General features: G+C 42.3%; 88 protein-coding genes and 1 tRNA gene (1 of these 89 running past the window's edge). 54 read left to right on the top strand and 35 right to left on the bottom strand.

Going from position 1 to position 115343, the window contains the following annotated elements; genetic code table 11:
* Together AACU33_RS23125 and AACU33_RS23120 are read left to right on the top strand one after the other, a co-directional pair.
* Window positions 1-870: the end of an ATP-binding protein gene (locus AACU33_RS23125; RefSeq protein WP_096590926.1), read on the top strand. The gene continues 2121 nt to the left of window position 1, outside the view; 870 of the gene's 2991 nt are visible here — the last part of the coding sequence; its start codon lies beyond the left edge, outside the window; the stop codon is at window positions 868-870.
* Between the two features lie 478 nt (window positions 871-1348).
* Complete coding sequence (locus tag AACU33_RS23120) at window positions 1349-5374, top strand: ATP-binding protein (RefSeq protein WP_096590922.1); 4026 nt, start codon at window positions 1349-1351, stop codon at window positions 5372-5374.
* On the opposite strand, the gene AACU33_RS23115 is transcribed toward AACU33_RS23120, so the two are convergent.
* Window positions 5348-6274 (bottom strand): cation diffusion facilitator family transporter, encoded by a 927-nt coding sequence (locus AACU33_RS23115; RefSeq protein WP_096590920.1) that lies wholly within the window; start codon window positions 6272-6274, stop codon window positions 5348-5350. The genes AACU33_RS23120 and AACU33_RS23115 overlap by 27 nt on opposite strands.
* 71 nt (window positions 6275-6345) lie before the next feature.
* On the opposite strand from AACU33_RS23115, the gene AACU33_RS23110 reads away from it, so the two are divergent.
* Window positions 6346-6558, top strand: coding sequence for a hypothetical protein (locus AACU33_RS23110; RefSeq protein ID WP_339376230.1), 213 nt, complete (start codon window positions 6346-6348; stop codon window positions 6556-6558).
* On the opposite strand, the gene AACU33_RS23105 is transcribed toward AACU33_RS23110, so the two are convergent.
* Window positions 6527-8158: an adenylate/guanylate cyclase domain-containing protein gene (locus AACU33_RS23105; RefSeq protein ID WP_096590918.1), complete on the bottom strand. Its 1632-nt coding sequence runs from the start codon at window positions 8156-8158 to the stop codon at window positions 6527-6529. The two genes, AACU33_RS23110 and AACU33_RS23105, sit on opposite strands and share 32 nt — an antisense overlap.
* Window positions 8159-8402: 244 nt before the next feature.
* Here AACU33_RS23105 and AACU33_RS23100 point away from each other — a divergent pair, with 244 nt between their 5' ends.
* Window positions 8403-9863, top strand: coding sequence for a serine/threonine protein kinase (locus AACU33_RS23100; protein ID WP_096590916.1), 1461 nt, complete (start codon window positions 8403-8405; stop codon window positions 9861-9863).
* A gap of 19 nt (window positions 9864-9882) precedes the next feature.
* Window positions 9883-10014 (top strand): hypothetical protein, encoded by a 132-nt coding sequence (locus AACU33_RS23095; protein ID WP_339376229.1) that lies wholly within the window; start codon window positions 9883-9885, stop codon window positions 10012-10014.
* Between the two features lie 41 nt (window positions 10015-10055).
* Here the strand turns inward: AACU33_RS23095 and AACU33_RS23090 are convergent, their stop codons facing one another.
* Both AACU33_RS23090 and AACU33_RS23085 read right to left on the bottom strand, forming a co-directional pair.
* Window positions 10056-10190, bottom strand: coding sequence for a hypothetical protein (locus AACU33_RS23090; protein ID WP_339376228.1), 135 nt, complete (start codon window positions 10188-10190; stop codon window positions 10056-10058).
* 3 nt (window positions 10191-10193) lie between these two features.
* Window positions 10194-10754 (bottom strand): pyridoxamine 5'-phosphate oxidase family protein, encoded by a 561-nt coding sequence (locus AACU33_RS23085; protein WP_096590912.1) that lies wholly within the window; start codon window positions 10752-10754, stop codon window positions 10194-10196.
* 261 nt (window positions 10755-11015) lie between these two features.
* Between AACU33_RS23085 and AACU33_RS23080 the strand changes: the two genes are divergently transcribed.
* Window positions 11016-11939 carry a 1-aminocyclopropane-1-carboxylate deaminase/D-cysteine desulfhydrase gene (locus AACU33_RS23080; protein WP_096590910.1) on the top strand — a complete coding sequence of 308 codons (924 nt, stop codon included), beginning with the start codon at window positions 11016-11018 and terminating at the stop codon, window positions 11937-11939.
* Window positions 11940-11989: 50 nt separating this feature from the next.
* Here the strand turns inward: AACU33_RS23080 and AACU33_RS23075 are convergent, their stop codons facing one another.
* On the bottom strand, window positions 11990-14086 hold the full coding sequence (locus AACU33_RS23075) for a DUF1565 domain-containing protein (RefSeq protein ID WP_096590908.1): 2097 nt from the start codon (window positions 14084-14086) through the stop codon (window positions 11990-11992).
* A gap of 791 nt (window positions 14087-14877) precedes the next feature.
* On the opposite strand from AACU33_RS23075, the gene hemN reads away from it, so the two are divergent.
* Window positions 14878-16260, top strand: a complete 1383-nt coding sequence (hemN, locus tag AACU33_RS23070) for an oxygen-independent coproporphyrinogen III oxidase (protein ID WP_096590906.1) — start codon at window positions 14878-14880, stop codon at window positions 16258-16260.
* A gap of 73 nt (window positions 16261-16333) precedes the next feature.
* On the opposite strand, the gene AACU33_RS23065 is transcribed toward hemN, so the two are convergent.
* Window positions 16334-17152 carry a uroporphyrinogen-III synthase gene (locus AACU33_RS23065; protein WP_096595356.1) on the bottom strand — a complete coding sequence of 273 codons (819 nt, stop codon included), beginning with the start codon at window positions 17150-17152 and terminating at the stop codon, window positions 16334-16336.
* 368 nt (window positions 17153-17520) lie between these two features.
* Window positions 17521-18408, bottom strand: a complete 888-nt coding sequence (locus AACU33_RS23060; protein ID WP_096595355.1) for a sulfurtransferase — start codon at window positions 18406-18408, stop codon at window positions 17521-17523.
* A gap of 97 nt (window positions 18409-18505) precedes the next feature.
* Between AACU33_RS23060 and AACU33_RS23055 the strand changes: the two genes are divergently transcribed.
* A complete protein-coding gene (locus AACU33_RS23055) occupies window positions 18506-19237 on the top strand; it encodes a helix-turn-helix transcriptional regulator (protein WP_096590904.1) in 732 nt (243 codons plus the stop codon).
* A gap of 323 nt (window positions 19238-19560) precedes the next feature.
* On the opposite strand, the gene AACU33_RS23050 is transcribed toward AACU33_RS23055, so the two are convergent.
* On the bottom strand, window positions 19561-19956 hold the full coding sequence (locus AACU33_RS23050) for a hypothetical protein (RefSeq protein ID WP_096590902.1): 396 nt from the start codon (window positions 19954-19956) through the stop codon (window positions 19561-19563).
* A gap of 383 nt (window positions 19957-20339) precedes the next feature.
* On the opposite strand from AACU33_RS23050, the gene AACU33_RS23045 reads away from it, so the two are divergent.
* Window positions 20340-24326, top strand: coding sequence for a tetratricopeptide repeat protein (locus tag AACU33_RS23045; protein ID WP_096590900.1), 3987 nt, complete (start codon window positions 20340-20342; stop codon window positions 24324-24326).
* Window positions 24327-24333: 7 nt separating this feature from the next.
* Here AACU33_RS23045 and AACU33_RS23040 read toward each other — a convergent pair whose 3' ends face one another.
* From AACU33_RS23040 to AACU33_RS23025, 4 genes are read right to left on the bottom strand one after another with little or no spacing between them, the layout of a single operon-like run.
* Complete coding sequence (locus AACU33_RS23040) at window positions 24334-24690, bottom strand: DUF5615 family PIN-like protein (RefSeq protein WP_096590898.1); 357 nt, start codon at window positions 24688-24690, stop codon at window positions 24334-24336.
* Window positions 24690-25064: a DUF433 domain-containing protein gene (locus tag AACU33_RS23035; RefSeq protein WP_339376227.1), complete on the bottom strand. Its 375-nt coding sequence runs from the start codon at window positions 25062-25064 to the stop codon at window positions 24690-24692. The genes AACU33_RS23040 and AACU33_RS23035 overlap by 1 nt, the downstream gene beginning before the upstream one ends.
* A 34-nt stretch (window positions 25065-25098) precedes the next feature.
* The gene (locus tag AACU33_RS23030) at window positions 25099-25254 is read right to left on the bottom strand and encodes a hypothetical protein (RefSeq protein ID WP_339376226.1); all 156 of its coding nucleotides are present in this window, start codon (window positions 25252-25254) and stop codon (window positions 25099-25101) included.
* 2 nt (window positions 25255-25256) lie between these two features.
* On the bottom strand, window positions 25257-25547 hold the full coding sequence (locus AACU33_RS23025) for a hypothetical protein (protein WP_339376225.1): 291 nt from the start codon (window positions 25545-25547) through the stop codon (window positions 25257-25259).
* A 93-nt stretch (window positions 25548-25640) separates the two neighbouring features.
* Here AACU33_RS23025 and ilvA point away from each other — a divergent pair, with 93 nt between their 5' ends.
* The 5 genes from ilvA (at window position 25641) to AACU33_RS23000 (ending at window position 33976) form a co-directional block, all read left to right on the top strand.
* Entirely contained in the window at window positions 25641-27152 is a 1512-nt protein-coding gene (gene ilvA / locus AACU33_RS23020; RefSeq protein WP_096590892.1) for a threonine ammonia-lyase, biosynthetic, read from the top strand.
* A gap of 270 nt (window positions 27153-27422) precedes the next feature.
* The gene (locus AACU33_RS23015) at window positions 27423-28640 is read left to right on the top strand and encodes a lipid-A-disaccharide synthase-related protein (RefSeq protein WP_096590890.1); all 1218 of its coding nucleotides are present in this window, start codon (window positions 27423-27425) and stop codon (window positions 28638-28640) included.
* A 74-nt stretch (window positions 28641-28714) separates the two neighbouring features.
* On the top strand, window positions 28715-30460 hold the full coding sequence (locus tag AACU33_RS23010) for an ABC transporter ATP-binding protein (protein WP_096590888.1): 1746 nt from the start codon (window positions 28715-28717) through the stop codon (window positions 30458-30460).
* Window positions 30461-30664: 204 nt separating this feature from the next.
* The gene (locus AACU33_RS23005; RefSeq protein WP_096590886.1) at window positions 30665-31291 is read left to right on the top strand and encodes a Uma2 family endonuclease; all 627 of its coding nucleotides are present in this window, start codon (window positions 30665-30667) and stop codon (window positions 31289-31291) included.
* 135 nt (window positions 31292-31426) lie between these two features.
* A complete protein-coding gene (locus tag AACU33_RS23000) occupies window positions 31427-33976 on the top strand; it encodes a BsuBI/PstI family type II restriction endonuclease (protein WP_096590884.1) in 2550 nt (849 codons plus the stop codon).
* Between the two features lie 59 nt (window positions 33977-34035).
* On the opposite strand, the gene AACU33_RS22995 is transcribed toward AACU33_RS23000, so the two are convergent.
* Window positions 34036-34986: a 50S ribosomal protein L11 methyltransferase gene (locus AACU33_RS22995; RefSeq protein WP_096590882.1), complete on the bottom strand. Its 951-nt coding sequence runs from the start codon at window positions 34984-34986 to the stop codon at window positions 34036-34038.
* 300 nt (window positions 34987-35286) lie between these two features.
* Window positions 35287-36306, bottom strand: a complete 1020-nt coding sequence (locus tag AACU33_RS22990; RefSeq protein ID WP_096590880.1) for a ribose-phosphate pyrophosphokinase — start codon at window positions 36304-36306, stop codon at window positions 35287-35289.
* 904 nt (window positions 36307-37210) lie between these two features.
* Here AACU33_RS22990 and AACU33_RS22985 point away from each other — a divergent pair.
* The 4 genes from AACU33_RS22985 to AACU33_RS22970 all read left to right on the top strand — a co-directional run bounded on the left by AACU33_RS22985 (window position 37211) and on the right by AACU33_RS22970 (window position 41997).
* Window positions 37211-38917, top strand: coding sequence for a serine/threonine-protein kinase (locus tag AACU33_RS22985; RefSeq protein WP_096590878.1), 1707 nt, complete (start codon window positions 37211-37213; stop codon window positions 38915-38917).
* Window positions 38918-39258: 341 nt separating this feature from the next.
* Window positions 39259-39954 carry a dethiobiotin synthase gene (gene bioD / locus AACU33_RS22980; RefSeq protein ID WP_096590876.1) on the top strand — a complete coding sequence of 232 codons (696 nt, stop codon included), beginning with the start codon at window positions 39259-39261 and terminating at the stop codon, window positions 39952-39954.
* A 100-nt stretch (window positions 39955-40054) separates the two neighbouring features.
* Window positions 40055-41272 carry a M20 family metallopeptidase gene (locus AACU33_RS22975; protein ID WP_096590874.1) on the top strand — a complete coding sequence of 406 codons (1218 nt, stop codon included), beginning with the start codon at window positions 40055-40057 and terminating at the stop codon, window positions 41270-41272.
* A gap of 128 nt (window positions 41273-41400) precedes the next feature.
* Window positions 41401-41997, top strand: a complete 597-nt coding sequence (locus AACU33_RS22970) for a Uma2 family endonuclease (RefSeq protein WP_096595354.1) — start codon at window positions 41401-41403, stop codon at window positions 41995-41997.
* A gap of 220 nt (window positions 41998-42217) precedes the next feature.
* Here AACU33_RS22970 and AACU33_RS22965 read toward each other — a convergent pair whose 3' ends face one another.
* Entirely contained in the window at window positions 42218-42451 is a 234-nt protein-coding gene (locus AACU33_RS22965) for a DUF3134 domain-containing protein (protein ID WP_096590872.1), read from the bottom strand.
* Window positions 42452-43210: 759 nt separating this feature from the next.
* On the opposite strand from AACU33_RS22965, the gene AACU33_RS22960 reads away from it, so the two are divergent.
* From AACU33_RS22960 to metK, 4 genes are all read left to right on the top strand, one after another.
* A complete protein-coding gene (locus tag AACU33_RS22960) occupies window positions 43211-43849 on the top strand; it encodes an HMA2 domain-containing protein (RefSeq protein WP_096590870.1) in 639 nt (212 codons plus the stop codon).
* Window positions 43850-44066: 217 nt separating this feature from the next.
* On the top strand, window positions 44067-45038 hold the full coding sequence (locus tag AACU33_RS22955) for a phosphatase PAP2 family protein (RefSeq protein ID WP_096590868.1): 972 nt from the start codon (window positions 44067-44069) through the stop codon (window positions 45036-45038).
* Window positions 45039-45268: 230 nt separating this feature from the next.
* Window positions 45269-48454, top strand: coding sequence for a cation-translocating P-type ATPase (locus tag AACU33_RS22950; protein WP_339376514.1), 3186 nt, complete (start codon window positions 45269-45271; stop codon window positions 48452-48454).
* A 287-nt stretch (window positions 48455-48741) separates the two neighbouring features.
* A complete protein-coding gene (gene metK / locus AACU33_RS22945) occupies window positions 48742-49932 on the top strand; it encodes a methionine adenosyltransferase (RefSeq protein ID WP_096590862.1) in 1191 nt (396 codons plus the stop codon).
* Between the two features lie 68 nt (window positions 49933-50000).
* On the opposite strand, the gene AACU33_RS22940 is transcribed toward metK, so the two are convergent.
* A complete protein-coding gene (locus AACU33_RS22940) occupies window positions 50001-50273 on the bottom strand; it encodes a DUF5132 domain-containing protein (RefSeq protein WP_096590860.1) in 273 nt (90 codons plus the stop codon).
* A 91-nt stretch (window positions 50274-50364) separates the two neighbouring features.
* Here AACU33_RS22940 and AACU33_RS22935 point away from each other — a divergent pair, with 91 nt between their 5' ends.
* Window positions 50365-51237 carry a CHAT domain-containing protein gene (locus AACU33_RS22935; RefSeq protein ID WP_339376224.1) on the top strand — a complete coding sequence of 291 codons (873 nt, stop codon included), beginning with the start codon at window positions 50365-50367 and terminating at the stop codon, window positions 51235-51237.
* 138 nt (window positions 51238-51375) lie between these two features.
* Complete coding sequence (gene fxsT, locus AACU33_RS22930) at window positions 51376-53598, top strand: FxSxx-COOH system tetratricopeptide repeat protein (protein WP_096590856.1); 2223 nt, start codon at window positions 51376-51378, stop codon at window positions 53596-53598.
* 92 nt (window positions 53599-53690) lie between these two features.
* Here fxsT and AACU33_RS22925 read toward each other — a convergent pair whose 3' ends face one another.
* A complete protein-coding gene (locus tag AACU33_RS22925; RefSeq protein ID WP_096590854.1) occupies window positions 53691-53954 on the bottom strand; it encodes a type II toxin-antitoxin system ParD family antitoxin in 264 nt (87 codons plus the stop codon).
* Between the two features lie 154 nt (window positions 53955-54108).
* Between AACU33_RS22925 and AACU33_RS37630 the strand changes: the two genes are divergently transcribed.
* Complete coding sequence (locus tag AACU33_RS37630) at window positions 54109-54375, top strand: hypothetical protein (RefSeq protein WP_445291796.1); 267 nt, start codon at window positions 54109-54111, stop codon at window positions 54373-54375.
* Window positions 54376-54447: 72 nt separating this feature from the next.
* Window positions 54448-54822, top strand: coding sequence for a hypothetical protein (locus tag AACU33_RS22915; protein WP_096590850.1), 375 nt, complete (start codon window positions 54448-54450; stop codon window positions 54820-54822).
* 219 nt (window positions 54823-55041) lie between these two features.
* On the opposite strand, the gene AACU33_RS22910 is transcribed toward AACU33_RS22915, so the two are convergent.
* Together AACU33_RS22910 and AACU33_RS22905 are read right to left on the bottom strand one after the other, a co-directional pair.
* Window positions 55042-55566 carry a hypothetical protein gene (locus AACU33_RS22910; RefSeq protein WP_096590848.1) on the bottom strand — a complete coding sequence of 175 codons (525 nt, stop codon included), beginning with the start codon at window positions 55564-55566 and terminating at the stop codon, window positions 55042-55044.
* A gap of 38 nt (window positions 55567-55604) precedes the next feature.
* Window positions 55605-57125, bottom strand: a complete 1521-nt coding sequence (locus tag AACU33_RS22905) for a pyruvate kinase (protein ID WP_096590846.1) — start codon at window positions 57123-57125, stop codon at window positions 55605-55607.
* A 781-nt stretch (window positions 57126-57906) separates the two neighbouring features.
* Between AACU33_RS22905 and AACU33_RS22900 the strand changes: the two genes are divergently transcribed.
* From AACU33_RS22900 to AACU33_RS22885, 4 genes are all read left to right on the top strand, one after another.
* Entirely contained in the window at window positions 57907-59793 is a 1887-nt protein-coding gene (locus AACU33_RS22900; protein ID WP_096590844.1) for an alpha-amylase family glycosyl hydrolase, read from the top strand.
* Between the two features lie 154 nt (window positions 59794-59947).
* Window positions 59948-60706 (top strand): YebC/PmpR family DNA-binding transcriptional regulator, encoded by a 759-nt coding sequence (locus AACU33_RS22895; RefSeq protein WP_096590842.1) that lies wholly within the window; start codon window positions 59948-59950, stop codon window positions 60704-60706.
* A 1337-nt stretch (window positions 60707-62043) separates the two neighbouring features.
* Window positions 62044-62256: a hypothetical protein gene (locus AACU33_RS22890; RefSeq protein WP_096590840.1), complete on the top strand. Its 213-nt coding sequence runs from the start codon at window positions 62044-62046 to the stop codon at window positions 62254-62256.
* Between the two features lie 429 nt (window positions 62257-62685).
* On the top strand, window positions 62686-63945 hold the full coding sequence (locus AACU33_RS22885; RefSeq protein ID WP_096590838.1) for an FAD-dependent hydroxylase: 1260 nt from the start codon (window positions 62686-62688) through the stop codon (window positions 63943-63945).
* A 109-nt stretch (window positions 63946-64054) separates the two neighbouring features.
* Here the strand turns inward: AACU33_RS22885 and AACU33_RS22880 are convergent, their stop codons facing one another.
* Window positions 64055-66889 carry a PAS domain S-box protein gene (locus AACU33_RS22880; RefSeq protein ID WP_096590836.1) on the bottom strand — a complete coding sequence of 945 codons (2835 nt, stop codon included), beginning with the start codon at window positions 66887-66889 and terminating at the stop codon, window positions 64055-64057.
* Between the two features lie 1060 nt (window positions 66890-67949).
* On the opposite strand from AACU33_RS22880, the gene AACU33_RS22875 reads away from it, so the two are divergent.
* From AACU33_RS22875 to AACU33_RS22860, 4 genes are all read left to right on the top strand, one after another.
* The gene (locus tag AACU33_RS22875; RefSeq protein WP_096590832.1) at window positions 67950-70145 is read left to right on the top strand and encodes a lytic transglycosylase domain-containing protein; all 2196 of its coding nucleotides are present in this window, start codon (window positions 67950-67952) and stop codon (window positions 70143-70145) included.
* Between the two features lie 738 nt (window positions 70146-70883).
* Window positions 70884-71744: an FkbM family methyltransferase gene (locus tag AACU33_RS22870; protein ID WP_096590830.1), complete on the top strand. Its 861-nt coding sequence runs from the start codon at window positions 70884-70886 to the stop codon at window positions 71742-71744.
* Between the two features lie 175 nt (window positions 71745-71919).
* Window positions 71920-72756: a twin-arginine translocase subunit TatC gene (gene tatC / locus AACU33_RS22865; protein ID WP_096590828.1), complete on the top strand. Its 837-nt coding sequence runs from the start codon at window positions 71920-71922 to the stop codon at window positions 72754-72756.
* Window positions 72757-73092 carry a tRNA-binding protein gene (locus AACU33_RS22860; protein ID WP_096590826.1) on the top strand — a complete coding sequence of 112 codons (336 nt, stop codon included), beginning with the start codon at window positions 72757-72759 and terminating at the stop codon, window positions 73090-73092.
* Window positions 73093-73161: 69 nt separating this feature from the next.
* Here the strand turns inward: AACU33_RS22860 and AACU33_RS22855 are convergent, their stop codons facing one another.
* Complete coding sequence (locus AACU33_RS22855) at window positions 73162-73470, bottom strand: DUF3067 family protein (RefSeq protein ID WP_096590824.1); 309 nt, start codon at window positions 73468-73470, stop codon at window positions 73162-73164.
* Between the two features lie 229 nt (window positions 73471-73699).
* Between AACU33_RS22855 and petC the strand changes: the two genes are divergently transcribed.
* The 8 genes from petC to AACU33_RS22815 all read left to right on the top strand — a co-directional run bounded on the left by petC (window position 73700) and on the right by AACU33_RS22815 (window position 83370).
* Window positions 73700-74239 (top strand): cytochrome b6-f complex iron-sulfur subunit, encoded by a 540-nt coding sequence (gene petC, locus AACU33_RS22850; protein ID WP_096590822.1) that lies wholly within the window; start codon window positions 73700-73702, stop codon window positions 74237-74239.
* Between the two features lie 177 nt (window positions 74240-74416).
* Window positions 74417-75418: a cytochrome f gene (gene petA, locus AACU33_RS22845; RefSeq protein WP_096590820.1), complete on the top strand. Its 1002-nt coding sequence runs from the start codon at window positions 74417-74419 to the stop codon at window positions 75416-75418.
* Between the two features lie 93 nt (window positions 75419-75511).
* Window positions 75512-75871 carry a cupin domain-containing protein gene (locus AACU33_RS22840; RefSeq protein WP_339376223.1) on the top strand — a complete coding sequence of 120 codons (360 nt, stop codon included), beginning with the start codon at window positions 75512-75514 and terminating at the stop codon, window positions 75869-75871.
* Between the two features lie 89 nt (window positions 75872-75960).
* The gene (locus tag AACU33_RS22835; RefSeq protein ID WP_096590816.1) at window positions 75961-76446 is read left to right on the top strand and encodes a hypothetical protein; all 486 of its coding nucleotides are present in this window, start codon (window positions 75961-75963) and stop codon (window positions 76444-76446) included.
* Window positions 76447-76719: 273 nt separating this feature from the next.
* Window positions 76720-76947, top strand: coding sequence for a photosystem II protein, Psb35-related (locus AACU33_RS22830; RefSeq protein WP_096590814.1), 228 nt, complete (start codon window positions 76720-76722; stop codon window positions 76945-76947).
* Between the two features lie 1108 nt (window positions 76948-78055).
* Entirely contained in the window at window positions 78056-81055 is a 3000-nt protein-coding gene (locus AACU33_RS22825) for a peptidase domain-containing ABC transporter (RefSeq protein WP_096590812.1), read from the top strand.
* 96 nt (window positions 81056-81151) lie between these two features.
* Window positions 81152-82735 carry an HlyD family efflux transporter periplasmic adaptor subunit gene (locus tag AACU33_RS22820; RefSeq protein WP_096590810.1) on the top strand — a complete coding sequence of 528 codons (1584 nt, stop codon included), beginning with the start codon at window positions 81152-81154 and terminating at the stop codon, window positions 82733-82735.
* A gap of 137 nt (window positions 82736-82872) precedes the next feature.
* Window positions 82873-83370, top strand: coding sequence for a DUF427 domain-containing protein (locus tag AACU33_RS22815; RefSeq protein WP_096590808.1), 498 nt, complete (start codon window positions 82873-82875; stop codon window positions 83368-83370).
* Between the two features lie 19 nt (window positions 83371-83389).
* On the opposite strand, the gene AACU33_RS22810 is transcribed toward AACU33_RS22815, so the two are convergent.
* Window positions 83390-84085, bottom strand: coding sequence for a phosphatase PAP2 family protein (locus tag AACU33_RS22810; protein ID WP_096590806.1), 696 nt, complete (start codon window positions 84083-84085; stop codon window positions 83390-83392).
* 73 nt (window positions 84086-84158) lie between these two features.
* Here AACU33_RS22810 and AACU33_RS22805 point away from each other — a divergent pair, with 73 nt between their 5' ends.
* Window positions 84159-84698, top strand: a complete 540-nt coding sequence (locus AACU33_RS22805) for a GrpB family protein (RefSeq protein WP_096590804.1) — start codon at window positions 84159-84161, stop codon at window positions 84696-84698.
* 71 nt (window positions 84699-84769) lie between these two features.
* Here the strand turns inward: AACU33_RS22805 and psbA are convergent, their stop codons facing one another.
* From psbA to AACU33_RS22790, 3 genes are all read right to left on the bottom strand, one after another.
* A complete protein-coding gene (psbA, locus tag AACU33_RS22800) occupies window positions 84770-85852 on the bottom strand; it encodes a photosystem II q(b) protein (RefSeq protein WP_096590802.1) in 1083 nt (360 codons plus the stop codon).
* 201 nt (window positions 85853-86053) lie between these two features.
* Entirely contained in the window at window positions 86054-87553 is a 1500-nt protein-coding gene (locus AACU33_RS22795; protein WP_096590801.1) for an MBOAT family O-acyltransferase, read from the bottom strand.
* Between the two features lie 91 nt (window positions 87554-87644).
* On the bottom strand, window positions 87645-90686 hold the full coding sequence (locus AACU33_RS22790; protein WP_096590800.1) for a DUF1574 domain-containing protein: 3042 nt from the start codon (window positions 90684-90686) through the stop codon (window positions 87645-87647).
* Between the two features lie 218 nt (window positions 90687-90904).
* Here AACU33_RS22790 and AACU33_RS22785 point away from each other — a divergent pair, with 218 nt between their 5' ends.
* The 3 genes from AACU33_RS22785 to AACU33_RS22775 all read left to right on the top strand — a co-directional run bounded on the left by AACU33_RS22785 (window position 90905) and on the right by AACU33_RS22775 (window position 94698).
* Complete coding sequence (locus tag AACU33_RS22785) at window positions 90905-91141, top strand: hypothetical protein (RefSeq protein WP_096590799.1); 237 nt, start codon at window positions 90905-90907, stop codon at window positions 91139-91141.
* Window positions 91142-91242: 101 nt separating this feature from the next.
* Entirely contained in the window at window positions 91243-94317 is a 3075-nt protein-coding gene (gene ppc / locus AACU33_RS22780; RefSeq protein WP_096590798.1) for a phosphoenolpyruvate carboxylase, read from the top strand.
* A gap of 126 nt (window positions 94318-94443) precedes the next feature.
* Window positions 94444-94698, top strand: coding sequence for a hypothetical protein (locus AACU33_RS22775; RefSeq protein WP_096590797.1), 255 nt, complete (start codon window positions 94444-94446; stop codon window positions 94696-94698).
* Window positions 94699-94727: 29 nt separating this feature from the next.
* Here AACU33_RS22775 and AACU33_RS22770 read toward each other — a convergent pair whose 3' ends face one another.
* Window positions 94728-95117 (bottom strand): hypothetical protein, encoded by a 390-nt coding sequence (locus AACU33_RS22770; RefSeq protein WP_096590796.1) that lies wholly within the window; start codon window positions 95115-95117, stop codon window positions 94728-94730.
* A 133-nt stretch (window positions 95118-95250) separates the two neighbouring features.
* Between AACU33_RS22770 and AACU33_RS22765 the strand changes: the two genes are divergently transcribed.
* Together AACU33_RS22765 and AACU33_RS22760 are read left to right on the top strand one after the other, a co-directional pair.
* Window positions 95251-95556 (top strand): small RNA NsiR4-regulated ssr1528 family protein, encoded by a 306-nt coding sequence (locus AACU33_RS22765; protein WP_096590795.1) that lies wholly within the window; start codon window positions 95251-95253, stop codon window positions 95554-95556.
* Window positions 95557-95725: 169 nt separating this feature from the next.
* Window positions 95726-96010: a DUF427 domain-containing protein gene (locus AACU33_RS22760; RefSeq protein WP_096590794.1), complete on the top strand. Its 285-nt coding sequence runs from the start codon at window positions 95726-95728 to the stop codon at window positions 96008-96010.
* Between the two features lie 91 nt (window positions 96011-96101).
* Here AACU33_RS22760 and AACU33_RS22755 read toward each other — a convergent pair whose 3' ends face one another.
* The 9 genes from AACU33_RS22755 to alr all read right to left on the bottom strand — a co-directional run bounded on the left by AACU33_RS22755 (window position 96102) and on the right by alr (window position 108111).
* The gene (locus AACU33_RS22755) at window positions 96102-96680 is read right to left on the bottom strand and encodes a Crp/Fnr family transcriptional regulator (protein WP_096590793.1); all 579 of its coding nucleotides are present in this window, start codon (window positions 96678-96680) and stop codon (window positions 96102-96104) included.
* A gap of 704 nt (window positions 96681-97384) precedes the next feature.
* Window positions 97385-97822 (bottom strand): TOBE domain-containing protein, encoded by a 438-nt coding sequence (locus AACU33_RS22750; protein ID WP_096590792.1) that lies wholly within the window; start codon window positions 97820-97822, stop codon window positions 97385-97387.
* Window positions 97823-97903: 81 nt separating this feature from the next.
* Window positions 97904-100930: a hybrid sensor histidine kinase/response regulator gene (locus AACU33_RS22745; RefSeq protein WP_096590791.1), complete on the bottom strand. Its 3027-nt coding sequence runs from the start codon at window positions 100928-100930 to the stop codon at window positions 97904-97906.
* 89 nt (window positions 100931-101019) lie between these two features.
* The gene (locus tag AACU33_RS22740) at window positions 101020-103848 is read right to left on the bottom strand and encodes a methyl-accepting chemotaxis protein (protein WP_096590790.1); all 2829 of its coding nucleotides are present in this window, start codon (window positions 103846-103848) and stop codon (window positions 101020-101022) included.
* A 57-nt stretch (window positions 103849-103905) separates the two neighbouring features.
* Complete coding sequence (locus AACU33_RS22735; RefSeq protein WP_096590789.1) at window positions 103906-104403, bottom strand: chemotaxis protein CheW; 498 nt, start codon at window positions 104401-104403, stop codon at window positions 103906-103908.
* Between the two features lie 4 nt (window positions 104404-104407).
* A complete protein-coding gene (locus tag AACU33_RS22730) occupies window positions 104408-104785 on the bottom strand; it encodes a response regulator transcription factor (protein WP_096590788.1) in 378 nt (125 codons plus the stop codon).
* Between the two features lie 55 nt (window positions 104786-104840).
* Window positions 104841-105902 carry a response regulator gene (locus AACU33_RS22725; protein ID WP_096590787.1) on the bottom strand — a complete coding sequence of 354 codons (1062 nt, stop codon included), beginning with the start codon at window positions 105900-105902 and terminating at the stop codon, window positions 104841-104843.
* A gap of 800 nt (window positions 105903-106702) precedes the next feature.
* Window positions 106703-106784, bottom strand: a tRNA-Leu gene (locus AACU33_RS22720).
* Between the two features lie 139 nt (window positions 106785-106923).
* The gene (gene alr, locus AACU33_RS22715; RefSeq protein ID WP_096590786.1) at window positions 106924-108111 is read right to left on the bottom strand and encodes an alanine racemase; all 1188 of its coding nucleotides are present in this window, start codon (window positions 108109-108111) and stop codon (window positions 106924-106926) included.
* A gap of 453 nt (window positions 108112-108564) precedes the next feature.
* On the opposite strand from alr, the gene AACU33_RS22710 reads away from it, so the two are divergent.
* The 6 genes from AACU33_RS22710 (at window position 108565) to ndhI (ending at window position 115308) form a co-directional block, all read left to right on the top strand.
* Window positions 108565-109062 carry an HNH endonuclease gene (locus AACU33_RS22710; RefSeq protein ID WP_086683665.1) on the top strand — a complete coding sequence of 166 codons (498 nt, stop codon included), beginning with the start codon at window positions 108565-108567 and terminating at the stop codon, window positions 109060-109062.
* Window positions 109063-109908: 846 nt separating this feature from the next.
* Window positions 109909-111195 carry a DHH family phosphoesterase gene (locus tag AACU33_RS22705; protein WP_096590785.1) on the top strand — a complete coding sequence of 429 codons (1287 nt, stop codon included), beginning with the start codon at window positions 109909-109911 and terminating at the stop codon, window positions 111193-111195.
* 72 nt (window positions 111196-111267) lie between these two features.
* Window positions 111268-111762, top strand: a complete 495-nt coding sequence (sixA, locus tag AACU33_RS22700) for a phosphohistidine phosphatase SixA (protein WP_096590784.1) — start codon at window positions 111268-111270, stop codon at window positions 111760-111762.
* Window positions 111763-111874: 112 nt separating this feature from the next.
* Window positions 111875-113011: a citrate synthase gene (locus tag AACU33_RS22695; protein WP_096590783.1), complete on the top strand. Its 1137-nt coding sequence runs from the start codon at window positions 111875-111877 to the stop codon at window positions 113009-113011.
* Between the two features lie 461 nt (window positions 113012-113472).
* The gene (nuoH, locus tag AACU33_RS22690) at window positions 113473-114591 is read left to right on the top strand and encodes an NADH-quinone oxidoreductase subunit NuoH (RefSeq protein ID WP_096590782.1); all 1119 of its coding nucleotides are present in this window, start codon (window positions 113473-113475) and stop codon (window positions 114589-114591) included.
* Between the two features lie 132 nt (window positions 114592-114723).
* Window positions 114724-115308: an NAD(P)H-quinone oxidoreductase subunit I gene (gene ndhI / locus AACU33_RS22685; protein ID WP_096590781.1), complete on the top strand. Its 585-nt coding sequence runs from the start codon at window positions 114724-114726 to the stop codon at window positions 115306-115308.
* The last annotated feature ends 35 nt before the right edge of the window (window positions 115309-115343 follow it).

Here is a 115343-nt window from a genome sequence, read left to right as displayed (position 1 = left end):
GCCGATCCCAAAACCAAAGGCCTACCCATCATCCTGCTATCGGCTCGTGCAGGAGAAGAAGCAGCAATTGAGGGTTTACAAGCAGGAGCAGACGACTACCTCATCAAGCCGTTTTCTGCCCAAGAATTAATCGCGCGCATAGATTCTCACTTACAAATGGTGCGTCTGCGTCAAGAATTATCCTCAAATCGCTTGAAAGACGAGTTTTTAGCAACCGTTACCCACGAACTTCACGCACCTCTAGTTGCTATTCTCGGCTGGACTCGCTTACTACGTTCAGATCGGCTAGATCGGTCTACTGCTTTACGAGCTTTAGATACAATTGAGCGCAATGCTAACAACCAGGCAAAGCTGATTGAGGATTTACTCGATATCTCAAATATTCTCTCAGGTAAAGTCCGCATAGATCGTCAGCCAATCAATCTCATCTCTACGGTGGGTGAAGTGATGCAGACAATGTTAAGCGATGCTCAGGCTAAAACAATTCAAATCAAATCTCAGCTTACTCCCAGAGATATTTGCGTTTGCGGGGATTTAATGCGATTGCAGCAAGTTTTCTCAAAATTACTGCATAATGCCATTAAATTTACGCCAGAAGGGGGACTTGTTGAAGTGCGGCTTAATGTTGTTGACGCTTGGGCGACTATCCAGGTTAGCGACAATGGTATCGGGATGAGTGCTGATTTTCTTCCTCATGTCTTCAATCGCTTTACGCAAGCTGAGGTTCCCAGCAGACATTCACCTGGGGGTTTGGGGTTAGGATTGGCGATCGCACATCAACTTATCCAACTACACGGCGGTACAATTGAAGCAGCAAGTGCAGGAATTGGGCGGGGCGCAACGTTTACCATCAAGCTGCCATTAATTTGACAGGGCAAGATGGCAAAAGATATCGAGGTTTTGTAAGCATTGTCCTTGTTAAACAAAGTGCTTACCTTGTTAAACAAAGTGTTCGCCTTGTTAAAGAAAGGGTTTGGTTTGTTTAACAAAAGGTTTAGTTTGTTAAACAAAGGGTTTAGTTTGTTAAAGAAAAGGTTTGGTTTGTTTAACAAAAGGTTTAGTTTGTTAAAGAAAAGGTTTGGTTTGTTTAACAAAGGGTTTGGTTTGTTAAAGAAAAGATTTGGTTTGTTAAACAAAGTGTTTACCTTCTTAAAGAAAGTGCTTGCCTTGTTTAACTCGATTATTCCCTGCTAAGTAAGAATGAGGCAAGTAAATCAATATTGCCATATTACAGTGCATGTTCATAGAAAATTAGTATCACCTCCAGCAAGAAGCAAGCTACATAATTAGTGAGTAAGATGGCAATTAAGAGCCTTTTCCTGGTGAACTGCTGGAGCCAAAGCGTCCTATGCAACGACCTCAAAGAAAAACAGTGACGCTGGAAGATATTATCATTACCGAAGAGTTGTCCCGCCGAAATCCCCGTGCGGCAAACTTACTCGCAGAAAATCAGGCGTTGCAGGCTTTGGCGCGGCAGTTGGTAAATCAGCCCCAAACCATGCTTCAGAGTTTAGTTGATATAGCACTAGAATTGTGCAGTGCGGAAACGGTTGGGGTGAGTTTACTAGAAATAACAGCAAAAGGGGAAGAAATCTTTCGCTGGAATGTGTTGGCAGGAGAGTTAGCAGAGTACGTAGGCGGTACTACACCCCGCAATTTTAGCCCCTGTGGTGTCTGCCTAGATCGGGGTACTCCGCAACTTTATGCTTATCCAGAACGGTATTTTACTTATTTACAGGCAGCAAACACTCCCATTGTTGAAGGGTTAGTGTTACCGCTAATTGCAGATAACCATGCGCTGGGTACTATCTGGATTATGTCGCACGACGAACAGCGGCATTTTGACTCGGAAGATGTGCGAGTAATGACGAGTTTGGCAGACTTGGCGGCTGCGGCATTGCTACTAAATCAGCGACAAACCCAAGAATTGCTAGCGAAGAATGCCCAACTAGAAGCGGAGGCGGCGGAACGCCAACGAGCTGAGGAGTTGGCGCGGGGGTCGGAAGCATACTTCCGCGCGATGATGGAGAATCTACCAGGTGGGGCTGTATTTGTCGTTGACCGCAATCTGCGCTATCTACTTGCCGAAGGCGAAGCACTTCATACCGCCGGATTCAAAAGCGCAGATTTAGTTGGCAAAACGATTTTTGAAGCGCTGAGTCCCGAATTAGCGGTAAATTATGAGGTGAATTACCGTAGAGCGCTGGCTGGTGAGCCGTTTGAACACGAACACGACGCTCACGATCGCTCATTCCTCTCGCGCGGAACGCCGCTACGGTTGCCAAACGGTGAAGTATATGCGGTGCTTGTTGTTTCTTATGACATTAGCGATCGCAAACTCGCAGAGGCGAATCTCACCTTTTTAGCCGAAATCAGCCAAGACCTAGCGCGACTAACGAACATTGACGAGACGATGAATGCGCTGGGCGAAAAAATCGGCGGATATTTCAACTTGTCGGCCTGCGTCTTTGCCGAATTGAGTGAGACGGCTGAAATTGCAGTCATCGACTACACTTGGCAGCTCAGTCACATGCCAAGCTTTATTGGCACTTATCGTATGCAAGACTTCGTAACACCCGAAGTTTTGCAACTTTGCCGCGCCGGAGAAGCCGTCGTCATCCGCGACGTGTTCGACGACCCCCTAGTCGATGGCGAGCAGTATGCGGCTCTGAACATCCGCTCCTTCCTCAGCATACCGCTCGTGCGCGATGGCGAGTGGCGCTTCCTGCTCGTCATTTATCATACCGAACCCTATGACTGGCGCGACGACGAAATCGAATTGACCCACGAACTCGCCAACCGCATCTGGACGCGGCTGGAACGCGCCCGCGCCGAAGCAGCCGTCGAGGCAGATCTGAGAGATACTCAGATGCTACATAATCTCGCGACGAGACTGATCGGTGAAGGAGATATACAAGCACTTTATCAAGAGATAGTCAAAACCGCGATCGCGCTGACCCAAGCAGATGCTGGCTCATTTCAGTTCCTTGATGAAACAACCCAAGAGCTGGTGATAATGGCTACTCAGGGTATCGATCGAACAATGGCGGAGCATTTCCATCGGCTTGACGCAAGTTCAAATACCTCCTGCGGTATCGCGTTGGCAACAGGCGAGCGTACCTTCATCAATTTTGACGTGCCTGAGAGCGAAGACCCAGATGGTTCTCAGCGAATGCACAAAGACGCTGGATTGCGCTGCGCCCAGTCAACCCCATTACGTTCTCGTTCCGGCAAACCTATCGGCATGGTTTCAACTCATTGGCGCGAAGATCGCCAACTGAGCGATCGCGAGTTGCGGTTTCTCGATTTACTCGCCCGTCAAGCTGCCGACATAATTGAACAACGGCAAGCTGAAGAAAATCGGATTCAGTTGATTCACGAACAAGCTGCCCGCGAACAAGAACGCCAACGCGCTGAAACTCTAGCAGAACTCGATCGCGCCAAAACTCTCTTCTTCAGCAACGTTTCTCACGAATTTCGCACACCGCTAACACTGCTGCTGGCTCCATTGCAAGATACCTTGAGCGAACGCACCCATCCCCTGCCGCAAGAACAACGCGATCGCCTAGAACTTGCCCAGCGAAACGCCATGAGGCTGCTAAAACTGGTTAATACCCTGCTTGACTTCTCCCGCATTGAAGCCAGAAGGATGGAAGCAGTTTATGAACCAACCGACTTGGCAAGATTCACCACTGAGTTAGCCAGTGTATTTCGTTCCGCCATAGAACGGGCTGGGCTACAGCTAATTGTCGATTGCCCACCAATAAGCGCGCCTGTATACGTAGACAGGGAAATGTGGGAGAAAATTGTCCTAAATTTGCTCTCCAACGCCTTTAAGTTTACTTTAGAAGGCGAAATCGCTATCAGGCTACATCTTGCTGATGGCGATCGTGTAACGCTACAAGTAGAAGATACAGGTACGGGGATTGAGCCAGAACAACTGCCCCATGTGTTTGAGCGATTTTACCAAGTACGTGGAGTACAGGCGCGGACTCATGAAGGTTCGGGGATTGGTCTTGCTTTGGTGCAGGAGTTAATTAAACTGCATGGTGGAACTGTAGAAGTAAGTAGCACTTTAGGAGTGGGTAGTTGCTTCACAGTCACAATTCCATTAGGCACAGCACACCTGCCAAGCGAACCCATTCAAGCCACACGCACCATATCATCAACTGCATTAGGTGCTACGCCTTATGTTCAAGAAGCGGAGAGGTGGATTGGGGAAGATGAGGGGGACAAGGGAGAGGGGGGAGCAAATTCTTCCTTGTCCCCCTTGTCCCTTCCATCCGCAGCCCGTGTTCTCATCATTGATGACAACGCCGATATGCGCGATTACCTGACGCGGATATTAAGCGATCGCGTTGAAGTCCAAGCGGTTGCTGATGGGGCGGCTGCACTGGCGACGTTGAATGGGCGAATGCCGGATTTAGTTCTTTCTGATGTGATGATGCCTGGTTTAGACGGCTTTGAGTTACTGAAAGCTTTGCGAGCCGATCCACGGACAAAAGAAATACCGATTATTCTGCTTTCTGCCCGTGCAGAAGAAGAATCAGTAATTGAAGGACTACAAGCTGGGGCTGATGATTATCTAATTAAACCCTTTTCTGCTACCGAACTTGTCACCCGTGTTAATGCCTATCTGCAAATGGCACACCTGCGCTCAGAAGCACTGCACCAAGAAAGAATAATTAACCACAAAAAGGATGAGGTACTATCAACAGTTTCTCACGAACTGAATACCCCCCTAGTCGCCATTCTCGGTTGGACGCGGTTACTTCGTAGCAGCCAGCCCAGTCCAGCTATGCTGATGAAAGCGCTGGAAACCATTGAACGCAATGCTACTCTACAAGCTAAATTAGTGCAAGACTTGCTGGATATTTCGCGGATTACTGCGGGTAAAATTCACTTGAATTTAGAGCCAGTAGAACTGCAAGCGGTAATTGAAAATGCGATCGCTACTGTACGCCAATCCGAAACCAAAGACATTCGCCTAGATTGTCTGCTCGATCCATTACCAACGATAGTACAAGGCGATCCAGAAAGATTACAACAAATAATCTTAAATTTACTGACTAATGCTGTTAAATTTACACCAGAAAGTGGACGAATTGAAGTTAGCCTACAAACTCAAGAAAATCAAGCCCAGATTATAGTCAGCGATACTGGCTGCGGCATAGATAGCGATTTATTACCATATATTTTTGATACCTTCCGACAAGCTGATGGCGTCAAGAAAGGACTAGGTTTAGGACTAGCGATCGCTCGTCAACTCGTAGAACTGCATGGCGGTACAATCCACGCCCACAGCCCAGGTATTGGACAGGGTGCAACTTTTACTGTCAAGTTACCGTTAATTAGATTTACGAATAGCAACTAAGGACTTTGCTTCAATAAAAATTTGTTTAACTTCTGGATGTTTTTGGCAAATTCTGGTTTCCAATCTCTCCACGGTTAATGCTATTTCCTCACCTGATAAATGTCGAGCAAACTGAATTTCTAAGTTTAATAATATTTCCTGCGGGCCAAGTTGCATTGTGAGTATGCGCATGACATTTTGCACTCCTGGCTCTGTTTTAGATAAAGAGCGAATATCAGCTATAATGCGAGGATTAGCACTTTCACCAACTAATAATCCTTTACTTTCAGTAGCTAATAGTACGGCAACTACAGCTAAGATAACACCAATAATAATTGAAGCGATGCCATCAAAATAAACATTGTTAAACACATGTCCTAAAAAAATTCCTACTAAAGCAACAATCAAACCTAAAATTGCCGCAGAATCTTCAAATAATACTGTAAATACTGTAGGGTCTTTACTATTTTTTATTGCTTGCCAAAAAGTTTGATCGCCCTTAGTAGGTAGAAACTCTTTTAAAGCTATAGTCCATGAAGAACCCTCAAATATTATAGCTATACCCAGCACAATATAATTCCACATTGGGTCTTCGAGAGGACTGGGCTTAATTAAATGGGTAATTCCTTCATAAATCGACATCCCACCACCAATTGCAAAGATGAGGATAGCAACAATTAAAGTCCAAAAGTAAAGTTCTTGTCCGTAACCAAAGGGATGGCTCTCATCTGCTGGCTTTTGGCTCATGCGAATTCCCAGCAGCAGTAACAATTGATCGCCTGTATCTACGACGGAATGAATACCCTCAGAGATCATCGCTGAACTATTGGTAATGGCAGCCGCAATAAATTTAGTAATAGCGATCGCTAAATTAGCAGCCATCGCCGCAAAAATTGTTTTCTTAGAAGAATCTGATGACATGATAATAAGTCATAATTTGTAATTCGTAGTTAAAAAAATCATAACAATACGTAGTGTGGGCAGTGCCTAGTGTGAACCAAAAACGCCGAAACTCCATCAAAAGGAACAGCCTAGACATTACCCACCCTACTCAACAAGACTTAGAAGTACCTCAACACGACTTAGAAGTACTCCAAATAGATTTGCTTTTAGTTAGAGATTTTGCGATCGCTTCTTTTCACTACCCTACTCTATCTCTGCGATCTGCCTTATTTATTGATGCATATTTGTTTGATAGATCTTAATTAATCGATTAATACCTTTGAAACTGTAACTTCCCATCTCTTGAAAGTCGGAGGGTTGTTTGAGCATTTTATAGGTAACTTCACTAATTACGCATTCACCGGGAGGACAAACTGCTTCCATGCGTGCAGCCAGATTAATAGTAGCTCCTAAAGCCGTATATTCTACCCGTTGGGAGCTACCAACATCTCCCACAACTGCTTTACCACTATTAATTGCAATGCGTAATTGTAGAGGTTCTTGCCAAAAACCATTCAGATTCAGACGTTCTAAACGAGTTAGCATCCCTTTAGCCGCCGCAATGGCGCGTTCGGCATGATCGGGTTGAGGTTCAGGAGCGCCAAAGAACGCCATAATACAATCACCAATATATTTATCTAAAGTGCCACCATAGGCAAACACTTCTTGCAGCATCTCTTCAAATAAATTATTGAGTAATTGTGCGATCGCGGTTGCTGTGACTCTTTCGGAAATCGCAGTAAAACCAACTAAATCTGCAAACAAAATACTAATTTCGCTTTCTGCGGGAGGTAAACGTCCATCGGGTAATCTACCTACAGATATCAACTGCTGAACTACAGCCGGAGAGTGGTAACGTTCTAGTCTGTGGCGAATTACCTCTTCGTTTTTGAGTCTATCTACCAATAACCAGCGTTGTACGCTAGTAGCAACAAGGTTAGCTAATGCCGAAAAAAAGCTGAGTTCTTCTTCACCTTCATTAGCCCAATGATAAGAAGACAGATGTGCATCTGCGTAGAGAACGCCAACAACTTTATTTTCATCCCATAACGGCACTGCCATCACGCTGCGAATCCCCTTAACCAAAACGCTATGTTCTCCAGAAAAGCGTTCATCCTTATGGGTATCAGCAGATTGAATCACAACTTTTTCGTCAAATACCTTTTGACAAATACTACGACTAATCCAACTGCCATCAGCTGCCAGATTTTCTTGTTGCGAAGCGTTTCTAATAGCAGCATTCATTAATTCTAGATTCCCACCGCCACTAACATCAATTAATAATGCCAAGCGATCGATGCTATCTAAATAACGAAAAACCACTTCTTGCACTTGGAAGAAAATCTCTTCTATAGATGTAGCAGCACAAAGATTTTTGGCGATATCTACCAAGTCTTTTAGTCGGGCAATGGTAATATCCTTATTGCTGATATCACCATCCTTACTATCAGCTTGTATCCATTGCTGTTGCAGTTGCTTGACATTGCGTAGAATCGTTTTTTGCTCAGTATTATCCCCATCCCGATTCTGAGTTGGCTCATGTTTACTCATTGGCTGTGCAGCAGGATCTACAACCAACACCAGTAAACTCACATTACCCAACCAAACAATGTCACCGTGATGCAACTGTTGTGGACGAGTAAGTATCCGTTCATTAACTTGTGTCCCATTCTTACTGCCCATATCCGCAATAGTCCATACGCCATCAGCAGTTTTCACAATCTGGGCATGGTTACGGGAGACTCCCCCAAAAGGTAGATATAGGTTACATTCTGGTAAACGTCCGATAGTGAATATCTCTCTATCGACTGAAATCATTGTTTCAGTATCTCCCTCTTGTAGACGTAGTTTGAGTTCAGTCATGAGTGTGAATATAGGTCAGGGAATCTGGGGGTGCAAGCATTTTTGAAACCGTTAATACTCCAAGGGTTCGCCTTGGCTTTCTCTTTATGACACTATTAATGGCATTTCGACAACTAGAATGTAGTGAATATTACGGAACAATTATAGTCAGATATACATCAGCGTTATGGTGAAATTCGCAAGAATTTCTGCTTTTGTGAGAAAGTGTATTCTAGTTCACAGTTAACCTCAGTCCAGCTATACCATGATCGGCAGATTACTAGACCAACGTTACCAAGTGGTTGAACTATTAGGCAAAGGCGGATTTGGTCATACTTATATAGCCTTAGATACTCGCCGTCCTGGAAACCCTAGTTGTGTCGTTAAACATCTCAAACCGATTACTAGCGAACCTGAATTTTTGCCACTAGCTAGACGTTTGTTTAATAGAGAAGCCGAAACTTTAGAAAAGCTGGGACATAATGACCAAATTCCCCGACTTTTGGCTTACTTTGAGGAAGACGAAGAATTTTACTTAGTACAGGAATTAATTGAGGGACAACCACTGTCGTGGGAAATGCCACCGGGATCGAGGTGGAGTGAAGAACAGGTAATTCAATTGCTGCAAGATGTTTTACCTATCTTAGAATTTATTCATAGTCATGGGGTGATTCATCGAGATCTCAAACCCGACAACTTAATCCGCCGTGCTTCAGACAATAAAATAGTTTTGGTTGATTTTGGGGCTGTCAAACAAATTAAGAGTTACTCACTAATGACTCCAGAACAGCTGAAAAATGAAACCGTAGCTGTGGGTACTCCAGGCTATATGCCAAGCGAACAGGGACAAGGTAGACCAAGACCTTGTAGCGATATTTATGCACTAGGTATGACTTGTATTCAAGCTCTGACAGGCTTGAGTCCCAAGCAATTAGGAGAGGATGCTAGCAGTGGAGAGATATTATGGCAGCATCACGCTCAAGTCAGCAACCAATTGGCTTCTATCTTGAATAAGATGATACGCCATTACTTTAAATACCGCTACCAGTCAGCAACCGAAGCACTGCAAGCACTCAGTTCCATCACTAATGCCAACACGCCAGCAGCTGTCGCAGCTGTTGTTACCCAAGTGGTGGGTCACTATTTAAAAGATGGCTATGTGACCGCAACCAAAGTGATGAACTATCTTCAAGAACTAGCAAAGCCTTGCTACATTCCGCCGAATCACGAAACATCCTCTGGTTCTACAGCACCACTAACTGCTCCATCCACTCTGCGAGCCTCTGAGGCTCAGAATGCACTGTCAACTACTACTAATCCCACCCAAGCACCTAGCACTTCTCAGTTCAACTTGCGTTCTCTTTCTTCAGCTTCTCCAAAAAGACGATTGTTGATTGGGATTAGTGGAGCGATCGCACTCATTGCTTTTGGTATCATGTCTGCTAATCGCTCACAAAAACCAGCTTCTGAGCCTGCACAAAATGAAGTTAAGCAAGTAGCAACTAATACGAAAGAACCCGAACAGAAAATAGGTTGTCTGGTTGTTGTTAGTTCCTCAAACTTACGCTCTGTATCTGGTTCCAGACAGAGAAAAACAGGGAAAGTAATTAAAGCAGGTACTCAAGTGACAACTACTGGTAAAACTGAGGGTGGCTGGATAGAAATTAGTTCTCCAGAACCGGGTTGGATTTGGAAAAGTCGCACAAAAAACTCTTGTCCTAAATAACAGTTTCCTACCTAATACCATGTCACGTCGATCGCGATCCAAATACGTTGGTAAGGGCATGGCAATGCCCATTGGTGTCAACTTAAGCGAGAAGGAACCAATTGATGAACATCGCAATGTTATTAATAAACGCTGCGATATTATTAACTAAATCTCCTTTCTGTCCCCCCTTCGGGTACTCTTCGAGAACCCCTACGGGGAACGCCAGTCGCCTGCGGAGAAGCCACTGCGTTGGGCGGGTTCCCCGACTTGAAGCAAGTGGCGTTGGAAACCCTCCCGCAGCGCTGGTCTCACCTTGTCTTCCCACACTCCCCACCCTCCCCACACTCCTCAACCCCCAGGTAAATTACTCAGCGGAGTTGGTAAACCGTCAATACTGACAAGATTTTTTTGCTGTTGATATTCTCTAACTCCCTCTTCGCCTTTTTTAGTTGCCCAATTTACTAAAGTCTGGCGCTGTCCTTGATATTCATAGAGAGGGACGCCAAAGCCACAAGAAGTTTGCACTCGTTCAATATCAGCTATGATAATTTGACGCGTTCCAGGCAGTGAAGGAAACCAAGAGTCAAAAGAGTTCCACTCTGGAGTACCGGGTACAATCGTGTATCCTTGACCGTAAAGTCGCAGAATGCGGGCAGGTTCTTGAAAAGCGCAAAATAGAAAGGTAATTCGCCCATTTTCTTGTAGATGGGCTGAAGTTTCGTTACCACTACCTGTAAGATCTAAGTAGCCTACGCGGTGGGGAGAAAGCACGCGAAAACTCTCCATCCCCTTGGGAGAAAGGTTAACGTGACCTGTGGCACTCAAGGGTGCGCTACCTACAAAAAACAGGTGTTGAGCAGCAATAAATTCTTTTAGTTCCTCAGTGATACTGTCAAAAACTTTAGCCATAAACTGTCTAATGCCAAGTAAATTTAGAAATTCTCTGTGTCCTCAGCCTATGCCTTAGCTAAAGATTAAGCAAGGTTGAGTTTTACTCTCATGCAACTTCATCTATTTAACGTGAGTCGGTGCAAATAATCATCACTTGTTTGTAGTTGCGCTACTCTGCGAGAAGCCGCTACTCTACGAGAACGCTTCGCGAACGCGTCTATAGCGCTAAAGCGCAACTACGAGCCAAACAATAATTGCATACCCATTTCTTAGTTGTGAATGCCGTCAATTTTTCTGCCTCCCACCATACAACCTATTCATAGCGCCATTGCTCAACAGGCTGGAGTTAATTTATCTGTGCTACGCCTCGATTTTATGCACCCGTGGGTTAATGGTAATAAGTGGTTTAAGCTGAAGTACAACATCTTGGAGGCTCAACAGCGAAATTTCACAACACTGCTGACTTTTGGTGGTGCTTATTCTAACCACATCTTTGCCACCGCCGCCGCCGGAAATCTTTTTGGATTTCGCACTATTGGCATGATTCGCGGAGAAGAGAGATTGCCCCTTAACCCTACACTGAGTTTTGCCGTGCAACAAGGAATGCAACTTTTCTACCTCGACCGCCAGAAATACCGAGAGCGACAAACCACAGCATTACAAACAGAATTACAGCAACGCTTTGGTGAGGTGTTTATCATTCCTGAAGGCGGCGGCAATCTCAACGGTGTACGCGGTTGCATAGAAATAGTCAACACGGCAGCATTTGATACTGTATGCGTGGCTTGTGGTACAGGTACTACCTTAGCTGGAATTATACTGTCGCTGCAAAAAGGTCAACGCGCCATTGGCTTTCCCGTTCTCAAAGGTGGGGAATTTCTCGCGTCAGAAGTAGATAGTTGGCTGAAGAATTACCTCGCCTCTGGTTTGCCCACTGCTAATGAGGCGATCGCATCCTGGGAATTAATCTGTAATTACCACATGGGTGGCTATGCCAAAGTGAACGATGAACTACTAACGTTTAGTCAGCAGTTCACCCAAGAACATGGCATACCTTTAGATTATGTCTACACCGCCAAAATGTTTTACGGCGTGATGGATTTACTCAAGCAAGGATTTTTTCAGCGAGGCGATCGCTTACTATTGATCCACACCGGCGGCTTACAAGGTAATCTCGGCATAGAGAAGCGATCGCTTCAGTAATGGAACAGGGTCAAGGCATTGCCTCTCACCCGTTCCCTGTTCCTTTGGCATCAATTCAACACTTCAAATATCGCTCTTAAACCGCTGCTATTAAGCGAGTTCATCATGCCTTCCGCATTCGAGCGATTGCTAAATACTCCCACTTGCATGAAGTTTCGACCTTGGGAAACTGTGGGAAAAGCCCCAGGAGCAAGGTATCGCACTAACTCCTGATCCCTTTCTGTTGCTACTTCTACTAAGACGCGGTAACGGACACCCATCGGCCCGACCGCCCCATACTGTGTTGGATTGCTACCCATTGGAGCCACACCAGCAGGTAATGGACTGCTACCCATTGGCACTGCACTGGGAGGCAGCGAACCTGTACCCATTGGCGCTACATTTACATTATTTGGTAACGAACCACCGTAATTTACAACCGGAGAGCTTGCTGGTACTGGCACTTTGCGCATATTCCGAGTATTGCCCATTGGAATATTGGAATTAGGAACGGGCAAAAGATTTGAGTTACCCACGGGAGGGGCTGGTTGCCGTCTTTGTGATGGCTGCTTTTTACCTCTACTTCCTGTAGCTCGTGGTTTGACTACAGAATTGCTCGGAGGTTGAGGTGGGGCAAACTCAATTGCATTGGTATTCACCTGTATGTAATTCAACTGTGGAGTATCAGGTGAATTCCCAGCTACAGGCGGCATACTTGCCGTTGGGGGAACTTGAGGATTTATTGGTGTTTGTCTACCTGACAAACTGCTAGGAACTGGGAAACCGGGAACTGGAGAGTTAACTGTCGGAGTGGGTGGTGGCGGATTCAACGTAGGAACAACACGCGATGTATTGGCTGGTAGCAGTGGCAATAATTGCGGATTTAATTTGCCAATACTCAGGTTATTACCAGAATTGCTGTTGTTGGCTGATGGGACGTTGAGGTTGTTAGGAGTTTCCGAGAGTCCTGGAGCCGAGAAGATAATTTCACCGTTGGTAGGTACGTCTTCGGGGCCACCAGCCGCAGGTTGAGCATTCCGCGCGATCGCTGTTGTCGTTGTCGGAGCTTTCATCTCCACCTTACCAGCAATGCGATTGCTAGTAAGCGTGTTACCAACAGCAGCAATTACTTGTTTGGCAGCGCTGGCGTTAATATCGTAGCGAGTATTATTGCGAAATTGATTACCGCCAGGTTCCGAATCATTACCTAAATCTGGCATGGCTTGGGCGATCGCTACCATACCATCTTCTTTACTACCCTCAATAATGTTATTCCGCAAAACTGGGCGAGCGTTAGCTTGGACGATAATCCCAGCTCTGTTGTTTTGAATTTGATTGTTGGAGATTACTGGTGTGGCATTTTGAGCAATATTAATCCCAAAGCCTGTTTCTTGAAAAAGATTTTCCCGCACTTGAGCTTGAGAAGTCCCAGCGATTGTGATCCCGTTAGCTCCATTACGGTAAAAGCTATTCTGGCTAATAGTTGGTGTAGCATTACCAGTTACAAATACCCCATCTTGGGTATTGCCTGTAAATGTATTTTGTGAAACTACTGGATTACTCGATTCAATCCACAAACCGTAACCGCGGCGATTGGGATTAGTTACTGTCACCCCAGTTAACCCTGCTTGGTTTGCTCCGACAATGGTGACGTTTTGACCTCCAAAACTACGACTGAGGTATTCGCCACCTCCCTGAATCGTAATTCCTTTACCTCGATCGCTAGCATCCCCTTGAATGGAAACACCTTGTCTGAGGATTAACGGAAAGGACTCTCCTGTTTCAGCACTATAAGTACCTGGTGCTAGGGTAATTACTGTATTGCCAGTAGCTTTTTGTAACGCTTGGGTAATTGTTTTTAAAGGAGTGCGATCGCTACCATTACCTTCTTTATCTTCTCCGGTAGCAGGGTTGACAAATAGTACATTAACCTGAGAGAGTTGTTTCTCACCCGCAGGTGGTACTTGGGCAAAAGCACTGCCAAAACTTATTCCCAATAAAGTCAAAGTCGCGAGGCTTATACCAATACTCAAAGATAATACGGAAGCGCGAAAAAGTTTATGAAGTCTAAATTCTGTGTATAAATCTGGGCGATCGCCTTTAGCAACCGCTGTTACTGAGAGAACTTCAGACCTACGATTTCTAGGAAACACAATAGGGGAAATCACCTTGACAGCACTCCTGTGAAGATAGAATAAATTTTTATACTGTGAAGTAATAGTATGTCGATAATGTTACTCAACATCTGAGAGATTGCCTATTGGGAATACACAGTCATGAGTCAAAAGACTGGTTTTTGCGAACTGAGATATTAAGGATGCTGAAACCCAAGTAGATTAACGTCTTCAATGGCTCATACCTGGTAAATCCTCCAAGAGTCGAAAAATATGGCTCTTGTGGCAGATGCTAACTGTTGCGACCAAAGCGCTAACTAGTTAAGAAAAACTGTTAAATTCCGTAGATTCAACATTTTTAAACTATATTAACCATATTTGTGGTATGTGTCTTGCAAATCTGGCAGAAGATAGAAGACACAAAAGCTCTATATTGGAAAATCCGTCATACGGCATAGGGCATTGGTCATTTGCCAGTGGCGAGGGGGAGATGAGGGAGTGTGGGGAGTGTGGGGAGACAAGGGGGAAATAAGTAACAACCAATGACTAATGACCCTTGACTCTTGACTCTTGACCCTTGCCAAGATGTGCCTTCACACACAGACAAAAATAAAGAAATATTAATAGCTTTATAGTTATACAAATATAAATAGTTAAATAATTTTGGGAGAGATAAAAAAGGCAGTACCCGCATCGGCAGTATTATTTGCTGGATCGAGTGATGCGAATGCTGTCTAACCCCAAAATAACTATTCTCTAACTCTGCCATTGACTGTGAACTGACAGACATCCTGAGTCTGTGGCTGACTCTACAACTAATCGCTAGGCGGTATTCGGAGGTTTTGATGGTTTTTCTCTTACCTGGTGTCAAATTCGATCTGGAGATGATTCAAAAGTACGATGCACCCGCACCCAGATACACCAGTTACCCACCTGCTACTGAATTAAGCGAAGCATTTACCATAAGCGATCTGCAAACTGCGATCGCCGCCTCAAATCTAAGAAAAACTCCCTTGTCTTTGTATTTCCACATCCCTTTTTGCCAAAGTGCTTGCTACTTCTGCGGCTGTAACACAGTAATTTCCAACAACAAGAATATTGCCAAACCCTACCTAGAAAATTTGGTTAAAGATATCAAGCAGACCGCAGCCTTAATTGATTGCGATCGCAAAGTACTTCAAGTACATTGGGGCGGTGGTACGCCTAACTACTTAGAGCTTGAGCAAGTAGAATTCTTGTGGAAAAACATTACTCAACACTTCACCATCGATCCACAAGCGGAAATCTCAATTGAAATCAATCCTCGCTATGTAGATAGAAACTACATTTTATTTCTCAGACAGATAGGGTTTAATCGCATTAGTTTTGGTATTCAAGACTTTAACCACCAAGTTCAAGTAGCAGTGAATCGCATTCAGCCTGAAGAAATGCTATTTGAGGTTATGAGTTGGATTAAAGAAGCCCAATTTGAAAGCGTAAATGTAGACCTGATTTATGGTTTACCTTATCAAACCCGTCAAAGTTTTCGGGAAACCGTGAAAAAGACAATTGAATTAGATCCCGACCGGATTGTTGTCTTTAACTTTGCTTATATTCCCTGGATTAAAGCTGCACAAAAAAATATTCCGGAATCTGCTTTACCTTTACCACAGGAAAAGCTAGAGATTTTGAAAATGACCATTGAAGAACTGACAAGTAATGAGTATATCTTCATTGGTATGGATCATTTTGCCAAATCTAATGATGAATTAGCGATCGCTCAACGTAATGGCACCCTCAAGCGTAACTTTCAAGGTTACACCACCCACGCCGAAACAGAACTCTTTGGTTTTGGTTCCACATCCATTAGTATGCTAGAAGATGCTTACTTCCAAAACCACAAGCAATTAAAAGACTATTATCAGGCAATTACTAAAGATGCTTTGCCTGTGAGTAAAGGTATTAAACTCAATCAAGATGACATTATCAGAAGAGATGTGATTATGAGTATCATGTCTCACTTTCAATTGCATAAGCAAGACATCGCAGAGAAATATCATATCTGTTTTGATGAATACTTCGCTCACGAATTAGAGATGTTGCAGCCGCTAGAAGCTGATGGACTAGTTAGCGTATTAAAAAACTACATTCTAGTTACAGACATTGGCAGATTGCTGGTGAGAAATATTGCTGTCATCTTCGATAACCACTTGAGAATCAAAGAAAAACAATTCTCACGCGCTATATAAGTATGAGAAATGATTAAATAACTCACAGGTGAACATTGATATTTATCCGTGTTTATCTGTGGTGTGAGCGAAATTATTCATACTGATGAAAAAATTGGGCGATCGCATCTGCAAATCCGGCAAATGAGCTATAGTCTTGTGAAACAATAGAGACATTTACACCCAACTTTTTAGCATTAGTAGCTGTATACGGGCCAAAACAGGCAACAATACAATGCCGATAATCTCTATTTGAGTCGAGCATTGCTAAAAAGCTTTCTATTTCTGCTGTGCTACTAAAAGCAATTACATCGATTATTCCTTGACGCAGTAACTCTAATTCAACTGCATAAATTTCTTTATCTACACAGCCAGTAGTATAGGTAGGTACGCGAGTTACCTGTATACCCAATCTTTGCAAACCTGCAATAAAATTGGGTACAACATCCGGCTCTGCGATACCAACAACTACTGGAACTGGTACTAATACTTTTTTCTGATGAATATCAGGAATTTGCGAGAATTCTGCCACAATTCCTGCTGGACTAGATTCTTTAGGAATCAAATCGACTCTGTTACACAGAGATAATAATAATTCTGCATCTTTGCCAATAGCACACAGTTGACAATTTTGCAGTGCATCTGTTGAGATACCCAAAACATTTAAGCGATCAAAAAATGCAGTAATACCGTTTCTACTGGTGAATGCAATCCAGTCAAATTTATTTATTTGTTTTAAAACACTATCTAACTCAGCGTAATCTGTTAACCAAGTGGTTTCTATCGTTGGCATGAGCAAAGGTAAACCACCTTTATTGATGATTTCTTCAGACAACCTAGAAGCATAATTCCTCGGTGCTGTTATTAATATTCTTTTGCCATATAAAGGCAGTTGCTTAGATAGAGTTAGCAATTTACTTTTGTAATTTTCGGGATAACACAAACTCAAATATTAGCAGAAAAGACTATTCTACTAAATAGAAACGCGGATATGGTGGGCGATGCCTAGGGTGTTCACTTTGAGGAAATTTGGGCGTTTTTGATTCATGCTATTTTTGTCTAGCGTCATTGCGAGCATTCGCTGAAAGCGTTCCCGAAGGGTAGCGACGCAATCGCAAATATTCTGGGATTGCTACCCTGCGGGAAGGCTTCGCCTACGTCGTTCCTCCTCTCTGCGAGACGCTACGCGAACGCAATGACGGCACAGATTTTGCATGATTTTTTAACTTCTAAAAAGGCACAGAGTTAACACCTTAGGCGATGCCCACCCTACATTATTTCTTATGTTTTTGAAGAAACTCCTGTTTGAGATTCATCTACAACTACACCCTGATCGGTTGTTTCAATCGGCGCATCAGCAAGACGACTCCATTCATTCCATGAGCCATCATAATTTCGCACATTGGGATAGCCGAGTAAATATTTCAAAACAAACCAAGTATATGCCGATCGCGCACCAATAGCACAGTAAGGAAATACTTCTTTGTCAGGTGTAATACCTTTGCTACTGTAGAGATTGCGCAACTCCTGGGCTGACTTAAAGGTTCCATCTTCATTCAAGGTCAGGGTATGCTCAATATGCACTGCACCCGGAATATGTCCGGCGCGTTCTGTTCCTTGTGGCGGCTGCATCATGAAGATTTCGCCACTGTATTCTTGAGCAGTACGCACATCCAATAATACGCGATTTGCTTGGTTGAGAGATGCTTGCACTTCCGCCTGTAAAACTCGCAAGTCAGCATCGGCTGCTTTGGCGCGGTATTGGGTGGGGGTAAAGTTGGATAATTCCGTTGCTAATGGACGATTTTCTGCTACCCATTTCTGATGCCCACCATTGAGAACGTATACTTTATCGTGTCCAACGGTTTTCAACAGCCAGAAAATCCAGGCTCCTGTTCCGGGATAACTACCATAGGGAACAACAATTGTTTCAGAGGAAATACCCGATCGCATCAGCAACTTTTCTATCGCCGTTGGATCTAAATTCATCCGCAAATCTGGCATTAATAGATCGGTGAAGATATTCCAAAAGACTGCGCCAGGGATGTGCGCATTTTTATATGGTTCTGGACTGGTATCAACCTCAACCACGCGCACGCTAGGATCGTTGAGATTTTCCATCAGCCATTGGGTATCGATAAGAACTTCAGGATGAGCATACTCAGACATGGGGTGTTCTCCTGTAACTTGCACTAAAGCTAAGATTAGGAGAAGGGTATTAGCTACGCCCAGTCCTCGATCGAGTACAGTTTTCGACACGCTAATTATGAAAAATTCCTTGCAGTCGCTCTTTGAAGCCATCAACCAGGCACAGAATGAACAAGAACTGCGATCGCGTGTCGTGCCGAAACTGGGTGAGTATTTTGTTACTAAAAAATCGGGGGTTTTCTTCTTCGACCAACTTGCTTTTATAGATCGCAAGCTTCAGAAAACCTTCCAAACTGCACTCTCAATCGAACATAATCCTGTTGCGCGTTACTTAGTGGAACGCCATGCTCCCGTCCATGAAGCATTGGTGACATCACCGAAGGTCTGGAGCATGATTTGTCCCCGACCGGATCATTGGCACGTAATGGCAGGGCCGATTGTCAGCCACGGACAATTAGTAGGTGCAATCGGCTTCACCCGCGAACAGACAATGACTGCATTTGATGCGCAAGATTTAGCAGATTTAAGCGCCCTCTGTTTGCACCTATCTATTTGGAATGCCACAGTGCGATCGCAGTATAAACCTGCAAAGAGCGATGCCTGCGGCGGGCTACGCCAACGCTTAACGCCGCGAGAATTGCAAATAGCAGAATTGGTTGCGTTAGGTTACACAAACGCAGAAATTGGTAAAGAACTTTGGATTACAGAAAATTCTGTCAAGCAAGCTTTGAAGCGAATGTTTCGTAAGCTTGAAGTTTCCTCACGTGCTGAGATGGTTGCTCAACTGTGGAAAGATAAAAAGCGTTCTTCACCCACAGCCGAGCAATCTAATTTAATACTTAACACGTAGTAAAAGGTAATTGATTGTTCAGATGGAGTTATACCAATTCACAAAAAACCCGATCTAAATAGTTTTTTTGTAGGGGTTTAGCACTGCTCATACGTGTCAACTTAAGCTAAAAGCTATATACGGCGCGTGTTGTACAAATCCCTAGCCCTCATCCCCTAACCCCTTCTCCCTCAGGGAGAAGGGAAATTGAATCTCTTGCTCCCCTCTCCTGGTGGGAGAGGGGCTGGGGGTGAGGGCAGAACGTTGTCGCCAAGCGGGTTTCACGTTAAGTTTACACAGGTGAGCATTGCTAAACCCTTACCCCCTCCTAGCAATGTATTTTATTACTTCTGTCTAAGTTGCTGTTGCAGCCTTAATATTTCCATTTGCTGTCTTTGTTGTTGTAGTAATTGCTCTTGTCTCAATTGTCCAAATGGTTGTCTGATTTGATTTTGTTGCCCAAATTGTCTAAACGGTTGTTGTCTGATTCGATTTTGTTGTCTAAATTGTTCAAGACGCTGTTGTTGCATTAGCATTTGTTCATCCTGCTGCCGCCTAAATTGTTCCCATTGTTGTTGAGAAGATGACATTTGTTTGTTCAAATTTAGACTCTGGGATTCTAGCGGCTGGTTTTGAGCGATCGCCTGAGCGATGTCTGCTCGTGCAGGAGAATAAATCGCTAAATCTATTGTCAAGATAGTGAGTAATAGCCCTGATTTAACTAATAATGAATGAGTCACGTCGCTTCGCTCCGAATTCAAGATTCAAAATTAATAATTGCCATCAATAAATTTAGTTGCTCTGTATATTTTCGGTTTTGCTTATACAGTTCTCTCAAGCTTATGAATTATGCGATCGCATTCAACTTGCAGGTAACTCTTACCTTAAATCATCCCTATATATATTGATTAAATATTGATATTGCTGTCTTTGGTTCTCGCTGCGCTAAGTCTGAGAATTGTTCAAGTTCAATGAAAGCGATCGCTCTCTAGCTCTATTAACTATTTTACAAAATCTTCCATCGATTGACTTCTGACTTCCGGTACAATGACGTAACTTTGTTGACGTTGGGAATTTACCGCGAATACGGTGAAGATTATTGTAAAATCTACTGCTGCTAGCTATGCCCCTGACATTTACCTTCGCTCTGAGTCAACAGCAAACCTTTGAACTGCGCTGTAATTATGGTTCGCGTCGCTTGGATAAAGCGGAGTTAGCAGCACTGATTGATTTGTGCGAGCAAAATTATTACACGCAACAAGTAGACCGCTTACCCGATCTCACTCAGTTGGGACGGCGACTTTATCAATGGCTGGATGGGAAGGAAGGCTGGCTGAGAAGGGCGCTGGATGAGGCGGATGAGCAGACGATTTATTTAGATTTGATTCAAACTAGTGAAGCACAGGGGTTAAACGCAGATACCCAACGGGTAGCCTTGGGATTAGCGCATTTACCTTGGGAATTGCTACATGATGGCAATGGTTTTTTAATCGAACGCCGGGATATTTCTGTGTTACCTGTGCGTGCTGTGCAGCAGCGTCAAACCCAAGTAATTGGCGTGCAAAATCGCCCGTTGCGGTTGCTGTTTATGGCGACTGCGCCGGAAGATCCGCGAGTTCCACCGTTGGGATTTGAGCGCGAAGAAGCGAACATTTTACAAGCAACCAAGGATCAGCCTTTGGCGTTGATTGTTGAGGAAAGTGGCTCGGTTGCAGAGTTAGCCAATTTGGTGAAATCTTACCCAGAAGATTATTTTGATGTCTTTCACCTCACGGGACACGGGATAATTTATTCCCAAAAAGATTACGGCTTTTTGCTGCCCAAGGGGAAAACCCTTCCAGATAATACTCCCTGCTTTATTACCGAAGATGAGGTGGGGAATTTACAACTTACCACCGTCAACGATCTAGCTAAAGCCTTTCGCGGACGCTGGCCGCGTGTAACTTTTCTTTCTGGCTGTCATACGGGACAGGTTCCGAACAAAGGAACAGTACCTTCAATGTCGCAGGCCTTGGTGAAAGCGGGGGCGGGTATGGTTTTAGGTTGGGCGCGTCCGGTGTTAGATAATACGGGTATTGTAGCAGCACAGGCACTTTATCAAGAATTGGCGACGGGGGCGACGGTGGAAGCGGCTGTGAAAGCCGCGCAGCAGGAGATGCTTGATAAAGAACGCACCGACTGGCATTTATTGCGGGTGTATCGGGATACGCGCCCCATCAAGCAACTCGTGACACCGTTGGAAACCGACAACCGTAAAAGTCTGAAGCGATCTCTAGCGCCAGAGCAAGAATTTCTCGATGAGCATAATCAAATTAAAGTTGCCAATCGGTTTGAATTTGTGGGACGCAGACGACCTTTGCAACGTTGTCTTAGAGCGTTGCGGAAAACTAGCGACGAAATCGGCGTGTTTATTGCGGGGATGGGGGGACTGGGGAAAAGTACGCTGGCGGCGCGGTTATGTACGCGAGTTGAGGCGCAGCGTCCCAAATTTGCGCGGGTGGTGTTAATTGGCCCTCTGGATGAAAGCGGTTTGCTGAATAAGCTTTCTAGCAAGTATGAACGGTTTGCTGATGTTCCAGCACTGTTGAATGAACCAAAGGTAACTCTTAAAGGACGGTTGCAAAACTTTTTTGCGGCGATTGAACAAGAACACAACCAACCTTTGCTGCTGGTGCTGGATGACTTTGAGCAAAATATCCCCACAGCTAATATTGAAGATGGTTCGCTGCGGATGACAGCACAGGCTTATGAGATTTTAGAGGCAATTTGTGCGTCATTGGCAGAGAATGGGGGAGAAAGTCGGCTGATTGTTACCTGTCGTTATTTAAAGCCAGATACTTTACCACCTCATCGTCTGCACTTGGAATCTTTGGCGGGGATGAGCAGCAGTGATATTGATAAAATCTGCTTTGCTTTAGATAAGGAAGTCAAGCAGCAGTTAAGAACGCAACAGATTCTCAAGATTGCGCATGGAAATCCCCGGTTGCTGAAGTGGCTTTTGGAGGTGATACAGCAGCCAGGATCGGCGGCGGATGAATTATTGAGTCGGTTGGAAGCGACTGAGCAGAAATTCCGCGAAAATATTTTGGCGCAAACTCTGCTGGATGCGTTGGAAGTGGAGGAGCAAAAGTTTCTGGCGCGGTTGAGTGTGTTTAATTTGCCTGTGACAGAGGAGATTGTGCGGGCAATTTCTCCCTCCAATGAATTGGCAGTTTTGGGCAAGTTAACCAGCCTTAGCTTAGTTGAATCTGCTACTACTCACCCCAATCAGCCAGTTAATTACCGGGTGACGACAATTTTAGAACCGTTGTTAGAACCAGTGTTGACTGAAGAAGAATGGCAAGCAACGCGACAGGAAGGGGTGAAGAAAATTTATCAAGCTTGGTGGGAGGAGTCTGAGCAAAGAACGGAAGCAGAAGCACTGGAAATTATGCGGTTGGGATTGCTGGCACAAGACCAGGAAATTGCTGTAATTATTGGGCAAAGAATCGCTACTTTTTGGTCGAACACTTACCGTTATGTGGAAGTAGTACAACTTTGTTCTCAAATACTGCAAAATTTTTCGGATTACCGCATCTTGGCAAGCATTGCACCAGCAGAATTTGTATTAGGAAGTGCCGAAAATGCACTGAGCCATTATCAGCAAGCCTTGGATTGTTGCCCTGAGGAGGATGAAATGTGTAAAGCTACTATATTCCATAACACAGCAGGTCTAATGGCCCAAAAAGGAGACATTCATGGAGCGCTACAATTCTGGCAGGAATCATTAAAAATTAAAGAGTGCATTGGCGATTTAGAAGGAAAAGCTCTTACCCTCAACGATATGGCACGGGTTATTGCCCAACAGGGTGACATCCACAAAGCACTTCAATTGTCTAGACAAGCGTTGGAAATTGAGGAGCGTACAGGGAATCTCCAAGGAAAAGCTAATGTTCTCCACCAAATAGCGAGAGTCCTAGCCCAACAGAGTGACATCTCACAAGCGCTGCAATTATGGCAGGAATCTTTAGAAATCAAGGACGAAATTGGAGATGCTCTAGGAAAAGCTGCTACACTCCACCAAATGGCAAGAGTGATAGCCCAACAGGGAGACATCCCACAAGCACTGCAATTATGGCAGGAATCTTTAGAAATTGATGAGGGTATAGGCAATGCCCAAGGAATTGCCGCTACTCTCAATGATATGGGACAAGTGATTGCCCAACAAGGTGACATACCGCAAGCAATGGAGTTATGGCAGCAAGCCTTGGAAATTAGCGAGCGCATAGGCTCTGCCCAAGACCAAGCTTCCGCCCTCAGCGGTATAGGATGCGTACTTTTCCAAGAGGGCGATATACCGCAAGCACTGAATTTATGGCAACAAGCTTTGGCAATTAATGACCGTATTGGTGATGCTAGAGCAAAAGCCTACATCCTAAATAACATGGGTCAAGCAACTCTCAAACAGGGTGACATACCGCAAGCACTGAATTTATGGCAACAAGCTTTGACAATTAGTGAGCATATTGGTGATGCCAGAGGGAAAGGTTTCACACTAAACAATATGGCGTGTATAGCCTTTGAACAAGGTGAAATTTATAGAGGTTTAGAGTTACTAGAATTGTCAGCACGAGCTTTCGGAGAGTCAAAAGCTTATGTAGATTTAGTAAAAGTCCTAATTAACTTGGGCGTAGCATCTGCAAGTAAGTGTCTTATTTATCTAACTCAAGCTACGTGGCTTTGTCTGAAGATTCAAACCCCTTTATCAAACGCTATTGCGCCAATTATTGCTTTATATAAAGCAGTACCTCAAGGCGATGAATTACAAGCTTTGCTAGGGGCAACGGCAATGTTCTTGTGTAATTACCGAGGTGAAGGTCATCCGCAATTAGAGGAACTTCAACGGCTTAGTCTGGGGATAATATCAGGGGCGGCGGATAGACAGGGAGTTAAGACACAGGAAGCGTTTGATGCTTGGGTTGTCCAGCAAAGGCTAAATGATCCAGAATATTTCCTTCCTCGACTCAATCAACGCCTAGAGGAGATTGTTGGGGATGGGTGGGTGTTTGAGCGTAGTCAGGTTGTGGGAGATGAGGGGGATGAGGGAGTGCGATCGCTGCTTGAGCAATGAAGATAAACTAAGGCAATGGGCGCTGACGTAACTGTGTACGCTCTACAACTGTAAAATTTCCTTCTAATGATATGCCTTCTATACTCAAAAGGCGTAGCAAGTCTTCAGCTGGTTCCTCTGGCGTAGCTGGAAAATAGCGGAAATAAACAACACCGACTGGCGATGGCATTCGCAGGCGGTAAATTAACTCACCATAATCTCGGTCAAATTTCAGAATGATTTGCCCCTCACGAACTGCGCGTGTCAAAACTTCAGAATCTTCTGCACCTGCTGCGTCTTCGCTTCCATAGGCTACATCGTAACCAGCAGAGCGCAAATATCTAACGCTCATCACAGGAAAATTCTCATTTGCGAGAAACCGCATCATCCCGCCTCAGACAAAAGCGGTAGGGTATACAAAGATTCTTCACGCATACACTCTGCTGTAAAAGCAAATACTGCCCTTAGTGCTTCTTTTGTCAGGGTGGGATAGTTTTCTAGCACTTGTTGTTCTGTCCATCCCGCCGCAAACAAACCCAACAAGAACTCTACAGATAAACGAGTTCCTTTGACAGTCGGCTTACCCAGCAAAATTTTGGGATCTGAATGAATGTACTGTCGCCAGTCCATAGTTTTTACTCCGACAAAGTTACAACCATTTTTGCACAGGATGATTTTTGTTTGGTTGCCTAGAGAGGAGATGGGATGAAGATAAGGAAGATGCGATCGCCTTGATGAATTTTTGGAAGATTTCCCCACTGTAAGCCGCGTACAGGTGCAAAAATATTTACAGTTATTGCGATCGCCTCATATTATATCCATTTAAGTAACCGTCATTGCGACCTAAAGGAAGCAATCGCAAGGGTTGGGATTGCTTCGCTCCACTACCCTGCGGGAAGCCGCCTTCCAGGCGTCTACGTTCCACTCGCAATGACAAGTTTGTATCCATAGTTAACATTGGATATTTGTTAATGAGGATAAAAGCCACATTCCCGGAGCAAATAGCCACGTTCCCGAAGCAAATAGCCACATTCCCCGAGCAAATAGCCACGTTCCCGAAGCAAATAGCCCCATTCCCGAAGCAAATAGCCACGTTCCCGAAGCAAATAGCCACATTCCCCGAGCAAATAGCCACATTCCCGGAGCAAATAGCCACATTCCCCGAGCAAATAGCCCCGTTCTCGGAGCAAATAGCCACGTTCCCGGAGCAAATAGCCACATTCCCGGAGCAAATAGCCTCATTCACCAGGGCGATGGAATGACAATTAGACCGCAAGGGATACATAAGTGCCGTAAAATTATCATTTATCGGCATCTGCTACCCCCTTGACCCTCATGTATTGCGATTACCTGGTTCAAATTCTGACTGCCCGCGTTTACGATGTTGCCCAGGAAACACCTTTAGAGTATGCCCCAAATCTTTCTAGGAGACTCAACAATAAGCTATTGCTAAAGCGGGAGGATATGCAGTCAGTATTTTCCTTCAAGCTGCGTGGCGCTTATAACAAGATGATCAACCTGCCACCGGATTTACTCGCGCAGGGTGTCATTGCAGCATCGGCTGGCAATCATGCTCAAGGAGTGGCTCTAGCTGCCAGTCGGTTGGGAACGCAAGCAATTATTGTTATGCCTGTCACCACACCCCAGGTAAAAGTGGATGCTGTGAAAGCACGGGGGGGACAGGTGATATTACATGGTAATACTTACGATGATGCTTATGCCTATGCCCGTCAACTGGAAGTAGAAAAGGGACTCACGTTTATTCACCCGTTTGACGATCCAGATGTGATTGCGGGACAGGGTACGATTGGCATGGAAATTCTGCGGCAATATCAACAACCCATCCATGCAATTTTTGTCGCCATTGGTGGCGGCGGATTAATTGCTGGGATTGCAGCTTATGTCAAGCGGTTGCGTCCAGAAATCAAGATTATTGGTGTGGAACCAGTCGATGCTGACGCGATGAATCAATCGCTAAAAGCTGGACATCGGGTGCGCTTATCCCAGGTGGGGTTATTTGCCGATGGCGTAGCAGTGCGGGAAGTCGGGGAAGAAACCTTTCACTTGTGCCAGCAATATGTAGATGAAATCATTTTGGTAGATACCGATGCTACCTGCGCCGCCATTAAAGACGTATTTGAAGACACGCGATCGATTTTAGAACCTGCCGGAGCATTGGCGATCGCAGCTGCCAAAGCCTACGCCGAACGCGAGCAAATCGAGGGACAAACCTTAGTTGCCGTCGCCTGCGGTGCTAACATGAACTTCGACCGCCTGCGCTTTGTCGCCGAACGCGCCGAATTTGGCGAACGCCGCGAAGCCATCTTTGCTGTAGCGATTCCCGAAGAACGGGGAAGTCTGCGGAAATTTTGTGAATGTATCGGCAAGCGTAACCTAACTGAATTTAACTATCGCATTGCCGATGAAAAAGAAGCACATATTTTCGTCGGCGTACAAATTCAAAACCGCGCCGATGCAACCAAGATGCGAGAAACCTTTGAAGGCTGCGGTTTCCAAACCATCGACTTAACCGACGACGAACTCACAAAATTACATCTGCGCCACATGGTTGGCGGACATTCTCCTTTAGCACATAATGAATTACTCTACCGCTTTGAGTTTCCCGAACGTCCTGGCGCGTTAATGAAGTTCGTTGGTTCTATGAGTCCCAACTGGAATATTAGTATGTTCCACTACCGCAATAACGGTGCAGATTACGGGCGAATTGTCGTAGGTATCCAGGTTCCACCGCAGGAGATGGCAGAATGGCAGGCATTTCTTGATACACTGGGTTATCGCTATTGGGACGAAAACAAGAATCCAGCCTATAAGCTATTTTTGGGGTAGAGCGATCGCGTAGAGTTAAAAGAGCAATTATTTCTGTTCCCAAATAATGAACAGAGAATATACTTCTTGCAAAAGTCGTGATTTTCAAATTATTCTTTGCAACGGCAGTTGCTACCCTGCGGGAACGCCTCCAGCGAACAAGTCGGGAAACCCCCGCAACGCGCTGCCTGGCCTTTGCGTGAGCTTTTAAAGAATATTTTTAGCGACTACCGAAGTATTTATGCAAAAAATATCACTAGGCAAGCATTTTAAACCAAACTAAACCTTAAGATGCCTTCTAAGCGAATCTTGTTTATTAGTAACGGACATGGCGAGGATAACCACACCTCTCATGTTATTCAAACCCTGCAACAATTGAGTCCTTCTCTGGAGATGGCAGCAATGCCGATTGTAGGGGAAGGAAAAGCTTACCGCAGTTTAAACATTCCCATCATTGGCCCGACACAAACGATGCCCTCTGGCGGATTCTTTTACATGAAGCGCCTCTATTTGCTCAAAGATTTTCAATCGGGGTTGATTGGGTTAACGTGGCGACAGTTACAAGCGGTGTTGCAGTATGCTCCCGACTGCGATTTGATTATGGCTACTGGGGATTTTGTCTCCCAGACATTTGCTTATTTAACCAAGCGCCCTTTCGTTTCATTTATCTCTTGTCTTTCTGCGCTGTATGAAGGGCGATTGCGGATCAATCCGCTACTGTGGCACGATTTGAATTCTGCTCGATGTCTGGCAGTTTTCACCAGAGATTCTTATACGGCTACTGACCTTCAACGCCAAGGTATAGCTAAAGCGCAGTTTGGCGGGATTCCAGCTTTAGATCGCCTCGTCCCGACTGGTAAAGACTTGCACCTCAAACCCGACATTCCGGCGATCGCTCTCCTTCCAGGGTCACGGATGCCAGAAGCAGCGCGAAATTTCTGTTTGCAGTTGCAACTGGTGGTAGAAATTGCCAAAGTAATGCCTGAATCAGGATTTCAGTTTCGCGCCGCCTTAGTACCAAGTTTGATGGCACAATTAGACGACATTGCTAAAACTCAAGGTTGGCAATTGCATCAAGGCGTACTTACCTATTCCCCTTCTGGAAGTTCTGCTGAGGAATCACCGCTTGTAGAAGTGAGATGTTATGCAGATGCCTTCAGCGATATCTTGTATTACTCTAACCTCGTCATTGGTATGGCAGGATTGGCGGTGGATTTAGCAGTAGCGATCGGCAAACCGATTATCCAAATTCCCGGAGAAGGGCCTCAATTTACCTATCAATTTGCAGAAGCGCAAACCCGGCTATTGGGCATTTCTGCCCAAACCATCGGCACAGGCCCAGCAACCCCACAGACTCTCAAACAAGCGGCTCAAAGAGTAGTTGAAACTTTACAAGATGCAGACTACCTAGCTAAGTGTCAGCAAAATGGCCCGGAGCGATTTGGCCCGCCCGGCGCATCTGAAAGAATAGCCCACTTTTTGCTCGCTTCTTTAGGAGAAATTGAGTAAAAATTTCGTCAGAATTCAGGTGCTGCTGCCAAATTTCAATCATGAAGATAAGGATAACAATCAAGAATTAAACTATGAAAGTTCGCTCTAGCTACTGGCAACTGTTACCTTATCTGTGGCCCCAATGGCCGCTGTTAGTTCGGGGATTCGCCTGTATCTTAGGATTTGTGTTGCTCACTGTAGCACTGCCCTATCTAGCAGGTCAGGTCGCTTTTTTTGTCGGTCAGGGAAATGTTAACCAGATTGCCTACTGGCTGGGACTAGCTACTGTGGTATTTTTGCTGCGAGGGCTTTGTCAATACGGGCAGAATGTCTTCACGATCGCTGCTGCTCTGAATATGGTTTTTGAGTTGCGTAAGCGGGTTTACGCTCACTTGCACAAACTCGGATTGGATTACTTTGAAACCACACAGACGGGGGATCTTACCTATCGGCTGACTGAAGATATCGACCGTGTAGGCGAGATTGTAGAAAAGTTATCCCATCAGTTTCTTTCCAATCTCTTGCAGGTAATTGCGATTCCCATTTACATGCTTTACCTGAATTGGCAACTCACCCTAGCAGGTTTGCTTTTGGCTCCAATCATGGCTTGGTTGATTGGAGCATTTGGTCAGCGATTACTCGTGTTATCTCGCCAGAGTCAAAATCAGGTTTCCAATTTGTCGGCGCTATTAACTGAAGTATTTGCTGGGATTCGTGTTGTTCAAGCTTTTGCAGCCCAAGGGTATGAAGTCAAGCGATTCAACCAGGAAGCAGATCGTAATCGTCAAGCTAAGTATCGCGCTCTACAACTCAAATCGATTCAATTTCCCGTTATTGGTTTTTTAGAAGCAGTTAGCATTATGCTGCTGTTTCTTTTGGGAGGATGGCAGATTTCTCAAAATCAGCTGACACCTCAAGGCTTTATCAGTTTCTTAGCTGCTGTGGCTATACTGATTCAGCCAATCGACTTGTTGATTAGCAATTACAACGAATACAAACAGACCGAGGCTTCTGTAGAACGCGTCTTTGAATTGATGGCGAAGCAGCCAAGTTTAAGCGAAAACCCGAATGCTAAGGAACTACCACGAGTTGCTGGCAAAGTAGAATATCGTCATGTTAATTTCGCCTACAATCTAGGTCAGCCAGTCCTCAAGGATCTTAGTCTGCAAGCTGCTCCAGGTAGTGTGATTGCTTTGGTTGGTGCTTCTGGGGCGGGTAAATCGACGTTAATTAACCTTTTGCTTCGCTTTTATGACCCCCAAGTCGGCGAAATTCTCATTGATGATATTGATATCCGCGATGTCACGCTTACCAGCTTGCGCCATCAAATTGGCATTGTTCCCCAAGACATTACGCTATTTTCAGGAACGATCGCCGAAAATATCGGTTACGGTCAAGAAGAATTAGACTTTGCAGCCATAGAAGCAGCAGCAAAGATTGCCAACGCTCACTCGTTTATCACCCAATTTTCCCAAGGTTATCATAGCTGGGTAGGCGAGAGGGGAGTGAACCTCTCCGGCGGACAACGCCAAAGATTAGCGATCGCCAGAGCGATCGTCAACGATCCGCGAATTCTTATCCTGGATGAAGCCACATCTGCCTTAGATTCCGAGTCAGAAGCCCTAGTTCAAGAAGCACTAGAGCGAGTGATGCAAAACCGTACCGTGTTTATCATCGCCCATCGCTTAAGCAGCGTTCGTCGGGCTGATTGCATTCTCGTACTAGAACAAGGACAGGTGGTTGAAACTGGTACTCACGCCGCCCTACTGGCTCAGGAAGGACGCTATGCCCGTTTTTATGCCCAACAGTTTTACTCTACAGATGCGGTAAGGGAGTAAGGAGTAGGTACAGACGATTAATTGCATCTCTACAGGAGGTCAAGAGATTTTCAGGTTATGGCATTTTAGGTTTTAGATCTGGGGTCATCGTGCTAAAACGAGAAAATTTTGCGCTTGTATATTGAAAGAGTGTGGTAGACCGAATTTACGCTGGTTCTATCGAAACCGACCTTAGCAGGGGCTAAACTAGCGAGGCAATAATTTATGAGTCAAACTTTACGTAAAATAGTTACATTTGATGAATTCGTTGATAAATATCCAGATAACACAGGAAAACGCTACGAACTACATGATGGAGTAGTAGTTGAAATGCCACAGCCATTAGGGGATCATGAACAGGTAGTTGTATTTTTAGCCACAAAAATTACTTTAGAATATAGTCGCCTAAACCTACCCTATGGCATACCAAAAACAGTATTAGTTAAACCACTGGAAAACGAATCAGCTTACTCGCCAGATGTGCTGTTACTAAATCTACCTAATTTAGTAAATGAGCCTCGCTGGAAAAAAGAATCTACAGTCAGCTTTGCAGCATCTATTCCTTTAGTAATTGAGGTAGTAAGTACCAATTGGCGTGATGATTATCATAAAAAATACGCCGATTATGAGGAAATGGGAATTCCTGAATATTGGATAGTTGATTATGCTGCTTTAGGTGGTAGGGAGTTTATAGGCAAACCCAAACAACCTACTATCTTAGTTTGCTGCTTGGATGAAGATGAGTATCAGGTTAGGAAATTTCGCGCTCAAGACCGCATCGAATCACCAACTTTTCCTGAATTGAATTTAACCGCCGAACAGATTTTTCAAGCTGGAAGCCTGTCAACTTAGGGACTACCCGAACAAGGTACTCATAAAAATCCGGACTAAAAGCTATTTTTGGGTAGAGCGATCGCCTAATATTTTAGAGAAAAGAGCGTAGTTTACTGCCAAAGGCATCGCTTCTATACAGTAACAATCAACCTGATGTTTCAATCAACTAGTAAAAAGCCAAAATTTAACAGCTTGGCAACATACGCTAATAGAAACTTACTTCGTGAAGTAGAACTTTTGAGGATTAGCGCTAGTAGAAAACAAGAGCAAAAACGTAAAGGAACACTCGGTCAATTTTTTACTCCCGCACCAGTAACAGAATTAATGGCTGGGATGTTTAACAAACTAAATCTGACTCGCATATCTTTACTGGATGCTGGCGCAGGAGTTGGCTCATTAATTGCAGCGTTTGTAGCTCACCTTTGTCAGCAACAACAACGCCCAGCTAATTTAGATATTATTGCCTATGAAATCGATCCTTTTCTGATTAACTATTTGCAGCAAACATTAGAACTATGTACCAAAGAATGTCAAATAGCTGGGATTTCTTTGAAATATTACATCCGCGATCGGGATTTTATTCAAGATGCTGTCAGGTTGCTTCAGCCTAGTTTGTTCGATAATCCTGATAATTTAAGATTTACACACGCTATTCTCAACCCCCCATATTTAAAAATTAATGCTCAATCTCAGGTGCGAAGCTTATTACGTTCTCTGGGATTAGAAACCAGTAATCTTTATACAGGTTTTATGGCTGCTACAGCCCAACTTCTTCAGCCAGGAGGGGAGTTTGTAGCTATTTCACCGCGTAGTTTCTGTAATGGCCCCTATTTCCAAGACTTCCGCAAGATGTTTTTGGAAATGATGGCTTTAGACCAGATACATCTTTTTGAATCAAGACAAAAAACTTTTAGCGAAGATGAAGTTTTACAAGAAACAATTATTATTCATGCCATAAGACAAAAACAAAAATTTGACAATGTACTCATCACCACATCTGTAAATGCTGATGATGATTTTTTGACGTCCAATTGTTTACCTTATGCGGAAATAGTTCATCCCAACGATACGCAACAATTTATCCATATTATTCCAGATACCCTAAGTCAACAGGTAATTCAACAAATGGCGAATTTTACCTGCACATTACAGGATTTGGGATTAACTGTTTCTACAGGACGTGTTGTAGATTTCCGTGCTAAAGAATATCTGCGTTTACTACCAGAGAAAAATACTGTTCCCTTGATTTATCCATTAAATTTATCAGCAGGATATGTTGAGTATCCTAAGGTCACTAAAAAACACCAAGCTTTAGTTTATACAGAAAAGACTTGTTCTCTATTGGTACCGAACGAACATTATGTTTTGACTAAACGATTTTCCACAAAAGAGGAAAAAAAGCGAGTCGTTGCTGTTGTATATGATGCTAACCGAGTTAATTGCGATCGCGTAGGTTTTGAAAATCACCTAAACTACATTCACAAAGATGGAACGGGACTGGATATTACTTTAGCACGAGGTCTTGCAGCTTATCTTAACTCCAGCCTTGTAGACGCATTTTTTCGTTTATTTAATGGACACACTCAGGTTAATGCAAGCGATTTACGCAATTTAAAATACCCAACAATAGAGCAATTAATAACTTTAGGGAGCAGTATTGGAGAATATTTTCCATCACAATCAGAACTCGATGGACTTGTACAACAATTATTAAATATGACAAATCAGTCTGAAAACGACCCTTTGAGCGTTAAAACTCGTATTGATGAAGCACTACAAATATTAATTGAACTTGGACTACCACGGGCACAACTTAATGAACGTTCAGCCTTAACCTTGCTGGCTCTACTTGGCTTAAAATCGAACGATCCTTGGTCTGAGGCTGCATCTCCTTTAATGGGGATTACACCGATGATGGAATTTATGGCACAGCACTATGGCAAATCATATAAACCGAACACACGCGAAACTGTTCGCCGCCAAACAGTTCATCAATTCTTAGATGCAGCTTTGATAATTACAAATCCCGATGCTCCTGAACGTCCCATTAACAGTCCAAAAACTGTCTATCAAATTGAAGAAACTGTACTGAAATTACTACGTACTTATGGAACTCCTAAATGGCAAAAAAGCATTCATACTTACCTAGCTTCAGTCGAAACTCTAAAAAAACGTTATGCTCAAGAACGAGAATTAGCACGTATCCCCATAGTGATTGAAGGAGAGGTGAAAACGCTATCTCCAGGTGGGCAAAATATTTTAATTGAGAAGATTATTAATGAATTTGCACCTCGGTTTACACCTGGTGGAAAATTAATTTATGTTGGCGATACAGATGAAAAATTTGCTCATTTTAATGAAAGTGCATTGAGAGATTTAGGTCTGAATGTTGATACTCATGGGAAAATGCCCGATGTGATTATCCATCACTTAAAAAATAACTGGTTAGTTTTAATTGAGGCGGTAACTTCTCACGGATCAATTAACCCTAAGCGCAAGCAAGAACTTAAAAATATCTTTGCTGATATAACAATTCCTCTAGTAATGGTGACAACTTTCTTAAGTCGTAAAGCTATGGTAGAGTACTTGGACGAAATTGCCTGGGAAACTGATGTTTGGGTTGCTGAAGATGCTACTCATCTCATCCATTTTAATGGTGAATATTTATTACAGGCTTATCAAAGAAATTCAGAAACAACATAAGCTGAATTTCGATAAGTTTGTAGTAGTTAAAAATCTGGTCTGAAGTCCTGACTAAGAAGTTATTTCAACTGATAAGCAAGTGCAATCCACTCATCTTGGCGTTCGCAATCGAAATACTCAAATCCTGCTTCTGTGAATGCTGTAGCCAAATCTTCTTCAGCATCTACAGTAAAACCAGCAGCAATTACCAGTCCATGTGTATGAGTTTGACACAGCGCTTTTTGGTAATCAGGAGCTAAGGCAATATGTATTCTAGCGGGAATATTTGCAACGATCAGGTCAAATTGATTTTTCGCCTCAACTGTGGGCACATTATTAATAGAGTCGCCACCTAGCCAATGTCCAAAATCGCTACCACATCCCAGGCTACCTTCTGTGACTGTTACTTGCTGCTCTACGCCATTACGCGATACAGCATCTTGAGTTGCTTGCACAGCAATAGTGTCATTGTCTAAAGCTAAAACATTCGCCCCAAGTTTTGCGATCGCTACACTCAAAATACCAGAACCAGACCCCAAATCAAGCACATTCATTCCTGGGGTAATATGACGCTCAAGTAGTTTCAGGCTGAGTATGGTTGCAGGATGTAACCCACTACCAAAAGCCAGGCTGGGTTTCAGTATTAAGGTGATTTCCTCTGCTTGCGCACCATATGGCAGATCGGCAGAAAGGACAACAAACTTTTGCCCAATTCTGTGTATGAGGGAACTTGCGAGTTCTGCATCTACTGGTTTTTCTTCAACTACAGCCATCTGGAGATCGCTAGCCAGCCCTGTGCGTTGCAATGGTGAGAATAATTTGGCGATTTCTGACCCACGCATATTTGCATGGATATCGTAGGGTAGGTATAAGCTGATGGTAAATGTCCAGTCTGGTTTTATTTCTTCACTCTCTGATTCTGTGTATTTCTTAATACGAATGTCATTAGTAAAGTTATTTTTGGCAAGTAACGTACAAACCCAATCAACCGCCTCATCTGTGGTATTGAGGCTTAACTCCATCCATGACATATTTACTTCCTTCAGGGTCGCCTCATAGAAGCAGAACAAATCTCACCGCACGGCTTTCTATTGTAACGGCGATCTAGTCCTAGGCTAAAGTAAAATTCTGTCATCTTGAGGATTTTGACCTCTTAACTCACCCCAGAATTAGAATGGGTAGTGTTAGAGGTATAGGCATTAGTATTCACCTGAAAATGAAGGTTGAAGGATGAAGCTGGGAAAGTTTCAGACTTCATACTTCAGACTTCATACTTCAGACTTCATACTTCTTTACGCAGAACTGTAACAGCGGTGACAGTCGTTTTTCTGCTAGCGGAACATACTACTTACTGAACTATCTTCGTGAATCCGCCAGATAGTTTCGCCGAGTAGATTAGCCACTGTCAGCACTACCAGTTGAGGAAAGCGATCGCTTTCTGGGATGGGAATTGTGTTAGTGACAATCACTTCCTCAAACAAGCCACTAGACAACCGATCGACTGCTGGCGGAGAGAACACTGCATGAGTTGCACAGGCATACACCTGACGCGCTCCTTCTTCACGCAGCAACCTTGCGCCTTCGGCAATTGTGCCCCCAGTGTCGATCATATCGTCCACTAAGACAGCTGTTTTGCCCTTGACATCACCAATTACATTCAAAACTTCAGCGACGTTATGAGCTTGGCGACGTTTATCGATAATCGCTAGGGGAGCATCGTTGAGTTTTTTGGCAAAGGCTCTAGCTCTGGCGACACCACCGACATCAGGAGAAACAACCACCAGATCTGAGAGTTGTTTACTTGCCAGATAATCTAGAATTACTGGCGAACCATAAACATGGTCAAAAGGTATGTCGAAATATCCCTGAATCTGTGCTGAGTGCAAATCCATTGCCAGAACGCGGTTGGCACCTGCTTGAACGATCAGGTTAGCAACCAACTTAGCAGTGATTGATTCTCGTCCAGCTGTTTTCCGATCGGCCCGAGCATAACCATAGTAAGGAACTACCGCCGTTACCTGACGTGCAGAAGCGCGACGACAGGCGTCAATCATAATCAGCAATTCCATCAAATGATCGTTGACGGGTTGACAACAAGGCTGGATTAAATAGACATCACAACCCCGGATTGATTCTTGGATTTGAATATAGAGTTCGCCGTCCGCAAACCTTTTACGGATCATGGGGCCTAAGTCCATGCCCAGGTAACGAGCGACTTCTTGAGACAGTTTTACATTGGCGGAGCCAGAAAACAGCCGCAGGCGATGATTTTCATTCAGTCCTGTTGCAGCTGGCTGCAATTTGGACAAAGTTGCAGAACTGAGCACAGCAGATCCTCGATGTGCATTCATGGCAATCTTAACATCAGCAATTTAGCAAATTTAACCGGAATAGTGTAAAAAAATATCTGTAAAAGTTAAAACATTTCTCCAGAAAATTATGATTTGCTAATTTTTGAGTAGGTTTGCTAAACAAACCATTGATAGCTTAACTGAACAACAAGCATATTAACTAGGCCTATTGTTCGGATTTTTTGCTATGTCGAAGAAAAACACCAGTTTTCCCAAGTTGATTTAGGAGATTGATGCTTTTACCCAGCTACATTGGTAGCTAAGAATCAACTTTTTAAAGTTTTGGCAAAGTTAGTCCGAGATATTATATAGTTGAACGCTGATAAATTAATACGTAAGAAGTAACCAAATATCTAACCATCTAATCTGCAAATTTATAAAGTAGGAGATGTTAGCTATTGTAATAAATAACACAATTCAATCTAAGAATAACTCTTGTTGCCCAACCGTGTTGTAATTTTTTCCTGGTATAGACTAGTTCCTAAACTAGTGTTAGTAGTTATACATATAAACCCTGGTTTATATGTATAAAAAATCATTCATAGATATAAGCTGTTGATGAATGGCGATCGCAGTAGTAATTTTTACTAGTATACAATAGTATCTTTAACTACTGCGAATTAGTCACGCGCCAGCAACTTGGGCTTATCTTTTCAGGATGCTACCCACTTACGTACTGAAAAAAGAGTGTAAATATAAATTTGATAGCAGCCACTAAGACAGAATTCCGCTAGACCGACAGGAGTTTTATAAACTCAAGAAAAAATGCATAAAGCAGAGTGCGGTTACGATAAGTACCCATCAGGTAGGGTAGAATATCGCCGCAAGTAAATGTTGTCACTGCTTAGACTTAATCTTAGTAGAGACTTTCTTCTCCGTTGCCATAACACTTAATTATTCGATTATGCAACCACCCATTACAGTTGGTACTGTCTTACAAAACCGTTACCGTATTGTTCAAATTCTCGGACAAGGGGGATTTGGCAGAACCTATCTAGCGGAGGATCAAAGACGTTTTGATGAACTTTGTGCCATCAAAGAATTAATTCCGACGACAATTGGAACTTCTGTTTGGGAGAAGACACAAGAACTGTTCCACCGAGAAGCAGCGATTTTGTATCAAATTGAACATCCCCAAGTGCCGAAATTTCGGGAAAGATTTGAACAAGACCAGCGCTTGTTTTTGGTAGAAGATTATGTTGCAGGTAAGACTTACCGGACTATACTATCGGAACGCCAAGCTGTTAATCAAACGTTGACAGAAGCAGAAGTATTACAGCTAATGCTTTCCTTATTGCCTGTATTAGAGCATATTCACAGTCGCGGAATTATTCACAGAGATATTTCACCAGAAAATATTATTTTACGAGATAGTGATGGGAAACCAGTATTAATTGACTTTGGAGTAGTTAAAGAATTAGCAACTAGAATCCAAGCCCCAAATAGCACAGCACCAGTCACTACTGTGGGGAAATTAGGTTATTCTCCCAGCGAACAAATGCAAACAGGACAAGCTTATCCTAATAGCGATTTGTATTCATTAGCAGTCACAGCAATAGTTTTGTTAACTGGTAGAGAACCATCAGAATTATTTAATGACAGCCAACTAACTTGGAATTGGCAACAATGGGCGAGAGTTAATCCACGATTTGCCCAAGTTATTAATCGGATGTTGAATTATCGACCAAGCGATCGCTATCAAAGTGCTGCTGAAGTTATCCAAGCATTGCAAGCTATCAATCAATCGAATGTCCCCAATCCTAATGTCTCTAATATACAGACAGTTGCTGTTGGCGGTCGTCAGCCGAACCCATTACCATCACCTTCGCGTTCGCCTAATAGACCTGCACCTGTAATTCCACCCAACAATAATAGCTCTGTCTTAGATAACCCTCTAGCAATTGGGGCTATTGGCAGTGCAGTAGTTATCTTAGCAGGAGTCGGTTCTTGGGCATTGGTGAGTTCTATTCGCAGCCAATCGAATACACCACAACAAGCCCCAGGACAAACTTTTCCTTCACCAGTGATTTCTGGTGGTACTACATTAACACCCACACCTACCCCGACTAACACTGAACCTGTTGTCTTGAGTAAGCGCCTCAATTTGGGAGCATCAAATACAGCTACAGTAGAAAGTACTTTGAAAGAAAATCAAGTAGCTCAATATAGTTTTTTTGGACAAAAAGGGCAAAGGTTAACTACAGTTATTCAACAAGGAACTGGCATTGTCCTCACAGTTTTAGATCCTCAGAAACAACCAATTGATAATTTAGCTAGCCAAGTTCAATCCTATGAAGGTAGATTGCCAGTAACTGGTAGATACACTATTCAATTAAATCTGGAACCAGGAATTGCTGAGAGTGATTATAGTCTCAATGTTGCTTTGGAAAAAATAATCAAGGAGAGACCAACTCCTACGCTAACCCCAACTCCTATACTCACACCAACTCCTACGCTAACACCAACTCCCACACTCACTCCTACGCCAACCCCAACACCTACTCTTACTCTCACTCCTACGCCAACTCCAACACTCAGCCCAACACCAACTCCTACTTCTACTGGAGAACCAAATAACTTCCCAAATCCAATTACTACCCCAGGAACTTAAAATTAATGAATAGTATCTAACCATAATAAATATTTTTCACAGCAGTTATCTCAGTTTTTTTTACCAATTTATTCAAGATTATTGGCTATTTAAAAGGATATTTGTCTTGAATTAGAAAGGTGGATGGATTTTGAAATATACGTAGGAAGACATCAGGTATTCATAGGGGCACAACATTTTTGTCTACCTAAATTTCCTATTTTTAAAGAAGTTTAAATATTAAAAATGTATTATCATACTTGCCTTGCTAGTTATGAAAATCTAGTTGTAAATAAATATAAATATAAGTATTATGAATAATTAGTACACAAGCTAAGAATTGACTCTATTAAATCAAATTGTTGAATACACTACTAATTACGGGTACTGATACTGAGGCTGGCAAGACTGTTTTAACAACAGCATTAGCAGCATATTGGCAAAAATATTTTCCTGGGCGTAACTGGGGAATAATGAAACCGATTCAATCAGGAGAAGGCGATCGCGAGTGGTATCAAAAGCTATTTTCGTTACAACAAACGGCTGAAGAAATTACACCTTTGTATTTTCAAGCACCGCTAGCACCTCCCATTGCCGCCGCTAAGGAAAACCGCCAAGTCGATTTAGCTGTAGTGTGGCAAGCTTTATCTAAATTGCGATCGCGTCACGATTTTCTCTTAGTAGAATCTTTGGGCGGCTTAGGTTCGCCAATTACAGAAGAATTGACAGTAGCCGATTTAGCCGGAGAATGGCGTTTACCAACAATTTTAGTAGTACCAGTGAGATTAGGTGCGATCGCTCAAGCAGTGGCTAATGTCGCACTAGCTAGGCAAACACGGGTAAATCTTAAAGGAATTGTTCTTAACTGCGTACAACCGCGTTCTGATGCAGAAATAGCCGACTTAACGCCACCAGAATTGATTCAATCGCTAACCAATATCCCTGTTTTAGGCTGCTTACCTCATCTCGATAACCTTACTGATTTAGATAAACTAGCCCAAGCTGCGTCAGATTTAGATTTAGGAGTAATTCCAGAAATCTCACGTATTAAAGTTTGAATTCCCCAAAGGTGCTGACTCTGCTTGCAGGAAGTGTGGCAGAATGTCACACTGAAAAAATAACCCAAGTTAGCTGTGTTTACCTAGGTTTTTCTTCACAATGGTTTCTACCTTCCCAAATCCTGCTGCTGTTGACTTATCTCACGTCCGCCTCTCGATCCGGTCGTTACAAGCGCAACTAGTAGAATGGCGGCGGCGGCTACATCAAAAACCAGAGTTGGGTTTTCAAGAAAAACTCACAGCCGAGTTTATTTCACAGAAGTTACAAGAATGGGGTATTGAGCATCAAACTGGGATTGCGCAAACAGGAATTGTTGCGATCGTTAAAGGTAACAAACTCACTAGCGAAAAAGTTTTGGCAATTCGGGCAGATATGGATGCTTTGCCAATTCAAGAACTCAATCAAGTGCCTTATTGCTCGCAGCATGATGGAGTAATGCACGCTTGTGGACATGACGGACATACAGCGATCGCACTAGGTACAGCTTACTATTTGCAACAGCATCGCGAAGATTTTGCTGGCACTGTCAAAATTATCTTTCAGCCAGCAGAAGAAGGGCCGGGTGGTGCAAAACCGATGATTGAGGCTGGGGTACTGAAAAACCCTGATGTTGATGCCATTATCGGTTTACATCTGTGGAATAATTTGCCCTTGGGAACAGTAGGTGTGCGGGCTGGGGCGTTAATGGCGGCTGTAGAATTATTTAACTGCACAATATTGGGTAAAGGTGGACACGGCGCAATACCCCATCAAACTGTAGATTCGATTGTAGTTGCAGCCCAGATTGTCAACGCCTTACAAACCATTGTGGCACGCAACGTCAATCCGATTGATTCAGCAGTAGTAACTGTAGGCGCGTTGCACGCTGGTACAGCACACAATGTAATTGCTGATACAGCAAATATGAAAGGAACAGTTCGGTATTTTAACCCAGCTTTTGCAGGCTATTTTCAACAGCGTATCGAACAAATAATTGCTGGAGTGTGCCAAAGTCATGGTGCAAGTTATGACTTGGAATATGTGTCACTGTATCCCCCAGTCATTAATGATGCAGGTATAGCAGAATTAGTGCGATCGATAGCAGTCGAAGTAGTAGAAACTCCTGTAGGTATCGTGCCAGAATGCCAAACTATGGGTGGTGAGGATATGTCCTTCTTCTTGCAAGAGGTTCCTGGGTGTTATTTCTTTCTAGGTTCAGCCAACCCTGCAAAAGACTTAGCTTATCCTCATCATCATCCCAGGTTTGATTTTGACGAAACTGCCTTGCCAATGGGTGTGGAAATATTTGTTAGATGCGTGGAGAAGTTTTTGAATTAATAGCGTTAAGCCTGAGGAGCGATCGCGAAAAGGTATGTTTTTCTGCTGGCAAACTCCGAAAGACGTTACAATCAAATATCGCTCTCCAATTTAATTATTTCTCATCTGGAAACAGACTGGAGACTCTTATGACCCCAGCAACGATTGCAAAACCGGGAAAGGAATCACCCCTTTTGTTTGAGGGACTGACCTGGAGAGAGTTTAAAGCTGTTGAGCAATTGTTAGACCGTCCGGGATATCGGCTGTCTTTCCTAGACGGTGTTTTGGAGATACGCAGAATGCCAGGAGAACCACACGAAACCGTTAAGAAAAGAATTGCCGCATTGGTGGAACTGTACTTGCTCATAGCAGGATTTGACTTTACGCCAACTGGCTCAATGACCTTGGAAAGTGAAGCGGGTGCTGTCAAGCGAGAGGCGGATGAATCTTATAAACTTGCTCCTGGTCGAGTGCGTCCTGATTTGGCAATTGAGGTGGTGTTTACCAGTGGCGGAATCGACAAGTTAGAAGCATACAAGCGGCTGAAGATAAAGGAAGTGTGGTTTTGGGAAGATGGCGTTTTAGAGGTCTATCACCTGCGGGGAGAGGGTAATGCACTTAATTATGAAAAGCTTTCCATTAGTGAAGAGGTGAAAGGGATCGATCTGGATTTGTTGTTACGTTGCATCAATATGGTGAATCATGTGGATGCTATTAAGACTTTTCAACAGGCGGTGGTGAAATAGCGGCGGATATTTAAATGTAAGGAGCGATCGCCAATATTTTTTACGTACAATTAAATCTATGCGATTAATTATACTGAAGAATTACGTACCTAGCAAAGAGAAAAGGGGAAAGTGTAAAGGGTAAATTTAAACTTCTCCCCTTTTCCTTTTCCCCCTTCACCGACTCTTATGAGAAGAAGTTTGACAAAAACAATGAATTATTAATCGTCCAAGACAATGACTAATCATCTAATTCGATATCGCTGTCATCATCATCATGATCGAAAGGCAGATCGTCAAGATCGATCATCTCTGAGATTTCTTCTACTTGATTGAGATATTCAGCATCTTGAGTTTCACGCGCTATTAAGCGACCATTAGACTTTAGCCATTCTATCAGCACAAATTCATTACTTGAACGAATGACAGTAGCTCGCTGGTTACGTGGTGCTTCAAACAAAGGCCCGTTAATCATAAAAAACTCACTTTGAATGGGGAATGATTAAATTCGTCCAAGATTTTGTTTATTTATAAAACTGAAAGCTTTAAATAGAAAGCATTTCAAATTTTACCTCAGTGCCATGCCTAGTTTGGACTAGTTCCTAAGCAAGCTGTTCTATATTATTCTGCTTAGAGAACTTTTGCTAGAAGCATCTCTCACAATTGTAGTAATATTTTTAAAATGCTATCTCCTAGTTAGTTTGGTTGCAAATTTGAGCAAATTAATTACTATCCAATTTTATGACAAAGTAATATATTTGCACAGCTAAGGCAATTATGTCTACCACCTCATATATGAGCGAAAAGTTGATAGCTTGATGCTATTAGCTGTAATTTATTGCCAGGTTAATTTTTACTTAAGATATACGTAATTAATAGAACTTAAATCCTACAAACCTGGCAAATTAACCATATTTTTATTCTAAACCATCTCGCCAACAAAAATACTGATTTTAATAATGTATATAGCTTTTTTGAGAATGCATAGTTAGTAATAGGCTGCAAGTATAGGAATGCGGTGGAATTTTAAAAAAAATTGTGGAATCTGATTCGACCAAGTATAAACTGTATAATTTATAACTTTTATTTTCGAGAAGAGGGCAATATCCTCAGTACTCCTTAAAGATACTTAATGAAACTTGATAAAAGCCAAAGCTAGATTAGAAGCAAATGTCCTGGAAATACTGAAATATTAGCTCTGTTTTTTGTTATTTTGAAACTGAAATAGGACAGTATGGCTTCTAAAAAACTGAGTAATTCTCACGAACGCGTTCTTGTCAATGTAGAGCGTCAACAAGGTAAAAATACAAATAAGAGCCTAGCTAGTACAGCAACGCCAATACCAAATATATCTTATAGTGTTGTTCATGCCATTCCCGGAAGAATTCGTTTTCGGATACCTCGGCTAGCCAAAGATTCGGAGTATGCCAATAAACTTCAGCGATTGATAGAATCAGACGCTAGGATTACAAATGTAAGAATTAATTTTTCAGCTGCATCGATTGTCATTAATTATCAACCAAAGGTAATTTCTGGCGAACAAATGCGATCGCATCTAGTTAATCTCATTCAAACTGCTCCCAATATAGCAATACCCGCCCCAGTCACAGCAAAAACAATTGCCAAAGCCATCTTTGATGCTCTAATCAACTTAATTGACGGTACGCGTAACATCAACAAAGCGCGTACAGCAATTCAACATAAAGAAGTGAAGACAGATATTTGGGAACGGATACTAGCTAGTGCTAAAAGCGTAATTAAGGGGCTAAAATCTGCGATCGTGTTTATATTGCCAAATAAACAATGGCGTTCTAGCGACAAATTGCCGCCATCTGTTCGCTTAGATGCTCAAAGCCAAGCTGCACCGATTTGATTTAATTAGTTCTTTTAAGGAAATTTAGAAGGACGAAAATGCTTAAAGCAGCAATGTTTTCTATGGTTAGCAAAAAGGTGACATTTTCTCTGTGAATTCATACATTTATAATACTGAGATTCAAGTATGTAAACTCTTTTAGGTGGAACGCCTAACACGATAAAATTTACAAACGAACAATTTTTGGCCTGTATTTAATCCACTTGTAAGTAGAAACATGGGCACTTTGAATTTTGATAAACTTGCCAATGAAAATCTTTTAGTCAGAACCATACATAGCGCTGTTAAAGGCAGAGCTAGATATAAAGTGAAGGGACTTTATGGTTCGGAAAGTCTTAAAAGATATCTGGGATTTAGGTTATCAAAAGCTGAAGGAATCACCCAAGTGAGTGCTAGTACTTGGACAGGAAATGTTCTGGTGATTTTCCATCCCGATTTTAGCCCAAATGCGATCGCTCTCCTCGTGCAAGATATTGTCAGAGATTACCTAAAAGAAGTCAGAAAACTAACGCTAGAGACAGCCTCTATTAATAGAGGAGTAGAAAAAGCTAAAAATTCACTACAAACGTTAAAACAAGCCAATAATCAATTAATTTTGGCATCGGGAGCAATTGGTACTTTTGCTTTAGCAGCCGCATTGCTGCACAGATACAATCTGGATGCAAGCATATTGTTAGCCATTCAAAAGCTACACACGCCACTTCTAGACCGGTTCATGCTTGGTATCACTTCTTTAGGCGATCCCCTAGCTTTGGTGGTGATTTGTTTGGGAGTAGAATTTTATCTCCGTTATCATCGTCGTCCCTACGCTACTCGTTTAGGTTTAGCTACAGCCAGCGCCATCGGCTTAAATTATCTGCTGAAAGTAGTTTTTGGTCGCGCGCGTCCAGCACTGTGGGAGCGAATTATTCATGTGGGTCAACATAGCTTTCCCAGCGGTCACGCAATGGTATCAATGGTGATTTACGGCTTCATTTGTTATGTTTTGACAGAGCAATTTCCGCAATGGCGCAAACAGATTTCAATCTTGAGTGCTGTCTTAATTTTGGCAATCGGTTTTAGTCGGCTTTACTTAGGCGTACACTGGCCTACTGATGTGCTAGTTGGCTATGCTATCGGTTTAGCTTGGTTACTTATCTGCATTCTCACGTTAGAAGTGCAGCCTAAATATCTAACTAGCTCTAATTAACTGCGGCTCTGTGGTGCAAAAGTTTATCAAGAAATGTTGTTACCACCGACTTACTTACAGCTAACAAATTATTCTAAAAAGTAGGAACTGACTTTTCGTGTGAAAATTTCGGATTTTTCTCTAGGGCAAATGTGAGGAGAAAGGGAAAAGACTGGAACCTAACCCTTCCCTCAATGACCAGAGTCTATCCATTACTCTCATCTCGCCGCGAAGTTCAGCTAATTGGAAAAATGAACAATCATTTCCCCAACTCTCGCCCTAGCAGGAATCCTATTGTTCGGGCAATACATACTGCTGTCAAAGGGAGAGCTAGATATAAGGTCGATAAGCTTCATTATTCGCAGTCACTCAAGCAATATCTTGAGTTAAGACTTAAAGATGAAGCAGGTATTAGGGATGTCTTTGCTAATCCGCTAACAGGCAATGTACTGGTAATTTTCCAACCAGATTTTAGCCCACAAGCGATCGCCTCGCTCATCAAAACTATTGTCTGCGATTTCCTCGAAAAAGGTAGAAAATCTCTAGCCAAAACACCTGTTATCAGCCCATCTCTCCCAAACAGAAGCGACTTCACTAGTAAGATGCGCAAGTTGACTACATCTACTCAGGAGCAACAAATTTTACCCTGGCATATCTTAAAAGCAGAAACGGCGATCGCAGATTTGCACACATCAGCAACAGCCGGATTATCTAGTAATAATGCTCAAGCCAACTTGCAAAAATATGGGGCAAATATTCTACCCGCATCGACAACTCGCTCGAAGTTGAGTATTTTTATTGACCAGTTTAAATCTTTGCCAGTAGGACTACTGAGTGTGGCGGCGGGACTATCAATCGCTACTGGGGGAATGGCTGATGCTGTAGTAATTATGGGAGTTGTCTTCATTAATGCTGTTATTGGCTACGCCACAGAAAGCAACTCAGAAAAGATTATTAACTCACTCAAGCATTTGGTGAAACGATCTGCTGTGGTAATTAGAGATGGAATTTCTCAAGAAATTAGCGCCAGCGAGATTGCAATTGGCGATATTCTCGTACTTAGACCGGGCAGTTATGTAGCAGCAGATGCCAGATTAATTGAAGCCAATCGTTTGAGCGTGGATGAGTCGGCTTTAACAGGTGAAAGTTTGCCCGTTCCCAAAAGCACCGAACCGCTGAGTAAACAGGATATACCGCTTGGCGATCGCGTGAATATGGTCTACATGGGAACCTTAGTTACAGGCGGTCAAGGATTGGCTGTAGTGGTTGCTACAGGACAATTTACAGAAATGGGTAGAATTCACACTTTGGTATCCGAAAGCCAAATGCCAGAAACGCCGATGCAAAAACAACTCGACCAAGCGGGTAGTCAACTTGTCGTGGTATCGGGGGCGGTGTGTGCGGTGGTCTTTGGGATTGGTTTACTGCGGGGATATGGTTTGCTGGAGATGCTGAAATCATCCATATCTTTAGCTGTGGCTGCGGTTCCCGAAGGCTTGCCAACGATCGCAACTACTACCTTAGCCTTGGGAATAGCCAACATGAGGCGGCATAAAGTCCTGATTCGGCGTTTAGATGCGGTGGAAACCTTGGGTTCCGTACAAACAATTTGCTTGGATAAAACCGGCACGCTGACAGAAAATAAGATGTCTGTGGTTGAGCTATATACAGATACTCAATCGATTCAAGTAACATCTGATGGTAAATTTATTGCCCGATCGCAAGATATTAACCCTTACAATTGCGATCGCCTCTTAAAGTTAATTCATGTATCAGTACTGTGCAATGAGAGTGAAGTTCATCAAAATCCTGATGGCGAGTATGTAGTCAAAGGTTCTGCCACAGAAAATGCACTAATTTATCTGGCAATTAGTGCTGGTGTAGATGTCATCCAACTCAAAGAAAATTATCCTTGCTGCCGAATTAACCACCGTTCAGAACATCAGAATTTCATGAGTACGGTGCATTCTCTGAAACCTCAGGATACTCTATCCTCGACTTCTGATACTGTACCTGTGGTTGCGGCGACAACCGAAATCGGCTCTTTACAACCATTGACAATAAAGAAAAAACGCCGAGGTCGTCCCCCATCATCGCACCGCAGACAAAAGCAGCTTGTGGCAATTAAAGGTAGTCCTTCCGAAGTGTTGGAAATGTCTACTCAGCAAATTAAAGATGGCGAGTTAGTACCTTTAACAGAAGCAGATAGACTTGCCATCGAGAACGAAAACGAAGTCATGGCTGGGAAGGGACTGCGGATACTAGGGGCAGCTTACACTCATATTGATGCCGCACAAACAAATGGTAACGTTCCGCACGATGTGATTTGGCTGGGTTTGATTGGCATGGCAGACCCAATTAGAAATGGCGTCAAAGACTTGATGGGTGTCTTCCATCAGGCGGGGATTAATACAGTGATGATCACAGGCGATCAAAGCCCCACCGCCTACGCCATCGGTAAAGAATTGCATCTCAGCCAGGGCGAGCAATTAGAAATCCTCGATTCCACCGACCTCCACAACCTTGACCCAGAGTTGATGAAAGGATTGTGCGATCGCGTTAATGTTTTTGCCAGAGTAAGTCCTGCCAATAAATTACAAATTGTCCAAGCGCTGCAAAGCGCAAATAAAGTTGTCTCCATGACTGGCGATGGGATCAATGATGCACCTGCATTGAAAGTTGCTGATGTTGGCATCGCAATGGGACATACAGGCACAGATGCAGCGCGAGAAGTCGCAGATATTGTCTTAGAAAATGACAATTTAGAAACCATGATTATTGCTGTCAGTCATGGCAGGACAATTTATAACAACATCAGAAAATCTGTGCATTTTTTGCTGTCCACCAACATGAGCGAAATCATGGTGATGCTGACAGCGACAACCGCAGGTATCGGTCAGCCTTTAACTGCGATGCAACTTTTATGGCTAAATTTAGTGACAGATATCTTCCCCGGATTAGCTTTGGCTTTGGAACCGCCAGAACCAGATGTACTGAGTCAACCACCCCGCAATCCCGAAGAACGAATTATCAAAACATCAGATTTTCAAAGAATCATTTTTGAATCAGCCACAATCTCTGTTAGTTCCTTAGCAGCCTATGGGTATGCAATCAGTCGTTATGGCATTGGCGCACAAGCCAGCACCATCGGTTTTATGAGCCTGACAATGGCACAACTGCTACATACTCTCAGCTGTCGTTCGCCGCAACACAGTATTTTTAGCACCGAAAAACTGCCAGCCAATCGATATTTAACTATAGCTCTGAGCGGTTCCTTCGGTCTGCAAATATTAGCAGCAGTAATCCCAGGACTCAGACAACTACTTAATTTAACGCCAATTAATCTTCTCGATGGTGCTGTCATTGGTACTAGCGCTTTACTGCCATTTATCGTCAATGAAGGTACGAAACCAATTCAAAATAATTCCAGCCTTTAATGCTGCGTTCTGGCTATTTCTCACTTTCTCAAACGCTCAAATTCCTACTCTTATTCTCTGCGCCTTTGCGCCTTTGCGTGAGAAAAATCTATGGCAAAAGACTTTTTGTTTACATCAGATGCGTAGGTTGGGTTGAACGGAGTGAAACCCAACAATTACAAGACTTTGGAGTTTTGGGTTTCGTTCCTCAACCCAACCTACATCTACTGGCTATTTCTCTCTTGCTCAAACGCTCAAATTCTTACTCCTATTCTCTGCAACTCTGCGCCTTTGCGTGAGAAAAATCTATGAAAAAAGACTTTTTATTTACATCGGAATCTGTCACGGAAGGACATCCTGATAAACTTTGCGATCAAATCAGCGATGCCATTGTCGATCAATTTCTCCGGCGAGATCCCTTTGCTAGAGTCATTACTGAATGCGCTGTATCAACTGCCATTGTCTTCATTTCTGCTAGGTTTGAGTCGGATGCGATTGTAGATTTTACGAAAATAGCGAGACAGGTAATTAAGCAAGTTGGTTATGACCAAGCTGACTTTAATGCTAAGACTTGTAGCATCATGACTAGCTTGAAGGAATTACCCCATAGTGAGAATCGCTGTTGGGATGAAAAAAAACTTTCTGAAGCAGAGATAGAGCAAATTCCTGTCAAAGACCAAGTGACAGTATTCGGTTTTGCTTGCAATCAAACCCAAGCTTTGATGCCACTGCCGATTTGGTTAGCACATCAATTAGCTAGGAGACTAACTACTGTTAGGGAAGAGAAAATACTAGCTTACCTTGCACCTGATGGTAAAACTCAGGTTGCAGTTGAATACAAAGACAAAAAACCTCATCGTATTTATAGTATTACCTTGATTGCCAGTCAGAGTAAGTTATTAGGAGCAAATCTTCAGCGCCTTCAGGAAGATTTGCGAGAAAGTGTCATTGATGTTGTGTTTGCAGATGAAGAATTGAAACCCGATGCCAACACCAGAATATTTATTGATTCTGACGATCCCTTTGCGATTGGCGGCCCTTCTGTGCATTCGGGGTTAACGGGGAGGAAAAATGCAATTGATACTTACGGCGAATATTCTCGCCACAGTGGTGCAGCGTTGAGTGGCAAAGATCCCACACGCATAGATAGAGTCGGAGCTTATGCAGCGCGTTATGCTGCGAAGAATGTAGTTGCGGCAGGTTTAGCTAATGAATGTGAGGTGCAACTTACCTACTCTATTGGACTTTCTCGACCTGTAAGCATTCAAGTAGAAACCTTTGGTACGGGTAAGATAGATGATGAAGAAATTGCCGTAATTTTAGAAAAGAATTTTGATTTCCGCCTAGCAGGAATTATTCGGGAGTTTAATTTAAGATATTTGCCTGCAATTGTCAAAGGCGGATTTTATAAAAAGCTTGCGGCTTACGGTCATGTAGGTAGGTTAGATATTGGTGTTTTGCCTTGGGAGGAAATTGATAAAGTGCCAATTTTGCAATGAATTTCCAAGTCCTAACGCACCACAAGTTTTAGATGGTGCGTTAGCGTGCAGCATAACACATTCACACTTTATTCTATGGGTTTAGCTGACTTCATCGGCTGTTCAGCAAGCTCAGTTCTGGCTTCTACTAAGATATCTTCCCAAGCGTCGTTGATTTCTGCGATCGCTCCTTTGTTATTTTCATATAAAAGAATTGCACGTTTAATCGCTGCTTTGGTAATTGGTCTAGCTACACGCGCGATCGCTGGTGCAAATAATGGTAGAAGTACGATTGCTGCAATACCTGTAACACCAAGGCCTTCAACTAAATCTTCAATGTCTGGTAAAAATTTAATTGACATAGTATTTTCACCTTCATTGTTATCATCACTTTTATTTTATGACCGTACAATTAAAAACTCCTCACTACTTCACAATTCAATGCGGATGTTTATGAGCAATAGTCCTGCGGTGAAAACAATTCTTGTACTTGCAGCTAGTCCCGTAGATCGGGTTAGACTGCGCCTATATGAAGAAGTGCGTGAGATTGAGGAAGGGTTGCGACTGTCTAAATATCGCGACAAAATTAAGTTGCAATCTCGATGGGCTGTGAGAATTAAGGATTTACGCCGAGCATTGTTAGATATTGAACCGCAAATCGTGCATTTTTGCGGTCATGGTGTTGATGAAGGACTCATATTTGAAGACGAACAAGGCAAAAGTAAACTAGTCAGTACAGAAGCTTTGGCGAATTTGTTTGAGTTATTTGCAGGACGAGTTGAAGGTGTTGTACTCAATGCTTGTTATTCCCAAGCACAAGCTAAAGCAATGATTCAGCACGTTGGCTATGTAATTGGGATGAGTAAAGACATTGGCGATGAAGCTGCAATTAATTTTGCTGTGGGGTTTTATGATGCTTTAGGTAGCGGACGTAATGTAGAAGATGCTTACAAGTTTGGTCGCAATGCAATTCAACTGCAAGGAATTCCAGAGCATCTTACACCCATCATCCAAATTAATACGGCATTAAAAGCTGCCTTGGCAAATAAACAAGAAACTATTACACAAACAACTACAATTACGCCGCCAGCTGCAAAACCTCAGCCTAAATTAGACCGACTGAAATTGATTAAACTACTCAATGATATACCGCCGCAGCAGTTAGATATGCTGTTGTTTGCAGTTGATGCACCGAATGGTGTAATTCCACCAAACAATGCGCCTCAAGGCGATCGCGCTGCTGCATTTTTAAGATGGGCACAAAGTCCAACAGGTTGCGGTTTGGAAGCGTTGCAACAGCAATTAGATAACATCCTTGGTTTGTAGTTGCGCTTTAGCGCTAAAGCAAACCGAAGCGATCGCTTGTGTAATTGGTATTAGACAGTGCGTTGCGCTGTGCGACAACACACCCTACTTTTAAATTTATACTGAGTAAAAAACCCTTCTGCCCTCTGCCTTTCCAATATGGCTACACCTGCACTCGATCGCTTTGCACTTATCAAGCTGCTGAATGAGATAACGCCGCAAGATTTGGATAAGTTGTTGTTTGCAGTGGATGCGCCGAATAGTGTAGTTCCACCACTGACAGCACCCCAAGGCGATCGCGTAGCTGCATTATTAAGGTGGGCGGAAGCACCAACGGGTTGTGGTTTGCAACTACTCCAACAGGAATTGGCAAAAATTATTCCTCTGCCGCAGCAGGAAATTTTACTTAAAGAATTGTGGAATATACCATACCCGCGTAACCCGTTTTTTACAGCACGTGAAAACGTTTTGCAAGAATTGCGGGATGCGCTGCTAGCAAAGAAATTAGCAGCATTAAGCGGCTTGGGTGGTATCGGCAAAACTCAGACTGCGATCGAGTATGCTTATCGTTATAAAGATGAGTATCAGCAGATACTTTGGGTAAGGGCAGCTACAGAGCAAGAATTAGTATCGGGTTTGGTGAAGCTGGCAGAATTACTCAAGTTACCCATCAGCCAAGAAAAGGATGAAAGCTTAGTAGTTACGGCAGTTAAACAGTGGTTAGCAACACATATAGGTTGGCTGTTGATTATAGATAACGCCGATGAAATAGCAATGCTACGGGAGTATCTACCAGGGGCGCATCAAGGTTATGTGTTGTTGACTACCCGCGCTCAGGCTACGGGGATATATCAGCGAATTGAAATTAAACAGTTGCAACCGGAAGATGGGGCGCTGTTGTTGCTGCGACGTGCCAAACTGATAGCAGAAGATGTGGGGTTAGATGCAGCGACAGAAGAAGAAAGCAATTTAGCAGCAACCATCTCGCAGGAAATGGATGGTTTACCCCTAGCATTAGATCAAGCAGCAGCGTTTATTGAAGAAACTCCTTCAAGTTTGGTGGAGTATTTGCAATTTTATCGAGAAGAAGGGGCGAGACTGCTAGCGGAACGAGGCGAACTGGCAATCGATCATCCTAGCGTTAGCATCACCTTTTCTCTAGCTTTTGAGAAAGTGTTAGAACGCAACCCAACCGCAGCCGATTTGATTCGCGTTTGCGCGTTTTTAGCAGCCGATGGGATTCCTGAAGAAATTTTTACCGCAGGTGCGGCAGAATTAGGGGAAAATCTCAGCCAATTAGCAAACAAACCTTTAGATTTTGTCAAAGTTATCGCAGAAGCGGGACGGTTTTCGTTGATTTACCGCAACCCGACTAATAAAACTTTAGATATTCACCGCCTAGTGCAGGAAGTGTTAAAAGCCGAGATGGATGAAGACAACCGCCGTCTTTGGGCAGAAAGAACAGTTTGTGCGGTTTCACAAGTCTTTCCAGATGCTGAATATGCAAATTGGTGGGTCTGTGAGCGACTTTTACCACATGCGAGAGTTGCAATTAATTGGAGGGAGCAGTATAAATTTGAGTTGGAAACAGCTGCTTTGTTAATTACTAAAACTGGCTACTACTTAAAACAACGCGGTCAGTACTCGGAAGCAGAACCACTTTATAAAAAAGCATTGTCACTTAGGCAACGGCTGCTGGGAGAGGCGCATCCTGATGTCGCTATAAGTTACAACAACCTGGCAATGCTCTACTATTCCCAAGGACGGTATGCGGAAGCAGAACCTCTGTATCAAACAGCGCAAATGCTGTTGGGAGAAGAACATCCTTGTGTTGCCAGTAGTTACAACAACCTGGGGGCACTCTACGATTCTCAAGGACGTTACTTAGAAGCAGAACTATTATATAAAAAAGCATTGGCACTCAACCAACAACTGCTGGGAGAAAAACATCCTTGGGTCGCCTCCAGTTACAATAACCTGGCATTACTCTACTATTCCCAAGGACGGTATGCGGAAGCAGAACCTCTGTATCAAAAAGCATTGTCACTCAAGAAACTGCTGCTGGGAGAAAAACATCCTTGGGTCGCCTCCAGTTACAACAACCTGGCAGGACTATACCATTCCCAAGGACGGTACAGTGAAGCAGAACCTCTGTATCAAAAAGCATTGTCACTAAATAAACAGCTGCTAGGACAAGAGCATCCCGATGTCGCCGCTAGTTACAACAACCTGGCATTATTCTACTATTCCCAAGGACGGTATGCGGAAGCAGAACCTCTGTTAAAAACAGCTTTGGAAATTGCTGATCGCATTTTAGGAGTAAATCATCCCGACACAATTACTATCCGTAAAAATCTGCAATCATTGTGCGATCGCACTTAACGGCTATTTATAAGCGATCGCATTGTTACTCATCTTCATTTTGTAATGCGATCGCAGATACAGGAAAGCTGCGTAATAAAGGTAAAAGTTCATCACGCTTGCGTCCCATATTGGGAAACTTTGCTAAATAGTTGATGAAAAACTGTTTCTGCGTCAATAACTTCACCGCGTTCCGAAGCTTCAACCCCAATCATAATTTCTCGTCGCAATTCCTCAAATTTACCTTGATAAATAGATTCCCTTTCCTCTAGCAATTTAATACCCGCAATAATTACTTCCTCTGTCGAAGCATACTTACCACTGGCAACTTGACTTTGGATAAATTGCTCTAATTCTGGAGTGAAGGAAATATTCATACATACTATAGTATGTGCCATTATGTTGCTATTTTAGAGTGTTGCTAGATTTTGCTGTCAATGATGGGCTGGTGAAGACAAAGGGCAGAAGGCGACAGATAAATTCTTTGTAGGGGCACGGCACCAGTAAGATAATTTGAGATACGAAAATATTGTGGACGCCGTGCCCCTACAGTGTATTGTTACGCCTGACAATTCAATTGTATCGAGTGCAAATTCAATTGTATCGGGTGCAAATTCAATTGCATCGGGTGCAAATTCAATTGCATCGGATGCAAATTCAATTGCATCGGGTGCAAATTCAATTGTATCGGGTGCAAATTCAATTGTATCGGGTGCAAATTCAATTGCATCGCCTGACAATGCGATTTTCATGTGGATGCAATACCCAGTCAGGGCACAGCATTTTTACCTCCGATAGATTTTTGTCTTACTGATAAGTTTTTTTGTGACAATGGGTACATTAAATATGTAATTTACCACTGATGCTACTATGTCAGTCCAAAATCAAACACGCCGTTTACCCCCTAAAGCCATTAGTCAAGATATAGATTCATGGCACGGTTTGGAAACTGTCAGCGCCTACGATACAAACCGTGCTGATGCTTCTGCTGCCAAGTTACAGCAAGCGTATCAAGCAATGATGGCGCAGCAAAAAGCCGAAACTGAGAAGCTAAATTTATACAGGGCGGCGGCAGATGCGGCGCGATTAGCAGAATGGGAATTTCACAATACTGTATTGGCGATGAAAGAAGTTGTCCGCGGGCAATATGGCTCAGATAGCGATGAAGCCCAAGCGGTAGGATTGAAGAAAAAATCAGATCGCAAACGTTCTAAGCGGAAAAATTCAAGTGCGATCGCAATTTAATTAACTGTGATAAGTAACCACGCAAAATTAATTACAGTCATTGCGAGCGAAGCGAAGCAATCCCAGCCCTTGCGATTGCTTCATTTCGCTTCGCTACATTCGCAATGACATTGTGTAATTAATTATGTTTAACTACTTAACTGTGAATTTGTAGGTTGGGTAGAACGTAGTGAAACCCAACTTACATCTGCCTTCTGCCCCCTGCCGTCTGCCTTTTCATCAAGGGTTTTGCTCTAAATACCGCATTACCCCTACACTCATTGCTACTAAATTCGGTTCGACATTTTTTCCTAAGAAATCTTCGACTACATGGGCAATTGTACCTGTGAGGAAAAATGGTACTCCCTTGATTTTCTTTGGATCGATTATTAGTTTGCCACGGCTTTCAATAACTGTATTATTACCATCTTCTATAAAGCGATTTACACCCGAACAGTTGACTGCTTCTGTAAAAGCGTGAGTTTCAATCCGCCATTCAAGGGTAAATTCAGCCTGCTTCCATGTATTGTATTCTGTCCAAGACAGCATATCTTCACTCAGTACGGCTCTTGCTGCTGCGGGAATTTCACTACCACCATGCCATTCATTAACGCTATCAACTTTGCCATCTACTTCACGGCGGGATTTAACTTCGATGTGGCGCACGTTGGGCATATAAGGAACTAGCTCAACTAGTTTGTCTCGATAGGTAGCATAAACTAGGGAGCGTGGAAAAGGAATTTTAGTATCAGCACAGATGAGCATTAATTAATACCAAATCAAAATAGAAATGCAATCGGGAATTACCAAGAATTGAGCGATCGCAACTGCGGTGTCTTTTTCTGTTGATGTGCTTGCATTCTCGTTAAAACATCATCCAGAATTGTCACGGCATCAGCGATAAACGGCCCTTTATTTAACATGACACATTCAGCGCGTTCTGCCATTGCTGCATCAGTGATTTCGGCGCGGGAGGGAATGCCTTTTTTCACGAGATTTTCTAAAACCTGTGTAGCCCAAATTACAGGCACATGGGCAGCTTCGCACAGCCAGAGAATTTCTTCTTGAATTTCTGCCAAACGTTGATAGCCAATTTCAATAGCTAAATCTCCTCTGGCAATCATAATCCCAAAGGGTTGTTTGCCTGCTGCCTGCACAATCAGTTCTGGAAGATTACGCACGGCTTGAGGTGTTTCAATCTTCGCCACAATCGCTGGCGGATTTATGGGATGTCGGCGTTCTAACTCCCATTGTAAAAGCTCAATATCCGCTGGTTGCTGTACAAAGGAATAACCGACCATATCGGCATGAATGGCGACAAAATCCAAATCCTGCAAATCTTTATCTGTTAGGGGACTGAGATTTAAATCAGTGTCGGGAAAGTTCAGACCTTTTTCATGGGGAATTTTGTTGCCCTTCAAGTTAGCATGGGTGATGCGTAACAATACCCCATCAGGCGTTAAAGATTCAACTTGCGCGCCAATACTACCATCATCAATCCAAACGGTAGCGCCAACTTTTAATTGATTTAAAACTTCCGGAATAGAGCAATTTGCCTGAAAGCAATCAGAACAAATTGTAGTCGGCAAATTTCCCGTGAGCAAGATACAATCGCCTCGGTATAAGCGTGTGGAAGCTTTAGGCGCGATCGCCATGCTAATTCTCGGCTTGGGGCCAGCCAAATCCATGAGTATTTTGCAAGGAAATCCGGTTTCTCTAATCGCCAGTCGCACGTTAGTAATCATTGCTGACCATTGCACAGCAGTATCGTGGGCGCAGTTAATGCGCACGCAATCACATCCGCGTTGAATTAAATCCCGCACGAATTCGTAATTGTTAGCGGCTTGTGTCGGCAAAGTCACCATAATTCTGACGCGACGGCGATCGCGTGTATTGCCGAATAACTCTTCTGTATGTTGTTGCAGCAAGCGATCGCCTTCAAAAAATGCCTCAAGTGACGGACGAGTGGGTAGAGTATTGGGATCTGCTTGACATATCGCGCCCAAAGTTGCGATCGCTGCATCTAAATTCGCTAATACCCGCCCTTCTATTCGCCCTAAAGAAGACAAACCCCAAGGTATCAAAGCCGCTTGCACCTGACGCAGATCGTGTCGCCGTAATGCCAAGTAATAGGCAAAATTCCTACTACTGCTGAGAAAAGTTTCCCTTTCAATGTGCGATCGCCACTCGCTAAAAATTTTGTCTCCTTCTTCTATCACCAACTGCCGCAACTGTTGCAGCGTCTTTAACAAATCTTGAGCATTTGATAGATTCAAACCTGAGTAATTACATAAAATCTCGCGATTTCTATCTAACTTATGCATGATTGTTTCCCTTGCCAAAAAAGTTCCTTTCTACTAAGACGCTTTGATTATCGAGTAAATATCTAAGGAAATTGTGAAGGAGACAATCATTTTACAAGGTTCTTTGAATCTATAATTACTAAACAAATTTAATATTATTTTAACTATAACTTAACCTTTAATTAACATAAAAATCATATCAATGATAGGTTAGCTAATTATCAAAAAATTCAACGCTTACCTTGGAAGATAGAGACAAAAAACTAGATATATTAAGACATTCAGCTAAGGAAGCAGTTAAAATTAATTAAAAAATTTTATTGTTTAAACAGCAATAATTGCAGAACATAGATGGTTTTAATTGTGATAATTATGCATATTTGCTGCATTAAACAATCCATCCTATTCTCAACTTAATTATTTCAATAACACTTCGTTAAAATTGAGAAAAATTTTTGATATCTGACCTTTTTATCATTGAGACTGCTTTCTGCCTTTTCGTAGCAATAATTGTTCGTGCCGACCTACTTAAGTTCGTAGTCTCACCTCTTAAGTTCGTTCTTAAGTTCCTTAACTTCGGTTGTGATTCCGGAATGGAAGACGGAAACTAATGGTATCTCTTCAAGATAGACAAGTAGGAGCTTAAGGCCAGTAAGCCAGCGAATCCAGGCTAAGAATATGGATGTTGATATCGAAATGGGATGACTAAATTGCCTTGAGGAGATGCGATCGCGCTTGATGAGAAAACAACAGTGCAAATAGCGATCGCCAGAAATCTCAAAAAGTATTTGGGAAAAAGACTATGACGCAAGCATATCAAAGCCTCAACCAAATTGATTTGAAATCCATATCACAAGAATCAAAAGACTTTTTCGCCCCAGTACCATGTTCTTTCCCATCACCGACAGCCTGGGAAGATCGAGTCTTTTATTTTTTGATGCTAGATCGATTTTCCGACGATAATGAGAATGGATACAAGGACAATCACGGAAACCTTGTCCAGACTGGCACAACGCCGATGTTTACAGAAGCTGCTCGTAGCAATGCAATCAAAACAGAGGCGGATGCTGCCCATTGGCGTGATGCCGGAACAAAATATGTAGGCGGCAAATTAAAGGGAGTAACCAGCAAAATCGGTTACTTGAAACGGTTGGGAGTCAACGCCATCTGGATCAGTCCTATCTTTAAGCAGGTTGAGTTTCAAGACACATATCATGGCTACGGCATTCAAAATTTTCTAGAAGTTGACCCGCATTTTGGTAGCCGCGATGATTTACGAGATTTAGTTAAAGTTGCCCATGAAAATGGCATTCATGTAATTCTCGATATCATTCTCAATCACACAGGCAACGTATTTAGCTATGAGAATTCTGATACCCCGTGGAATGGAAATCCTTACAAAGTACAGGGATTTAACGATTTATCAGGTCATCCCACCCTTCCTTTCACCAAAACCGATCCCAAAAATCTGGCAACATGGCCACAAAGCTTAGATAGTGTATGGCCAGTTGAGTTCCAAGACCCCGCAGTTTTTACGTGTAAAGGACACATCAGCAATTGGGATTACGATCCAGAGTTTCGCGAAGGCGATTTCTGTGACTTAAAGGACGTGCATCACGGAACAGGAGATGCAGATAACTATCAAGTTGCTCCCGGACTCCGCTATCTCTGTGAAGTTTATAAATTCTGGATTGCCTATGCCGATCTCGATGGTTTCCGCATTGATACCGTCAAACACATGGATATTGGTGCAACCCGCTTTTTTGCTTCCGCCATCCATGAATTTGCTCAAAGTCTTGGCAAAGACCAATTTTTCTTAGTGGGCGAGATTACTGGCGGGCGGGAACGGGCTTTCCATACCAGAGAATTGACAGGTTTGGACGCGGCTTTAGGCATTGATGATATTCCCGATAAACTGGAGTACCTAGTGAAGGGGTGGCGCAATCCCAATGATTACTTCAGCCTATTCCGCAATTCCGTACTTCTTGATAAAGACTCTCACACTTGGTTGAGAGATAAAGTTGTGACGATGTATGACGATCACGATCAGGTGCGTAAGGGAGGAGAGAAAGCCCGGTTTTGTGCAGATCCAGATGCCACCAAAGTTGCTTTGAATGTATTGGCATTAAATGCCATGACCTTGGGTATTCCCTGCATCTATTATGGCAGCGAACAGGGTTTTGATGGACAAGGAGGAAGCGAAGAAAGCGATCGCTACATTCGAGAAGCAATGTTTGGAGGTGAATTTGGTGCATTTAGAAGCAAAGGCATGCATTTCTTCGATGAAGATTGTTCTATCTATCGAGAACTCGCCCAAATTCTCGACATCCGCAGCCAACACATTACCCTAAAGCGCGGTCGTCAATACTTAAGGGAAATTTCCGCCCCAGAAGATGGCGTAAAATTTGGTCTGCCACAGATACTTAATAATAATCGGATGCAATCGGTAATTCCCTGGTCGCGGATTCTCAGTGACAAGGAAATCTTGCTGGCTATTAACACCGACTATAACCAGCCCACGACCGCCTGGGTAACAATTGATAATGAACTGCATTCTCAAGGCGATCAATTGCGCTGCATCTACTCCACAGACAAGTCACAAATCGATCAAAAAATCAAAGTTGAAGCCAGAAACGGTAAAGCAGTATTAGTTAAAGTTCCTGCCGCAGGTTTCGTAATTTTTGAATAGGCAAGATTGTGGGATAAGTGAGGAGTATTACCCTTAAATCGCGATCGAGAGTTCATGGTCAATAGTTTGACTGTGGACTCTTTTGCCAACTGCCTTTGCATTTTGGTGAAACCTGCGTATATCCTAAATTTTGAAATAGAGTTAAGTTTAGGTTATGGCAGGACATAGTAAGTGGGCGAATATTAAACGCCAAAAGGCAGTAGTAGACGCAAAAAGGGCAAAGACCTTTACTCAGCTGTCACGGGCAATTATCGTTGCGGCGAGAAGCGGTATCCCAGATCCAGCAGGAAATTTTCAACTGCGGACAGCAATTGATAAAGCGAAGGCAGCGGGGATTCCTAATGATAATATTGAACGCGCGATCGCAAAAGGTGCAGGTACATTTGGCGGAGATAACAACAGTTTAGAAGCGATTCGCTATGAAGGTTACGGGCCTGGTGGTGTAGCAATTTTAGTTGAAGCGTTGACAGACAATCGCAATCGGACTGCTGCTGACTTACGCGCCGCTTTTAGTAAAAATGGTGGCAATTTGGGTGAAACAGGTTGCGTTAGCTGGATGTTTGAACAAAAAGGCGTTTGTACAGTCCAGGAAGTCGTTGATGAAGAACAGCTGTTGGAAGCATCTCTAGAAGGTGGAGCTGAGTCTTACGAAATGGCCGAAGATGAGATGGCGGAAGTATTTAGCGCCATAGAAAATTTAGAGACTCTCAACAAAACCCTCAACGACAAAGGTTTTCAAGTAACCGATACCGAATTGCGCTGGATTCCTAGTAATACAGTCGAAGTTACCGATCCAGATCAAGCGCGATCGCTTCTCAAGTTAATTGACACTTTAGAAGGTTTAGATGACGTTCAAAATGTGACCTCCAATTTTGAAATGGCAGAAAGCCTAATGGCTTTGAGTATTGTCTAGAAGAATATTGAGGGGCTTCCAAATAAAGCCGGGAAGAAGCATCTGGCACGTGTAGGTTTTTGACAACCATGCGGGAATAGGACAAAAAATATCAAGAAGAAAAAGCCGATTTCTGCGTTCAAATAAGAGTCCTAACTCACCCTTTGATGAAAAACCTACACTGTAACGCCGGGAGCAAAGAGAAAGCAACAGTTAAAAAATTTAGATAATTTATTGTTTAGATTTTCCTGACAGCCGAAAAATAGACATACAAATTTCACAGAGATTGCAAACCTATGACATATGGCTATGGGATAGTTTGATTGTTAATACATGGATAAAAAATTCACCTAAATAATTTGACTAAAGTTTTATTGTGCTTCTAAAAGCCTCTATCTCCTTTCTTAACTGTCTCCTGTTTCCTTCGTCATCCAATTAGGCTGCTATCAATTATTTCCTAGGCTGGCGAGCCATCTAGCAAATTTGTTTTTACTCTAGTAACACGCTGTTGATTATTTAAGCTTGCTGCTATGATGAAGGTTTTTTCTTTGAAGCCTTGGGTATATTTGCCATAAGATTTCTATATCAAAATAGACTAAGATCGGATGACATATAGAGCTAAAAAAAGAATTTTTTCAGAGAAAAATATAGAAATCTACATATAAAATTTATATAAAAAGCTAGATTAAAATACACTATTTTGCGATACTATAATGGTCTGCTATTCCCAGATATTGCAAAATATCTCAAATAAAGAAGTTGGCGTTAATTCCCAAGTTTGGCTGTATTTTTAGGTTGTATTAACCACAAACCTATTCTCTAACCAACGTTTGAGGTTCTGATACAACATCCTTCGCCAAGAAATAGTAACTGCTAATTTCTACACTCCATAGCAGAAAGAAAATTCTTTGTTTGATTTTCCCGTAACTACACACTATACCATTTGAGCCTGCTGCCTTCGGTAGCAGGTTTTTTGTCTTGTGAATTTATTATATTTAGCTTAAAAGCTTGCTTTCTTTAGGAAGCGGATCGTTTCGTAGTATGGGCTGAAGCCCTGATTTTATAAGTACTAAAGCACTTACTAAACACCCGTCAAACAAAATTGACAGATGAGTAATGTCATAGAAGTAAAGATAGTTTAAGCTTCGTTCATGTCCCTTTACATAGTTTTTCATTTAGGAATATTTATTAAGCTCAATTAGACTATTACAGCATCGGTAAAATAAAAATATATTTACAATTACTGCAAAGTCTATAGTAAAAATATCCACTAAAAATTCATAGAAAGAACAAATCACTGACATATGAATCTGGGATAGTTAAATCGTTGGTTCATTAATCGAGGAAATCACAAATCCATGATGAATAAGTTAGCTAAAGGTTTACTTATTGCTCTAGCGATCGCTACCCCTGTAGCTATGTCTGCACCAGTTTTCCAAGCGGAAGCTGCTACTACACATAAAACTACTCATGTAGCAGCAAATAAGGCTAATGGTGGCAAAGTTGTTAAGCATAAACATCACAGAAAACATCTCAAGCGTCATACTACTTCATCCATAAAGAAAAAGTAAGTTCTCTCGTTTAACTTTATGCTTTGAAAGCATTGATTACCTGGAGTTTCAATAGTTTATAGTAGCTTTTCAACATAGTTCGTTGTTATTTATCTTTGCTCAAGATAAAACTATTAAACTTCGCTGCGTTCCTCTGCAATCAGCGAGGTTTTTTCTTGTTTAAATAGAGTTAATCTCATGCATATTTAACTTACATATTGAGCAATAATTCATTAATGAGATGAAGTAAGCAGATTTATCTGTGAAATAAATCGCACATTGAAAATATCCAATCCCTCAGATTAATCAAAGGATTCAATTCTCAATCCAAACTTAGAAATCCCTTTGACATCTGAGTTTCTTAATTTTGAATTTTGAATTGATATAACTTGCTTTAGACCGCCCAATTGCGTAAGAATAAGAGTTAAGATGCTGTAACTTCTCTTAACAATGCCGCTAACACAGCTTTTGCAAACCCTAAACCCTCCCCAAACATCCACAGACAAGCGGGGATACGATTATGATTTGGTAATTGTCGGCGGCGGGATTATTGGATTAACCCTAGCCTCTGCCCTAAAAAATTCAGGCTTGAGTATACTGCTGGTAGAAGCCAAAGTAGCATCAGCCGCAGTAGCCAAAGGGCAAGCCTATGCAATTCATATGCTTTCGGCCTTAATTTACGAAGGAATTGGGATTTGGGACAAAATGTTGCCTCAAATCGCCAAATATAACCGCGTTCGCCTATCTGATGCTGATTATTCTCAGGTAGTGGAATTTAACACAACAGATTTAGGTACGTCAGAGTTGGGTTATGTAGCAGAACACCAAGCACTGTTGCAACCCTTACAAGAATTTGTGCGCGATTGTGCAAATGTGACTTATCTATGTCCCGCAGAGGTAGTTAATACACAGTACCAACAAGACATAGTAGCCATAGACATCAAAGTGGCAGAGCAAATCTGCACAGTTCGCAGTAAATTACTAGTAGCCGCAGATGGAGCGCGATCGCCGATTCGTCAAGCAGCAGGAATTAAAACTCACGGCTGGAAATATTGGCAATCTTGCATCGTCGCCTTTGTCCAACCAGAAAAACCCCACAACAATACCGCCTACGAAAAATTTTGGACTAGCGGGCCGTTTGCAATTTTACCGTTACCTGGGAATCGTTGCCGAATTGTCTGGACAGCGCCCCACGCCGAAGCAAAAGCCTTATGTGAATTGGATGACGAGCAATTTTTAGCAGAACTCACTCGTCGCTTTGGCAATCAGATGGGTAAATTACAATTATTAGGCGATCGCTTTATTTTTCAAGTACAACTCATGCAAAGCGATCGCTATGTCTTACCCCGTTTAGCATTAATTGGAGATGCAGCACACAATTGCCATCCTGTTGGCGGACAAGGTTTAAATCTAGGTATTCGCGATGCAGCCGCTTTAGCGCAAGTCATCCAACAAGCCAACGCAGCTGGTGAAGACATTGGCAATATCCAAATCCTCAAAGATTACGAACGCTGGCGTCAACGAGAAAACCTCACAATCTTAGGTTTCACCGATTTATTAGATCGGATGTTTTCTAACAACTTCTTACCCGTAATGCTAGTTCGGCGTTTGGGTTTATGGATTATGCGCCGAGTCCCAATGCTCAAAATCTATACACTCAAACTGATGATTGGGTTAAAAGGACGCACTCCAGAATTAGCAAAAAGGTAAATTTGTCAAGACTCAAGAGTCAAAAGGCAATAGTCATTTGTCATTGGTTATTTCTCCCCACACTCCCCACACTCCCCACACTCCCCACACTCCCCACACTTCCTTGTCCTCATCTCCCACATATCCTCCCTAGTAATGGCAGCGTCAACGTAAAGGTCGCTCCTTGTCCTTCTCCAGGGCTTTCTGCCTTGACTGTACCACCATGTAGCTCGACCAGGTAACGGACAATGGCTAATCCTAAACCCAATCCCCCAAATTTCCTGGTGTTTGTCCCATCTGCTTGTCGGAAGTAGTCAAATACATAAGGTAAAAAATCAGCACTAATGCCTTTACCTGTATCTTTCACCTGCAACTTCACCTGGGAATCTAAGGATGCTAAATGAATTTCTACACGTCCATTTGCCGGAGTAAACTTGACAGCGTTGGATAGTAAGTTCCAAACGACTTGCTGTAAACGACTTGGATCGCCATAAACTTGACCAACATCGGGTTCTAGTATCACCTGAAGCTGAATGCATTTAGCTTCAGCAGCTAACTGGACATTTTCTATGGCGGCGACGATTGTTGATGCTAGATCGACTTGAGTAATATTTAAGTTGAGTTTGCCTTGGAGAATGCGAGAGACATCGAGTAAATCTTCAATTAACTCGGTCTGAAGCTTGGCGTTACGTTCGATAGTTTCCAAGGCGCGGTCAAGAATTGCTTCATTATACTTTTGAGTCCGTAGTAACTTTGACCACCCCAAAATCGGATTGAGTGGCGTGCGTAGTTCGTGAGAAAGGACTGCTAAAAATTCATCTTTGAGTCGGTTCGCTTGCATCAATTGCTCTGTTTGCTGTTGCAACGAAACAACTAATTCAGAACGTTCTAGGGCGATCGCAATTTGGTCAGAAGTTGCTTGCAGCAGTGCGATTTCCTCTGGTGTAAAATGAGTTTTGGTGCGACTGCCAAAAGACAGTACGCCTAGTAACTTACCACGAGCAATTAACGGTTGAGCTGCGTAAGCTGTCATCTTCAAAGTGCAGAGAATCTCGGTATTTGGATGGGTGGAATGCTGTACATTGTTAACAATAATTTGACGCCGTGTTTGTGCTGCTAACCCACATACTGCTTGACCAATTTCCAGCCATTCAAGTGTCGGAACTACTCGATCCTCAACGCCACTCCAAGACTTTAAGTGCAATTTTTGCCTATTTCCTTGTATATCGATTAAATAGTTGAAGTAACAATGTAAATCCATCTGGGCTGAGAGTTTGCCGAACAAATCGTTCATTAACTCTAGAGGATGCTCAGTTGAAAGCAAATCGCTGGCTGTTTCTGAGAGTAACTTCAGTCGTTCGCTATGTTTTTGTAGAGCTTGTTCTGCTTGCTGGCGTTGTCGCAGGGCGCGTTCGCGTTCGGTAATATCAACTGCTACGCCTCCTACTAAGCGTTTTCCAGAAGCATCGGCAATGGGAAACTTATACACCAAAAAGTCGCCCATCGTGCCATCTTGCAGCGGCGCTGACTCAATCGCTTCCAGTACCTGATTTGTCTGCGCGACCTTTTTAATATTATTGAGAAATTGTTGAGCAACTTCTTTTGGGTAGAGGTCAAAAACAGTTTTACCGATCGCCTCGGTTGTTGCTAATTTGAATGTGCGGTAGTAAGTTGGGCTGAGGTAGAGTATGTGTCCTTCGCTATCTGTAATCCAGGCTGCCGCTGGGCTATTATCCATAAAAGTCTGAAATCGCTCTTCACTTTGGTGTAGCGCTCTCTCAGTTTGTTTGCGACTGCTAATGTCAAGAATAAAAGCGACTGATTGCTGTTGCGGTTCGCGCAGCAGAGAGTAGCCAACAACAACAGGTATGCGGGAACCATCTTTACGAATAAATTCTTTTTCATAAGGGCTACAAGTTCCCTTAACTTTGGCTTCAGCAATACCTAATTCATCTAAATCAAAGTATTCTGGTGGCGTGATACTTACCCAACTGAGTCTACCTGCTTGGAGATCGGCGCGGCTATAGCCAACAATTCGTAAAAACTCGTCATTGGCTTCGACAATGTTACCGTCTTCATTGCCAAAGAGAATTCCCACTAAATTCGCTTCAAAAAAACTTCTCAGCCGTTCTTGGCTAGCTCGAACTGCTGCTTCTGCTTCCTGGCGTTCGCGCCGCGCCACTTGCTGTTCGCTGATATTCTGAAAATATACGTTTATGCCCTCCTCTGAGGGATAAACGTGGATATCATACCAACAATCACAAGCTTGATAGTAGTATTCAAAGTTAATCGGCACCTTTTCCGTACAAGCGCGATGATATTGCCGATAAACTACAGTACTGTTGAACACTGGATATTGCTCCCAGATGTTTTTGCCCAGTAGTTCATGGCGCGGTTGTCCTAAGATGCGCTCCGCACAACTATTAATATAGGTAAAACACCAATTACAATCCAAAGAATAGAAAGCATCGGTCATGCTTTCTAAAATGGTGGTGACTTGCTCTTTTGCGGCTTTTAACTCGGCTTGCAATTGTTGCTGTTGCTGGACAGTTGCTTGACGCAACCGACTCATCTTGAGATTTATCTCAATGCGAGATAAGAGTTGCGAGTCAGAAAAAGGCTGACTGAGATAATCATCAGTTTCCGCTTCTAGCGCTTTCACACAAAGTTCTTCATCTGAATGTGACGACAGCAATATGATGGTGATATCTTGAGTTTGCGGATTCGCGCGCAGCGATCGCAATAACTCTAAACCATCCATTCTGGGCATGATTAAATCAGCGATTACTAAATCAGGTAGCGGCTTTAATTGTTGGATATTATTTAAAGCCTCTATGCCATCCACTGCTAGCTGGAGTTGATAACGTTGGCTAAACAACTGCTGCAAGCGATCGCGCATTTGTACATCGTTGTTAGCTAAGAGAATTCGAGCAGCAGGGTTATTTACTTTCGTTTCTAGAGTCACAGTCTCTGCTCCTCATTCTTCAAGTATTAGGTTACTAAGTATTTGTCTGAACTTTGTTAGATATTGCGCCAACGCCTGAAATCGCTTCTGTTGCGGGTTAACACAGCAGTTAGCTATCTGGAGTTGTCCTCCATGTATAACAGTAGACTTTGGCAAAAACAGATCAATTTGCTGCCGCAGATCGAGAAATAAATCTAAAATGTTCAGCAGCTTTCTTACAGACATCTTATTTTTTAATTTTTATATATAGAATGAAGAATAAGACAAATATTGTGATATTCGTCTCTTACTTAGGAAATATTTTAAAGATGAATATACTTTTTGCTCTATCTCTTCTCTCTACCGACATATGCACTATGCCAGTGTATGAATACATCTGAATCATTAGATTTGAGTATACTTATATTGATTTTAGCGCTTGTAAATTAAACTTTTTATTAGTTATAAATTTAGGCATAAAATAATTTCAAAATATATAATAAAAGTAATTATTTAAATTTAGAATTTTTTTGTTAGTAAATGTTTGGCTACAAAAATGAATATTTATCTTAAAAATAAATGTATATATTCTAAAAAAATCTAAAAATAGAAAATATAATTTAAAATTTGCGAATTTGATATAGATTCTCTTTAAAGATAATTACGCTGAGTATTGGCAGTGTTATATCAGTAAATAGGCTGATATCTTATAGAGGTATAATTATATTTTTTTATAAAAATCTATTGAAATTCCAGATTTCGCAGTTTCTACCTCTAATTCGTAAGCTCATAAATTAAATAGAATAGCTAGGAATACCTAGAGACATAAATAAATTAACTTTCATTAAGTGTATTGCCTAACGCTACATTTCCACCCAGATCTGGCATATCCTCTACTGATAGATAGATGTCAGGGGATCGCTTATGCGCTAGAAGTAAGTCCAGTCCTAGCAAATCTAAGAATTTACAGATTTGTACGCTCTAAGATGAGATTAAAAATCAAAAATGAAAAAGTGGCGACACTGACCGTCAGTAATGCTAAAGTTTCAAGAAATTCACCTGAAATTTTCAGCGGGTATTCATGCTGAAGCAGCTTAAAAAAAATCCAATTCCTCTAATTGCTGGTGCAGGACTATGTGCCTTTTTAGCCGGGGCTATGGTGTCAGCACCTGAGATTGGAAAATCCTTAGGGCAATGGCTAAAACATGGCAATAATTCACCTGAGCAGATATCGGAAACCACTAAAGCCAAATCAGCCGTATACCCACTGGTATCACAATCTCTGCCAGAACGAGCCGCAAAACTAGCAGATATCGCCCAAAATTCTCGTACTCTCGATCGAGAGCGTGCGCGTTATTTGTTAGCTAGCGATTACATTGAAAGAACACAAGCGAAAAAAGCACTGGTTTTACTAGAAGGATTGGATAAAGACTATCCACTCCTCGCCCCTTACATTTTGCTGAAACAGGCCCAAGCCGAGGATATGTTGGGTGAAGATGGCAAAGCTTCAGATCTGCGGCAAAAAGTGCTGAAACAGTATCCAAAAACAGCAGCAGCAGTGAAAGCCATCTATTTAATTGCGCAACCAAAGCAACAGGATTTAGCGATCGCGCAATTTCCCTCTCATCCTCTAACCTGGGAAATTATCCGCAAGCGCCTCGAACAAAACCCCAATCAGCCGCAATTAGAATTAATTTTGGCAAAATACGCCGCTAACCAACCAGGAACAGTTGCTGTCTTGGATAACTTAGCAAAAGGTTTTACTCTCAAACCCGAAGATTGGGAAATTATTGGTACAGCTTACTGGACAAACAACATATTTGATAAAGCTGCCAATGCTTATGCGAAAGCTCCCAAAACACCACTTAACCTCTATCGTGCTGGACGGGGTTTGCAAGTAACAGGTAAGGAAAAAGACAAAGCGATCGCAATTTATAAACAACTGGTACAGCAATTTCCCGAAGCGCCAGAAAGTGGCACAGCTTTATTGCGGTTAGCAGAAATGGCAAAAACCCGTAAAGACGCTTTACCATATCTAAACCAAGCGATCGCCAAATTTCCTGATGCAGCTAGTAAAGCATTGGTAGAAAAAGCCAAAATTTTCCAAGGACTCAAGGATAATAATTCAGCCCAACAAGCATGGCAATTACTGATTTCTAAATACGGCAATTCTGATGAAGCCGCAGAATACCGTTGGAAAATCGCCCAAGAAAAAGCCGCAGTTAGAGATTATGCAGGTGCTTGGCAATGGGCAGAACCAATTACCACCAACAACCCTACTAGCATTTTGGCTCCCAGAGCAGGTTTTTGGGTAGGTAAATGGGCAACTCAATTAGGAAAGCAGCAAGAAGCGAAAACCGCTTATGAATATGTAATTAGCCAGTTTCCTTACTCTTACTACGCATGGCGATCGGCTGCAATCTTGGGGTTGAATGTCGGTAACTTTAATACCGTGCGTCAACTCAAGCCGGAAGTAGTTCCACCGCAACGTCCTGTACCAACTGCTGGTTCGGAAACTTTCAAAGAATTGTATCTGTTAGGACAAGACCGAGATGCTTGGTTGCAATGGGAGACAGAATTTCAAAATAAAGACAAGCCGACGGTAGCCGAACAATTCACCGAAGGTTTAATGCAACTAGCCAGAGGCGAAAATAAATTAGGAATTGATACGATTTCTAAATTAGAAGATCGAGAAACCCCAGAAGAACAAGCCGAATATCAAGCCCTCAGCAAACAAAGCATTTATTGGCAAGCTCGTTATCCCTTTCCTTATCTGCAAGAAATTGAAAAGTGGTCTAACGAACGTCAACTCAATCCTTTGCTAGTAACTGCTTTGATTCGTCAAGAGTCGCGGTTTGAATCTAAAGCCAAATCCATCGCTAATGCTATGGGGTTAATGCAAGTTTTACCAAGCACAGCTAATTGGATCGCTCCACAAATTAAGGTAGATAGCAAAAAACTTCAGCTAGAAGATCCGAACGACAACATTATGCTGGGAACTTGGTATTTGGATCATACCCATCAGCAATATAACAATAACTCCCTGCTTGCGATCGCTAGTTACAATGCTGGACCTGGCAACGTTTCCAAATGGCTGCAAACTATCCCCACCCAAGATCCAGATGAATTTGTCGAAAAAATCCCCTTTGATGAAACTAAAAATTACGTGCGTCAAGTCTTAGGTAACTATTGGAATTATTTGCGACTATACAACCCAGAAATTTCTGCCTTAGTCGGACAATACTCAACCGCGCATCCTAAATTGCCAACGCAGTGATTTTTGATTAAGCTGTTACGCATTTAAATTGTATATATTGCGGCTGGTTTGACAATATTTAAGAGTCTAGACATCAAAGGCTAGCTTGTAATTTGTAACACCAGTCGCACTCTACCTACTACCCTACGGGGACGCTTCTTACAGCGAAAACCCGCCCAATGCAGTGGCTCTCTTGACCTTGGAAAGCCCTAACATAAGAATATTAAATCTAGGCACGCATCAACTTAACGATTGCAATTATTTAAAAGTTTGTAATTATAGCATCGTAGAAAAATACACTATGCAACAGTGAGAATGGCCACTCTATTAATTTGAAGTATAAGCATATTTATTACGGTATCTAAAAGACTATAAGATCTACGTATATATATTGAGGATTTTTTTCTTTTTTTTATAGTAAGCTTTAATACTAGCGGCTAATCGTTAAACAGTTTTATTACTGAAAGTTAGTCCTATCAGGGTTTCATAAATAGTCTCATAGTAACTGAAGGCTGATTAGCTTAGGATCTGTGCATTTTTTTAATGTGCGGTGCATTTATCTACGCTATAGCAGACTTAAAACTATAAACATTAAAGCTTAATTACCAAAGCTTTACTTAATTTTCTAAATACCTATGACGAAAGCATAGAGGGTATTTGGAATGAAAATATTAGGGTAGCAGCAAAACAGTATTTTTTCAAAAGAGCTAATTATTAGATGATTAGCTCACAAAAAAACTCGTTATTTAGGAGGAATTTATGAGGAAATTTTTAGCTTATTTATTTGCTAAATGGAATTACCTCAAGGGTCATTCAGCCTTTGAGAAATCATCAATTACTACCATTATAAGAATTGCGATTTGGTCTGTATATTGTATTTTTAAACGTCCAGCAACAATTAGTCTGGGGCACAGTGGAGCTAAATTTTATTTGCCTCCCAAATTTAAAGAAGCAGGTTCGACAGGAATTTATGTATTAAGAGAAGATTATGAACCAGAATTAAAATATTTGAATAATGTACTCCAACCAGGAAGAGTGTTTGTAGATGTTGGAGCAAATTTTGGAGTTTACACAGTAATTGCTAGCAAATTGGTAGCAGATACAGGAAAGGTTCTTGCTTTTGAACCAGCGGCAGAGACGTACCCGATTTTAGACCGCAACGTTGAAATCAACAATTTTAGTAATGTGAAGGTATTTCATGCAGCTGTCTCTGATAAAACTGGGACTTCGCGTTTTTACCATGTTAATAATGCGCCTAATAGTTATTCTTTGGGAGCAGATACAGAAAGTACAAGTTTTGAGGAAGTAGCTACAGTTACTCTAGAAGATGTTTTCCAAAAAGAGGCTATTGAGCGTTTTGATTTAATGAAAGTTGATGTGGAAGGAGCTGAAGAATTAGTCTTGCGTGGATCTCAATCTTTGATAAAGAAAATGCGTCCTCAAATTATATTTGAAGCAAGTGCAGATAGAGCTAAAATGTTAGGTTTGACAACAGATGGAGCATGGAATTTATTGAAAGAATGGGGTTATGAGTTTTTTGCTATAGAGAAAACTGGTAAGTTAAAACCTTTAAATTCAATAAAATTTGGCAATATTCTGGCAATCCCTCGCGCCTGCTGAAGTATAAGTAACGGTCAGTCAGCCAGGCTTACGGGTAAGTGGCATTAGTAATAATATTGAGTGCCATCATAAATACTAGGGCGAAATCAAGAAAAATCGCAAAGTCACCAAAAACATATTTTGCTAGCTGCTTCCCCAGTAAAATAGTTAGCAAATGTTGCCTAATCGCTGAATCATGACGCCACAAAATTTAGACACTGTACCGCAGTCCGATTCGTCAAGGGAATTCCCAGATGCAGCTGCTACAACTTCACCGGATATCAACGTGGAAGGATATGGCGATTCTGATATCGATCCGCTTGATGAATTACCAGGTGAAGTCGAAATGTCGTTTTTCGACCACCTAGAGGAGTTGCGCCAGCGAATTTTTTATGCCCTAATTGCTGTTGCAGTAGGTGTTGTAGGCTGTTTTTTCAACGTCAGGCCGATTGTCCAGCTATTAGAAGTTCCCGCACAAGGAGTAAAATTTCTCCAACTTGCTCCTGGGGAATATTTCTTTGTTTCTTTAAAAGTAGCAGCCTATAGTGGCTTATTACTTTCTACTCCGTTCATCCTTTACCAAATTATTCAATTTGTGCTTCCCGGACTAACCCGCCGCGAACGCCGCTTGCTAGGGCCTGTAGTTTTAGGGTCGAGTGTGCTATTTGTGGCAGGGTTAGCATTTGGTTATTTTCTGCTAATTCCCGCAGCTTTGAAGTTTTTTATTAGCTATGGTGCAGATGTAGTAGAACAACTTTGGTCAATTGAAAAATACTTTGAATTTGTCTTGTTGTTATTATTTAGCACAGGCATAGCATTTCAAATTCCTGTGATTCAACTACTGCTTGGCGCTTTGGGAATTGTTTCTTCTCAACAAATGTTTTCTGGTTGGCGTTACGTAATTATGGGTGCAGTGGTTTTAGGTGCTGTTCTCACTCCTTCTACTGACCCTCTTACGCAAAGTCTGTTAGCAGGTGCAGTCTTAGGGCTTTATTTTGGTGGCATTGGTTTAGTAAAACTGATAGGGAAATGAATGCCACAAATCACCTATGAAGAGTTTGAAAAAGTCGAGATTCGAGTTGGGAAAGTTGTTGAAGTGGCAGATTTTCCTACTGCGAGAAAACCAGCCTATAAACTTTGGATAGACTTTGGTGATTTGGGCATTAAAAAATCTAGTGCCCAAATTACTAAGCTTTATCAGCCAGAAGATTTAGTTAACAAATTAATACTAGCTGTCACCAACTTTCCACCTCGCCAAATTGCAGATTTTATGTCTGAAGTTTTGGTTTTGGGAGTAGTTCTCGATGGTGGCGAAGTAGTTTTAATTCAACCGGATAAAGATGTAGCTTTGGGCAAAAGAATTTTATAGTAACTCTTACATAGCAATCCTTATAGCTTTGATTACATATCTTTAAATAAGCCAATTGTCAAGAGTATTTTATAAGATCCACTCTGAAGATCGCTCGCCTAAATCAAGGGGAATACTCACAGCTTTGCCCAATCGGGGGCGATCGCGTGTTTGTGTGATAAATGTTTGGACTTGTGTTGTTCCACCTAAAGCATGAAGATAGTTGGCAATGCTATCAAGATGGGCTTGGTACTCGTCTTCACTCAAAGGAAAAGAGGCTTGCTCTAAATATTTCCACATGACTTGCAGAAATATTTTCCCCTGCGATCGCCGCAACTGCACATCGTAAGAGCGTCCCCACTTATCAAGCAACAGTTGACGTAATTCCTGTCCTGTCATACGTTGTCTCAATTAGATTTTACATTTAGTTATGATGTTAAGTTCCGTAACTCAAGTATGATAAGGATATAAAGAAATGTAATGCTAACAGAAAAGATGCTAGAAATATCTTGGAACAGAGAAGTATGGCATTTTTGTGGGCGTTAGCATTTCGACTTAGATAAGAGTTGCTCAACTACTAGTACTCTTATCAAAATGCTTAACAAAATACACAAAGAGCGCGTAGATTATGGCTCAATTTTCTGAATCAGCAGACGTGCCCGATATGGGGCGTCGTCAATTCATGAATCTGCTCACTTTTGGAACCGTCACTGGAGTGGCTCTGGGTGCATTGTATCCCGTTGTCAAGTATTTTATTCCACCTGCTACTGGTGGCGCTGGTGGCGGTACAACGGCAAAAGACGAACTGGGCAACGATGTTAGTGTCAGCAAGTTTCTAGCAAGCCATAATGTAGGCGATCGCGCCCTGGTTCAGGGATTAAAGGGCGACCCCACTTATCTTGTCGTAGAAAGCAAAGAAGCGATCGGCGATTACGGCATTAATGCCATCTGCACCCATCTAGGTTGTGTTGTCCCCTGGAACGTAGCAGAGAACAAGTTCAAATGTCCTTGTCACGGTTCCCAATACGACGCAACCGGTAAAGTTGTGCGCGGCCCAGCACCTCTGTCTTTGGCTTTGGCTCACACCAACGTCCAAGACGACAAAGTTGTTGTTAGCCCGTGGACTGAAACCGACTTCCGCACCGGCGAAGAACCTTGGTGGGCTTAATAATTTTAGTCAAAAGTCAATAGGAGCCAGTCACATGCGGAGGTTCCCTCCGTTGAGTGAACTGGCGTTCAAAAGTCCACAGTGTGAACCATTGACTCTTGACTCTTGACTCTTGACTCTTGACTCTTGACTCTTGACCAATGACTAATTCACGAGAGAATCGTTGCCCTTATAGAGATGAGAAATGCTTCAATAACAGCGAGGTTAACTCGCAGTACTAGAGCAATAGTCAAAACATTGCTCATAGCGATCGCTACCGTGACATTCTACTTCACCAGCGATTTAGCCCTGCCACAATCTGCTGCTGCCTATCCTTTCTGGGCCCAGCAAACTTATCCAGAAACACCCCGCGAACCGACTGGGCGAATTGTTTGCGCCAACTGTCACTTAGCCGCCAAGCCGACACAAGTGGAAGTTCCCCAATCAGTTCTACCTGACACTGTGTTCAAAGCTGTGGTAAAAATTCCCTACGATACCAGCGTCCAGCAGGTAGGTGCTGATGGTTCTAAAGTCGGCTTAAACGTTGGTGCGGTATTGATGCTACCTGAAGGCTTCAAGATTGCTCCAGAAGACCGTATTTCTGAAGAACTGAAAGAAGAAGTAGGCGATACTTACTTCCAAACTTACAGCGAAGATAAAGAAAACGTCGTTATCGTCGGCCCCTTACCAGGCGAACAGTATCAGGAAATCGTCTTCCCAGTTCTTTCTCCCAACCCCGCAACTGATAAAAATATCCACTTTGGTAAATATTCAGTTCACGTAGGTGGTAATCGCGGACGCGGACAAGTTTATCCAACTGGTGAAAAGAGCAACAACTCGGTTTACAACGCTTCTGCTGCTGGCACAATTACCAAGATTGCCAAAGAAGAAGATGGAGATGGCAACGTCAAATATGTAGTTAGCATCAAAACCGACGCCGGTGAAGTTGTCACTGATACAATTCCTTTAGGCCCAGAATTAATTGTTTCCGAAGGGCAAACAGTAAAAGCTGGTGATGCTTTGACTAACAATCCTAACGTTGGCGGATTTGGTCAAAGAGATGCAGAAATCGTATTGCAAGACGCTAATCGAGTCAAATGGTTGATTGCATTCATCGCGCTGGTGATGATGGCTCAAGTCATGCTAGTTCTGAAGAAGAAGCAGGTTGAGAAGGTTCAAGCTGCTGAGATGAATTTCTAAATTATTTGCGAATTCATTTATTTATAAGACAGGCAGATTGCCTGTCTTTTTTTTTATCAAAAATCAGCAGCAAACAGAGAAGCTAGCATTCCTATGTCGAAGTTGAATATCAACATGATTAGCAAAGAATCTGCCGAGCATTATTTATGGGGTAATAATTGTCATGGTTGGCATCTTGTGAAACAACTAGGGTTAAGCGTGATTCAAGAAATTATGCCACCAGGAACCTCGGAAGTCAGACACTATCACCAGCAATCGCGGCAGTTTTTCTTTATCTTAGCTGGAACAGCAACTTTAGAAATTGATGGTTCTCGTCAAATTATTTCTCAACACCAAGGTGTAGAGATTCCTCCTAAGACTCCTCATCAGATGCTAAATGAAAGCGATCGCGATTTGGAATTCCTGATCATTTCCCAACCTCCCAGTCATGGCGATCGCATTTTAGTTAGTTAGCTAAAATTTTTGTTATAGTGCGTCTGTTATTGCTGATGTACTTACTGAAGACTATTTATAAAATTACCAAAAATAGCGAAAATTAATGTATGAGTAACGTTTTTGAAGCTATTGTATGTGAGATTGATTTTGATAGAGCTAAAAATTTACTAGCAACAATATCTTCAGAGCTAACTTTAGAATTTATCAAAATTAATGAATCTCTATTAGTTATTTATCAACTTGAAGAAAACAGACATAGATTAATATTTTCTCAACAGATAGAGTATTTAGCTAGCCAAGTATCATTAGAAATTTCTGCCGTTCTGGTAATGCGCTATGACTCTAGAATTGGACATCGTTCCTCAATTTTGTTCAAGGAAGGTTTACCTATATCTTCATTTGATGAAAATGATGAAATTTGGGTTTTGTTGGATGAAGAAGGTGAACCTTTAATTGATGGAGAAAGATTTTCAATAAATTCAATGAAAGATGATGAAGAATATGAAACTATTTGTAATGCAATTGACTTGGGTCTTCAAGCTCTTGGAATAGAAAATTGGCATGAAGTTTATTCGTTCATTACATCTCACTAAATAATAAAATTCTACTTTACAAATTCACTTAACAATTCTAGGGCAAAATTGAACTTTAATTTAGATAATTAAATACTGACCTAGACAGTATTTAGCACATCAATACTCATCACTCCAACTCCAGAAAGGGAGAAATAGCTAGTCAGCACTGTTAAGTACGGAATACCCTACCTTGCTTATCGGCTAGCACGCCATAACATTAGCTTGCGAGTTTTGTAAAATTAAAGTTATATTTATTTACATAAAGTTACATAACTTAAACAGAGGTTTGAGATGACTATTTTTATTGCGTTATTGGTTGTAGGTTGGGTAGCTGCTTCAGTTATCGGCACTTTGGCTTATTTCTTGGGAGAACAAACCAAGCCTATCCACGAGCGTAACTGGCGCTCTGAGTCTTTTGAGAAGTTAGCCAAATCTCTCACTGGTAAAGATATCGACTATAGTCAACGCACTCCTGCTTATGCAATGGATGCCTATACCAGCCGCAATCTGCCCCTATAACAGTTAAGGTGGCTTACTGGAATGTTCACAAATCAAACCCCCAACCCTAACTCAGACTTGGGGGTTTTGCTTTACAAAAACTTTAAGTAGTTGACGATATATGAAGAATATGTTAAATATATTAATATAAGCTTACAAAGCTAAGAAATATAAATATTTGAACGACGACAACGCTGAAGAAAATCTGACATTTGGGTATTTCGGAGCTTTCTTCTTATACCTCGGCCTGCGCAGGCCGAGGTTTTATTTTGTTTTTGTCCCCACTTAGAGATCCCATGCGGTTTTTCCGCTTTGAGAGCCGCTATTTCGGTATATACCCTAAAGACATTCAGCGTTAAGCAAGTAACAATTGATTCGTATTAAGCATCTGTATCCACTCCGGAAGCCTCCAGAAAAACTGAGAGAAATTCTGGAGTTTCTTTTTTAGGAACAGAGAAAAGCACTAAAGTTTTTAGTCTAAACTGTAACTTTACTTAATAGAGGAAGTAAAGTTTAACTTCGAGTAAAATTATATCTTGCTAACCGTAAATGTGCTGAGTTTGCCTCTGTACATCTGAGGGTAGCGGTTGACTTGTACCCCATGTCTCAAAGGAATTGCTACTTGAGTGTAACCCTTTTGTCATGGTCAGACCTTAACCAACTGACAAAGTTTTCTAAATATTTGACCCCTATCTTGTCTGAGACAGGTTATAAAAGTGGACAATTCGATAATTCTTGACGATCGCAGTTCTGCAACTAGGCAGTTGCAACCTCGTGTTTCTCGTTACAAAAGATAATGCTTGAAGAAGCGATGCCTGCGGCGAGCTACGCTAACGCCAGAATTCAGCATACACAATCGAGTAACCCCCTTAAATGTAACAAATTAGCCCAGGAATATCAATTCTTTACTGATACTGGGTATCTGATTAGGCTAATACCTAAGTAAAATAGGCAAATTACTTAACTACCAAAATGGCAACTATCGCAACTATTTTCAGTAAAACTTTGCAATCAATGTAAATTTTAAGCCGGATAATGTGTAGTATGTCATGGGAAATACTCCTATAGGCTGTAGTAGCCAATTACCAATAACTAAGACAGATATTGAAACTGATTACCAAAACTAGGCATGACTTATATTAAGAACGCCTTTGAAGAATTTCTGCGTACCGTTGAAGGTTTTGACCAATTACCTAGTGAAGAGATTGCGAATCTATCGCAACAACTACAAGCTTGGCGCTACCGCATAGGTCAAAAAATTATCGGCAAAGAAGTAATTCCAGAACGAATCACAATCATTTATGAAGGACAAGTACGCCTTTTAGGATACGATCCCCAGACGCAAATGCCAGTAACCTTAAAGTTGCTGCAACCAGGAGAAATCCTAGGTGAAATCGGTTTTTTGCGTCAGGTTGCTTGCGAAACTGCGATCGCCTCCACGGAAATAGTATGTTTAACCTTAAGTACGGTTGAATATTTACGGCTACTCTCTGCATACCCAGCTTTTGCCAATACCCGTAAAAACCGCGCTCATATTATTGAAGTTTTTGATGTCTTAGGTTGGCAATTAGAACAGCAAGCTTTAGCTAGTGCTAATCTCAAAGAACTTTCAGAACAAGCTTTACCAGACGCGAAAGTACATTACCTTCCGCCGGGAAGAAATCCATCTTACCAACTCGATCGGGAAAGTATTTGGTTTGTCAGTGGTAGCGGTACAGTCAAGAATTTATCTACAGGTTCGCGTTTAGAACTAACTGATGGCGGCCCCATCGAAGTTCAAGGGCCAAATTCTATACGCTTGATTGGTTTAGAACCATCAGATTTATATTTCCTGAATAATCAACCAGCCCAACTTCAGCAGGTAAACGATACCAGACCACAAATTGCAGATGCACTAGATATTCCCTACGCCACTGAGGAAGAAGTACCCTTATCATCTGCATCTAAGAGTACACAAAAACACCTAAAATATCCTTTCTTCCGCGGTACTGGGGAGATAAATTCCGCCTTTGCCTGTTTTCAAATGCTGTCTAAGCACCTACAAATCCCATTTCGTAGGGAAGTAGTGCGCCGCATTTTAACAGAGCAAATGCGAAAGCAAGGCACTTTATCATTTCAGCTTTGTGCCTATCTATCGGAGTTAATCGGACTCAAGGCTAATCTAGTAGATATACCTGCTACCTCGATTACCCGGATTCCGACACCAGCATTGATTCGCTATGGTGATAGTTTTGCGGTTTTATATGCAGCCGACGCCAATACTGTAGTTGTCGGTGTACCATCTCAAGGCATTGTGCGCTGTAAACCAGCTGAACTGGTAGCTCGCTTAGAAGTCGATGAAGCTAGTATGCCGCCTCAGGTGCGGGTATTGCTGGTGTCTACCACCAACGAAACACCTCAAGAACGCTTTGGTTTGCGATGGTTTATTCCCTATTTGTCGCGCCACCGTCGTGTCTTGATAGAAGTATTTATTGCTTCGTTTTTTGTGCAATTGGCAGCACTAGCTAACCCACTGGTTATTCAGCTAATTATTGATAAAGTCATCGTTCAAAATAGTATTAGCACCCTCAATGTTTTGGGTGTGTTGCTATTGGTAGTCGGCATATTTGAAGCAATACTAACTACATTGCGAACCTACCTATTTGTCGATACTACCAACCGCATTGATATGAGTTTGGGGTCGCAAATTATTGACCACTTACTCCGCCTACCACTACGCTATTTTGAACGCCGACCAGTAGGTGAATTATCTACTCGGATCAACGAACTAGAAAATATCCGACAATTCCTTACTGGTACAGCTTTAACAGTGGGATTAGATGCAGTATTTTCGGTGGTTTATATCATCGTCATGCTGTTTTATAGTTGGCAACTCACCTTAGTAGGTTTGGGCACAATTCCTGTCTTTGTCGTCATCACTTTAATTGCTTCTCCTACGGTGAGCAGACAGTTGCGTAGCAAAGCCGAACGAAACGCCGAAACTCAGTCTTATTTAGTTGAGGTGATGTCGGGAATTCAAACAGTAAAAGCGCAAAATATCGAATTGCGATCGCGCTTTTCTTGGCAAGAGCGTTATGCTCGTTATGTCGCCGCTGGTTTTAAAACTGTTGTTACTTCTACACTGGCTAATTCTACAAGTAACTTTCTTAACAAACTCAGTAGTTTACTAGTGTTGTGGGTAGGAGCTTATTTGGTACTTAAAGGCGAATTAACCTTAGGTGAATTAATCGCCTTTAGAATTATCTCTGGTTACGTTACCAGCCCGATATTGCGTTTGGCTCAACTTTGGCAAAGCTTCCAAGAAACAGCCTTATCTTTAGAACGCTTAAGCGATATTGTCGATACCCCAGAAGAAGCAGAAAGCAATCGTCAAAACATTCCCTTACCCGCAATTGTGGGAGCAGTGAAATATGAAAACGTTTCCTTCCGCTTTGCTGCTAGCGGGCCATTGCAACTTTCTAACGTCAATGTTGAGATTCCAGCGGGTGAATTTGTCGGCATTGTCGGACAGAGTGGATCTGGTAAAAGTACGATGATGAAGTTACTGCTGAGACTTTATGAGGTCGAGTCTGGCAGGATTTTAATAGATGGTTACGATATTGGCAAAGTAGAACTTTATTCGCTGCGACGACAGATGGGTGTAGTACCGCAAGATCCGCTGTTGTTTGACGGTACAGTTCAGGAAAATATTGCTCTGACTAATCCTGATGCGACAACCGAAGAAATTATCGAAGCGGCGCGCATTGCCGCTGCCCACGAATTTATTATGGGACTGCCTAACGGTTACAATACCCGTGTAGGCGAACGGGGTGCAGCGCTTTCGGGCGGACAAAGACAAAGAATTGCGATCGCCAGGTCTGTTTTACAAAGACCCAAGTTATTAGTTTTAGATGAAGCTACTAGCGCTCTAGATTACCCTACAGAGCGACAAGTCTGCCTCAATTTAGCTCAGGAATTTAAAGGGAGTACGGTATTTTTTATCACTCACCGCCTGAGTACCGTTAGTCATGCAGATACAATTATCGTCATGGATAACGGCAGAATTACAGAACAAGGAAGCCATCAAGAGTTAATGGCTGCGAAAGGGCATTATTTCTACCTTTATCAGCAGCAAGAAGTTAACCTGTAATAAGTGAGTTATTAGTTATTAAGAACCAACTTAATAACTAATAATTTATCTTTGATAAATAATAAACAATTACTAATTCAAAATCTAAAAATCCCTATGACTCAACTTAATGGAAATAATTTTAATGGCATGAATGGCAACGGGCGACATAATCATGAAGCACCAACAGATTCACGGGTATTAACATCAACTGCAAAAGCTCCTAAACAGACTAATTTTAACTTCCAAGAAGCTAACTTTGAGCAAGCTGTTGTACTGCGTCAATCTCCAGTTTGGTCGCGCACAATCATGATATCTCTCATGGCTTTGGCCTGTTTTGGGGTTGCTTGGGCTTGTTTTGCCAAAATTGAGCAAGTAGTACCAGCCGCAGGTCAGTTAAAGCCAGAGGGAACAGTTAAAGAAGTGCAAGCTCCGGTGAGTGGAGTTGTGAAAGAAGTCTTTGTAAAAGATGGTCAAGAAGTAAAAGCTGGAGATTTACTAGTAACTTTTGATTCCATCGCCACCCGTGCAGAATTAAATTCTCTATACAAAATTCGTACTGCTTTAATTCAAGAAAACCAAATTTATCGCCGCTTGATGGGAGCAAGCTTTGCCGCAGCCTCTGAGTTAGAATTTTTGCGTGGTAAATTACCTCAAGAAACAGCTTTCCTTCTCAAAAGTCGAGCAGCATTAGTTTCAGAAAATGAATTGTTGCGCTCTCAATTAAAAAGATATGGTACAGAACCGGGAATAGGTACTGATGAGTCACAACGTCTAGAAGTCGCCAGAAGAGAATTAGATTCTCGAGCTTCAGCGGCCAGGTTGGAAGTTGAAAAAACTAGAAAGCAGCTGGCGCAAACTCAAGTCAAAAAGCAGGATACTGAAGCAAGTTTAGCTATCCAAGATAAGATTTTAGGAAAAGTCAAAACATTAGCAGAAGAAGGTGGGATTTCTCAACTTCAGTATCTTAACCAGCAACAACAGGTACAAAATCTAAGGGCAGAAATAGCACAATTAGGTGAAGAAGAAAAACGCCTTCAATTTGATATTGAAAAAGGACAACAACAGTTAACCAATACTGTAGCAGCGTCAGATAAAGATATTTTAGAAAAAATCTCTCAAAATAAACAGCGCATTGCTGACATCGATAGCCAATTCATGAAAGTGATTCTGGAAAATGAGCAGCGTTTAGCAGATGTCAATAGCAAGATTTCGCAAACGCAGATGAATGTTAAATATCAAGAACTGCGCGCTCCTGTCAGTGGAACTATTTTTGATTTGCAAGCTAAAAATCCAGGATTTGTAGCTAATCCCACTCAAAAACTTTTGCAAATCGTACCGAATGAAAAATATATTGCGGAAGTTTTCATCACGAACAAAGATATTGGTTTCGTCCGCAAAGATATGAAAGTGGATGTCAGAATTGATTCTTTTCCTTTCAGCGAATTTGGCGACATTAAAGGACGAGTTCTTGAAATTGGTTCTGATGCATTACCTCCAGATCAAACACATCAGTTTTATCGCTTTCCTGCACGAGTGAGTTTAGATCAACAATCCTTAAATATTAAGGGCAAACAAATTCATTTACAGTCGGGTATGTCAATCAGTGCCAATATTAAAGTTCGCGAAGAACGGTCAGTAATGAGTCTATTTACTGAGTTATTTACCAAGCAAGTTGAGAGCCTCAAAGAAGTACGTTAAGCCAAATTTTAGTATTGTCTCGATCGTCTTCCTTTTGCTGTTGTGCATCAAAAATGTACAACAGCTTATTTATAATAAGTTTGTTAAGGAAATTAACAAGTAGTAAATTTCTTACTTTTGAATTTTGAATTGTAACTATGGTTTATCCTCAACGTATCGAACCATCTCCCGGACAAGAGTCAGTTTGGGATTATCCCCGTCCTCCAAGGCTTGAGGATACAAATAAACATATTCAAATTATTTTCAATGGGATAACGATTGTCGATACTCACTCTGCCAAGCGGGTTTTAGAAACTAGCCACCCACCTGTATACTATATTCCGCCTGCTGATATCAAAATGGAATACCTGCTCCTGACACCGCAATCTAGCTTTTGTGAATGGAAAGGACGTGCAGGTTATTACACTATTCGCGTTGGTGATAAAGAAGCCCAGAATGTTGCTTGGTTCTACCCCAGTCCCACACCAGCGTTTGCATCTATTAAAGACTATGTAGCTTTTTACGCCCATGTTATGGATGCTTGCTATGTTGATGGAGAAAAGGTACAACCGCAACCAGGTAATTTTTACGGTGGCTGGATTACTAGCGATATAGTCGGGCCGTTTAAAGGTATTCCTGGTAGTTGGGGATGGTAATTACCCAAAATATGCAGTCTTATTCCTGACGCCTGGTTCTATAGGGTTTGATGAGTAGACTAACTCCAGTTGCCCAGGCAACTGAAGCCATCCAGCCCGCTAAAATATCACTGGGATAGTGAACTCCCAGATATAGCCGCGTCCAGCCAATTACCAAGACAAATAGGCCTCCGGTAATCAGAACCAGCATTCCCCAGCGACTACCCCAAGTCAAAATCACCAAGGCTGCTACTAAAGTCATACTTGACATTGCATGGCCGCTAGGAAATCCGTAGTCAAATTCTGGGGAGGGTGATTGCCATAGGTGCGGACGAACTCGATGCAAAAGTACCTTCGCTGTTCGGTTAATGAGGATGCTTCCCAGCAAAGTGGTGATGAAGTAAGCAAGTTCGCGCCATCGTCTTCGGATAAACATAAATAGCGCGATCGCACTTGCAACCGGAAACACACCCCAGAATACACCCAATTTGGTAAATGTAGAAGCGAAAACATCTAGTTGCGGTTGTGCTGTTGAGTGAATTGCTAACAAGATAGGTACATCCCAAGCAAAACCGCCTTCGTTCTTCCAGGCTTCTTCTGCTAACTCTCCAAATACCTGTAGAGGTAAAAAAACTCCGATCGCAAGCAACGCCAAAGATGCACGACGGCGAACAATCAGATGCTTTAAGAAGGTCAGGAAAGACTGGAAATATCTCCACACAGCAGAGTTAAACATTTTGTTTTTTATAGCACTACAAATCCTCAAGGGTAAGTAGCTATATTCTTTATTTTAGAATTGGGAATTTCTTATGAAAGTAGAAGTAGTACCCCATGACCCAACATGGCGTATCAAATTTGAGCATGAATCCAAGCTAGTGGCGTTGGCGCTGGGAGAAAATGTAATTGCTATTCATCATATTGGCAGTACTGCAATTCCTTATATCTACGCGAAGCCGATTATTGATATGTTAGTTGAGGTCAAAGACATTGCTAAAGTAGAACCGCAAAATTCTCAAATGGCAGTGTTGGGTTATATAGCTATGGGGGAGTTTGGCTTACCAGGTCGTCGTTTCTTTCGTAAACATGATGAAAACGGCAAAAGGACACATCACGTTCACGCCTTTGAGGCTAACTTTTCTGAGTTACAAAGACATCTGGCGTTTCGCGATTATATGATTGCCCATCCTGAAGAAGCACACATATACAGTGAATTGAAGCGTCAATTAGCCAAGCAGTACCCAGAAGATATAAATGGATATATGGATGGGAAAGACGGATTTATTAAGGATAGGGAAAAAAGAGCTTTAGAATGGAAGCGACAAAATCTTAGTCTGCAACAAAATACTTGATTGATATTAAAACATAAAAAAACACCCCCCATTTCTGGAGGGCGTTTTTTCATTAAGCTAAGACTTCAGTATTAGCCGTTGATTGCAGGAGCAGTTAACGCAACAGGAGCAACTTCACCAGCAGCCAAGTCTAAGGGGAAGTTGTGAGCGTTACGCTCGTGCATTACTTCCATACCCAAGTTAGCGCGGTTGATTACATCTGCCCAAGTAGCGATAACGCGACCTTGAGAATCAATTACGGACTGGTTGAAGTTGAAACCGTTCAAGTTGAACGCCATTGTGCTGATACCCAACGCGGTAAACCAGATACCGACAACGGGCCATGCAGCCAAGAAGAAGTGCAGTGAACGGCTGTTGTTAAAAGAAGCGTATTGGAATATCAAACGACCGAAGTAGCCGTGAGCCGCAACGATGTTGTAGGTTTCTTCTTCTTGACCGAACTTGTAACCGTAGTTTTGAGATTCGGTTTCGGTGGTTTCACGAACCAAGGAAGAAGTAACCAAAGAACCGTGCATTGCAGAGAACAAGGAACCGCCGAATACACCAGCTACACCCAGCATATGGAAGGGGTGTAACAGGATGTTGTGTTCAGCTTGGAACACAATCATGAAGTTGAATGTACCGGAGATACCCAAGGGCATACCATCGGAGAATGAACCTTGACCGATGGGGTAGATCAAGAATACTGCGGTAGCAGAAGCCAGAGGCGCAGAGTAAGCTACGCAGATCCAAGGACGCATACCCAAGCGGTAAGACAGTTCCCACTGACGACCCATGTAGCAAGCACAACCTAGTAAGAAGTGGAAAATTACCAACTGGTAAGGACCACCGTTGTACAGCCACTCATCTAAGGAAGCAGCTTCCCAGATGGGGTAGAAGTGTAAACCGATAGCGTTGGAGGAAGGAACAACTGCACCAGAGATGATGTTGTTTCCGTAAATTAAAGAACCTGCAACTGGTTCGCGGATACCATCAATGTCTACTGGAGGAGCAGCGATGAAAGCAATTACGAAGCAGGCGGTAGCGGCTAGCAGTGTAGGAATCATCAGCACACCGAACCAACCGATGTAAATCCGGTTTTCGGTGCTGGTGATCCACTCGCAAAACCGATCCCATACACTGGTGCCAGAGCGCCGTTGTAAGGTTGTTGTCATTGTTTTATGAGTGCGATTTGTCTTAAAAAAATTAGTTAGGTGATTTAGGTTTCACCTATACTCATCCACTCTACATGAATTTAAGTTAAAAATGTTATTTATTTTTTTATTAACTTTTGCAATACTCATTAACATTACTTATGTAAATAGAACATCTGCCTTAGGTATTGTTGAGCTTGCTTAGGCAGATGGAAGTTATTACTAAAAGTCGAAATATATATACGGCAAGCTGCCTTCAGGAGCTAATAACCATACAGCATATAAACAAAGAGGTACAAACACAAGCTTGACAGGCCAGTTAAATTCTACTTTCAGCCGACTCTTGAAAGCATAGACAAGCGCCATGAGTATAGCCAAAAATATTAATCTTCCAGCAAGTTGGGACTGGCTAATATTAAGGGCTTCTACATAAACTTTTTGTGCAAACTGGGCATCAGCTGGATAACCCCAGAGGTGGCGAAATACTAAAGAAGAATCTTTGAGGTTGGGTAGGCGGAACCAGATCCAAGAGGTGAAAACCATGAGTTGGGTGAATAGCCAGGCTAAAAATATGCCCAGAGGCTTTTGCCAAAAATGCTCTAGATTTTCGTGGCGATCGCTCAGTGCATCTGTCAGGCGGTGAACTATCAAAGCTAATCCGTGATATGCGCCCCAAACAATAAAACCCCAGGCTGAACCATGCCAAATACCAGCAATTAACATTACAATCATTAAATTCCAGCAGGTACGAGCTAAACCTCTGCGGGAACCACCTAAAGGAAAGTAAATATAGTTACGCAACCAATCACCCAACGTCATGTGCCAGCGTCGCCAAAATTCTGCGATGCTAGTGCTGAAGTAAGGAAAGTCAAAATTCTCTGGTAAAACAAAGCCAAATAACAGTGCAGTACCACGGGCGATGTCTACATAACCATTGAAATCCAAATATAACTGTAAACCGTAAGCAAATGTAGCTAACCAGAGGTCTGTACTACCTGCGCGTTGCAGATTCCCAAAACATAAATCTACAAAAATTCCTAAATGGTCTGCCAATATACCTTTTTTAACTGCACCTCTTGCAATTAACCACAATCCCTCAGATGCTTGGCTGGGGCTAGGCAATTGTAATGTATTAATTTGAGTTGCTAAGTTGTGGTAGCGAGTAATTGGGCCGGAAATTAGTTTAGCAAAGAATAATTTATAAGCTGCAAATTTTAGAAATTGACCAGTAGCAGGGGCACCACGATAGACATCAATTAAATAAGAAATACATTCAAACGTAAAAAATGAAATACCTAAAGGTGCAATGAATTTAACAGCAGCATCTTGTGATGTTGTTGGCAGGGGAAAAACGGCATTTAACAACAGGGGTAGATATTTAAAACCTAATAAAAGTAAAACATTTAAAATCACTCCTAGCCACAAAAGCTTCAGCCGCCGAAGATTCCAATCAGCCTGAGAAAACAATAATTCTTCATTAGAAATTTGCCCATTAAGAGAATTTTTGTCAGATAGGGTGTTTTTTCCGATCTCCAATCCCAAACGAAAGTTAATAAAAGTAAGTGCTAATAGCAGAGGTATGTACTGAACATTTAAAGATGCGTAGAATATTAGACTGGCAATCAACAATGTCCACAAACGTAGCTTTTGTTCTGATAAAGACCAGTAAATTCCTAGCACGCTCAACAAAAATAGCCCGTAGAAAATTGAGATAAAGTTCATTTGTTAGTCATTGGTCATTAGTCATTTGTCAAGAGTCAATAATCCAAAGTGAATAGTCAAGGGTCAAGCATTTCTTTTTCCCCCGATCTCCCTACTTCGCAGACCAAGGAATCATTGGGTCGCGAGCTAGCTTTTTCGAGACTTCATAAGCGCCAAAACGGTTGAGGTGGCTGGGGTCAGAAAAATAATCGTTAGCTTTTGTCCACAGTTTACTGATGTCTCGATAAATAAAGTTGGGATTGTTAGACATCTGTAACATATATTGTTGAAATTCTTGCTCGTATTCTTGACGTACTGGATCTAAATAATCTGCGGTTAGGGGCATATTGACAAATACGAGAGGAATTTTCCGCGCCTGTGTAAACTGGAGCAGTGCTTGGAAAGCAGTATCTTGTTCGCCTTCGACTTTAAAAGACTGATAATCGTTGTCGTAATTCCCTGTAACCTTGGGGTGTTTTTGATAATATCTCGCAGGATGGAAGCGAATAGACAAAGGTAGGAAACCATCAAAATCAACAGACTGTTGATAAGCTTCTTCTTCTAGCGCATCGTTGCTTAATTGCGTAGAAGATGTAATTAAATGACTAGGCTGGCTCATTAAAGGTAAAGAGTTGAGTTGTTTTTGCAATAACTCTTTAATTTGTTCGCGATTGGAATAGCTAGCAGAAATAGTTGCTAAAGTTTGATTAAGCCATTGATTGGCAAGCTGATAGCTGCTCAGTTCTGGTTTTTGAGTTTTAGTTTTTTGTTCGCTAGCTGAATTTGCTGGATCTTTGAGCAATTCATCCGTAGTACCTGCGGCTATTGCTTTCTGCAACGCCTGTTTGTAGCCTGGCGAAGACGCGATCGCTGCAAAGGTGATATCTTTGCGACCGCTGTTAAAAGCACGCGAACCATCTGCCCAAAGAATTAGTTTTGGTAGTTCTGAAGGTTCTAAGACGCGACGAATAATAAAATCTACGACTTGGGCTGTAGCACCATTGATCCCAAAGTTAAATACATCTACTTTCGGATAACCCTGAGTTGCTAAAGCTTCCGAAAGGGCGGCGGGATCTACTCCCCTTAAGGCACGAGAAGAGCCAATAATTAAAACATGGGGAGGAGTACCAGTTTTAGCCAAACGCTGTTTATATAATGCTATTTGCTCATCTAACTGCCTAGCATTAAAACTGGGCATTTGCGATCGCGCTGCTAAAAGAATTGCCGTAGCGGTAGCTTTTTCTTTTAGGGGTGCAGCTTCTAAGCTTTCTGTCTCGGTATCTTCATTTTGAGTGAAGCCAGAAGCATTAAATACAGAACTCTTACCCGGAATTGGTTTAGTTTTACTAGTGTTAGTGAAAAATGCTGTTCTTTGGTTTTGATTTATCCCCGGCTTGGGATCTGGCTTTTGATTGGCGGGTGATGATGGAGTTACGGCACTCACAACCTGAGATGGCGGATTGGAGTTATTACGGCTAATAATTTGACCTAATACCCAATCAGTTTGCATAGTTAGCAATAATCCCAAAGTACCCCAGACCAGAGCAACCTTAATACCTTGAGCTTCTGGGTTATATTCTGTTGGCTGGTCAATTTCCGTAAAAAGTTGCGTTTGTAGTAGCAACTTCTTCACTTTTGTAGTTGCTGTTGTAACCCAATCCCGTGCGACTTCTGTAATAAAAGTTTGAACTTCCTCTGTAGTCACGTCTGGACGTAAGATGGGTTCGTTAGTCTGGGAAGGTACTAAATCTTTAATATAAATAGCAGTGGCCGCAAATTCGGGAGTAGCTTCTGGTACTAGACGTTGGCGACGCACAAAATCTGCGCCATGATGCCAAGCTGGTTCCTTATTACCTGCACGACGACCATAGACCCGTACTCCTAAAACTCCGGGAATTTTTAATTCGCGGACTAACTGAACGACTTTATTGGCTACTTTCTTGCGGGTTGGGCAAACAGGAGCATCACACATAATGTGTAATAAATCGCCTTTAATTAGCGGGACTACCCGAATACCACCTGTCTTCAGCCGCCAATCTAAATCGGGATTGAGTAAACGTTCTAATAAAAAATTCATAGCAGGTTCATCACCAGCCATTGCCAACTCTAGGGGTGATGATGCTAGGGCTGGATGCTGGGCTGCGGGTAAAGTCAGCCAATCAATCCATGCTGGTTGCTTTTGGGCAGTTTTTTGTCCATAAATCGTAGCAGCTTTAATACCTTGAGGCGCGATCGCTTCTAATTGATTGGCAATCGCCTGCAAGCATAAATGCTTATCTGGTGCGGGGGCAGTTTCTAGAGGATCGGAAGCGGGAGTGCAAAATATATGTATAGTTGATTCTTGCAACGAAGCTTGTACTGCCACTTTTAACTCTGATAACATCTCAGTTAACAGCCTGGCGATAGCTTGCACATCTCCCCAACGCGCCCACTCTTTTAGCATTACCTCTGGTGGCGTCAAATCTATCCGCAGCAGCCAATCTGGTGTAGTTTCGCCATTCACTTGCGAAACTATCACTGCATCTTGGTAGCCACTAAGTTTGAGATGTCGCAACTTCTGGGCGATTGGCTCTGCCAATAATGAAGGATCGGGACTATAACCTGACTGACAAAATATCCACAGGCGATGTTCCTCTAAAGCGCTTTGCGGTGTTGACTGTTGCGGCTTAACCTTGACCTGTACTGCTACGCCTAATCGACTTAGGGTTTCACTCAGATAGCGAGCAATGGCATCTGGATGTCCTTGTTTAGCCAAGCTTTCGTTAGATATAATTAACGCCCCAGCCGTTTGTTGAGATTTTCTCTTGTCTTCTAACAGCGCTTGGTTAACTTGCTCTAAATGTCTATCCAGCTGATTTAAATAAACTCGATGACACCATTGAGGTCGCGACTCCCCTTTTTTTCGTCCGTAGACCAATACTTGGTATATTGAGGTTTGTTCGCTGTTTGTTAGAACATCTAAGTCGGTTTGCTGGATGGCTTGCAGCAAGTCAGACAGAGTCCGCCAACGTCGCGGACACTCTGTGCCTTCACAAAGGATATGTAAGTCATTTCCCCGCAACCGGATTTTCACCCCGACAGTGCTAATCCCAGTTGCTTGGCTTACCCATTGCACTAAGGATTTTTGGCGATCTAGTTGAGATGCTGTTTTCATGGGCAGTTAACTTTAGAGGAAGCGAGTATTGGGGGATAGTGCCTGCACTTGTAAACTAGAACCATAGATTTATCACACCCTGACGTTTGTTTTTAACACTTTTGTTACCTTCTTGGCTGGCAATATGGGCAAAGATAGATATTTATGTACAGTTGCGAGCCATACAATGTTGGATTTTCTGTTTATTTTACTAATCTGCAAACACCCAAGAATAAGCTATGTCTCCTGCCACCAACAAAACTTCACCCAACCCTGAATTAAATCTGTTGCTGTTTAGCATTCCCCAATCTTTGCTTTTAAATGTAGGTACAGCGTCTATACTACTGCTGCTGACAGCGGGACAATTTTCCGCTAGAGCTTTAGAAGCTTTAGGACAAGCCAGTGAAGAATTATTTCGGGGCGATCGCCTACCCATACTCGACTTTCCAGAAGATAACGAATTAAAGAACAGTTAAAAATTTTACTCTAAGAAATCAATCACTCTGAGCTAGCTCCGAGAGTGTTGCTTACAGAACATAGCATTCAAAACAATAATTGTCTTGCAAGAATAGAGAATATGAGTTCCCTTTTATACTCTTTGTCTCAGGCGGCGAACATCTACCCCGCATCGGAATTATTTTTGCGCCATCGCCTCCAAATTGTGGAGGAATTGTGGGAGTCAGTACTCCGCCAAGAATGCGGACAAAAAATGGTAGATTTATTGGGTCAACTGCGCGATCTGTGTTCGCCAGAAGGCCAAGCTACTCACGACCAAGCCTCATCGGCTGTGAAGTTGATTGAACAACTTAATATCAACGAAGCCATCCGGGCAGCTCGTGCCTTTGCTCTATATTTTCAGTTAATCAACATCATAGAGCAGGAATACGAACAACGGCAGCAATTGACTCGCTATTCTGAAGCAGAAAAAGAGATAGAAGATCCAGAAATCTTACCGAATGTTAGCTATTCATCTAACCAAAGAGAAAACGATGCACCCGTGAATCGGGGGATAGGCGCAGATTTACTAGCCAAGAGTTGGCTTGCAAAAGAAAAGGACAAACAAAAAGGTACTTTTGCGGCTTTATTCCCCCATTTATTTAAATTGAATGTACCACCGCAGCAAATTCAACGCTTGATCGCTCAACTAGATGTGCGATTAGTGTTTACAGCTCATCCTACAGAAATTGTGCGTCACACTATCCGGGATAAGCAACGACAGGTGGTAAACCTATTGCAACAATTGGATAGGGTAGAAAATCGTTCTGGTGGTACAGGGGGAGGATATCCTTGGGAAGCAGCAGAAATCCAAGACAAATTACTCGAAGAAATTCGCTTGTGGTGGCGCACAGATGAATTGCACCAGTTTAAGCCTACTGTGTTAGATGAAGTAGACTATGCTCTGCACTACTTCCAAGAAGTTTTATTTGACGGTATCCCCCAGCTGCATAAACGCATTAAATACGCCCTGAATAAAACCTTTCCTTGGCTAGAACCACCGCAGAAAAACTTCTGCTCTTTTGGTTCTTGGGTAGGTTCAGATCGGGACGGAAACCCCTCAGTGACACCAGAAATTACCTGGCAAACCGCTTGTTATCAGCGAAAAATGGTGTTGGAGAGGTATATTCAATCAGTGAAGCAGCTGATTGAATTATTAAGCGTCTCCATGCATTGGAGTGATGTTCTCCCCGATTTGCTGGAATCTTTGGAGTTAGATCAGTCGCAGCTGAGCGAAATCTATGATGCACTGGCGCTACGTTATCGTCAAGAACCTTATCGGCTGAAGTTGTCTTACGTCTTAAGAAGGCTAGAAAATACACGCGATCGCAATCTAGCTTTATATAAGCGGGAAACGCCAAAAAATGAAGACAAACCCATGTACCGTTCGGGGGCGGAATTTTTAGCCGAACTACGATTGATTCAACGCAACTTGACCGAAACAGGTTTAAGCTGTCGGGAATTAGATAATCTGATTGCGCAGGTAGAAATTTTTGGCTTTAACCTGACACAGCTTGATATCCGCCAAGAATCCTCACGTCATTCTGATGCGCTGAATGAGATTCTAGAATATTTGCAAGTCTTGCCCCAATCTTATAATGAACTCTCGGAAGCACAACGAGTTGCTTGGTTAACCGGAGAATTGCAAACCCGCAGACCGTTAATTCCTTCAGAATTGCCATTTTCCGAAAAAACCAACGATGTCATTGAAACTTTCCGCATAGTGCGATCGCTACAACAAGAGTTTGGCGTCCACATCTGCCAAACTTACATTATCAGTATGTGCCGCGAAGTCAGCGACGTACTTGAAGTTTTGCTATTGGCTAAAGAAGCCAGACTATTCGATCCGGCGATCGCTGTAGGTACAATTCAGGTTGTGCCTTTATTTGAAACGGTAGAAGACTTACAACGCTCTAGAAGCGTAATGCGACAACTGTTTGAACTACCGTTATATCGTGCTTTGTTAGCCGGAGGCTATCAGCAGGTAGAAAATCAGGGAGACAAGGAAGATAAAGCTACCTCTTCTACCCATGCTACTTGTCCGCTGACCCTGAATCTCCAAGAAGTGATGCTAGGGTATTCTGACAGTAACAAGGACTCTGGGTTTTTAAGCAGCAATTGGGAAATTCATAAAGCTCAAAAATCACTCCAGCACATAGCAGAAGAGTATGGTGTGAATCTGCGGATTTTTCACGGACGTGGTGGTTCTGTAGGAAGGGGTGGTGGCCCGGCTTACGAAGCGATTTTGGCTCAACCCGGTCATAGTATTAATGGCAGAATCAAAATTACCGAACAGGGGGAAGTACTAGCTTCTAAATATTCTCTCTTGGACTTGGCTTTGTATAATTTGGAAACGATTACAACTGCTGTAATTCAAGCCAGCCTCCTCAAAACAGGTTTCGATGATATCGAACCGTGGAACGAAATTATGGAGGAACTAGCAGCGCGATCGCGTTCTCATTATCGCTCATTGATTTACGAGCAACCAGATTTTATCGACTTTTTCCACCAAGTCACTCCTATTGAAGAAATTAGCCAATTACAAATTAGTTCTCGTCCAGCGCGGCGTCCCTCTGGTAAAAAGGATTTAAGTTCTTTAAGAGCCATTCCTTGGGTATTTAGTTGGACACAAACTAGGTTTTTACTACCTTCCTGGTATGGTGTGGGTACAGCTTTGCAAGAATTTTTGCAAGAGGAACCAGAAGAACACTTAAAACTACTGCAATACTTTTACCTAAAATGGCCTTTCTTCAAAATGGTGATTTCTAAAGCAGAAATGACCTTGGCAAAAGTAGATATGCAAATGGCCCAGCACTACGTTCAAGAACTCTCAAACCCTGAAGATAAACCGAGATTTGAGAAAGTTTTTGAGCAAATTGCTAGCGAATACTATCTCACCAAAGATTTAGTGTTAAAAATTACTGGACACAATCGACTGCTAGATGGCGATCCAGTATTGCAGCGTTCAGTACAATTACGTAATGGGACAATTGTGCCTTTAGGATTTATTCAAGTTTCCTTACTCAAGCGCTTGCGACAGTCGCGGAATAATGCTCCATCTGGAGTGATCCACTCTCGTTACAGTAAGGGCGAACTACTACGAGGCGCATTGCTAACTATTAACGGGATTGCAGCAGGTATGAGAAATACAGGTTGATTTGTTATACAGAGTCAAGAGTCCAAAGTCTAACGTTTTTTGACCCTTGACTCTTGAACGCCACTTGCTCCACTTGGGGAGACCCCAAGACCGCAGTGGCTCCTCTTGACTTTTGACCAATAACTTATGATTAAAAATCGAATTTTAATTTGCACTTTAGTAGCGCTATCATCAGGATTTTTTGGTAGTTACATCTTCGGACAAATCACCCTAACGCTGCATAGCCAGAAATGTCAAAATCAGACTTGGGCTTTAAAGCAATTTTGCAATACTTGGGCGACAACAAATGCAATGTGGCAAGGTAGCACAACCGGATTATGGATGAGCACAGTCTTAGGAGCATTTGTCGCTGGGTTGGCAACACAGCAAAATCGTAATTAGTCTACAGTAAATGGCTTGAAGATCATTGACTATTGACTATCCGTTGAAGCAGTGGGTGTTTGCAAATTACTCAGAGTCTTCCAAGATTGAGTACTGCTATCATAACAGTGCCATTTTCCGCTTTTAACTTCTCGATAGCAAAATAGAGTGCGATCGTGTCCATCAAGATAATCGGTTAAATAATAGACAATTCCTCTGAAAGGGTAAGTTTTACGGCTGAGTCGCTTGGCTACTGCTTGGTTTGGACACTCAACGACGAAAACCGGCTTTCCATCCAGGTGAGCCAAAGAGAAAATACACATCCGCAAAATGGCTCTCAGCCAACTTTCAGAGTGCTCAAAATAATCATCAATGATTTTGTTAGTTAGAGCTTGTTCGAGAGTACGGTCTTGATTTTGGGGGGTTTGAGCGTCAGACATAGCATCACCTATAGCTACACCGATGGTTTGAGATTAAACCAAAATCTTGAAAAGTGACAAGAGTACAGTCACCTTTCAAGCCAGGGTCAGTATGGCTGGTAAAATATACCCATAGCCTTATGAGCAAATTTTCATGACTGCTGAAACTAATCAAGTAAATCAAACAACCACAGGTGCTGATGCTATTGACGAAGCGATCGCACGGGGAATTGATTTTGACGGTTCTCCGATTCCTACCGCCAAGCTGGAACTCTATAACAGAGTCATGGGACTAGAGGCAAATAGACAGCGTAGCGGCGTCTCGAATACAATGCGATCGCGCATTGTCCGAATTGGTGCGAAACACATTCCCCAAGCCGAACTCGACACATTACTCGTAGATGCTGGTTTTGCACCTTTGAAAGAAAAAGAAATTGCCTTTTTCTACGGTGGGAAATAACAATATAATTCGTAATTGATAACTTGTAATTCGTAGTTAGAATCAATGCTGGTGCTTACGAAATCTTACCTAACTTTTAATTAAGTTTTAGTTCTTTAACTGTGTTAATTACGAATTACAAACTCCGAATTACTAATTATTTAATCAAGTTTATTGGTAAAGGTTACTCATGCCGAAAGCAATTTGGAATGGCGCTACTTTAGCCGAGAGCGATAATACTATAGTTGTAGAAGGTAATCATTACTTTCCGCCTGAGGCTATTAACAAAGAGTATTTCAAAGAGAGCAATACCCACACTACTTGCCCTTGGAAAGGTGTTGCTAGTTATTATAGTATTGAAGTGAATGGGCAAGTTAATCAAGATGCTGCTTGGTACTACCCTAGTACCAAAGAAAAAGCAAAAAATATTGAAGGCTATGTTGCTTTCTGGCGTGGTGTCAAAGTTGAGGCTTAGTAGAATCTAATTTTTTCCACGCATCTGGAAGTAATTATTTTTGTGGTGGTTGATAAAACTCAACCACCAGAATATAAGAAAATTTTTTGATTCATCTATTTGTCAAACGCAATATCAACTGGCGTTTTTGACGTAACAGTATTCCTTCCTCTTCAAATTGCTGTAAAAGGCGTGTTACCGTTACTCTTGTTGTATTCAATACTTCTGCCATTTCTTGATGAGTAGCATTCAGGTCAATCAGTTGACCTTGTTCTACCTCACGACCAAATTTCCGGCTTAACCAGACTAAAAATTGCCATAAACGCAGAGACATCGGCTTACAATGCACTATGCTTAAAAGTTCCTCTGCCTGTTGAATGTGAGAAAGTAAAGCACTGACATCCTGATACCAAAGATGAGGTGGTACTATACTGACTTCTACATTAGTTAAACACTCAATTTGGTAAGGCTTGACTTTAGACAAAGGAGAACCGATTAAATCTCCAGTACCCCAGTAACCCAAGGTAATAAATGTGCCTTCTTCACTCCACGTTAAGGTACGAGCTGCTCCACGTTCGATTCGCCACAGTACATCATTGCGTGGGGGTATCATTTCGCGCCTAGCAAATAAGCGATGGGGAATTTGTTCTTTAATGGCAGAGTCATAAGACAAATTAGCGGAATAGATCATAGAAATATTTTGGTAGAGAAAATTGTGGAGTTGCTTTAGAAGTTATCGGAATTAGCTTAGATGCAAGAATTGGTTTAGGATAATTTAATACTTGCCTTGACATCAGCCTAAGCAGATTTAGCACACATATCATCTATGTGTAAATATCGGTATACCAGTCAAGCATAGTTATTCTCCGGTTATCCATAACACAGAAGTAAATAAATAACTATACCTCTATCGGTAGGTTAGGGTGGATTGTCAGAATTATTTACATTGCCATTAACTGTAAATCAACTGGCAGTGGAATTGAGTGTAGAGTACAGAGATTAGATAATTGCTGACAAGTCTAGTTTTTGACCGCAGAGAAGTCTGAACATCGTCAGCTGATGCTCAGACTTTGGATAAGTAAGACAAGCTTAGAAAAGCTGATTCTGGCGTTCAAATAAGTGTCTTAACTCACCTGTTAATAAAAAACCTACGCTTTTGATAGCGTATCAACCTTATCCCGATCAAAAGATTCTATCAACGGCTGTGCATATACTTTGGTTCAGCCGTCTCTGCTGTAGGAGAGATCAGACCGAAACTTTCGGTGGAAGTCTAAGTTGCGGTACTCGCCTATCGGGTGGGGTGGTTCACTTGATACTAATGAGCATCGCTGTAGCATCTTCAGCGAAAAAGGCTGTTTTGATCTTCAACAGCAGAAACTATTGAAAAGTTGTTTTTTATTCCCTAGCAATCACAATGTCGTTGGACTTAATAACTGCATAGGCTTCAGTTCCTTCAACCAAACCCAACTCTTCTGCTGAGACTCTAGTAATCATAGAAGTTAGCTCAACTTTGTGAACAATCTCTAGAGTCACTTCCGTATTAACAGCTCCTGTAATTACTCGTTTGACAACTCCCTTAAGAATATTACGCGAACTAACTTTTAATGGTTTCTTTTGACTGCTAATTTCTACCTCAGCAGTGTCAAAATCTTTTTTTACATCCTGTTTAGTAGATGGCGATACTGCTGGTGAAGAGTACTGGCTAAGACCGCGTACCAATTCCCGTAAAATTTCTGTCTTAGTACGCTGAGACTGGTTGCAGAACTCTTCCAGTATTTTGCGTTCTTCTTCTGAAGTTTGAAATGTTACCCATCCTTGTTCTTTTCTTGGCATAGCTTTACCAATTTAGTTGGTATGTACTTTTGATCTTGCTACGATCCTACCAAGGGTGAATCCTCTAGAACTAAGATGAATTTAATTATGAGACACTACTGCACCATCTGCGGACATAATGATGTCCTGTAGTGTTCGCAGTAATTCTTGTTCGTTATAAGGTTTAGAGAAATAAGCGCGTGCGCCCAATTGCATTGCTAGTTGGCGATGTTTATCGCTACTACGAGAGGTTAACATAGCAATTGGTATATTTTTCATCTCATCATTGGATTTGATCCGGCCTAAAAAGCCGTAACCATCAAGACGAGGCATTTCAATATCGCAGATTACAGCCTGAACTTGCAGTCCACTCTGAAGCTTTTCTAAAGCATCTTGACCATCTTTTGCTTGTTCTACTTGATACCCTCCTTTTTCGAGAGTTAAGGCTAAAAAGCGGCGCACATTAATCGAGTCATCGACAATCAAAATAGTGCTTTTCCTGCTGTCAGCAGGCACTAGTTGTTTGTCATCTTGGGGGAACAGGAAGGCTGTTTTTAATCGAGCTGATGGTAATTGATTGTTTCTCGATGTGCGCTGATTACTAGCAATTGCATAGAGTAACTCACTGGTATTGACTAGGGCGACTACGCGACCATCACCAAGAATAGTACAGTTACCAAAGCCTTCTGGTAGGGGGATATTACCTTCTACTTGCCGAATCGCAACTTCTTGCTCGCCCCAACAACGGTCTATTTGGATAGCCACTGATTGATTATTGCTTTTGACTATTAATATACTGCTGGCATTAATAGCTGGAGGAGTTTCCAATTCTGGGTTATCGTAGCGAGGGCCGTTAAACTCTAAATAGCTACCGAGGCGAATTAATGGCAGCATTGCTCCTTGCCAATTGATAAATTCGCTACCTGCGATCGCAAAAACCTGTTCGGTTTGCAGTAAAAATATCTCGGAAACAACATCTGTAGGAAATGCCAATAGCATCCGGCTGCTTTCGACTAACAGCACGCGGGCGACTGAAAGCGTAAATGGTACTGCTAGGGTGAAGGTAGTTCCCACTCCTGGCTCAGTATCAACTTTAATATCTCCCCGTACCTGTCTGAGGTTGTTGCGCACTACATCCATACCCACACCGCGACCCGATAGGGTTGTGACTTGGTCGGAGGTGGTAAATCCGGGTTCAAAGATCAGTGATAGTAGTTCTTCATCACTAGCACTATTTAACAGCGAAGCATCTAACCCCATCGCTAGTGCCCGATCGCGAATTTTCTCTAAAGAAATACCCCGACCATCGTCACGGATAGTAATAATTGTGCGATCGCGACGGTGAGTAGCTTTAATTTCAATTAAGCCTTGTTCTGATTTACCTAAGTTCCGGCGGGTGACTGAATCTTCGATACCATGATCGAAGGCATTCCTTAACAGATGCATTAAAGGCTCGTTCAAAGCCTCCAAAATGCTACGTTCAATCAAGGTGTTGCCACCTTCAATTTTTAACTGCACATTTTTGCCATACTCAACATTCAAATCGCGGATGGCTCGCGGAAAACGCTCAACCAAATCTGATAGGGGGCGCATCCTGACTTGTGTCAGCTTGGTTTGCAACTGTTTTGAGGTTTTATTCAGCTTGCGAGCTATCTGATCTGTATCATCAACGCTGAGTTGCACATCAGTTGTCACTTCTTGTACTTGCACAATGGTTTCCATAACTTCCTGCGACAGCAGGTTTAATTCGTTATAGCGATCCATTTCCAAGACATCAAAGTTAGTGCTGATGTCTGACGAATGCGGTTGCTCGTCTGTAAATGACAGCATCCCAGATGAGCCTACAGATTGAGTAGCAATTTTATCGTAAGCTGCCCGGAGTTCTTGATTTTCGCGATCGAGACTTTGGACGCGTTGGCTGAGATTGCGGACGAGTTTGCGCAATCTTTCTAGTTGTAAGTTCAGCCCATTGCGCTGAATAATCAGTTCCCCAAATAAATCGTTGATTTGCTCGAGTTGCTTGCTGGGAACTCGGACTGTATTTTCATGAACGTCACGGTCTTTGCCATTAGCAATTGGCTCGGCTTTGCGTTCGATGAGTTTGTATTCTGTGGCGGGAATTTCGCGAGCTGCTACAATTCTGGGATTGAGGAAATTGACTGGCTCTGGAATATTCTCAGCAAATTCTACATCTAAAGTTTCAAAATCGGCAGCAACGATCGCCTCTGCTTCGCTCCAACTTTCCTCTGTTGCTTCCGATCGCAAGAAATCGCTGGCGAGAATTTCTGATGTATCTGTGGCGAGAAACTCCGCGATTGCGGCTTGTTTGGGTGAGAGATTAACATTCTCTAGCTCGTCTAATTTTAGCTCTGTAGGTAGACTCTCTATTTGATGCGTCAGAACTAAAGCTTGCGATCGCCGCCATGCTTGCAATGCTAATTGGGCAATTTCTGCAACTTGATTGGGTTTAGCTGTTTCTAAGTGATGGGCGATCGACTCGCAAAGCTGGGTAAAAGCTGACAATTGCAGCATTTCTCCTAAACCACCCAATTCAGCCGCCATGATTGTCACTTCTTCTTGCAAACAAGGCTGGGTTGGATCTGCTAACACAGATTCTAGGCGCTGCAAACACCCTTCCACTTCTGTTTCAAACAGCAAGGGGATAATGTCTTGCCCATCTTCTGGTGAGAGCATGGTTGTCGCGTCTTCGGGAACTGGGTCGCCCAAACGCTGATGCAGCTCGTCAAAAACTGGGTAACAAAAGGTTTCTAACCACTGCTCTTCGATGACATTGCCTTCTGAAAGCAATTCCACTATTTGCCGCAACCAATCAACACCAGATAACAGTAAACTTTGTAACTGGGTGTCAATTTCTAAAGAATTTTTCCGAGTTTTTAAAACTTTAAAAGAATCTTCCAAGCGGTGGGCTAAATCGCTGAGGGTGCGAAATCCCATCATTCCCGCACCACCTTTGATGGAATGAGCTGCTCGTAGTGCCCCGTTGATCTTATCTGAGTCGATGCGATTACTGGTGTCGATTTCTAGCAATACTCCTTCTAGAGTATTGAGATAATCTGTAGCTTCTTCCAGAAACTGCATCTGGATTTCCAGTTCTTTGTCCTGTGACATGGCTTTGGTTGGTTGTTAAGCTAATGCGCGTCTAATAAAGGATTTGTGATAGCGATCGGTTGTCTTTGTCATCAGCAATGACCCTAGAACTAACTAACCTTAAATGTACCGACAGTTTCCTGCAATTCTTGGGAAATCTCCACCGTTTGTTGTAAAGATTCAGAAACTTGGCGGGAAGAATCGCTGGTACGCTGTGAGACAGCCACAATCGCTTTCATCAAATTGCTAACATTTTGGGAAGTTTCTACTTGAGATGCAGTAGCCTCAGAAATTGACTGTACTAGGCGGTCGATTTGACGCGATACGTCCAAAATCTGATTGAGACTCTGTTTCGCATCTTCGACAATGCGCGTACCTTCGACTACTTGGGTAGTTCCCACTTCCATCGCCTGTACTACTTCGCTGGTCTCCCGTTGGATGTTCTCGACAATTTGTTCAATTTCTTGGGTTGCAGCTGCACTTCTAACGGCTAATTCCCCAACCTCTTCTGCAACTACGGCGAAACCTTGACCTTCTTCGCCTGCACGTGCAGCTTCTATTCCCGCGTTAATCGCTAGCAAGTTAGTTTGGACAGCGATTTGGTTAATCAAAGACACCACGCGGGAAATTTGTTGCGAAGATTCTCCTAAACGCTTGACTTTCTTGGCAGTCTCACCCACAGTTTCCCGTAAAGAAAGAATGTTTTGTACGGTCAAATCCATAGCTTGCCCACTTCTAGTTGCAGTTTGAGCAGCATTGTTGGCAACGATCGCTGCTTGCTGGGCATTTTCGGCTACAGCTTGGATAGAATGAGTCATTTGGTCAACAGCATCCAAGGTGCGGTTAATTTCCGCCGCTTGGTTTAGCGCTTCTTCTGCTAGCTGGCGGATAGCTGCTTCGTTAGAACCGATCGCAGTATTTACTTGAGTAGCAGCATGTTTAACTTGGGTGACAATATCGCGGAGGCTTTCAACGATGGAGTTAAAAAAGTCAGCAACAGTGCCAATTTCTCCAGCTGTCACATCAGCACGTACCGTAAGATCGCCGCTGGCTGCACCTTCTACGTTACTTAATAATTCTAAAAGTTGGGCTTGCAGTGCTTCTTTTTGTTGGCGTTCTTCTTTGGTATCTTGTTGAGCAGCAGATTTGGCTTTTTCTAATTCTTCTAGGAGCCTAGCTTGTTCTAAGGCATAGCCAATCTGAATTGCTGTCTGTTGAAACAAATCAATTTCTGGCTGTTGCCAAATTCGCGGACTTTCGCAATGATGAGCAATCAATAAACCCAATAGTTGATCTTGAGTAATAATCGGTGCGATCAAATTAGCTTGAACTGCAAATTTTTCTAAGGTTTGGATGTAACAGTTGGCATCAGACAAGTTTGGCTCTTGATAAATATTAGCGATCGCCCTTACCTGTCCTGCGCGATAAAGTTCTACATGACGTTCGCGAAAACAAGGGTCATCAATGCGCGCGCCGATCGTTTTCGGCCAATCATTAGTCACAGATTCAGCAACAACGACCCCATCCCAATTTTCGGGATTTAGCTTGTAGATAATTACTCGGTCTGTTTTCAGTGCTTGACGAATTTCGGTTACTGCTGTTGAGTAAATATCTTCAGTTATGAGATTCTTACGAATTTTTAAAGTAATATCTGCAATAAATTTGACTCTTTCTGCTTCTCGCTCTTGTTCTCTTAGCAATATTTGTAATTGCTCTGCCATTTGGTTAATATTAATACCCAAGACTCCGAGTTCGTCTGCTCTTTGTACTTGTAAACGAGTATTCAGTTGACCTTCGCCAAGTTTACTCACTGCTTCTGTAGCAATCAAAATTGGCTTTGTGGCTCGTTTAGCTAACCAAGCGGCGATCGCTGCGACAATAAATGCGGTTAATGCGGTGCCAATTGCGATAGTCCATAATAATTCTCTTTGAGGTGCATATGTAATTGCTGTATCAGTCGCAATCAGCGCATCCCATTTTAAATCTGGTAAACCTTCAATTTTAAGAGAGGGTACATAGCTCACAAGCTGCTGTTTTTGATTCAGTTTATTAATTGTCGTGAAACTACTTACCTGTTTTTGTCCTTGGACTTTACTTAAACCCGGAAACTCTGCTTTCGCCTCTCTACCTTCTTGATTATTTTGCGTAGCTAGAAAGATTTTACCCGACCGATCTATTAACTGATAATCATGCCCTTTGCCTGCATAGTTTTTGATAGTTTCTTCTATAGCTTTTAAAGGCATTCGCGCTCTCACCACACCAATATTTTGCCCTGTTATTGAGTCTTTAATAGGTGCGGCTATGTGAATACTCATCACACCAGTACTTTTTGATTTTTCTGGCTGACTAATAACAGTAGTATTTTGTTTAAGCGCATCTTGAAAATACTGGCGGTCTTTATGATTTTCTAAGGATTCTCCTGTAGACTGGACAATTACATTACCTTCGAGATCGAAGACTGCAATACTGTCATAAGCTTCGTAGGCTTTGATCGTGCTATCTAAAACTGCTTGTTTTTCTTCCAGACTGGTTGTTTGCCTCACTTGAGGATTTGTCAAAAACAGCCGCTTAGAAAGAACTTGAATATCACCAAAGCGCCCTAAAATATAACGATTAACTTTGTCGAGCAAGCCAATAGTTTCTGCTTCTTGCGCTTTAGTAATTTGCTTGTTAATTGAGTTATTGGCAAAGCTGTAAGCGATCGCGCCAATTCCTAATGTTGGGAGAGTCCCGATCGCGATCGCTAATACTGTAGCTTTTGTCCCCAAACTGAGTCTATTAAAATAACTAGCTGCTTTCTCTATAAAAGAGTTATTAGCAGTTTCATGAGTCAGTTTATGCGCTTGTTTGACTGCTTGATTAGAAAGTTTTTGAGATGAAATTAATGATGAGCGATTTTGCGTGTCACTACTCTTAGCCGTGTCAGTCTTATTAAACATAAATTAATTCTAGATATGTGAATGAGAACCCTCAAAAGCCTTTTTTAGTAGTACACCCTAATCACTGCGAAGAATCGAAGAATGGACAATAGCCTGTGCATCTAATACCAGTAATATCTCTTGTTGTTGCCCAACACATCCACATAGATACGGTACTAAACTGGATGCTACCTGTCCTAAAGGAGAACAAATTTCATCAGCCAAAAACTTAGCTGTACCTTTTATTTCTTGTACAACTAAGCCTAAAAGAATTGATTCCACCCGCACAACAATCACATTGTACTGCCGCCGCCTATTATCTAAAGATTCTAAATTGAGCATTCTTGGCAAATCTACTACCCAAATTATGCGACTGCGCCAATTCATTAATCCTAGAATACAAGCAGGCATATTTGGCATGGAGGTGACAGACTCAACAGGCACAATAATTGCTTCTTGCGTGTGCCTCATTGATAAAATCGCCGCAGTCTGTTGATTTAGCTGAAACTTGATATAGCCATCGCCTAAATTATTAGGAATAGGTTTGGCGGGAAGTGCATTGCTTGGACTATTCATGGGTTCAAATTGCTACTGATTTAATAGCACGTAAAAGTTGTTCCCGAGTATATGGTTTTGTGAGGTAGGCATCAGCTCCTTGTTTCATTGCCCATAATCGATCAATTTCCTGATTCTTAGAACTACAAATTACAATGGGAACTTTTTGTGTCATTGGATTTTTTTTCAGATAACGGCATAATTCAAATCCACTCATTCCTGGCATAACTACATCAGTAACAATTACATCTGGTTGTTGTGATAAGGCTTTTTGTAAAGCTTCTTTAGCACCAGTAGCTGAAATTACGTTGTAGCCACTTTCTGTGAGATAATAACTCATTAGTTCTAATTCACTAGGGGAATCTTCAACAACCAGAATTGTGCCAATCAAAGTAAGGCTCACTACTAAATCTCCTAACAAATGCTATCGGTTTTACTAACTATATATTTATTAAAAATTAACCGAGGTGTTTAAACACCATTTTTAGCAAATCTGATTGTGTAAATGGTTTTGTTAAATAGCCAGAAGATCTGACCATTTTTGCCTTTGCTCTATCGATAAATCCTGTTCTGCCCGTCACCATAATAATAGGTGTGTCTCTGAACTGTGAATGCCTCCGCAGTAAAGAACAGAGTTCATAACCATCTAAATTGGGCATTTCGATGTCTAGTAAAATTAGATCGGGTTTACTCCTGAGTATTTGCATTAAAGCTTTGACCGGATCGTTAATTAATACAACAGAAAATGTTTCCTCATCCAAAAAGTGCCTAATAGAATTCAGCACGGTTTGGCTATCATCAATACAGGCGATCGTATAAAGCCCCTTACTAAACTGTTTGTGACTAAACTTATAATTTCTCTCCTCAGTCAAAGTAAAATTATTGGGTTTAGGTAATTGTTGTGCCAAATTGCTTTGAGATGGCGACGACTGAGTTTGTGTTAAGACTGGGGAACTTCCAGCAGATGGAAGTGGTGACTGAGTAATTTGCCGATTTCTCAGCTGCTTTTGACAGTGTTCGACGATTAACCGTAAATCCAAACTACAAAATCTTGGTAATCCATCTAAGGTGATTTCAGGATTAAATTCATAGCTACCTTCTTTTAAAGCTAAGAATGACTCCAGAACTTCTTTAGCCAATTCATCTATTAAGGTTGCTGCCTGCTGAGAAGTAATATAATCCTGAGCAGCTAACCAGCAGATAGCGTGATAATCAGCATTAGATGTTGATTGATTTTCATTATTCGTTTCAAACATCAGCCGCATTTGCACCCTAGTAGCGCTGTTGAGAGTCGGAATTTTCTGACTCAAGCGCCGCAAATGACTATCAAGCCTTTCAAATACTTTATCTGAATAAGAGGCATAAGTTAGTTTACCGTCCTCTAGATAGATCGACCAAGAAGTAGTCTCTGTATATACCCTTAAGCATCCTGTAGCACGCCGACTGGTGAGTTGTGCCAACAGCGATATCGGATGTAATTTCTGGAACAACTTGTAGCTACCTATAGGAGTTGTGCTCATTTTGCTTTTACTTCAGCTAAATTCAATACGTGTAAGTTAAACTTGTACAGACGCTGTTATACATTCCCAATCAAGCTAGTAAATATTGGTGCCCTGTAGCATAACATACAAAAATATTCGTTCTATTTATAGATACACTGAGTCATAGCTTTGTTTTTAGATTATAAAGTCTTAATCAATTATGAAGTTATTGTCAATTTACTTACTTATACTGAGATTATCAGAGATGTCTGGACAATTAATAAATAAAATTTAAAGACTAGATGAAGCAAAATACCTTTTAGTAGCCTTTATTCAAATTTTGCAAGTAATAATACTGTTTAGCTAATAAAATTGACCTAATATTTTAAGTATTTACCCTGAGATAAATTAGCACGAAAACTCAACTTACTGTTTATTAAACAATAAGTATACTTACTTAAAAGTGATATAAATTACTTTTATTTTTACTGGGCTGTAATTAGATTTAGTTTTTTAATTGACCTAATCTGTCATTATTACGATCGCCAAACAATAGTGATAATTTAGCGAAGAACACTGCCAGCAGAAAAAGAAAATCTATTGTAGAGTAAGATTTTTGATGCCAGTTCGCTGAGTTGAAAACCTCCTCACCCTCCAGATACAGCTGGCGAATGATAGATTTGCCGACTCAAGGCTGAAATAGCTAGCTAAATCACAACTGACAGCCTGAAAGCCTCAACTATCAGACCGTGCAGCAATAAAGTTTAAATACTTGTATTCTCAGTCAACCCAAGTTAACTAAAATATGCAACTAGTTTGGGGCAGCTATCTCTTAAAAGTGCGGATGAAAGGACTTGAACCTTCACTCCTTTCGGAACTAGAACCTAAATCTAGCGCGTCTGCCAATTCCGCCACATCCGCATCAGTTTCCTATTCTAACACAACAATTTATTTATGGAAATAGCTAAAAACTCAAAATTTTAAAATCTTGCTAGATCGAGAAAAAAGGTAAAGAACAGATTTTTACCTTCTTTCTTTAGAGTTTGTGATGGATTTAGGGCTACGCGATCGCAACTCTTGGTAGACGATGCTTAAATCCACAAAGAATTTCCCAAGAAATCGTATTTAGTTTTTCTGCCCAATCATCAACGGTAATTTTTTCTTTGCCCTGTTCCCCAAGTAAAGTAACTACTTCTCCTTCTTGGAGATCGGGAATAGCACTCACATCCACCATCAACTGATCCATTGTAATGGTGCCAATCTGAGGTACGCGCTGACCGCGAATTAACACCTGCATTTTATTGGAGAGATTGCGCGGGACACCATCAGCATAACCAATACCCACAACGGCAAGGCGTAGTTCGCTAGCAGCAATAAAATGGTGTCCGTAGCTGACGCCAGTTCCAGCAGCAATAGTTTTAACTTGAGTAACTCGCGCCTTAACTTGTAAAACAGGTTGGAGGTTGACTTGATTTTTTAAATGAGGAGATGGATAGAGTCCGTACACTGCTAAACCCACGCGGACAATATTGTAGTGCAAAGCTGAATCTGCAAGAGTAGCGGCTGAATTTGCTAAGTGCAAGCAAGGTGGTTCTACACCCATAGCTTTGATTTGAGCGATCGCTTCCTCAAATCGTCTATGCTGTTGTTTCATGATCTTGGTATCAGGACTATCTGCTGTTGCCAAGTGGGAATAAATGCTAGCAATCGCCAGACGAGGTAAGCGTTGCACTAACTGCACAAATTCCCCGGCTTGTTGCCAGTTAGTTCCTAACCTAGACATACCTGTATCTAATTTAATATGTACAGGTAAGGGAGAACCGTAATTCATGGCTTCTAGAGTATCTGAAAACACTAAAGCTTGTTTGGGGCTGCATAGTGTGGGCTGTAGTTTCCAGTGAGCGATCGCGTGAATTTGTTCTGGTGTGTGGGTTGCTCCTAAAATTAAGATTGGTGCTTTGATTCCGCCTTCTCGCAGTTGAATGCCTTCGGGAACTGTTGCGACTCCTAACCAACTAGCTCCTGATTCTAATGCTGTTTGAGCCACTGTTACAGCTCCATGTCCATAGGCATCAGCTTTCACTACTGCCATGAGTTGGGTACATGGCGATAACAACCCAACTAATTGCCTTACATTATGGGACAAAGCGGCTAAATCAATCTCTACCCAAGCACGTTGAGAGAACCAGGCATACGTATCGCATTCTTGGTCATAAGCTACACCAGGCGTTTGCTTGCTACTTAACATTTTCACTCACTCCTATCACACCACTACTGAATTCCCTGATGATTTATCTATTCCCTTCCTCTGAAAATGAATCAGATTAATCTGGAAGTTTACATTTGATTATGAAATTTTCACAAGACGCTACATAGATGATTTGTGCTTGATCTAAGGCAATGTTCCTTAAAGTTTTTTGCTCAACGAGTTTTGTCTTAGAGGACTTGCAACTCCATGATTAGCTATGAAGTTTCAGTGATTTTAACAACCGAACCTTAGCAAGCCTAAAGGAAAATATCCTCAATAGCCTTAAAAATTAAGCTTTGAAGCGAACTTTCCTCTGTAGTTGTTATGTAATATATTTATCTAACACTGAGCAACTATTTTGAGAATTATGGCGGAAGTATAATTTATTCTCATCTCTCAGCTAGAGTATATTTGTGTTAATATATGTAAAACTAATACCTTGAGCGCTTACCAATGGGGAAGGTTTTAGTCCTAAACGCCTCTTACGAACCGCTCAATATCACGAGCTGGCGTCGCGCTGCGGTTTTGTTGATAAAAGGCAAGGCAGAACGCGTTGAACACAACGGTAAATTCCTGTACTCGGATTTTCCATTGCCAACTGTAATCCGGTTGCGTCACTATGTGCGCGTTCCCTATAAAGAAATTCCTCTGACACGCCGAAATATCTTGCACCGCGACAGTCATACTTGTCAATATTGCGGTTACACCGGGGATGAGTTAACGCTAGATCATGTAATCCCGCGATCGCGTGGCGGCGGAGATAGCTGGGAAAACATTGTCACTGCTTGTGTGCGTTGCAATGTCAAGAAAGGCAGTCGCACACCCCACGAAGCCCATATGCTATTACGTCATCCCCCCCGCCAACCTTACAGCAGCCTTTATTTTGAGGTTAGTAAACACCTGAAGAGTGGATTACACCAAGAGTGGCAAAAGTATGTAATAGGACTTTGACACTACTTATCTCAATCATTAGAGCCTACAACTGACATCACCTAAAGGATGTTCCTGTTTGACACTGTCCGGGAAATTATCTTAGGTGGTAAAAGCAACTGCAAACTTGATGAACCTGGTTCATCACAGTAGCTTGTTGTGCTTTGAAATTTGCATTTCTACAGCTTGTCAGCGCATTAGCTAGTAGAATAAGAAATTGTCGGTTTTTGATAATACCATTTACCACAGTAAAAATTCAAGTTTACGAGCTAGATTTGCATAATTATTAAGGTAGGTCATAAAAGGGCAATTTTCGTTAACAATAAAAATAATTGTTAATTGCGCATTCCTCACTAGGATCGGATTATGACCCGTCATCCGTTCCTAGTTAATGATTACCTCTGAAAAATGATTTAAAAGCCTACTTATAAAACATCAGTCTAAAACCGTGAAAAATCGCAAAAAAATATCTAATTAGCAGCATAATTGTGTAAAGCAAGCGGCATAAAAGCTAGCCTCTACACCCACAAAATGTGTGTCTTTAAAGGTTAGTCATTAGCCCAGCAATCGGCAAAAACATTACGTTTATTTTTCTGTAAAAAAGAAAAATAAAAAAGATGAAAAAATTATATTTTCTTGAAATGTATTGCTAAATACTAAGTATGCTATCTTCCAGAATCTATATAAATAAGCTAGTGGAATCTGCTAAATGCTAATTATTTTCACTGCTAAAAAATAGACCGAGATATATAGTGCCACGCTGCTCTATTTTTGCGAAGATCGTAATATGTGGCGAAATCAGTGAAAGACTGATTGTAATATTTCTTAACTAATGAATGGAGCCTCTCGCTTACACAAACATTCCATATGCAATTGAATTCTTCTTTGATGCAGTTTGAGAGTTTGTCATTGACCACAGAGCCGAACCAAGAGGATGCTGAAATAGACGCAGTTCCTGTCGTTGAAGTCCCAGTTAGCAAAACCTCCGTACCGCCATCAACCAGTGAAGGAGGTGTCTATCTAGTTCAGCGTGGTAATTCCTTGGTGTCTCAGAAGTCAGAAGAGCTGCAAAAGACCCTTTTAGCACACCGACACGAACGTCAGCTAATAATTCTGCAAGATTTTCCTGACCCTGATGCCCTTTCTTGTGCTTGGACGTACCAGTTAATTGCCCAGCAATACGATATCAAATGTGAAATTATTTATGCTGGAACCTTGAGCCACCAGGAGAATATTGCCCTAGTCAAGCTCACTAATTTACCTGCCCAGCGCTGGACGCTGCAAACCCTAAAAGGTAAAGATTTGTCATCTTACCAAGGTTTCGTATTAATTGATAACCAGGGAACCACAAGTCAGCTGTTGTCAACGGTACAACAAGCAGGTATTCCCCTAGTTGCAGTCATCGATCATCACAGTACACAGGCAGATCTGAAGCCAGAATTCGCCGATCTTCGTCCTTATGTGCGAGCAACAGCAACAATTTTTACTCAATATCTTCAGGCAGGATTGCTGACCTTAGATAGCAGCATCAACCAGCACGTTAAATGTGCTACTGCCTTGATGCATGGCTTGCGATCGGATACAAATAGGCTGATGCAAGCACAAGAAGAAGATTTTATGGCTGCTGCCTATCTCAGCCGATTTTATGATGCCCAGCTGCTGAACGCAATTCTACAGGCAAATCGTTCTAAGCGAGTAATGGATGTGATTGAGCGTGCGCTCAAAAACCGCATTGTTCAAAATAACTTTTCCATTGCTGGTGTTGGTTACATCCGCTATGATGACCGCGATGCCATCCCCCAAGCAGCAGATTTCTTAGTGACCGAAGAAAACGTTCACACTGCCGTAGTTTACGGTATCGTTCACGATGAAGATGACGAACTAGAAGTAGTTATCGGCTCGCTACGAACTACTAAACTCACCCTCGATCCTGATGAATTTATCAAGGAAGCCTTTGGCCAAGATAGTAATGGGCGCTTTTTTGGTGGAGGTAGGACAGGTGCAGGCGGCTTTGAAATTCCAATGGGTTTCTTATCGGGCGGTAACGAAAACTCTGCCTATGCAAAAATGAAATGGGAAGTATTCGATACTCAAATCAAGCAAAAGCTGCTGAAGTTAGTTAATCCTAAAGACAACCCAATTCAGTCAGAGTAGTCATTTGTCTTTTGTCATTTGTCGTTTTTACCAAAGACAAATGACAAAGGATAAAGGATCGAGGACAAAATTGTGGAACTGTATTTATTTCGACATGGTATAGCCCAAGAGAGGTCTGCTGAGATTAAAGAAGAGGAGCGTTCTCTCACCAAGGAAGGAAGACAAAAAACTAAGAAAGTTGCTCATCGACTATTCCAGCTAGATTTACACTTTGATTTGATAGCTACAAGTCCCTTAGCTAGGGCACGCCAAACAGCAGAAATCCTCACGGCAGCTGGACTAAGTTCTCAGATGGAGGAATGCCACTACCTTGCTCCTGGTGGTAATATTCAGATTTGGTGGGAAAACTGGTTAAAACCGAGAAATTATGCCCAAAATACTCAAATTGCTTTGGTGGGACACGAACCTGATTTGAGCCAATGGGCAGAAATTCTTCTTTGGGGAGAAGTCAAAGCAAGCTTAGTCTTGAAAAAAGCAGGTATGATCGGGATAAAACTACCAGAAATAGGCTCGCCTCTGGGTCGTAGTCAGATGTATTGGTTGACACCACCCAAGTACTTGCTATAACGGTTTTTTAACAGTTATGAAAGAACTTAGGTTATAACTGTCACTGTTATTGCAATAACGATTTCTGGTAAGTTAGCCTGAGCAAATCTTTCACAAAGCAGATGGTGTTGCCATGTCGGTGTGCGAATACAAGCCCGGTTTGGAAGGCATTCCTGCTGCCCAATCCAGTATCAGCTATGTTGACGGGCAAAAGGGAATACTAGAATATCGTGGTATCCGGATTGAGGAACTAGCAGCAAAGAGTACATTTTTGGAAACTGCTTATCTTTTAATCTGGGGTGAACTGCCCAGCAAAGAAGAACTGGAAGCATTTGAGGATGAAGTTCGCCATCACAGGCGGATTAAATATCGCATCCGGGATATGATGAAATGTTTTCCAGAAAGCGGTCATCCAATGGACGCTCTACAAGCCTCGGCCGCGGCATTAGGCTTGTTTTACTCCCGGCGGGATTTACATAATCCCGTCTACATCCGGGATGCAGTTGTTCGCTTGATAGCAACTATTCCTACGATGGTAGCGGCGTTTCAGTTGATGCGCAAGGGTAACGACCCCGTGCGTCCGCGGGATGACTTAGACTACGCCGGGAACTTTCTGTATATGCTGCACGAGAAAGAACCCGATCCTTTGGCAGCGCGAATTTTTGATGTCTGCTTGATACTTCATGTCGAGCATACAATGAATGCTTCTACCTTTAGTGCTAGGGTGACAGCTTCTACGCTCACAGACCCCTATGCTGTAGTTGCTAGTGCGGTGGGAACCTTGGGAGGCCCGCTGCATGGGGGAGCTAATGAAGAAGTAATTCAAATGCTTGAAGAAATTGGTTCGGTAGCCAATGTACGTCCCTATGTTGAAGATCTGCTGCAACGCAAAGCTAAAATAATGGGCTTTGGGCATCGTGTTTATAAGGTAAAAGACCCCAGAGCCACGATTTTGCAAGAATTGGCAGAAAAGTTGTTTTCCAAATATGGGGACGACAAATATTATGAAATTGCCCAAGAAATGGAACGGGTGGTAGCAGAAAAACTGGGTCACAAAGGGATTTATCCTAATGTTGACTTTTATTCCGGTTTAGTGTATAGGAAAATGGGAATTCCCACAGACTTATTTACACCAATTTTTGCGATCGCTCGTGTTGCTGGCTGGTTAGCACACTGGAAAGAACAACTCGAAGAAAACCGCATCTTCCGCCCCACTCAAATTTACAACGGTCGGCACGAAGTTCCCTATATTGACATTGACCAACGCTAATGGTCAGTCCAACTGCCAGCTATACCATCCCCCAAGTTTTTGGGGGAAAGATAAATATTGTGTAAAGCGAAGACCGTTGCCAAAATGGAAGCGGATACTTTGTGTTGTCTGACTGGAAGAATAAGAGATCTTAGGGAAAAGTAAAACTACGATTGAAGAGAATTCTCAGCGATCGATGCCCTTTGCCTATCTCACTGTAAGCTTCTACTGTCTCAACTTTTTAATGCTAGCTCTGAAAGCAAACAAGGGTTTTGATGCGTAAATCTCAATCCTTTCCATAAGTAGAACTTCTAATTTCTGTAGAGGGGCTAAAACCATCCAACGATATACTAGGCATGGAATTAGCAATCAATATTCAATTAGGCGTCTTAGCGGTAGAGATATTAAAGGGTGAACTTACAAGTATTAACTTTACTAATAGTTGTAACTCACCATGACTCGATGACTTAAAGAGCGGAAACATGAACTCAGGAATTGACCTCCAAGGAACTTTTATTAAATCCCTCACGGATTTAGGACTACCACCAGATGCAGCCAAAGCTATTTGGATGCCTCTGCCCATGATACTGATGCTCATTGGAGCAACAGTGGGGGTACTAGTTGCCACTTGGCTTGAGCGAAAAATTTCCGCCGCAGCCCAGCAGCGGATTGGCCCAGAATACATGGGTCCTTTTGGGTTGTTAGTGCCGGTCGCAGATGGTCTAAAGCTTGTATTTAAGGAAGATATAGTACCAGCCAAGTCCGACCCTTGGCTGTTTACTCTTGGCCCCATTATTGTTGTAATTCCAGTGTTTCTGTCTTTTCTGATTGTTCCCTTTGGACAGAATATTGTCATTACAAATGTCGGAATGGGAGTCTTTTTGTGGATTGCCCTATCTAGCATTCAGCCAATTGGCTTGTTGATGGCTGGTTATGCATCCAATAACAAATACTCACTCTTAGGGGGATTGCGGGCAGCAGCGCAGTCAATTAGCTATGAAATTCCTCTGGCTTTGAGCGTGCTAGCGATCGCGATGATGTCTAATAGCCTTAGCACCGTTGATATTGTCAACCAGCAATCGGGCTACGGGATCTTAGGTTGGAACATTTGGCGGCAACCTGTGGGATTTCTGATTTTTTGGATAGCAGCCCTTGCCGAATGCGAACGCTTGCCTTTTGACTTACCCGAAGCAGAAGAAGAACTAGTAGCAGGTTATCAAACCGAGTATGCCGGGATGAAATTCGGTTTATTCTACCTCGGTTCCTACGTTAACTTGATACTTTCTAGCTTACTGGTTGCTATTTTATACCTAGGCGGTTGGGATTTTCCGATTCCGATTACGGCGATCGCTAATTGGTTGGGAGTCAGTGAAGCAAATCCCGTCTTGCAAGTAGTAACTGCTTCTTTGGGTATTATTATGACCGTATTCAAAGCCTACTTGCTAGTATTTGTCGCCATCCTGTTGCGCTGGACAGTACCACGGGTACGGATTGACCAATTGTTAGATTTAGGATGGAAGTTCTTGCTACCAGTTGGTTTGGTTAATCTTCTATTAACCGCAGCCCTGAAACTAGCTTTTCCCGTAGCCTTCGGTGGTTAGTCACAAGTCATGAGTCATGAGTTATTTCACAAATGACCAATGAAAAAGCGCAAAGTCTGAGCGGAGGTTTCCTCCGATCAGAACTTTGTAAGAATGACCAATGACAACTGACACAAGAGAGAGTAAAACACGATGCTAAAGTTCCTCAAACAAGTTGGCGATTATGCCAAAGAAGCAGTGCAAGCCGGACGTTACATCGGTCAAGGATTATCTGTCACCTTCGACCATATGCGGCGGCGGCCAATTACTGTACAGTATCCTTACGAAAAACTAATTCCTGGCGAACGTTTTCGCGGCAGAATTCACTTTGAGTTTGATAAGTGTATCGCCTGTGAAGTATGTGTGCGCGTTTGTCCGATCAACCTACCTGTAGTCGATTGGGAATTTGACAAAGCCAGCAAGAAGAAAAAGCTCAATCACTACAGCATTGACTTTGGAGTTTGTATCTTCTGCGGTAACTGTGTGGAATACTGCCCAACCAACTGTCTATCCATGACAGAGGATTATGAGCTTTCCACTTACGATCGCCATGAGTTGAACTATGACAATGTAGCATTGGGGCGTTTGCCTTATAAGGTAACAAATGACCCAATGGTGACACCACTACGCGAATTAGTTTACTTACCCAAAGGTGTCCTAGAACCCCACGACCTACCCGCCGATGCACCCCGTGCTGGTGCGCTTCCCCAAGACCTGGTAGAACAAGCAGAAAAATAAAGGTCAAAAGTCCAAAGTCCAAAGTCCAGAGTAAT

The sequence above is a fragment of the Calothrix sp. NIES-2098 genome (assembly GCF_963875125.1).
Lineage (GTDB): Bacteria > Cyanobacteriota > Cyanobacteriia > Cyanobacteriales > Nostocaceae > Aulosira.
The sequence above is the reverse complement of the archived record's forward strand: the minus strand, read 5'-3'. Positions and strand labels throughout refer to the sequence as shown.

What these genes read in the sequence shown, in the direction of transcription:
- AACU33_RS23120 (WP_096590922.1), top strand. Translation starts at nt 1,349, where the DNA reads ATGCAACGACCTCAAAGAAAAACAGTGACGCTGGAAGATATTATCATT.
- AACU33_RS23115 (WP_096590920.1), bottom strand. Translation starts at nt 6,274, where the DNA reads ATGTCATCAGATTCTTCTAAGAAAACAATTTTTGCGGCGATGGCTGCT.
- AACU33_RS23105 (WP_096590918.1), bottom strand. Translation starts at nt 8,158, where the DNA reads ATGACTGAACTCAAACTACGTCTACAAGAGGGAGATACTGAAACAATG.
- AACU33_RS23100 (WP_096590916.1), top strand. Translation starts at nt 8,403, where the DNA reads ATGATCGGCAGATTACTAGACCAACGTTACCAAGTGGTTGAACTATTA.
- AACU33_RS23095 (WP_339376229.1), top strand. Translation starts at nt 9,883, where the DNA reads ATGTCACGTCGATCGCGATCCAAATACGTTGGTAAGGGCATGGCAATG.
- AACU33_RS23085 (WP_096590912.1), bottom strand. Translation starts at nt 10,754, where the DNA reads ATGGCTAAAGTTTTTGACAGTATCACTGAGGAACTAAAAGAATTTATT.
- AACU33_RS23080 (WP_096590910.1), top strand. Translation starts at nt 11,016, where the DNA reads ATGCCGTCAATTTTTCTGCCTCCCACCATACAACCTATTCATAGCGCC.
- hemN (WP_096590906.1), top strand. Translation starts at nt 14,878, where the DNA reads ATGGTTTTTCTCTTACCTGGTGTCAAATTCGATCTGGAGATGATTCAA.
- AACU33_RS23060 (WP_096595355.1), bottom strand. Translation starts at nt 18,408, where the DNA reads ATGTCTGAGTATGCTCATCCTGAAGTTCTTATCGATACCCAATGGCTG.
- AACU33_RS23055 (WP_096590904.1), top strand. Translation starts at nt 18,506, where the DNA reads ATGAAAAATTCCTTGCAGTCGCTCTTTGAAGCCATCAACCAGGCACAG.
- AACU33_RS23045 (WP_096590900.1), top strand. Translation starts at nt 20,340, where the DNA reads ATGCCCCTGACATTTACCTTCGCTCTGAGTCAACAGCAAACCTTTGAA.
- AACU33_RS23040 (WP_096590898.1), bottom strand. Translation starts at nt 24,690, where the DNA reads ATGCGGTTTCTCGCAAATGAGAATTTTCCTGTGATGAGCGTTAGATAT.
- AACU33_RS23030 (WP_339376226.1), bottom strand. Translation starts at nt 25,254, where the DNA reads ATGGATACAAACTTGTCATTGCGAGTGGAACGTAGACGCCTGGAAGGC.
- AACU33_RS23025 (WP_339376225.1), bottom strand. Translation starts at nt 25,547, where the DNA reads ATGAGGCTATTTGCTCCGGGAATGTGGCTATTTGCTCCGGGAACGTGG.
- ilvA (WP_096590892.1), top strand. Translation starts at nt 25,641, where the DNA reads ATGTATTGCGATTACCTGGTTCAAATTCTGACTGCCCGCGTTTACGAT.
- AACU33_RS23015 (WP_096590890.1), top strand. Translation starts at nt 27,423, where the DNA reads ATGCCTTCTAAGCGAATCTTGTTTATTAGTAACGGACATGGCGAGGAT.
- AACU33_RS23010 (WP_096590888.1), top strand. Translation starts at nt 28,715, where the DNA reads ATGAAAGTTCGCTCTAGCTACTGGCAACTGTTACCTTATCTGTGGCCC.
- AACU33_RS23005 (WP_096590886.1), top strand. Translation starts at nt 30,665, where the DNA reads ATGAGTCAAACTTTACGTAAAATAGTTACATTTGATGAATTCGTTGAT.
- AACU33_RS23000 (WP_096590884.1), top strand. Translation starts at nt 31,427, where the DNA reads ATGTTTCAATCAACTAGTAAAAAGCCAAAATTTAACAGCTTGGCAACA.
- AACU33_RS22995 (WP_096590882.1), bottom strand. Translation starts at nt 34,986, where the DNA reads ATGTCATGGATGGAGTTAAGCCTCAATACCACAGATGAGGCGGTTGAT.
- AACU33_RS22990 (WP_096590880.1), bottom strand. Translation starts at nt 36,306, where the DNA reads ATGAATGCACATCGAGGATCTGCTGTGCTCAGTTCTGCAACTTTGTCC.
- AACU33_RS22985 (WP_096590878.1), top strand. Translation starts at nt 37,211, where the DNA reads ATGCAACCACCCATTACAGTTGGTACTGTCTTACAAAACCGTTACCGT.
- AACU33_RS22975 (WP_096590874.1), top strand. Translation starts at nt 40,055, where the DNA reads ATGGTTTCTACCTTCCCAAATCCTGCTGCTGTTGACTTATCTCACGTC.
- AACU33_RS22970 (WP_096595354.1), top strand. Translation starts at nt 41,401, where the DNA reads ATGACCCCAGCAACGATTGCAAAACCGGGAAAGGAATCACCCCTTTTG.
- AACU33_RS22965 (WP_096590872.1), bottom strand. Translation starts at nt 42,451, where the DNA reads ATGATTAACGGGCCTTTGTTTGAAGCACCACGTAACCAGCGAGCTACT.
- AACU33_RS22960 (WP_096590870.1), top strand. Translation starts at nt 43,211, where the DNA reads ATGGCTTCTAAAAAACTGAGTAATTCTCACGAACGCGTTCTTGTCAAT.
- AACU33_RS22955 (WP_096590868.1), top strand. Translation starts at nt 44,067, where the DNA reads ATGGGCACTTTGAATTTTGATAAACTTGCCAATGAAAATCTTTTAGTC.
- AACU33_RS22950 (WP_339376514.1), top strand. Translation starts at nt 45,269, where the DNA reads ATGAACAATCATTTCCCCAACTCTCGCCCTAGCAGGAATCCTATTGTT.
- metK (WP_096590862.1), top strand. Translation starts at nt 48,742, where the DNA reads ATGAAAAAAGACTTTTTATTTACATCGGAATCTGTCACGGAAGGACAT.
- AACU33_RS22940 (WP_096590860.1), bottom strand. Translation starts at nt 50,273, where the DNA reads ATGTCAATTAAATTTTTACCAGACATTGAAGATTTAGTTGAAGGCCTT.
- AACU33_RS22935 (WP_339376224.1), top strand. Translation starts at nt 50,365, where the DNA reads ATGAGCAATAGTCCTGCGGTGAAAACAATTCTTGTACTTGCAGCTAGT.
- fxsT (WP_096590856.1), top strand. Translation starts at nt 51,376, where the DNA reads ATGGCTACACCTGCACTCGATCGCTTTGCACTTATCAAGCTGCTGAAT.
- AACU33_RS22925 (WP_096590854.1), bottom strand. Translation starts at nt 53,954, where the DNA reads ATGAATATTTCCTTCACTCCAGAATTAGAGCAATTTATCCAAAGTCAA.
- AACU33_RS22915 (WP_096590850.1), top strand. Translation starts at nt 54,448, where the DNA reads ATGTCAGTCCAAAATCAAACACGCCGTTTACCCCCTAAAGCCATTAGT.
- AACU33_RS22910 (WP_096590848.1), bottom strand. Translation starts at nt 55,566, where the DNA reads ATGCTCATCTGTGCTGATACTAAAATTCCTTTTCCACGCTCCCTAGTT.
- AACU33_RS22905 (WP_096590846.1), bottom strand. Translation starts at nt 57,125, where the DNA reads ATGCATAAGTTAGATAGAAATCGCGAGATTTTATGTAATTACTCAGGT.
- AACU33_RS22900 (WP_096590844.1), top strand. Translation starts at nt 57,907, where the DNA reads ATGACGCAAGCATATCAAAGCCTCAACCAAATTGATTTGAAATCCATA.
- AACU33_RS22895 (WP_096590842.1), top strand. Translation starts at nt 59,948, where the DNA reads ATGGCAGGACATAGTAAGTGGGCGAATATTAAACGCCAAAAGGCAGTA.
- AACU33_RS22890 (WP_096590840.1), top strand. Translation starts at nt 62,044, where the DNA reads ATGATGAATAAGTTAGCTAAAGGTTTACTTATTGCTCTAGCGATCGCT.
- AACU33_RS22885 (WP_096590838.1), top strand. Translation starts at nt 62,686, where the DNA reads ATGCCGCTAACACAGCTTTTGCAAACCCTAAACCCTCCCCAAACATCC.
- AACU33_RS22875 (WP_096590832.1), top strand. Translation starts at nt 67,950, where the DNA reads ATGCTGAAGCAGCTTAAAAAAAATCCAATTCCTCTAATTGCTGGTGCA.
- AACU33_RS22870 (WP_096590830.1), top strand. Translation starts at nt 70,884, where the DNA reads ATGAGGAAATTTTTAGCTTATTTATTTGCTAAATGGAATTACCTCAAG.
- tatC (WP_096590828.1), top strand. Translation starts at nt 71,920, where the DNA reads ATGACGCCACAAAATTTAGACACTGTACCGCAGTCCGATTCGTCAAGG.
- AACU33_RS22860 (WP_096590826.1), top strand. Translation starts at nt 72,757, where the DNA reads ATGCCACAAATCACCTATGAAGAGTTTGAAAAAGTCGAGATTCGAGTT.
- AACU33_RS22855 (WP_096590824.1), bottom strand. Translation starts at nt 73,470, where the DNA reads ATGACAGGACAGGAATTACGTCAACTGTTGCTTGATAAGTGGGGACGC.
- petC (WP_096590822.1), top strand. Translation starts at nt 73,700, where the DNA reads ATGGCTCAATTTTCTGAATCAGCAGACGTGCCCGATATGGGGCGTCGT.
- petA (WP_096590820.1), top strand. Translation starts at nt 74,417, where the DNA reads ATGAGAAATGCTTCAATAACAGCGAGGTTAACTCGCAGTACTAGAGCA.
- AACU33_RS22840 (WP_339376223.1), top strand. Translation starts at nt 75,512, where the DNA reads ATGTCGAAGTTGAATATCAACATGATTAGCAAAGAATCTGCCGAGCAT.
- AACU33_RS22835 (WP_096590816.1), top strand. Translation starts at nt 75,961, where the DNA reads ATGAGTAACGTTTTTGAAGCTATTGTATGTGAGATTGATTTTGATAGA.
- AACU33_RS22830 (WP_096590814.1), top strand. Translation starts at nt 76,720, where the DNA reads ATGACTATTTTTATTGCGTTATTGGTTGTAGGTTGGGTAGCTGCTTCA.
- AACU33_RS22825 (WP_096590812.1), top strand. Translation starts at nt 78,056, where the DNA reads ATGACTTATATTAAGAACGCCTTTGAAGAATTTCTGCGTACCGTTGAA.
- AACU33_RS22820 (WP_096590810.1), top strand. Translation starts at nt 81,152, where the DNA reads ATGACTCAACTTAATGGAAATAATTTTAATGGCATGAATGGCAACGGG.
- AACU33_RS22815 (WP_096590808.1), top strand. Translation starts at nt 82,873, where the DNA reads ATGGTTTATCCTCAACGTATCGAACCATCTCCCGGACAAGAGTCAGTT.
- AACU33_RS22810 (WP_096590806.1), bottom strand. Translation starts at nt 84,085, where the DNA reads ATGTTTAACTCTGCTGTGTGGAGATATTTCCAGTCTTTCCTGACCTTC.
- AACU33_RS22805 (WP_096590804.1), top strand. Translation starts at nt 84,159, where the DNA reads ATGAAAGTAGAAGTAGTACCCCATGACCCAACATGGCGTATCAAATTT.
- psbA (WP_096590802.1), bottom strand. Translation starts at nt 85,852, where the DNA reads ATGACAACAACCTTACAACGGCGCTCTGGCACCAGTGTATGGGATCGG.
- AACU33_RS22795 (WP_096590801.1), bottom strand. Translation starts at nt 87,553, where the DNA reads ATGAACTTTATCTCAATTTTCTACGGGCTATTTTTGTTGAGCGTGCTA.
- AACU33_RS22790 (WP_096590800.1), bottom strand. Translation starts at nt 90,686, where the DNA reads ATGAAAACAGCATCTCAACTAGATCGCCAAAAATCCTTAGTGCAATGG.
- AACU33_RS22785 (WP_096590799.1), top strand. Translation starts at nt 90,905, where the DNA reads ATGTCTCCTGCCACCAACAAAACTTCACCCAACCCTGAATTAAATCTG.
- ppc (WP_096590798.1), top strand. Translation starts at nt 91,243, where the DNA reads ATGAGTTCCCTTTTATACTCTTTGTCTCAGGCGGCGAACATCTACCCC.
- AACU33_RS22775 (WP_096590797.1), top strand. Translation starts at nt 94,444, where the DNA reads ATGATTAAAAATCGAATTTTAATTTGCACTTTAGTAGCGCTATCATCA.
- AACU33_RS22770 (WP_096590796.1), bottom strand. Translation starts at nt 95,117, where the DNA reads ATGTCTGACGCTCAAACCCCCCAAAATCAAGACCGTACTCTCGAACAA.
- AACU33_RS22765 (WP_096590795.1), top strand. Translation starts at nt 95,251, where the DNA reads ATGACTGCTGAAACTAATCAAGTAAATCAAACAACCACAGGTGCTGAT.
- AACU33_RS22760 (WP_096590794.1), top strand. Translation starts at nt 95,726, where the DNA reads ATGCCGAAAGCAATTTGGAATGGCGCTACTTTAGCCGAGAGCGATAAT.
- AACU33_RS22755 (WP_096590793.1), bottom strand. Translation starts at nt 96,680, where the DNA reads ATGATCTATTCCGCTAATTTGTCTTATGACTCTGCCATTAAAGAACAA.
- AACU33_RS22750 (WP_096590792.1), bottom strand. Translation starts at nt 97,822, where the DNA reads ATGCCAAGAAAAGAACAAGGATGGGTAACATTTCAAACTTCAGAAGAA.
- AACU33_RS22745 (WP_096590791.1), bottom strand. Translation starts at nt 100,930, where the DNA reads ATGTCACAGGACAAAGAACTGGAAATCCAGATGCAGTTTCTGGAAGAA.
- AACU33_RS22740 (WP_096590790.1), bottom strand. Translation starts at nt 103,848, where the DNA reads ATGTTTAATAAGACTGACACGGCTAAGAGTAGTGACACGCAAAATCGC.
- AACU33_RS22735 (WP_096590789.1), bottom strand. Translation starts at nt 104,403, where the DNA reads ATGAATAGTCCAAGCAATGCACTTCCCGCCAAACCTATTCCTAATAAT.
- AACU33_RS22725 (WP_096590787.1), bottom strand. Translation starts at nt 105,902, where the DNA reads ATGAGCACAACTCCTATAGGTAGCTACAAGTTGTTCCAGAAATTACAT.
- alr (WP_096590786.1), bottom strand. Translation starts at nt 108,111, where the DNA reads ATGTTAAGTAGCAAGCAAACGCCTGGTGTAGCTTATGACCAAGAATGC.
- AACU33_RS22710 (WP_086683665.1), top strand. Translation starts at nt 108,565, where the DNA reads ATGGGGAAGGTTTTAGTCCTAAACGCCTCTTACGAACCGCTCAATATC.
- AACU33_RS22705 (WP_096590785.1), top strand. Translation starts at nt 109,909, where the DNA reads ATGCAATTGAATTCTTCTTTGATGCAGTTTGAGAGTTTGTCATTGACC.
- AACU33_RS22695 (WP_096590783.1), top strand. Translation starts at nt 111,875, where the DNA reads ATGTCGGTGTGCGAATACAAGCCCGGTTTGGAAGGCATTCCTGCTGCC.
- nuoH (WP_096590782.1), top strand. Translation starts at nt 113,473, where the DNA reads ATGAACTCAGGAATTGACCTCCAAGGAACTTTTATTAAATCCCTCACG.
- ndhI (WP_096590781.1), top strand. Translation starts at nt 114,724, where the DNA reads ATGCTAAAGTTCCTCAAACAAGTTGGCGATTATGCCAAAGAAGCAGTG.